Genomic DNA, 114,140 nt, shown 5'->3' with positions numbered 1-114,140 from the left:
AACGAGATGGTGCTGATCTGAAACTTGTCCGCGTACAGTCGGCAGAGTGCTTCCCCCGCGACCTTCGACACCCCGTAGAAGCCGTCGGGGCGCGGCGGCATGTCGGACACCACGTGGTCACCCGCGGTGTACGAGCCCGTCAGACGGTTGCTGCTGGCGTACACGACCCGGCTCACCCCGGCCCGCCGTGCGGCCTCGAGCACGTGGTAGGTCCCGATGATGTTGGCGCCTCGGCCAGGTCGTGGAAGTCAGCCTCGTCGGCGATCCCGCCGAGATGGACCACACCGTCCGCTCCGGCGAAGAGTTCCGTCAGGGCCTCCAGATCGGCAAGGTCAACCTCTGCGACGGACTCCTGCGGGGTGCTCGGGGTGATCGGACGGATGTCGGTGGACACGAGCACCGCATGCCGCTCCAGCAGTGCCGAACGGAGCGCGGCCCCGATGTTCCCAGCAGCACCGGTGATGACCCAACGGCTTCCAGCGATACTCGACATCGTGCGATCGTACTGGCCGGGCTGCCTTCTCCCGACCGTCCGATAGCCGATCCGCTACCGGGGTTCCAGCAGCATCTTCGCGAGTTGATGGTCGGCGTGAGGCGACGTCGAGAACGGTGAAGCGGGCTCGTAGCCGAGCTGGCGATACAGCCGGTGAGCCTCGGCGAGATCATCCCGCACCGTCAACCGGAGGGTATGGACGCCGCGACGGGCGCTCAGGGTTTCGATCTCGCTCACCAACGCCTTCCCGGCGCCGCGTCCACGAGCAGAGGCATCGACGAACACCCGAGTCAACTCAGCGATCCCCGGCTCGACGATCTTCGCACCCCCGCACCCGACGACCCGCTCTCCATTCCGGACGATGACGAGGAAGCCGGAATCTCCTCTGAGATCGTCGCTGGGCTCATCAAGCATCGCCTGCTCGACCTCGACGTCGGTCGCTTCCCGACCCCAGTACCGTCCGACGATGTCCGTGAAGAAGCGTCGAACGATCGCGCGCCCGGCTGAAGACGTCGGATCGACAAGCGTCATGGAGAAGGGCCTGGTCGCGCTCGACGCGCCCACCGGTTCACGTTGCACAGACAGATTCTGCCTTACCCCCGCGACCACCGAACGCGTCTCGACAGGTGATCGGGTGTGGGACGGACCAGGCCCTCTCGACCTACCGTCGCCACGGACGGGTCCCGTCGGCGGCGAGCAGGATGCGGATCCGGTAGTTCGCGAAGTTCCGGAACCCATGAGCCAGTCGGCGGGTCTTTTCGATGATGAGGTTGATGGCCTCAGTGCCGCCGTTGCTGATGCCGTACCGGGCTGGGTCGTCGTCGAAGTAGGCCAGCACCTCGGTCCGCCAGGACCGCAGCGTCCGCCCCAGCCTGGCGATCTCTGGGATCGGACAACGGTGGAAGCTGTCGAGTACCCGCTTCGCGATGGCCCGACCTGCGGCCGGACTTGGGGCGTGGAACATCGAGCGCAGGTCCTGGTAGGCGTGCCAGGCCACGGTGACCTCCAAGCCGGGATCACCGGTCTGCAGCGCAGTTTCCAGCCGGGTCCGGCCGCGGTCGGTGAGATTCTCCCGGGCCGTGGTCAGTAGCCGGCGGATCCGGTAGAGCGGGTCGTTGCGGTGTCCGCGCCGACCTAGCGTGGCCTGTTGGACGCGTCGGCGGACCTCGTCCATGGCCGTGGAGGCGAGCTTCACAACATGGAAGGCGTCCAGCACTGTCACCGTGTCGTCGGGGAGTTCGGTGCGGATGGCGTTGGCGTAGCCGCGGAACGGGTCGAGGGCGGCATGGGTGATGCCGTCGATGAACTCGCGGGTCTGGGCGCGGATCCAGGTAGCGTAGACCGGTCCGGAACGTCCGAGGGTGACGTCGAGCAGGCGAGCGTGGACGTGGCCATGCTCGTCGCGGGTGAGGTCGACGATGGAGGTGACGGCCCGGTCGCGGTGCCGGGCGGAGGGTTTCCAGATGTGCTCGTCGACGCCGAGGGTGTCGACCCCGCCCAGCCGGGCGGAGAGGACTTGCTTTTCGTCGAGGTACTCGTGAGCGCGGGCGCGTATCGCGTTCATCAGGGCGTGCCAGTCGACGCCGAGCTGGCGGGCGAGGGCGGAGACGGTGGAGTCGTCCCAGCGCAGCGTCTGAATCGCCCAGGTCACAGCCCGAGTGGTGAGCTTCGCCCGCGCTGGCAGCGCGGGGTGCTCCTCGGACCAGACGCCGGTGGGGCAGCGTGGTTCGCGACACCGCCAGCGTCTTTTGCGCCAGATCAGCTGCACCGGGGTGGCGAAGCAGGGCGCGTCGGCAAGGCGGTGTTCACGCCGGCCGTGGTCGGCGGCGAGGACACCGCAAACCTGGCAGGCGACCGGATCTGGGCGGTTAGTCTCCACGCTCAGGCGTAGCAGCCCACGCGGGTGTTCAGCGTTGGGCGCGGTGTTAACGCCCAAGCGTTCGACATGGATCAGGTGGAGACCATCGACACCGAGAAGGTCATCGGCGACGTCGCAGAAGCGGACGCCGGCGCAGGATGAGTGGCCAACTTCGAATCTACGCATCGCTCAGGCCGCCGAGCGGTGAGGACGCGACGAACCCGGTGTTTCTGGTTCGGTCTGCGCAAGCCACCACGTTGATGTTTTCCCTAACATCAGGGCGCGGAGCGTGTGCTGGAGCTGCGCAATCGCGACTCGCCGGGAGTGCTACCGCTGCTGACGGCGCTCTTGGCGACGTGCTGGTTGCTCCAGAGAACTCCGGCACCGCCAGCGAGTATCTGCGCCAGACCGGTGACGACCAGGACCGGCTCGGCACCGACCCAGCCGATGATCGCCCCGCCGACCAGAAGTCCTAAGGATGCACCCCCCGAGTGCAGGATCGTCTCCGCGGTGAACGCAGCACGGCGTTGCGCGCCGCTCGTCTGCTCGCTGATCAGCGCGTTCAGGGCGGCGATGCCCCACGGCATCGCCGCGCCACCGACGGCGGACACCGCAGCTATCGCCACCAGGCTCGGCGCCGCGACGGGCAGCGCGATGAAGGTCAGCCCGAGCACAACCCAGGAAGTCACCATCGTGCGCCCGCGAGGCAGGCGGGTGATCACCAACGGAACGAGCAGCGATGTGAGCACCGAAGCCGCGCCGTAACCGCTCATGCCCGCAGCGATCAGCTCCCCCGGCATGGCGAGTTCCACGCCGAGGACCGCCAGGCCCAGGCTGAATCCGAACCAGCACACCCCGCCCACACCGGCCATGACGACTCCCGCGGCGATCTGCGGGTGAGCGCGCAACACCGACCTCATCGAAGGTGTCGCCGACACCAGTGCTCCAGTGCCGGCCTCTCCCTCGGTGTCCACCGTCGAGACGGGACCGGCCAAGACAGACGACTCACCCAGGAGGTCACCGCTGGGATCACTTCCGCGAGCAGCTGCCAGCGCGGGGCGAGCGGGGGTCTCCACCGTGAGCATCGCCACGGCTGCTGCCGTGACGACGGCGGCCTCGCACCACAGCAACGGCTGCGCTCCCCAGACCACGACCAGCCAGGCCCCCGCGGGCGGTGCAAAAATCATCGAAACCCGGTGCGCCAGGTCCTGCCACGCCAACCACCGCGGCGCCGTCGAAACCGCCCCCGAGGCCGTTCCGGGAAGGTCGCCGGCCTCGCTCAGGTCCGAGACCAGCGCACGTTCGGCGGGACCCAGCAGCGCCGCCGCGATCCCGGTGAACAGTCCCGACGCACACAGCACCACCGTGCCGGCCCCTCCCGTGAAACCCGCCAGCCCCGCTACCGGTACGACGGCAAGTCCACCCGCCTGCAGCAGCATGACCGCAGCAAGTTGCCTGCCGTCGGTGAGCCGCTCGCGCAGGCCCCGCCCCCACCAGCCGACGCTCAGCAGCGGCAACCCCGCCATCCCCCCGACCAACCCCATCGTCCACACCTGACCCGTCTGCTCCAACGCCACCAGCGGGAGGGCCACCGCGCTCATGCGCGCACCGATCCAGGTCACGAACGTGATCGCAGTCAAGGTCAGCAGGGATCGGCGCACCCCACGATGCTCCAGCGAAGCCGGCGACGCAGGTAGAGAGCCAGTAGCGCCGAAAGCTCATACGCTGTCGACATGACCTCACGCTTGACGGTGGATGATCTGCAACTGATCGAAGCCACGGCTCGGCACGGATCTCTGGGGGCAGCAGCTAAGGAGCTGCTCATCGCCCAGCCCTCCGCCAGTCGCCGGCTGGCAGCTCTGGAACGCCGACTCGGCACCCAACTGTTCGACCGCGACACCACCGGCGCCCGCGCGACTCCGGCTGGTCGAGAACTGGCCCGCCACGCCGCCCGCCTGCTAGCCGACCTGGACGCCCTGCCCGACCACGTCCTGGCCGCCGTCGATGCCCCCTCCCTCGCGGTGGGCACCATCCAAGCCCTGAGCCCCATGGTCTTCACCGCATTGGACATCGAACTGGCCGAGATCACCGTGCGACCAGAAGTCGACCACGGACCCGTGCTGCTGCAGTTGGTCCACGAAGGATCCCTGGACGCGGCGATCATCACCATTGGCGAGCAGACGGTGACCCCCCGCGGGTTGCAGCACTCCGTCATCGGCGTTGCCCCGCTGGTCGTCGTCCTGCCTGAAAGCGCTGACGCGCTGGGCGTGAAACGGCGCCCCTTTACCGGCCGACCAGTTCTCTACAACACGATCGATCTCGCCGGTCGATCCGTTCACCAGCGCCTGTCCGACCTCGGTGCAATCCCGCGCCCAGGGGCAACGATCGAGGCAACGTTGCGCGTCGCCCGCCACCTGCACTGCCCTGCCCTGGTGCCTGAGCTGGCCGCTCGCTGGTACGCCGCCCCCGGTGACCGGATCGTCTCCTCACCCGTGTCCGGCCAGGTGACGCTGTCGCTGTTCAGCAGACCCCCTCAGCCGTCGGTGCTGGCGCAAGCCTTGCCGCGCATCGCAGAGCGCATCCTCGGCGCTGCTTGACCGCCCCCTCCCAAGCTCACGTGCCAGGTCAGGGCTGTCTTCCCATCCACAGATCCGAAGAGCCCGGAAGGCTCTTCGGATCTGAAGGTGGGTAGCTCACCCTGACCCGCGTCGTCGTCGCCAGGGCCGGGTGCCGTCGGCAGCGAGCAGGATACGGATTCGATAATTGTCGAAGTTGCGGAACCCATGCGCCAGGCGCCGGGTCTTCTCGATGATGAGGTTGATGGCCTCGGTGCCGCCGTTGCTGATGCCGCCGGTGTCAAAGTAGGCCAGCACCTCCGCCCGCCAGGACCGTAGCGTCCGTCCCAGTCGCGCGACCTCCGGGATCGGGCAGCGGTGGAAGGAGTCGAGCACTCGCTCAGCGATGGCCCGACCAGCGCCCGGAGTGGAGGCGTGGAACATCGAGCGCAGGTCCTGGTAGGCGTGCCAAGCGACGGTGACTTCCAGACCGGGGTCGCCCGCCTGCAACGCGGCCTCGAGGCGGGCCCGTCCGCGGTCGGTGAGGTTCTCCCTGGCCGTGATCAGCAACCGCCGGATGCGGTAGAGCGGGTCGTTCTTGTGCCCACGCCGCCCGAGGGTGGCCTGCTGAACGCGGCGGCGGACCTCATCCATCGCGGTGGAGGCAAGCTTCACCACGTGGAAGGCGTCCAGGACGGTCACGGTGTCGTCGGGTAGTTCGCTGCGGATGGCGTTGGCGTAGCCGCGGAACGGGTCTAGCGAGGCGTGGGTGATGCCGTCGATGAACTCGCGGGTCTGCTGACGGATCCAGGTTGCGTAGACGGGACCGGAGCGGCCGAGGGTGACGTCGAGCAGGCGGGCGTGGACGTGGCCGTGTGCGTCGCGGGTGAGGTCGACGATAGAGGTGACGGCCCGGTCGCGGTGGCGGGCCGAGGGGCGCCAAATGTGCTCATCGACGCCAAGGGTGTCGACCCCAGCCAACCGCGCAGTGCCAGCCGGTTCGTCGTCGAGGTGCTCACGGGCCTGGGCGCGGATCGCGTTCATCAAGGTGTGCCAGTCCTCCCCCGCAAGCGGGAGGTGCCCCCAGCCCAGCTGGCGGGCCAGGGCGGAAACGGTGGAGTCGTCCCAGCGCAGCGTCTGGATCGCCCAGGCCACGGCCCGGGTGGTGAGCTTTGCCCGGACCGGTAGAGAGGGGTGTTCCTCGGACCAGACGCCGGTCGGACAGCGTGGTTCACGGCAGCGCCAACGTCGCTTGCGCCAGATGAGCTGGACCGGAGTTCCGAAGCAGGGCGCATCGGCCAGTCGATGCTCACGACGACCGTGGTCGGTGGCGATGACACCACAGCGGGCGCAGGCAACTACCGAAGGCCGAGAAGTTTCGACGGTGAGACGCAGTAGTCCGCGTGACTGGTCCGCCGCTGCGGCGGGATCGCAGCGTTCGACGCTTACTAGGTGGATGCCGTCCAAGCCGAGGAGGTCGTCCCCGCGGCGATCTACGGGTGCCGTCATCGGCGTGGTCCCACCGTGCAGTTCCCCGTCGTGAGATCAGCGCGGTGTCGAGGTGGCGACCATCTTGACCGCGAACACCGCCAGGACGCTGCCCGCCACCACCCGCTGCACCTGCATCGCACGCGGGCGCGCCTGCAACCAACTGGAGATACCGGCTGCGCCCAGCACGATGGCGCCGTTGACGGTGACCGCCACGATGATCTGCACCGCCCCCAACTGCAGGAACTGCTGCCACGTCGGCCCCGTGCCGGCGGTGATGAACTGCGGAAGCAGCGCCGCGTACATCAGTGCGATCTTGGGATTGAGCAGGTTCGTCGTCAGCCCCATGAGGAACAAACGCCGCCCGGAGTGCGGAGCCAGTCGGGCAGGGGCGAACGGCGACCCACCGCCAGGACGCAACATCCCCCAGGCCAGGTAGAGCAGGTAGCAGGCACCCGCGACCTTGACCACGTCGAAGGCCGCCGGCACCGCGGCGAACACCGCCGACAACCCTGATGAAGCCGCGCCGAGGTAGATCACGAACCCTGTCGCGACACCCGTCAGGGAGATCAGACCAGCCCGCCGGCCCTGCGCGATGGACCGTGAAGTCAGGTACACCATGTTCGGACCCGGAGTCAGGACCATGCCCAGAGCGAGGATGACCACCCCTCCCGCAGCTGCCCACGACACCACGACGCACTCCCCACCACTGTCGAACTATCCGGCCGGCACCCGTGACCCGGCTGCCGGCTGCCGGCTGGCCCACACAGGCGGGCTGGGTGCAGCCTCGTACACCACGACCTTGACGGTCCATCGCACAATGACGGGTGGAAGCGTGAAGCAGAACAGCACGGAGGACGGTCATGGACGAGCTGGCGTGCCTGCGCGCACTGCAGGCGGTGCATGTCCACGGCACCGTCACCGCCGCGGCCGGTGTCCTGCACCTGAGCCCTTCCGCCCTCAGCCAGCAGATCAAGCGTCTGGAACGGGCGAGCGGTCGCGTCCTGACCCTTCCCAGTGGCCGCCGCGTCGTGCTGACTCCTGCAGCTCACGCCCTGCTGGAGGCCGCGCTGCCCTTGGCCGACCAGCTGGCTCACGTTCTCACCGGCTCCGGCTCCGGCTCCGGTGAGGGCGACCCGCACCGGCCAGCGCAGGTTGTCGGACACGTGCGCATCGCCGCGTTCGCCACCGCCCTGCGCGCACACGTCGTGGCCGTCCTCGCACGCCTGCGCCACGAGCAGCCGGACTTGACCTGGTCGCTGATCGAGATGGACCCCGACCGAGCCCTGCCCGCCCTGACCGGCGGCGCTGTCGACATCGCCCTCGTGCACCACTGGCAGGGCCAGTCCGCCCCAGTTCATCCCGAGCTCACCCTCACCGGCGCCCACCACGACCCCGCCGACGTCATCTGCCGCCGCGACGACCCGCTCGCAGGAACCACCCCGGGTGCCGACCAGGACCACCCTGCCGGCGACACCCCCGTCGACACCGTCGACGTGAAGCAGTTGACCGCACGCGGCTGGGTTTCCACCGGAACGGGAACGGTCTGCCACGACTGGCTGCTGCACATGTTCGCCCGAGAGGGCCGACGACCCGACATCGTCGCCGAGGTCCCCGACTTCACCCTCCACCTGGAGCTCGCCCGGCACGGTCTCGCGCTGGCTCTCGTCCCCCGGATGGGTCGACCACCCCTGCACGAGGAGCTGACCACCCTCGCCCTGCCCGACGCCCCCACCCGCATCGTCAGCGTCGCCCACCGGAGCAACCAGGACGACGACCCCGCCATCGCCCTGCTCCGAGAAACCCTGCTGTCTGCCCTGCACTGACCACGAGCACGGGGACAAGGTAGAACTTGCCACCCGCAGATCCGAAGAGCCGGATTGAGACCGGCGCTGTCCGGTACCGGTGGCGCGCCTGCCCTCAACGGAACGCGGTCTCGCACCTGATCCAGGCCTCGGTCTCATCACAGACAGGGGCCTGATCGGCGACATGCTGCTCGCCTGCGCCGTAGGCGGTCTGCATCTCCGTGCAGGCTGCCTCGGCCTGCCACCCGCACCAGCACACTGCTCGCCACGAGTTTGCTGTTCTGTGCCCGCGTCCGAGCGCAGGGCGGTCGCGTCCTTTTGGGAGGCGACGCAGTTGAGGCCGCGTGGTCATCTCGGGGGGCCCGGGTTTTTGCCGTGTCGAGACAGGGGTGCCACGGCGGCCCGTCGCAGGACGGAGTTCGCGCGGGCGGCGGCCTGGCGTGAGGACGGGGTGTGGGGCAGGGCGCAGAGAAAGGCTCCAGTGATGGGGTCGCTAACTTTCCAGTGTCCGGATCCGGAGGCGTGCTCGACGGTGAACCCTTGGTCTGCGACGTGTTGCAGTACGGGTCGGATGGTGGCGCTGGCGCCCCGGAAGTTCATGCTGCCCCCTCATTACGAGGATCTCTGTGCCTTACCGCCAGAGCGCCCATCGCCACTGTCAGCGCACTCCACGTAATCGGCTGGGAGAGCCCGCTTCCCTTGAAGATGCAGCTCCACCAAGCCACTACGGCCGCAACCGCCCAGATGCCTGCGGTGAGGGCGTAGAGCTTGACTGCTCGCGTCCAGCGCGTCTTGATCACATTCGGTCCTTCCTGTCTGCTCCTTCCTGTCTGCTTCGTTGACGCTGAAGTCGCAGTCTTGACGGCTCCTCGCCTAATAACGTTCTTATGAACAACCCTGTTGAGCTACAAACGCCGGCGGCCGGTAGCGCCGCTGGCCTGGGCCTGCGCGGAGCGCTCGAGGAGGTGGGCCCGAATCTCGTCTTGGCTCATCTGCTCGCGCAGACGCAGTAGAGCGAGACGCACCAGGGCGCTGCGGCCGATGTCGACCTTCGGCCTGCTCTGCATTCCGAGGATGCGCAGCCCGTCGAGCCAGTCGATGTCGTCCTCATCGAGGCTGATCGTCACCGGCTTGACCCGGGTGGTGGGCATGGCCGCCGTCGAGGGGGCCGCTACCGGAGGCCGCACCTGCTCACGCGCGGGGGTGGGGGCGGGCGTAGTGGGTGCCGCGGTGCGCTGTGCCGCCGCGCTGTTGGGGCGGGAGCTCCCCCGCTCGCCGGTCTCTGCTGGTGCCGTCGTGCTCGAGGACGGGCTGCTCAGAGGAGCGGGGATGGCTGCGACGTCGCCCTGAGGGGTGCGCGCAGCGGATGCGGCTTCCGCGGCCTTGTCGACCGCAGGAGGGATAGCCACCTCGGGCGCGGCGGTATGGACGGGGTTCGCCGATTCGGCGGGTGTTCCCAGGGCTGTGGGGGTCTCTGGTGTGGCCGCTGGGCGTGGGTGACGGGCGGGCGGCATGGTCCGCTTGGCTCGTGTGGGCCGCTTGGCGGCGTCGCGCTGGGCCGCCAGGTCGTCGAGACCGTTCACAGGTTCTCTCCCTTCAGGGAGTCAGCCAAGGCGTGCAAGGCGTCAGCGAAGGCGGTGTAAGCCTTGGGGATGGGCTGCTCGGAGGTCAACGCGATCCGCTTCTTGCGGGTCTCGATGCCCCGCACGTAGGGGATCGGCCGCGCCACGGTGACCGGGGTGTCCTTGATGATGTTGCGGATGCGCTGGATCTCCGCAGCCGGCGGAACGCGCGGGACCATGCTGGGGGCGAGGATCAGCGGGAAGTCAGGCATCTCACGAACCATGCTCTCGGTGGCGTTGAGGTCCTTCGTGCGCAGCGGCACGGGCACGATGACATGACTGGCGGCCGCGATGGCGCCGTCCCCTGACGGTGATCCGCCTCCGTGGGTGTCGACGACGACGAAGTCACGCCCCCACTGCTCCGCCCAGGTCTCCAGGATGGTGGCCATGCTGTCCGCGTCCGGCTGGTTGAGCTGGAAGTCGGGATGGCACGGGACCAGGTCAGGCTTGCGGTGACCTTTGAGGACGCGCGGGACGGTTCCCCGCTCGATGGCGTCGAGCAGGGGTGCACGGGTGCGCGCCTCGTGGCGGTATCCCCAGATGCGGGTAGCGGAGCCGTCGTCGAACTCCAGGTCGACCAGCGGCGCGTCCAGCAGGTAGGCGAGCTCGTAGGCCAGCGTGGTCTTGCCCACGCCCCCCTTACGTGCGGCCACGGTGATGATCTTCGGCATATGAGGATCGTAGCAACTGTGAACGTTCTTCACAACAACGTAGTTACGTAGATCGTTTCCATTTCTTACTACCTAGTTGTTAGTAATAACGTTCCTGGTCCCATCTCACAGTTGTTACGTTCTTATGAGTAACGTTGTTGTGTAGACGTACGTTCGTTCGTTTGCGTTCGTTCGTTCGTACGTTATTTGATGTAGGATGTAGCCATGGCAGACATCGGGGAGCGGCCAGCAACAGGTGGGCGCGTGAAGGTTCACGAGGACGATGCGGCGCGGGCCCGGGCGTGGCGAGAGAAGCGAGCCGCCGACCGGCGCGCCGCGGGTACCTCCCCGGCGGGCCCGATGGCTGCAGCCGTACCCGTCCACCCCGAGCTCGCCGTGGCGGGCCTGGCCGCAGCGGTCGACGCGATCAAGGCCGTCCTTGCCGGTGGTCAGGTGCAGCTTGCGAGCCAGGTGGAGCAGGTTGAGCTGGCGTTGGAGCTGCTGACCGACCCCGAAGCCGTGGACGAGGCGTTGGCGGCCACACGTGCAGAAGCCGCGCGCCAGGTCGCCGAGGCGCAGGCAATGCTGACGGATGCTCAGCAGGACGCGGCGCGGGCCCGACGCGAAGGCGCAGCCGCGCGGGCGGACAGCGAGGAGGCGACGGAAGCGGCAGACGCTGCCGGGCGGGAGCTGGAGCGGGTGCAGGCTCAGCTGGCCGAGAAGGAAGCGGAGCTGGCTGCAGCTGTTGAGCACTCGGAACAGCTGAGTGGGCAGATTGAACGGATGGCCGGGGAGGCTGAGAGCACACGTCAGCAGCACATCGAGGATCTGCAGGCTCTCCAGACGGAAGCCGCCGCGCGTCAAGAGGCTGCGGTGGCGCGGGTCACGGCCCAGTCGGCTGAGGAGCAGCGGGTCTTGCGGGAGGCCAACCAGGGCGAGGTCGCTTCCCTGCGGGGGGAGCTGATCGGGGTGCAGCATGACCTCGCGGCCGAGCGGGCACAACGGGAGGCGGCGGCACGCAGTGCGGCCCAGGCAGCGGAGGCGGCGCAGCGTGAGTACACCGCGGCGCTTGATCGGCTCGAAGCGCAGGCAGCGCAGCGGCAGGAGGCTGCGGTGACCGCCGTGCGTTCGGTCCTGGAGGCACGCGTAGAAGCGCGTGAGCAGGTCCTGGAGGTCGAGCGAGAGCGCTCAGCAGAGCTGCGGGCGCAGCTGGATCATGCACGTCAGGAGCGGGCACGGGAACGGGACCAGGGCTGACTCTCAACCCCAGCCAAGCCGTCAGTGACGACCAGGCGAGCCATCACTGACGACTGGGGAATGTGCGACCCTCACGACTCGACCCGGCGGTCCGGCCCGCCCGACCAGGCCAACCGACAGGGGGAGTAGGGCGTGCAGCTGTACCGGCTCATGACGAACATGCTCGTCGGCCCCGTGTGCCGGCTGCTGTACCGACCGCGGGTCAGTGGGCTGGAGAACATCCCAGGGCAAGGACCGGCGTTCGTGGCCGCCAACCACCTGTCGATGATGGATCCGGTCTTCCTCCCCGTGGTCCTGCCTCGCCAGGTCTCCTTCATCGCCAAGGCGAGCCTCTTCAGCGGCCGCGGTCTACGCGGCCGGTTGGTAGGCGGGTTCGTCCGCGGAGTCGGCATGATCCCGGTGGATCGTTCCGGTGGTCGTGCCTCTCAGGCCGGCATCGACGCCGCCGTTGAAGCGCTGGGCCAGGGGAGACTCTTCGGCATCTTCCCCGAGGGCACGCGCTCACCCGATGGACGGCTGTACCGCGGGCGAACTGGCGTAGCGCGCATCGCGCTGGACTCTGATGTCCCTGTCATCCCAGTGGCGATGGTGGGGACCGACGCGCTGTTCCGACGCACCAAGCTGCCACGCGTCCGCCGGGTAGGAGTGATCGTCGGCAAGCCCCTGGACTTCTCCCACTACCGCGGCCGCCACGACGACCCCGTGGTGCTGCGGGCGATCACGGACGAGATCCAAGCGGCCATCCAGGCGCTGTCGGGTCAGGAGTACGTCGATGTCTACTCCGCTGACTCTTCGAGGAGCCGCCGACGAGAGGTGAGCCGAGACGCTACTGAGCCAGGATCAGCGAGTGTCGTGACCACCGGCCTCTGAACGCTCAGAGCCAGTCGGGTTCAGCCCGCTTCTCCTCGAGCCAGATGAGGAACTCGTCGGTGGCGTGCGCGACGGTGCGCTGCTGGACCGAGGAGTGCCCGCCGATGGTGGGGACCCAGTCCTCGACGGTCTCGTAGACCGCGCCCCGCAGCGACGTCAGGACGATGCCGAGCACGGGTGCCGGTTCATCGCCCCAGCCGAGCTCCAGGAGCCGGCTGCGATCAGCCAGGGTGAGGCGGGACCACCAGTAGTCCCAGTCGTGGCCGTCCCACCAGTCATCGGGGTGACCCCAGAGCAGTGCCGGCACCCCATCATCATGAACGGCGACTCGCACAAGTGTTCGACCAGGGTGATCATCGGCGCGGCGGACGCTACTCCGCTGGGGCTGTAGTAACACCGGCTCCGTCCCCCGACAGGGCCGTCTACCGCCTGGCGGCTACGACTGCCCCGGCGGGGGCCAGCAGGTGTGCAAAGACATCCCCGTCGAGGGGATCCGCCACCGATCCCGCTCCGTGTCGCCCGTCGCGGAGGTCGATGACGTCAGGCGCGCTGCGGTCGTGGTGCTCAGCGGGAACGCGGCGGGGTCGGGGCAGGTCCCAACGGGCGCGGTGCTCGGCCCAGGCCCCGGCCAGCTCGACCTGGGTGTGCTCGGGCAGGCGGTGGTAGGCCCAGGCCCGCTGGATGCTGCGCCACTCCCGTTGGTCGCTGCTCAGGCCGTTCCACCAGGCAGTCCAGCGGTCGCGCTCGACAACACCGGCCCGCGTGCGGCGGACGGCCAGCTGCCGCTTGCGAGCAGCCTGCTGGGCGGGGGAGAGGACGGCGAAGACGGCCGCCGCGGCGACGGTTCGCTCTCGGCGGGCGTCGGAGGTGAGCTCGTTCCACCACGCCTTCTGGCGGCTGAGGTCGACCTTGGCCTGGCGGGCGAGGACCTGCTGGCGCTCCGCCAGCCACCGCTGGCGACGGGCATCGGCGTCGAACCGAGCTCGGTACTCGTGGCGTTCGTGTTCGACCACGGCGCGGACGCTGAGCTGCTGCCGGCGTCCCTGCTGCTCGAGAACCGCTGCGGTGCTGCTGGCGTCGTCCTCATCGAGGGGACTCCAGTGACCGTGGGCGTCGACGGAGGCCAGGTGGTGTTCGGAGAGGTACTGCAGGTGCCCACGGACGGTCCGTTCCTGGTCGTGGGTCGGAAGGGCGGTGCTGATCAGGCCAGCGGCATGGGCGAGATCGGGGACGGAGCGCGAGGTCGGGCCAACGTGAAGGGCCTCGAGCAGGTGGACGCGGGGCAGGCCGAGGGCTCGGCGGAGGGGGAGGGCGGCTCTCCAGGGGGTGGGAGCGGCGTGGGGGGGTGGAACCCGAGTTGGCTCAAAGGTGCCCACACCCCCACTGTTGCTTGCCGGTGGGGGTGGTGACGTGTCCTCGGCGGGGTGGGTGAACCGGACGGGGAGGCTCCAGACGTCACCGGTGCCGGCGCTCTCACCGCGCTGCGGGGTGGTCTCGATCCGCAGCAGGTCTGCTCGGGTGGCGAGGAAGTCGCGTGCGGTGGCAACGGTGTTGCGGGAGGCGATGGGGGTGTCGAGCAGGACGTCGCGCTGAGGCAGTGCGACGGCGGTCGCCTCGCAGCGGGCCATGCGGTCCAGGGCGTAGCGCATGAGCTCGCGCAGGGTGTGCCGCGACTGCGCGGGCCAGGACCGCCACGTCGCTTCCAGCTCGACGTGAGCCCGGGTGATCGCCTCGTGGGCTGCCCTGGCTGAGGCCTCAGCAGCCGGGTCTGCGGAGTCTGCTGAGTCTGCTGCGTCCGTAAGGTTCGTCGGGGCCAAGTGGGCAGTGCTGCCGGCGGTGCTGCGGTGGGTGCGCTCGGAGCGTTGCTGGGCCAGCCAGGCGTCGGCCTCGCTGACACGGCGGTTCCACTCGTTCCACCACCAGCGCTGTCCGTTGCTGCGGGCCTTCACGAAAGCGGTGGGGTGGGCGGTGGTGATGAGGTCCCATGCCTGCTGGGCGTTGTACCCGGCCAGGACCAGCTGGCGGGTGGCGTCGTACTCGATGGTGGAGCGCGTGGTGGGGGAGCGGTCGACCCCGGCCGCGGTCGCCGCCGACCGCCCCTCCCGCAGGTAGGCCGCCCACGCGGGAGGCAGGTCGCGGCGGGGGCGGGGCAGGGGCACCAGCGGTTCCAGCAGCCCGGTCGATCGCGCAGCAGCACGAGGCGACCGGCGGTCGGCGGGGGAGCTGGCCGAGGAGCTGACAGCAGAGGCGGTGCGGGACTCGCGCAGACGCGGGGAGAGCGTCTGCAGGTGGGCCGGGAGCGAGGCCAGCGCCTCGGCGAGGACGTCTTCGTCGAGCGCGGGGGTGGGCTTGCAGCGGTGCGGGGCGCTCAGGGGGCGCAGCTGGGTGCGGACGTCGAGGTGGGCTCGGCTCAGCGGACGGGCGGGACGTCCGGTGCGGGGGTCGGCCTTGCGTCCCAGCTCTCGGCGCAACCGCTCGACGAGGTCCTCGAAGTCGGCGCGGTGGACAGCTGGGACCAGCAGCAGGTGGGCGCGGCCGTCTGCACCGCCGGAGGGGCGCGTCAGGTGCCACAGGCCGCGGGCGGTGCAGAAGCTCTGGAGGGTGGAGAGGATGTCGCCGGCGAAGGTGGGGGAGTCGATGTCGACGCCTACGACGTCCTCGCGCAGGGTGCCGACCACGCTGGCGACCCGGCCCTGGCCGATGAGGGACAGCGCTTGCGGCAGTGTCGCGGGACGGACGCCCTTGACCGCGACGTTGGCGGCGTCGATGGCCAGCCAGGGACCGGTGGTGAACAGCTGCTCGTCCAGGGCCCGCAGCAGGGTGCGCGAACCAGACGATTCGCCCCCGATCGGCGCGACACGTCGCGCATCGGGTGGTCGAATCTCGGACTGCTGTCGTACGCTAGACACAAGCCTCCCGCCAAGGGGCACGAGAAAGGCAGGGCCCGCGATGCGGGACCTGTGGACAGCGGATCGGCGAGGTTGGTCGCCGAGAACCGATCCGCGAGACTTATGGAGAGCCCCCCGCCGCCAAGCGGGGGGCTCTCCGTCGTTATGCGCTCTTCAGAGGCATCTCCTGCTGGACGTTGGTGTCTGCAGGGAGCAGACCGACGAGTTGACCCGCTTCGTCCCAGATGGCCCGGCGTAGGAGCTCATCGGTCAGCAGGGCGAGAGAGGCGTTGCGCTTCTGGCTTGCAGCGCGCAGCTTTGCCTCGGCATCCGGGTGGACCCGGGTCTTGGGCAGCAGAGTGCTTTCACCTGTCCGCGGCCGCCGCTTGGGCCCAGGAGTGCTCGCCATGGGCCCCATCCAACCGGTAGCGGGGTCACTACTGGGGAGGTGGGCTCGGCGTGTCGCAGCGTGATCTGTCTGGGGGACAGGGCGGCGGAGCGGTTCGGCAAGCACAGGGCCACCATACGCGGTTCGCTCTGAGAGAGCGCTATAGGCGCTACAGGAGCTATTGCCCTGGTTGGAAGCTGCCGTACACCCGCCCGCTAGTTCGTAGGAGCAACCGGCGCAGTTCCAGCCGCAATCCGTGACGGTGAGGTGCGTGAGGTAAGCCGCCACGCGGTGCGGACGACGCCCCGCGGAAGAACTTCCAGCAGCGCGGCCAGACCCCGGTACTGCAGGGAAGGGACGCTGACGAGACGGCCGGAGAAGGTGTCGCGCAGGCTGTCAGCGACCACGTCGTCGGCGTTCAGCCAGGCGCGGGATCTACCAGAGCCTCCCTTCATGCCTGCTCGTGCGTGGAACTCGGTATGCACGTAGCCGGGAAGGACGACGGTGGCACTGACACCGGTGCCGCGCAGGTCCTTGGCCAGGGACTCCGTGAAGGCCAGCACGTACCCCTTCAGCGCGGCGTAGTGACCACCACCGGCCAGCAGCCCGGCGATGGAGCTGACGTTGAGAAGGTGACCGTGGCCGCGGGCGACCATTGACTTCGCGGCGGCGTTGGAGAGCACCAGGACGGCGCGGGCCAGGACGTCGAAGTGCTGTTCGAGCAGGTCGATGTCGCCAACGGCCACTGACTGCTTGAGTCCGTATCCAGCGTTGTTGATCAACAGGTCCACGGGACGGTCGGCCTCGCTGAGGCGGGCTGCCACCGCTGCGAGGTCGGAGCGTTGAGCAAGATCAGCGGCCAGTACCTCGACCTGCACGCCGTGGCGCTCATGCAGCCGTTCGGCTGTCTCCTGCAGCCGGGCTTGGTCTCGAGCCACGATCACAAGGTCATGGCCTGCCGCTGCCAAGTGAGCGGCGTAGCTAGCCCCCAGCCCGGCGGTGGCGCCGGTGACCAGGGCGGTGGGGCGGCCAGCAGGTGTGCTCACGCCGGGAACCCTAACTGCCGTAGTGCTGGCAGGTGCTGCGCTCCAGCCCCGGATCCACCTGGCAGGGTGAGCGCCCAACAGACAGCGATGCAACACAGACAGCGATGCAATGGGGGAGTGAGCAGTGACCAAGGTCTTGGTGCTTGGTGCGACGGGGCGCGCGGGGCAGCGCGTGAGCGAGGAACTGCTCGCGGCCGGTGTCGAAGTGGTCTTGGCAGGTCGTGACGGCATGCGGGTGCGTGAGCTCGCGCAACGCTTGGACGTTCCGGGCGAGGCCACGCGTGTAGTCGATGTGCAGGACGAGCAGGCGGTGGCCGCCGCGGTCGCAGGCGTGGACGCGGTTGTGAACGCGGTCGGCCCGTTCATGGTGCTGGCCGCGCCCGTCATCGAGGTATGCCTGCGCGCCCGGGTCCCCTTGGTGGACCTCGCCAATGAGCAGCCGGCGGTACAGGCGCTTCTGGGACGTGACGCTGCAGCGCGTGAGGCTGGCGTAGTGCTGGTGACCGGCGCCGGCCTTGGACTGGTCGCTACTGAGTACCTGGCGATGCAGATGGCCGCCCAGTCCCCTGCGCCTCCCCGCGCCGTCCGCTCGGTGCTGATGACGTGGAACTCTGCGTCCAGCGCCGGCGTGAAGGCGTCTGCGGCGGCGGCAATGCAGGTCGGGTCCACTCGTTACGTCAACGGTGAGCTCGTACACGCACCGATCGGCGCGGACCTGTGGCAGACCCAGCTGACGGGGCGGTTGAGGACTCTGGTGGCAGCACCTCTGGGGGATGTGGAAGCTGTCAGGCGTGCCAGTGGCGCCAACGATGTGGCGGCCTATGTGGAGGCACCGCCTGGAGCTGGGGTCGATGGGCAAGAAGCTCGTTCGACCGCCTACGTCGAGTTCACCGATGAGCAGGGCGGTACCCGCGCGGAGAGTCTCGAGCTGGGCGACTCGCTGGTGATCACTGCGCGCATCGCGGTCCGTACGGTGCTGGGGGTTTTGGAAGCTGGACGTCCTGGCGCCTGGACACCAGGCGCCCTGCTCGGCGCCGACTCGTTCCGTGATGTCCTGACGGCGTGAGCTCCCCCTGCCCATCTAGGGCAGGGGAGCGGAGGTGCTCGAGGGCGTAGGTCAGCTGAGAAGCGGCAGCAGCGTCTTGGTGTGTAGCCGCTCGTAACGCCTCCTGCGCCAAACCACCAACTGCAGAAACCACAGGGAGTCCGGTCCCTTCGGCAATGGCTCGCTCGGAGACATCGCCTGGGACGGGCGACCTTTGAGCCGGCCGCGGCGACCAGCGTGCAGCAGTAGGCCCCAGTGTTCGTGGGGGCGTACCGTTCCGGCGCGAACGGCTTCTGCCACCGCGGCCCGTTCATCGGGGGTGGTGGTCGCCAGAAGCCGATCGGCGGCAAGGGCCAGTTCGGTTCTACGCCGTGAAAGACGTTCCCCGGGGCCGTTCATGAGGGGGTAGAGGACGACGTCCTGCTCGGTCTTCGTGCACCAGTTCCAGGTCGGGTGCAGAAGTAGGTGCTGAAGTCGGATCTCCACGTCGGCCCACGTGGCAGCGCAGATCCCTCCGGCGATGCAGCCGACCAAACCTGCTAGCGCTTGCAGCAGCTGGGTGTTGACCACGACGAAGTGGTCAGCTCGCCCAGTCGCGATGAGAGCAAGGGCAATGGGGAAGTTGAGGATGTAGACCCAGATCGCCGCACAACTCACGACCCACCACGTCAAGCTCGCGCGATCACGCTGGTTGACTGGGACCACGCGCCCCCATCGGGCTTGAACCGCACGGCCCAGCGCAATGGCCATGTTCGTCCCGTGCGCGCCGCAGAAAGCGATCCAGAACGTCAGGGGCCCTGGCTGCAGACTGGATGCGTCCAGGCGCATGAGATCCAGGCCGGACTGATACGCGCTAACGTAGGAGATGAGGAGGGTGGCGACTCCCCCGACGCTGAGAGTCGTCAGACCGGCATCGAGGATTGCTTTGCTTCTGGTTGAGCCGGATGAGGTAGAGGTTTGCTCCCAGATGCCGAGAGCGGCCTGCCTGGACATGTAGATCGCGATGCTGTCGCAGACGAGAACGTGAACGCCCACCAGCCTCAACCAGTCATCGAGGATCCCGCCGATGACCGGGACCGTCAGCGTCATCATCAACGCCGCTGAGACCAGGACCTTGACGAAGCGTGGGTTGCGGCTGCCCCAGCGGGCTCGTAGAGCGGCGAACGGCAGAATGAACAGGACCCCTGGCACCAGGATCCAGGGGAGAACGTTCCGCACGAGCTCAGACATCGCCGGCCCGGAACAACGAGCTCAGGCTTCCCTCCTGCTCGATCGGTTGGCCGCCGAGGCCTTCGATCTGCGCCTTCAGCATGCTGCCGAACCGTTCAGCGCGTGACTCCTTCAGGCCCTTGAAGCCGCCGTTGCGCGCGTAGGAGCGAGCCAACAGCCGTTCGGCCTCGGGGCTGTTCACGGGAGGCAGGACCAGACGGTCGCCAGAAGGCGGTTCTCCGTCCCCCCTGGGGGCATCGAAGAGGACGTGGCCAGCTTCATGACCGAAGTTAAGGACGTCCGGCACGTTGGAGTAGGGGTTGATGTAGACGACCCAACCGTCGTACTGGGACAGGGTGAGGGCGCTGATGTGAGCGCCCTGCTGGGAAGCAAGCATCCGCGCCCAACTGTCGGGGAGGACGCCGTCGTAGATGGGGCCACCGGCCAGGAAACCGACATGCTGCAGGAAGGTCTTCTTGTCGAAGGGCGCCTGAGGGCGGAGCTGGCGCAGAACCTCACGACACTGCTGCTCCGCAGCACGAGCCTGTTCCGGGGTGAGTTCGGCACCTGCCGTGGACCTGTCGTGTCGGCGCCGAGAGAACCGGCTAGGTAGCAGCTTCACGTGGAGATGTCCTCAGCGCCCGGGATCATTGCCGGTGCACAGTAACAACGGTTGCAGGACCCACGGACATGCCAATGGCGGGAAGGTTCACCCACCTGCCCCGTTCGGGCTAGTTCTCTGACAGTTAGTAGTCGCGTGACTACCCTTCACCCAGACCTGGGGGAGGGGTGGGCTCGTTACGAGTGATCTTGACGTCGCTGAGCTCGCGCAGCATTGCTGCCAGGAGACGTCGCCCGGCTGGATCGAGTTCTGAGGATCTGCGGGCGATGTCCCTCACCGCTTCATCCTTCATGGCTTCGCTATAGACCCGGTCGGACTGGTCGGCATCCTGATCGGCGTCGAAGCTCGTTGGCGCCATGAAGAAGAAGGAGACGTGCACATCGAAGGCTTGGGCAATACCTTCGAGTGTCCTAATCGACGGGTTGTCCTTGACTCCATTCAGAAGGTCAGTCAGATAGCACTCTGTTACCTCATATCCCGAGGCCTGGCACCGCTTGGCAACTTCTTCCACACTCAGGGGACGACCCTCAGCGACAGACGAACGCTCGAATAGTTCCGCAAGCTTTGCCGGAAGTAAGGAAGTCGCGAGAGAACTCGACCGCCCGCTGGAGTCCGCTGGTCTCCCGCCAGCACCAGGCCGCGTCTCAGCACCGGGCGTCGGCCAGGGCTGATCATCCGGGGCGGTGTCGTGAGGGAAGAAGTAGCTGACGGGCACCCCGAAAACCGCGGCCAGCACTCGAAGGCTGTCGATCGTGGGATTGGTGCGGCTCCCTCGGCGAAGCTGGGAGATGTAGGAGCTGGTGAGCGGATGTCCCAGCTCGTGCGTCAGGGCGGCGATGTGTTGACTGTCCAGAGCACCCCGCCCCGTACGCTCCACCGAAGCGATCAGGCTCTCCAGCCGGCCGGCGATGGACAACGGGGGCGGCTCCTCGCGACGTCTGCGCGGCATCTACCCCTGGCCCCCTGTTGCAGCTGCATTCGTCAAGCCGCGGGACATACGCCGGGCGCGACCAATGCTGACATACGCACCCCCTCGATCACTTGCGAACCCCTCGACGGCCATCGCAACCAGAGCCCCTTGCTCTATCAGAGTTAAAGCGCGCATGATGAGCACCCAGTAAGCACTGTCAGAGCTTTCGAGTGCTCCCTTCAGCCGAGGACTTCATGACCCCCACGCTTCCAAAGCCCCATCCTCGCCTCACATCTGCCGGGCCCTGGCGTCTCGCTATCGCTGCAGCCATGACCGGACTGCTTGTGCTGACCCACCCCGGGACGGCCCTGGCCGCCGACAAGACCAGCACCGACAGCAGGAAGGTGGCGGTCCTGCACCCCACGATTGCTGGCACCGACGGGGAGGTGCGGTACTCCCTGGCCAGCCTCGCCGGTGGCGGTGTGCAGGTCTCGTTCGTCTACGTCCCCGACGAGGCGGCCGGTGAGACCTCGGGCCGCGAGACTGTGCAGGCGAAGGAGTTCACGCTCAGCGTGGACGCCAAGGCAGTTGCTACGCAGACGGTGACCGATGACGGCGGCACCGTCGTTCCGGCCGCCGACGACAGCAGCAAGAAGGACGATGCTGAAGACAGCTTGACGACGGAGCCCACCGCGACGTCCAGCACGAAGACCAAGACCAGCGGGGGGATCGTCGAGCAGGACGCCGCCAATGACTCCACCGAAGTCACGTTGAAGGCGAGCACCGAAGGGGTGGCGACGGTCTGGGTCCTACCGCAGCAGGCGCCGGCCGCGGCTAACCCTGACGATCAGCCCTGGGTGAGCCGGACCTGGCACTCCCTCATCGACAAGATCACGGGCGACGAGGACTCCATCGCAAACGGGTCCGGTGACGACGAGGACGCCGGCGACGACGACACGGCTACGGCAGCACCTACGGACATGCCGACCACATCCCCGTCCTCAACCCCGACCAGCAGCTCGTCGCCCTCGAGCTCGTCGCCCTCGAGCTCGTCGACGGGGTCCCCGTCGGCGACGGCCACGGGTAGCCCGTCGAGCACCGGCAGCCGCGACGACGAAGGCGACGCCGAGGGAGGCAACGCGGGAGACAAGGACGGTGACGACACCTGCGTGGTGACGCAGGGCCAGCTCACCACCACCCTCGCTGACGACGGCACTGTGAACGCCCCGTTGGAGGACGGGCCCTCGGCTGCGCCGACGTTCAGCGAGGAGGTCCAGAAGAAGGCCGCCGAGCAGGCATTGGACTGCGGTGAGGGTCGGGGCTCGGGGACGGGCAGCAACGTCAGGGAGGACCAGGGCGACGACGAGCAGGGCGAGGACGACGCCACGGACACCCCCACCGACAGCTCTACCGATGCCCCGGCCGCAGCCAGCAGCGGCAAGACCAAGGTCGACGTCGCCTCCGGTGACTGGCTCTCAGGCATCTCCGGTGATGCCGACGAGCGGAGCGCGGTGGAGAAGCTGCGCGGGGTCCCCGCCGAGGTCGCTACGACGTGGGCCGATGCCAGCGGGTCCGTCTCCCAGCTGGGGGAGGGCTCGCAGTTCGGGGCCGACAAGTGGAATAAGTCCCTAATCCTGGCTCTGCCGCCCTTCCCCGAGGGGTCCTCGTGGGAGGACACCGCCGCGGGCAAGAACGACGAATACCTGCGCACCACCTTCCAGACCGCGAAGGAGAAGTGGGGCGACCGCGACGGTCAGCTGTTCATCGAGTACGGCTACGAGATGAACGGCTACTGGATGTGGTGGAACGCCCGGGCCGGGCAGGAGGACGCCGTGTCCAAGGCGTTCGCCCGCGCTCGCTCTATCCAGTCCGAGGAGTTCCCCAAGGCCCTGCTGGGCGTGCGGTTCAACCACGAGTCCAACGGCTACGACGGCAACTCCGAGGACCTGATCGCGGCGGTGAAGTCGTCCATCGACTTCATCGGCGCCAGCTACTACAACGCCTACCCGGCGGTGTCATCGAAGGCTGAGTTCGACGAGCGCGCGGGCATGCGCGACGGCGGTGGCGGCCCGAAGGGCATCGGCACCTGGCTGGCCGCGGCGAAGACGGCCGGGCTGCCCATCGAGTTCGGGGAGTGGGCGGAGAGCGCGAAGGACGGTGACTCCCCGGCCTTCATCGACGGGATGCACGAGACCTTCCAGGACCACGCCGGCCCCGGTGCCGGTCAGGTGTTCGCCGAGTCCTACTTCCAAATCAACAAGGACGACGACAACTGGCGGATCACCTCCGGCCGGGTCCTGCAGTCCGCGCAGGAGTACGGCAAGCAGTTCAGCGACGTCGGCTGACCTGTACGGCGACGACAGACCGTCGATGCCCTGAGGGAAGACCGCCCACCTGCCACCGGCGCAGTGGGCGGTCTTTCTACGTCATTCCCCCACCGCAGCAGGGGATGACGCCTTCGTGTCCGGGCCAAGACGTGGCCGCCGACGGCATTCGTCTTCCGGGCGGGTCAGTCGATGCAGCGGCAGTACTCACGCAGGAACGGGATCGGGTCGATAGCACTTCTGGCGTCGTGGACCTCGAAGTGGAGGTGACAGCCAGTGCTGGTGCCGCCGTTGCCGATCCGGCTGATGAGCTGACCGGCAGTCACGTTTTCTCCCACCTTCACGAGCAGGTCCTCCGGCTCCATGTGGCCGTACACGGTGCGGTAGCCACCTTCATGTTCCAGGACGATCCAGTGCCCGAACCCTCTGGCCGGGCCGCTGTTGATCACGCGGCCAGCCGCGGCGGCGTAGATGGGTTTGCCGCACCCTCCGCCGAAGTCGATGCCCTTGTGGAAGGTGCTCGCACCGGCGGTGGGGGCCGCCCGGGCCCCGAACTTGCTGGTGATCGGTCCCTCGGCGGGGCGGGCCCATCCGTCGGTGACTGCTCCCGTACCGACGCTGCCAGAACCGCCGCCCTTCTGGGCTCCGCAGGGTTGGTCGCCGGTGTTCTGACCGAGTTGCTCGACTAGGCCGGGGTTGCCGCTCAGAGTGGCGACGACCTGAACCGCAGGGGACCAATATTTTGCGTAGTAGTTGAGATCGGCGTTGCGTTGGGTGCGGTGGGCGGCCTGTGTGGGTGAGAGCTCACGCCAGCCGGCGACCTGCTGCAGCGCCTTGAAGAAGTTGCTGGCCGAGGTGTAAGGGTTCATGCGGTCGGCGTAGGTACCCCATGCTCCGTTGGCGCGCTGTTGAAAGAGCCCCCGTGAGTCCGGGCCGACGGCATCTCCGTTGTCCAGGACTCGTAGTCCCGCCTCGCCCATCGACGTCATGACGCCGACGGTCTGACCGTAGGAGTCCAGCCCCTGGTCCGCACCGGCCTTCATGATGGCGGCGGCGTTCTGCAGCTGCACGCCCTTGTATCCAGCCACGGCTTCCGGGAGTCCGTCGACCTGCACGCTTACGCTGGTTCCGTTCGTGCAAGCGGCTTGGGCGTTCTGCCCTCCGGCCGCTCCGACGAGCAGCACCGTGGCGCATCCACCCACGAGGAGGACGGGGGCTAGGACGAGGGCACCGATGACGGTCTTGGCGCTCATTGCGCGTCGGCGGGAGGGTCGCAGCGAGAGACCAGCCACGGGTCAGTGACGCTCGTCCGCGTCAGGGACACGACGTAGTTCCCAAGGCTCGTGGCGACTTGTACCTGCACAAGGGCGGACGAGCCACCGGGGAAATCTTGAACCTGATCCACTTGGACCTGGAAGGTCGGAACTTCAGCGGGGTCCACGTAGCTGTAGTCCTCAGCTGCCGAGGGGCTCAGGAGCGGCTGAATCCCGGCCCACCATGTCGAGGGTTCTCGATCAGTCGAGGCGAAGGCGCGCAGAAAATCGATAGCTCGCTCGTGGGCCGAGGCAAGGTCTGCGTTGGTCAGCTCACCCAGCGGCCCCAGCGTCTGGAGTTCATCGTCATTTTCCTGCTGTGCGGTCGAGGAAGACGACGGTGAGCTGGGCGTGTTCTCAGGCTGGGACGTCATCGTGCCTGAGTTACCACCGATGCTGCATGCGGTGGCAAGAAGAGCAACACACACGCTGGCCACCGACACGCCCAGTGCTGTCAGCCTGTGCGATGTCACGCCACGACCTCGCGTTCCGCAAGCCGTGGTTGTGGTTGGGGTGAGTGGGTCGGAACTAGTGGCCCCCCGACACTGATCCTGTGGCGGATGGTGGGCCAGTGGGCACGCCACCGTCCGGCGACCTTCTGTCCAGGAATCTTCCCCTGGCGCATGAGTGCGCAGACAGTCTGCTCAGGTATGCCCAGGAGAGCACCAAGAGCGGCCGCATCTACGACTTCCGCGACATCGCCACACTCACTGTCCGGCAGAGAAACGCCAGTGACGGCCAGCAGTACAGACGGCCGCCAAAAGCGCCAGGGTCGACCGATGCGGACACCGGGAATTCGGCCGGAGGCCGCATGGCGCCTCGCCACCGCGGCGGGCATTGAGGCTAGGGCTGCGGCTTGCTTGAGGGTCAACACGTTGGGATGCACTACAGCTCCTGTCACTACGCGCACCCCGGCACTGAAGGAACGGGTTCCACACGCTTGCGGTCGGGGTCGTCGATAGTTCTATCAGAGCGTTCAATCTAGTTGTTAGGCTCTGTCAGTGCTACCGTGGGGTTCACAAAGTGACACTGACCTCGGGAGCCACCATGGCGACGACCGACCGAACTCGTTCCACTGCAGCGCTGAGCGGCGCATCTCGAGCGCGTCGATACCAGCCCACCCCTCCCATCTCGACGGACCCAGCGCCGTTCCCTGAACCGGAAGACCAGGAAGTGACGGCCGTTGCCGTTGCAGCGTCCGCACCGGTATCCGCACCTACCCCTCGTCGGGTCCCCGACGAATCTCCGCGACGCTCGGCGACTACGAAGTCCGTCGACGCCTCACCGGCTCGCTGGGGCTGGCGCGGATCGGTAGGGCGTTGGACCGGAGGGCTGATGAAACTCCAACCCACACCGGAGGAACTCACCTACCGGCGCGACCTCAGAACGATCCGCGAGGCCCGCTTTCCCCGAGCCGTCAACGTGCTCGTCAGCAACCGCAAGGGCGGCGTCGGCAAGACGCCCACCTCGCTGGTGATGGGCGGGATACTGGGCCACATCCGGGGTGGCTACGTCACGGTGTGGGAGGCTTCCGAGGCCGCCGGCACCCTGTCGCGTCGCTCCGATGGGCCTGTGGGTAGCGAGTTCTCGCAGCTGCTGCGCGATGTACCGACGATCGACACCGCCGGCAAGCTGAGCGACTTCTTCGCACCGCAGAGCTCGCACGCGGACGTGTTGGCTGCCGATGGTCCGCGGGCGGAACTCACGGCCAAGAACGTCCTGCAGTTGCGCAAGCTGCTCGACCAGTTCGCCCGCATTACCCTCACCGACACCGGGAACAACCCGTACCACGAGGCGTACCAGGCGGCGATGCACACCGCCGACATCGTCGTCATCCCCTGCACCGTGAACGAAGACAGCCTCGACGGGGCAGAGGACATCCTCCACGTCATCGACCATGCCGAGGGGCGGGTCTCAGCTAATGATGGGCTCGCCTCGCGCGTCATGGTCGTCCTCAGCCACGACGGGGGACCGGAGACCAAGGGACTGCAGACCCAGATTGAAGCCCGCCTGCAGGAGCTCTACGTCCCCTTCGTCGAGGTCCCCTTCGATCCCGCGATCCGCAAGGGCGGCGGCATCGTGCTCGGCGATCTCAGCGAGGAATCGACTCGCGCCTGGACTCGAACGACTGCGATGGCGGTGGAGCTCCTCGGAGCGGCGTACCTGGACGTGGACCTCGTGTCGGAGCAGTCCGGCTTCATCCACCTGCCCAACTGATTGCCCCCCTTACCCAGAGGAAGAGTTCATACCCTTGCACACCTCGTTGGTCCAAGCATTCCCCGCGGCCGTGACCAACCCCCTGGGTGACGTCGTGCCGAGCTTCACCATCTTCGGCGCCGAGTTCACCCAGCTGTGGCAGAAGATCGCCGCGGGCTTGTGGGGCGTTGGCATTCTCATCGCAATCTTCTACCTTGCCCGAGGACTGGTGAGCATCGCCCAGGCCCGTCAGAGCTCCCACCCCGGGGCCCTGGAGGGGGCCAAGAAGGACACCGCCCACGCGGGCATCGCCCTAGGCGCACTGATCGCCCTCGGTGCACTGGTCGGCATCATCCTCGCCGTCTTCAACGTCTGACCTAGGGACGAGGCTTGCTGATGAGCAGCAGATCAAGGACGGTACCCAGGCACTCCGACGACTCGTCGACTGACCTGGAAGGCCTCTCCATGCCCAGCTCCCGTGACCAGCACCCTTTCGGCGACACGACCCCCGGTCGGGGTCGCCGAGACCGCGGTGGACGTGGCCGCGGTCTCCTGGTGACGGTCCTCGTCGCGGTCATCGTGGCTCTGGTCGCAGTTACCGCGACCGTCCTGATCATGGCCCCGCGTGGACGCGAAGCCGTCGAGGCCTCCCCGGAGGTGTCGAGCAGCAGCGCTCCCGCCACCACTGACCCGTCCGCCGCCAGTCCGAGTCCGTCTGTCTCGCAGGTGACCGCTGACGGCTGTCTGGGCGGAGCTGTCGAGCTCAACCGGGCCATTGTCTCAGCCCAAGAGCAAGCCCCCCTGACGGCCGAAGGTGCTGCCGCGTTCACGGCCACCCTGCTCCGCTGGACCAGCGCCTCCCCGGCGCCGGCCTACAAGGCCGATACCGCCACCCAGGTCTTGGCTCAGGACGCGACGACTCTCGTGCAGGACTGGGTGGCTTCCCAGGCCCCAGCCAACGTGACTACCGCCGCCGACCTCAGCAGTGGACGGTTCTACATCGAGTCCTACTCGCCGACCCGTGCAGTGGTTTCCTACATCGCCGCTGCAACCGGAACGCAGGACGGTGTGGAGTTGGTCCCTGCCACGATCTCGGGCGCAGTGACACTTGTCGCGCAGAACGGAACCTGGCATCTCCAGAACCTGACGTCCGAACGAGACGTGAGCGACCTGCAGGCCGTGAGCTCGCCCTACACCGGAGGCTGCTAGAACCGTGATTCCCACCGTGACCGTCATCCCCGGCGCCGCTGAAGCTCTCTGCAACATCCCTCCCTTCAAGTTCTCGCCCGCGTGCCTCCTGGGCGCAGACAAGGCTGTGGGGGCGGCCGCGACGGCGATCGAGTTTGGCACCGATCCGCTGGGTTATATCGCCCAGCAGTTGCAGTTCGCTGCGGCGGGATTGGCGAAGTCGGTACTCGGTGGTTTGCAGGACATCACGCACCCTGACCTCGGTCAGGCATGGTTCACCGGTTCCTACGCGGTCTCCTTTGGCATGGCGATCTTCGTCATGGTCATCCTGCTCGCGGTGCAGCTGGTGCAGCTGGCCCGGCGGCAAGTTTCGGGCGACGAGGTCAGCTCGACCCTCAGCTTCTATATCCCGGCGTTCTTCTTCGGATCCTTGTTCGGGCCCATGCTGGGAACTCTGCTCGTCTCCCTCACCGGGGCGCTGAGCCAGTCACTGGTGGAATGGGGAATCAGCTCCAACGCCGCCGCGACCACGAACAACCTCGTGGGGGCCATCGCCGCCGGCAGCGCGATCTCCACCGCGTTCGGTGCCGTGACCGCGATCGTTCTCTACCTGTGCCTGATCTTGGCGCTGCTGCTGACCTTCCTGGTGCTGCTGGTCATCGTCGTCACCCTCTACCTCACCGGGGTGCTCATCCCGCTGTCCCTGGTGTGGCTGACCAGCCCCACCCAGCGCCGCCGCGGGATGCGACTGGTGTCAGTGTGGATGGGGCTGAACTTCTCCCACGTGCTGATCTTCCTCCTGCTCGGTTTCGCCTTCCGCATGGTGAACGGCCTGACGATCAACGCTCAGGGCGCCGGCCTTCAAGGGCTGGCCAATCTGGCGTTGGCGGCGATCACCCTGTTCGCGGTGACCCTGTCACCGTTCACCTTCATGAAGATCGGCAACGCGGTGTTGCCGAGCGACGGCCCCGATTCTGGCGGTCGCCCATCCGCGCCTTCGATGCCTTCGGGGGTGGGGCAGCTGGCGCAGCAGGCCGCTAGGGATTCTCAGACCGCCCAGGCATCGCGCTCGAACCCGTCGCCTCCCGAGAGCGCACCCAGCGCCGGGAACGGCGCGGGCAACTCGGCCGCGAGTGGAGGTAGTCCCGGGTCGGGTCCGTCGTTGACGGACCGGGTCAAGGCACGCCCAGGGGAATCCAGCGTTTCAGGGATCGAGGCCGGCGAGGGACCCTCGGTCGGCTCGGGGGCCAAGCCGGGTGGCGGCCGCCCACTCGGTGCTAAACCGGGTGGGACAGGAACGAGCGGGGCGGGAACGGCCACCGCCGCTCCCAAGGTCGCACCTGCGGGGGTCAGCGCTGGCGGCGGTGCGGGAGCAGCCGGGAGCGCGGGGGCTGCAGCAGAAGCTGGTACGGCGGTGGAAGCGACCGGCGCGGCGGCTTCGGCCACCGGCATCGGCGCCGTGGCAGGTGTTCCGTTGATGGCGGCGGGAGTGGCGTTCAGCGCAGCGAGCAACACGGTCAAGCACATCGGGGAACTGGCAGACACCGCAACCGACGTGGTCACGGACCAGATGAACTACGGCGACGACGACGGCCAGGGCGAACCCCGCCCGCAGCGGAAGGTGTGACCCCGTGCAGACACGCAACATCGGCGGTGAAGCAGGGCGCCGCGGGTTCTTCGGCGGCACCTCCAACAAGACCCGCTCCATCGCTCTGGTCATCGTCGCCGTCCTAGGCGCCTTCCTCACCGTCTACACCCAGGGCCCCGGCCTGCTCGCCACCCTGGCCGCGGCTGGGCTGGTGTGGGTCCTCACCCTGCGCACCCACCGCGGCTCGCTGTTCCTGCGTCTGACCAACGCACGGCGCTGGCGCGAGCGTCAGCGACTCGGCATCGTGTCCTTCTACCCCATCGCCCATCGCGCCTTGACCTGGGACCACAACCAGGACGGACGCAAGCTGTCTCGCCGTGAGCGACGTGAACTCGAACGCGCGGAGCGGCGCTACCGCGAAACCCCCGACGGCGTCGACGGTTTCCACTGGCTGCAGCGCGAGGACGGCCTGCCCGGCATCGCGTGGCACGTCCCGGCCGGAGAGGACGCCTGGCTGTCGGTGTGCTTCTCCGTCGACGGTCAGGTGCAGGGCATCGCCTCCGATGCGTTCCTGGACAACGCCATGCAGGCCTTCGGCGGAGTCCTGAACCGCTTCGGCAACGTCGCCACCCTGCCCAACCGCCTGCAGTCGCTGACCCGGGTGCTGCCGGTGGACTCGGCCCGACACGAGGCCTGGGTCTGGGAGCAGCTGGACCCAACCATCGCCGAGGACGACGCGGCCATGATGGATCTGGTCGCCTCCTACGACGAGGTGGTCCAGCTGGTGCGCTCCTTCGGGTTGATGCAGCGCCACTACGTCGTCATCCGCTGGCCCATCACTCCCGCCTTCGTCAAGGCCGCCTCCCGCCGCGGCCCGGCCCAGCAGGGGTGGCGGGCGTTGATGAACGCTGAGATCGCCACCGTCTCGGCGCAGTTGCGCCGGGTGCGGCCCGGCAACACCCCGCAGGAAGTCAGCACCCTCAGTGCCCGCCACCTCGCGGCAGTGCTGCGGCACATGCAGAACCCCTCCTGGCCCCTCGACGACCTCGACGACCTCGACGTCGACGCCCCCTGGGAACCCAGCGAGGACGTCCTCTCCGCGAACATCGTCACCGCATCCGGTCCCGACGGGACCGAGCAGCAGTGGTGGCATCGCACCGCCGAACTGCCCATCGACGCCTTCGAGACCGGCCCGCGCACCTCCCTGTGGGTGGCACCACTGCTGAGCCAGCTCGGCACCCCCATCGTGCGGACCCTGTCGCTGCAGGTCGAGGTCGTCCCTGCGGCCATCGCCCGCAGCGCGGCCCTGGCTGACCTGACCGCTGACCTCGCCGACCTGGCCGCGCAGCGGCGCAAGGGCAGCATCGACGACTCCGAACTCGCCGCCCGCAGCACCGCCGCCCGCGCCCGTCTGGCCGACCTGGCGGTCGGGACCGGGTACCACGGAGTCGGCTGGGCCGGGCACATCACCGTCTCCGGCCGCAACCGCGAAGACCTCACCGACGCAGTCGACACCGTCTCAGCCGCTGCCGGTGACGCGGGAATCTCCCGCCTGCAGTGGCTGGACGGACAGCAGGCCGCGGCCCAGGCCGCGACCTGGCCCCTGACCCGGGGCATGGCCCCTCTCTCGCGTTCCGGCGCGGCCCGCCTGCAGGACCTCCTCGCCGGTACCGGCAGCAAGGAAGCGATCTCATGAGCCCCCGTGGCGCGAAGTCCGACCTGGCCGAGGCCGGTCGCCCTCAGCCCGTCCGCACCGGCCGCAGCCGTGGCCGGGCCCGCCCTCAGGGCATCGACCTGGACGCCCCGGCCGAGGTCGAGGTTGCCTCCGGTGCCTACCGGCGTCGGATGGCCCGCTACCGCGATCAGATGGATCCGGGGGAGCGCGAGCAGTTCGCCGACACCCTCACCGTGGATCCTGACGCGGACTCCACGGTCGTGGTGGATGGGCGTGCTGCCGACCTGGCCGTGGCGGCTAACGCCCGCCGACGCGAGCTCCCTGCCTACCCCGGCTCAGTCCCCACCCAGCCCCCCGCCCAGCCCCCCGCCCAGCCCGCAGCCAAGTCCGGGGTCCGCCTCATGGCCCGCCGCACTGACCCCGAGAGTAAGCAGGAGGCCGAGCGGAAGGCTCGGCAGCAGGCCAAGCAGGATCGCCCCTCACGCCGCCAGCGGCGCAAGGAGGCAGCGGAGAACCGCCGCGAGCACCGCAACTTCGGACGTGAGCGCCGCCGCAACGGTGATGGCGCATCCGGTGAGGTCAGCGGGCAGCTCGACGGTTTGGCCATCCTGGGGGGCACCGGTCAGGACGAGTTCGTGGCGCCCCGCAGCGCGGGCGCCGGCCAAGACGTCAGCACAGACATCGGCGCTGAGCTGAGCCCGCAGGAGGTCCTGGCCGAGCAGAAGCTGTCGGCCCGTGCCCTGCGCCGCCGCGACAAGGCAGACCGTAAGGCTGCCGCTCAGGCAGGACTCGCCGTCTCCGGCCCCGGCGTCCAGGTCCTCCCAGCTCCGCGCGGCTACCAGGTCCGCACCTCCCAGAGTCGAGCCCGACGCGGCGGCTACGCGCCGCTGGCCGCTCCAGCGTTGAGCTCGACCCGCCAGGCCCAGATCCTGAACACCGCGATCGTCGCCGCCCCCACCGGGGTGGAGGGCATCATCATCGGCCGCGACAAGCTGTCCAACACCCTGGTCAGCCATGACCCGTTCACCGCCTACGAGAACGGGCAGATCGGCAGCCCCAACGTGGTGACCCTCGGGTCGATCTCCGCGGGAAAGTCCTCCCTGCTCAAGACCGTCTACGTTCTGCGACCGCTGATCATGAAGCAGCGACGTGTGGTGGTCATGGACAAGAAGGACCGCGGCGGGGAAGGGGAGTACGCCGAGACCGGCCGCACCTTCGGCACTGAACCCCTGCGATTCGTCGTCGGGGAGGGCGGTGTCCGGCTGAACATCCTCGACCCGATGGTCTTGGCTGGGGCCGGCGTCGACGGCCAAGCGCGTCTGCTGGCCGCGATCGCCGAGCTGGCCAACAACAACCAGCCGCTGGATCCCCGGAAGGAACTTCCGGCGCTGGAGGCGGCGCATCTTGCGGCGCTCCGTCACGCCGAGCTGGAAGGCCGGGCTCCCTACCTGGAGGACCTCCTGCCGCAGCTGGGCCGAGTCGACCACCCGGACTTCGTCGACTACTCCGTGCAGATGAAGGAGAAGATGCACGAGGCCGGGATGGGTGTGCGGGCGCTGCTGCAGCGGCTGCTGTCTTCGCAGCTGGCAGGGCTGTTCAACGGCCCGACCTCCCCGGGGGTGAGCCTGTCGGACCGCCTCACGGTCTTCGACATCTCCCAGCTCCCCGAGGACGGACCAGCGGTCAGCATGGTCACCGCGGTCTCGAACGCCTGGCTGATGGGGACGCTGCGCAACCGCCGCGGCCTGCTCACCAACTACGTCGCCGAGGAAGGCTGGCACCTGGTCGGAGGCCCCGGCGGGCGAGTCTTCCGGCAGAACTCCAAACTCGCCCGCGGTCTGGGCCTGTCCAACATCGCCGCCATCCACCACCTGGCCGACGTGCCCACCGACGACGACGCCATCGCCATGATCAAAGAGGCACAGACGGTGCACCTGTACCGCCAGGACCGCGAAGACGACATCGCGGCCTGCCTGACCACGTTCTCCCTGGACGCCGGCGCGGCCTACACCCTGGCCAACCTCGAGACCGGGCACCACCTGCTGAAGATCGGCAACCGGCCCGAGATCCACGTGCAGCACGTCCGTTCCGCCCTGGAACGTCAGCTCACCAACACCGACGACGCCATGGTCACATCCGGGAAGGGTCGTGGGCTGTGATGACGGGCGGGAGCACTCCACTGCAGGGACGCACCGACGCCAAGCCGGGCGTCTTCACCCGCACCGAGAAGGCGAACCTGGCCATCGGGGCGTTCATCGTCTGGATGCTGGCCACCTGGCACCCCGCCATCGCCCTCACTGCCTCCGGTGTGGGTTTCGGTGACGTTCAGGCGACGCTCAACGCGTTGTTCCACCTGCACCCCATCGCGGCCCTGCCCGGTACTCCACCGAGCCTGGTCCTGGTGCTCGTGGTGTGGTTGGGCGGCAACGCACTCTGCTTCGCGGCCTACCTCCTGGTGCTGAGCCGACTGGCGGGGCGCAGGGCCAAAAAGCTGCAACTGAAGGGTTTCGCCAACTCAGCTGTGGTGCGAGGCAACATGGGCGAGGCACGAGCTCGCGAACGCGCCAAACAGGCCCGGCCCGGTCTAAGCGATCAGGAACGAGCCAGCGTTGACGTTACGCAGATCGGCTTCCGCCTGGGCGACGTTCAGGGCCAGGAGGTCATCCTGGGCCTGGAGGACTTCGTCGCGGTCGTGGCTCCCACCGGCGCCGGCAAGTCACGGGACCTGATGATCCCCGCGGCGTTGGATGCGCCCGGGGCGCTCATCGTCACCTCCACCCGCACCGACATCCTCGACGTCGTCGCCACCAAACGCGCCCGCATGGGTCGGGTGTGGGTCTTCGACCCGCTCGGGCGCACCGGGTGGCCCGAACCCATGGTCTGGAACCCCGTCGCCGGATGCGCTGATGCGCGGGTTGCCACCAGTCGGGCCCTGGCCTTCGCCACCGGCCTGGGCGCCGACGACGGATCCACCACCAATTCTGGGTTCTTCCGCGCCAACTCCGCTGCGGTGCTGCGCTACCTCCTGCACGCGGCCGACCTGGACGGGCGCCCGATGAGTGACGTCATCGAGTGGGCGGTCAACCTCACCAACGGCGCTGAGGTTCCGCAGGAGATCATCCGCGAGTCGACCTCCCCGCAGGCCGAGCCAGCGTGGCCGGGGATGCTCGCCTCGCTCGCCACCGGTGCGGAGGAGACGGTGTCCTCCACCCGGATGACCCTGCAGCAGTCAATCGACGTCCTCGCCACCCGCGACGTCGCCCGCTGGGTGACTCCGGCCGAGGGGGTTGCGGAGTTCGACTCCACCGCGTTCGTGAACTCCACCGACACGCTGTTCCTCATCGCCGACGACAGCGCCTCCTCCAACGTGGCTCCGTTGTGCTCGATGCTGCTGCAGGACATCGTGGACACCGTGAAGCGGGAAGCGGTCCGTCGACCCGGTTCGCGCATCGACCCCCCAATCCGCCTGGTGGGGGACGAGATCGCCAACGTGGCGCCGGTTCCGAAGTTTCCCTCGATGGCCACCGACACCCGCGGGTACGGGATGCAGTTGATGGCTGCGTTGCAGTCATTCACTCAGGCCCGCATCCGCTGGAGCGCGGATGGGGCATCCACCCTGCTGGGCAACATGGCCGCGGAGATCCTGCTCCCCGGACACAAGGACCCCGAAACCCTAGAGCGCTACTCCACTCTCGTCGGGGACGTGCGGGTCGCGGAATGGGCCAGCACCTACGACCCGATCACCGGGCGCGAGACCAGCGGCAGTTCCCAGCTCAGTGACCGCCGGGCCTTGCGCCCGGAAGAGGCACGGATGATGAAGGATCGTCAAGGACTGCTCATCTACGGGGCGGCCGAGCCAGTCATCATCACGATGCGTCCGTGGTTCGAGCGGCCCGACGGTGCGCGCCTGGAGCGCGAACGCCAGGCGACCGAGGCCCGTCGTATCGCCGCGGCGACAGCGGAGGTTCTGCTGTCCATCGACCCCGCGGGTAGCGCGCGGAAGACTCTCCCGTGAGCGGGCAGGACCTGGCTGCTCAGGTCGAGGAACTGCGGGAACAGGTCGAACAGCTGGACGCACTCCTCAAAGCCGCTGCGCGAGGGCTGGGGCAGGACAACGATGCCCTGGGCGAGGGTCTGCTCCAGCTGGCTGAACGAGTCGAGCAGTTGGGCGGATCCCAACCCGCGGGCGCCGCCGGGCAGGAAACCGCCACCGCTGACGGGGAAGGTTCTAAACCCGAACCTGAGGACGACGCGGAGAAGTCGCAGAAGACTCCGCCGCCGCAGGCGTGGGTCGACTGCGCTACCGCCGAGGAGTGGCGGAAACTGGCCACCTGGGTGGACTGGCTCCACACCACCTACGACCTGCGCGCCAACTCCGGGGTGCCTGCCTGCTGGCCGGCTCACCCGGGCGTGGTTGAGGAACTGGCCGCCCTGCACGCCGCGTGGCGCCAGGCTGCGGATGAGGCCAGGCCGGTGGAGAAGGACATCGACGGCGCGAAGACCCGCGGCCCGCAGGCCGACACGTCGGCGTTGATCTACTTCCACGACCGCTGGCTGCACCCGCTGCTCACACGTGTGATGGCGCTGTACCGGATCGGGGACTGCCGCCAGGGTCACCAGGCCTCGGGCAAAGGTTCCGCCGGGGGAAGCAAGGGTGCGGTCACGAATCCCGAACTCCTGCAGGTCGCCATCGACCTCCGTGCGCGTGTCCGCGCGCCGCACACCCCAGCCTCGGCGAAGCGGGCCGCCGCGAGGGGAGTCGCAGCGCAGCGAGGCTCAGCGCAGCCGGTCGACGTCGAGCAGGTTGACGATCTGGACTCCGAGCCACCGTTCGACCCTGAGTTCGACCCACCGTTCGATCCCGACACAGGGGAGATGCTCGACTGAGCATGTGACCGCTGCCGGACCCCCGCAGGCCACGCGCATCGCTTAGCGACGAACCCTTGCGCGGGTGAGCGGACGAGCTCCCTGGCGATGCGGCCAGTGGCGTGTCCACCACGGTGACGGGGTCTGCGGGTCATAGGGCTGGACCTCTAGGCCGCGCACGTCGGTGACGAACTCCCCTTCGTCGTCCAGGTAGGCCAGAAGGCGTTCGGGTGGGGCCAACACGGTCCACACGGAGGCGTGCGTGCCGGGGGCCTGGCGGGAGCTGGCGAAGTAGGTGGCTTGGTCGATCCTCCACGTCCAGGCCAGGCCGTCGCGGTTCGCCTCGGTGGCACCCCGGTAGAGCCGGACCGGCCAACGGGGCCTGCGGGCCAGCGAGAAGTCGTGGGTGTAGTCGACGGCCTGGAACAGCTCACGCCAGGTCTGAACCGGAACGGGGTCACCGTCGATGCGGTACCGCCAGGTGCTCGGCACCGGGTAGTTCAAGGTCGCGGGGGCGAGTCGTCCGGCGGCGTGCAGCTCCGCGAGCCGGCCCGGCTTGTACTTGTAGTCGAGCTTGCCCATCTCGCCGATCAGATCGAGCTGTTCGGTGTCGTGAGGGGGGAGCTGGATGCCCCAGTGCTGTGCCATCTCCAGGATGATCTTGCGACGTTCAGGGCTCAACCGCGGCGGGACGTGCTCGCTCACGAGCGCACACCAGTGGTGATCGGCGTGCTCATCGGCGCGGACCTCGCGCCGGTCCCTGGCCGGGCTGCTGGTGGTGTTCGTGTTCCTCGGCCTGGGCGCGTTCGGCGGCGTGCACGTTGTCGGGGGTGATCGGAGTCGACGACTTCACGTCGGCAGGCGAGGACCCTCCGGTGCGGGCGGGGGTACGTCCCCCGGTGAGGTGTGCCAGGCGGTTGCTGACGCTGTTGGCCTTCAGCGCCTCCCAGCGTGCTTGGAGGTCCTCTGCGTTCTCCTGCGCACCCGTGACGAGGTGCTCGGCTGCCTCCAGGCGCTGCTCGACGCGCTCGACGTTGGGCGCCGGGGGCGCATCGGCGATCAGCTGTTCCATGACGGCCTGCGGCAGCTGCACCCGCGAGGCGAGCAACCGTTCCAGGTCGGCGGGCGTGGGGGCTTCGGCGGGGGTCTGCCCCACGACGTCCTGCAGCTCGTCGTCGTCGATGTCCGTGCCGTCTGCGCCGTCCGGGGTGACGTCGGCAACGTCTGGGCTGTCGATCCCGGCTACGGCGGGGTCGGCGGCCTCCTCCTCCAGGGCTTCGCGGTAGGACCGGGCTTCGAGGTAGTCCGAGGGGTCTTCGCGGTCCTCGCTGAGGTAACGACGGTAGGCGGCCTGTTCACGTTCGCGGGCTTCTTCGAGCGTGGGAACGGGGAACTCGTCCTCGAACTCAGCGTCGAGATCGTCGTCGAGCTCAGGGTCGAGTGCGGCGTCCGTTACGGCGCGGTCGCGGAGCGGTTCCACCTGGGCGTAGTGGGTCTCCAGCGTGGTGTCGTAGCCGACGCTCCACTGCTCGGTGTCGGTGGTGAAGGTGTAGCGGCTCATCGTGACCTCCGGGGTAGGGGTGTCTTCGTCCTCGATGGCGGTGCTGGTGGTGGTGGCTGACGTGGGCGATGGGGCGGGGGAGAGGGTCGGCGAAGAGGCAAACAGGTCACGCCAGTTCGACGTCACCTCGACGGCCACCGGGGCTGCCGAGGTGGTGGCCGACGGCTCAGGTGCGGGAGCCGCGACGGTGACGGGGGTGAGCTGACGGCGCAGGGAGGTGACCTGTGGCCGCAGCTGCTCCGCGACCAGTTCGCGACGCGAGGGCGTGCTGTCAGGGCGTCGAGGGCCGTCTTCCGGCGGTAGTGCCTGCTGGCGGATCCGTGCCTGCTGCTCGACCTGCCCACCCTGCTCGGGCTGCTCACCATCGGGCAGAGGCAGGACGGTCGGGGTGGTGGGGATGCGGTGCTGGCGGCGCCACAGCTCAACCTGGCCGGCGAGGGAGGTCCAGCGTTCACGCTGGGGGTCGTCGACGTCGGGGAGGGGACCGAGGTCGGAGGCCCACTGCGGCTGCTCGGTGGCGACTTCTTCCCCGACCTGGTGCAGGCGGGTGATGAGGAAGGTGCGGCGTTCCAGCAGGTGCTCGCGCCAGGCAGCGGGGGTGTGGGGGTCGGTGACGGCCCGGGAGGGGGCGAGCCATTCCGGCAGGGCGTCGGGTGCCGGGGGCGGGGGCGTGGCGGGGGCCAGGCGGTCGCGCAGACGAAGCTCGCCGGCGATGCGGTCGTGCAGGATCTCGACGCGGGCGACCCGCTCGGCGGTGGTTCCCAGACGCGCCCGGGTCGGCGTCTGAGTCGGCGTCGAGGTGTCCGCGGCGTCGGCGGCCGTGGAGGACTCGGGGGAGGGACTGCCCGCCGCTTCGGCAGTCGCCACGGCGGCGCGCTGGATGCTCTCGGTGGAGTGCTCGGCCGGGGTCATGGCCTTGCGCAGGGCGCGCTCGTCCTGCAACCGGCGCAGTTCTTCGTAGGCCGCACGGGCCTGCTCGCTATCGGCTGCGTGGGTGGCTCGGCGGGCGGTGGTCCGCGCGGTGGCGATGGCCTCGTGCAGCTGGGCGGAGTCCAGGCCGCCGTGGGCTCGCTCGATCCAGGCGGGGTGCTCGACGTCGTCCACGGTGATCGGTGCCGGGGTGGCGGTGGCGGTGGCGGTGCCGACCCGGCGGGCGTCGCGGATCTGTTCGGCACGGGCCTGGCGCAGATCGGCGGTCGCGGTGGCTTCAAGGCGGTGCAGCTGCTGCGCGGTCAGCGTGCCGAGGGGGCGGGCCGCTGCGGCTTCGGCCAAGGCTGCGGTGGGGTCGGCGAGCAGTGCGTCGGGGTCGATGCCGGCGTCCTCGCGGGCGGTGGTGATTTCCTCCAGCACCCGGTCCAGGCGCCAAGACATCACTGCGGCGTCGTCGTCGGCGTCGGTCCACTCGCGCATGGTGTCCGCGGCGCGCAGCAGGGTGGGTAGGTCCACTCCGGCGCGTTCGCCGTCGCGCAGGGAGCGGGCCATGCCGGGCCAGCCGTCGGCGGCGAGGAAGCGTTCGGCGCCTGCGCCGAGGACCTCGCGCACGACGTGCTGCAGGCGCTGGGCGTCGGCGCGTTCGGCGACGTCGGCGTGGACGTCGACGAGGTGCTCGAGGTCGATGGTCCGGTCCTGCTCGGCGCGGATCGCTTCATGCGCGGAGACGGACTGGGTGGTGCGGGCGGCGATAGCGTCGAGCACGTCGTGCATCGACTTGCCGGGTTCGGTGGTGACGAAGAGCTGGTTGCGGTCCCGGCCGCGGGTGAGGGCGACGTAGGCGGCTTCGCGGCTGGTGGTCTCGTTGACCAGGGCGTGGGCGGTGTCGACGGTGGCGCCCTGGGCGCGGTGCACGGTGGCGGCGTAGCCGAGCTCCACCGACCGTGCGACGTAGTCGGCGGAGAGGGTGACCCGGCCGCGGTGGGTGCGGTGCAGGAGGTCCAGGCCGCCGTCGGCGCGGATCGCTTCGACGGTCCAGGTGTCGCCGTTCTTGACGAAGTCCATGCCGTCGTGGACGCGGGTGGTGCGGTCGTTGGCGCGGGTGACCACGACGTCGCCGGGGCAGGCGTGCAGGCCGTCACGCAGGGGAACCCGCACAGCGGGATCGACGGTGCCGGAGGCGACGGCGAAGGCTTGGGCGCGGGTGTTCAGCTCCGCGACGGTGGTGTTGTCGGGGGCGAGCATGAGGGAGGTCTTGCCGGCGAGGGTGTCGCGCTGCCAGGCGGCGAACACCGCATCGGCCATGACGTCGCTGTCTCCGCCGGTGACGCGGCCGGCGTCGGTGTACCAGCCGAACGCGGCGGCGCCCGGGGCGGCGGCGGGGTCGGTGTTCCGGGCGCTGGTGAGCTGGAAGGAGCCGTCGCGCAGCTGCAGGGAGGCGGCGGCCTCGGCGGGGTCAGCGAAGCGCCAGACGGTCTCCAGCTCTACCGCCCCGACCTCGCTGGCCAGCAGGCGCAGGACCCCACCGGATTCGACGGCGGCCAGCTGGGCGGGGTCACCGATGAGGCGGACGTGGGCTCCGGCGGCGTCGGCTTGGGCGACGACGTCGGCCAGGCGCAGGCTGCCGGCCATCCCGGCTTCGTCGACGACGATGACGTCCCCGGCGCGTAGCTGCAGGTCCTCGCTCAGGACGACGGCGGTGCCGGTCTCTGCGGCTCGGGCGATGGCGCGGGCACGCTGGCCCAGCCAGGAGTGCAGGGTGTGCGCGGGGGTGCCGAGCTCGCTGCTCATCACCTGTGCGGCTCGCGCGGAAGGGGCCAGGCCGATGACCCGTCCACCCTGCGCCTGCACCGCTTCGGTGAGCAGGGACAGCGAGGTGGTCTTGCCGGTTCCGGCGGGTCCGATACCGGCGACGACCAGGCGCGAGGAGGTCGCGAACTCGCGGGCCAGAGCAAGCTGCCCAGCGTCCAGTCGGGCGGTGGAGGCCTGCAGGACGGTGTCGAAGGTTTCGGGGGAGACGGCGGGGATGACCTCGGTCCGCGCGGCGGAGAGCACCCGGTCCTCGGCGGCCAGGACGGCGCTGGAGGTGAACAAGTCCGAGGCGCGCTGGGTGTAGATGGAGCGCCCGTCACTGGCCCGGGTGAGGGGGGCGAAGTCGGCGTGCGGTTCGGTGCCGGTGATGGCCACCGACTCCACGCCGGCGGCGCGGTCGGTGATGGCGCGCACGAGCTCCTCGGGCACGTGGCGGCCGCGGGCGTAACGGGTGCTCCAGCGCCGGGCTTCGGCCTCGAGGTGGTGTCGTCCCCACACCGAGCGGTGCTCAGCGACGGTGGTGGTGATCTCTGCTGCGACCTGGTCGATGTCCACACCACCGTCAACCCCAGCACTGACACCTGAGGTCAGGTCGAGGGTGTCGGGACCGCCCGTGGTGAGGGTGCTGTCGCGGCTGCGCTGGGCCGCGCGCTGGGCGCTGGCGAGGACGTCCGCGACGGCGTCGGCGCCCACGATTTCGGCGGCGGCCTCGCGCCAGGTCGCGCGCAGCTGGGGTAGGGATCGTGCAGTGGCTTTGGTGGGGCGGGTCTCCAGGGTGGCCTGCTGAGCGAGGTGGATGAGGGTGCGCTCGTCAGGCTCCTTGCCGTGAGCCTGGCGATGTTCTTCGACGAGCTGGCGGGTGCGGTCCTTGACGTCGAGGGACCGGGAGGACCACAGGGTGGTGAGGCGGTCGTCGACACCGGCGATCTCAGCGACGGGACGCTTGCCGGGGGTGACTTCGCGGTCTTCGACGGTGAGGCCGAGGCGGGTGCTGACTTCTTCCAGCACAGCGGAGTTGTAGTGCTCGGAGGCTGCGACGGAGAGTCGGTAGAGCAGGCGGCCGTCGATGGTGCGCCACTTCTCACCCTCCCCGTCACGGCTGCGGACCTTGTTGGCGATGACGACGTGATCGTGCAGCTGGGGGTCCCCAGCGCGGGAGTCGTGGTGGCGAAAGCGGGTAGCAACCAGACCACCCAGGGTGTCGACCTGGGCAACGCCGTTGTACCCGGTGCGGGTGGCGGTGGCCTCGCGTTCGATCCACCCCAGGGTGCGGTCGATGGCGGCCTCGTGGGCGGCTTCGACGGCCCGGCGGGTGTCCTCATCGCCCAGGGCCCACAGGGTGGAGACGGACTTGGCGGGGGCGAACTGCAGGTCGTAGCCGGCGACGGCCTGGCGCGCGGGCTTGGACTTGCTGCTGATGAAGCGAGCCAGCTCCTCCTTTGTCCCCGCGTCGCGTCCGTAGTCGCGGCGGAAGGCGATCGCGGCCACACGAGTGCGGATGAGGCGGTGCTCTTCGGGGTCGGGGGAGCGGTGGTTCTCGCGCTCGAACCGCTCGACCTCGGCGGTGGTCTGCTCGGCCAGTGAGGGGCCCTCGGGCATCTTGAACTGCATGTAGCGCCGCCCCAGTTGCGCGGCTCGACGAGCAGCCTGGGGGGAGACTCCCTCGGCGATTTTCTCGGCGATGATCCTGTCGGCGTCGGGGTGCAGTCCCTCACCGTAGAGGGCCTTCATCTGCGCTTCGGTGACCTCACCGTCCATGCCCAGCGCGCCGATGCCCGAGCCGGTCCAGACCCCGGGTGGGTTGCCCTGGGCGAGGTAGTAGTCGCCCAGCTCCTGGCCCGCTTCGCGGCGCACATCGGCGCTGACGGTCTCGGAGATGTAGTAGGTGTACCCGTCGCCCGCGGAGAGCTTGGCGACGGTCATCACAGGGGTGACTCTAGCTGACAGATTCATAATGCAAGAGGTGTGACCTGATGAGGGTCCGTCGACGAAGGAGACGCGGCTGTCCAGGGGAGCGTTAGCGACGGTGGTCAGCCGGTGCGGCTGTCTGCGTGCTGTTGCGCAGACAGCCTGTTGTGATGGTGCGACCGGAGGGAGCTCCGCTTGGCGGCCTGGGTGAGGTCCTGGGCGTAGCTCGCGGCCTTGTGGTGAGGAGCGCTGGCGACGAGCTCGAGGTGGTGAGCAAGCTCAGGTGCCGAGGACAGGCAGAGCACGGCGTCGGGTCGAGACGCCGGCGAGAGGTACGCGTTCGTGTCGTTCGCGGGTCTTGGTGGGGGAGGTTCGGACGCGGCTAAGAAGCTGTGCCCGGTCGGCGGCAACGGTCGGTGCGGTGATGCGGTCAGGTGCGCTGCCGGCGGGGTGCAGGTGGGCGGTGTGGGTCCCGTCGTGCCTCGGGTGGGCGGGAGGAGCCTGGGGTTAGCTCCTGCCGTCCACGTGGGTGCGAGGGGCCGCGGTGCTGCAGCGCGATGACGTAGGAAGACGCGGAGTGACGTCGGAGCGGTCTAGTGTGAGGGCCGGTTACGTGGCGATGGAGTGGTCTCGCTGCGGTAGGCGTTAGGTCGCCCGAGGGGTCGTGGGGGAGTGGCGTGGGGGTTCGCCCCGCGGCGTCGCGAGCGGTGCTGAGGAGGCGGCAGCCGGTAGGCTGGCCGCAAGATCCAGCAGCACCGATGACGAGGAGTAGCTGTGGCCGCGCGAACGTCCAGCCGTCAGATCGCCGCCCGTGAGCAGGCCCGTGAACGTGCCGCCGCCTACGCCGCGCGTGAGCGCGAGCTGGTGGAGTTGGCCGAGGAGTTCTTCGTTGCCGACGGTGAGGCCGGCGACATCGTGGAGGCGGCGGAGGCGCGCATCGCCTCGATCCGGCAGCAGGCAGATCGTGACGTCGCAGAGACTCGGACGAAGGCTGCCGAGGTGGCGGAGCGGATGCTCGCCACCGGCACCCCTGCCCCCCAGGTCGCGGACCGGCTGGGGATGACCGTTGCTGAGTTGCGGCGGGTGCGCAGTGCGGCGAGCAAGAGTGTGGACGAGTCCGGCGCGGGTGATGGTGTCGACGACGGCGCGGCGGTCGACGCCAGCGGCTCGGGCGTCGAGGACGTCGTGGTCACGCCGTCGCCTGCGGCTGTGGATGTGACCGACACAGCTGTGAAGACAACTAAGTCGCGGGTGGGTGCGCTCGTCGGGTGACCCGGCAACGTGCGTAGTGCGTAAGGATGAGGCCTCTACCGCTGAGCGGTGGAGGCCTCATCCGTACGTCGTCCTGTGGGCGTTGGAGCTCCTGCTCCGCGAACCCAGTGGTATGTGTACCGGCTACCGAATTGTCGACAACCTCGCGCTCATGGCGATCTGCGCGCGCTCCAGGAACCGCACTCAGTCAAGAGACGTCACACCGCCATGGCAGCCACCGCCGCGCAGGTCGAGGTTCTCTGATGGAACCATCGCCTCAACCAGCACCTCGATGGGTACTGATCCTCGTCGTGCTCGCCGTGGCCGCAGTCGTGGCCGTCCTCAAGATGCCACCCTGGTCCTTCCTCACCCGTGAGGACCTGGCCTCCTGCGGCGAAGTCAACCGCGACATGACGGGAGAAGTCCCCGGGGACGGCACTGCCTGCCTTGCGGCGGCGGAGACCAGCGGCACCGGCGCGGAGCTGAAGGTGACCGACTACACCGTCGAGGGCGACCCGATCTTCACGTACTACCGCGTGGTGCCTGAGCGCAGCGGCATGGAGGTCTTCATCGACAGCCGCGACGGCTACGGGAAGAAGGGGTGGACGCACCTCAGCTGTCCCCAGGCCCATGCTGTGCCCGACGTGGGAACGTGTGAGGAGGCGTGATGAGCGGGGTCTCACGCGGTGGGCAGCTCGGGCACGTCCCCCCACGCAGCGCGCGCGACGTCACGGTCATCTCGCGGACGGTGCGCGGTTCCGGCCGCTGGCGACATCGCGGTCATACCGACGAGCGCGTGACCGCTGACCGCCATCAGACCTTGCACCAGGGCGTCAGGGAGCTCAGTCCACCGCCGCTTCTGTCGACCGACTCAAACGGCTGAGCTTCTTGACCTGGGCCTGAGTGACCAGCAGGAGAGCTACCGGCAGCACCAAGCCGGCCAGCCACCACGGCGAGCTCCTCACCGCGGCGAGGACCATCAGGGCTCCCCAGACTGCGCAGAGGCCGATGAGATAGGGCCGCAAGGAGCACAACAGTCGAAGGTGAACCCTCACCTCACGCCCGTTCTGCTCACGCCGTCTGACAGTGATGACGACGACGACAGCGGCGGCCACGAACGCTCCTGCCCATCCGGTTACCGTCTGCCAGATGCTGCCTTCAGCCAGCCCCCAGATGCCTAGGGCGAGAAGGAGCACCTCAGCAGCCAGAAGCACGCCGGGCCAGGCCGCGCGGTGAACAGTGGCATCAGGTGGCTCCCCCTTGGACATGCAGACAGCCTCTCCCGGATCGTCCTCCTCCGCAGGCAGCCAAAAGGGCGGGTGGAGCATCCGCAGGACCACACGGTCATCCCGCGGTAAGCGCGGTCTCGGACCGCCGGCGACGACCTCACATGCCGATGACCAAGCGACCCTTCGAGCACCCCGTGCGCCGTGCAACCTCATGGGCAGCTACGGCGTATCAGCTGGTGAAGAAGGGAGGGACCGCGCACCAACAGCCCACTGAAGTGGCCTTCGACGATCTCGCCGCATCAGCCCTGCCTCAGGTCACGGACCCCGGGCCTACGCCTGCTGCCAGAACTGAAACCACAGCGACGACGTCGTCCAAGACACCATGGAACGTCTCTACACCGCCCGGCCAACGCATCCAGAAACGCAGCCACTGCCCCGCCGACGTCCCAGCAGAACCAGTCACCGACCGCCGGTTACCGACCACGCTGACGAGGAGCGCCGTCCATGCTCAACCCAGCAGGACCCACGCCCGGGGCACGCTTCACCAGACATGCCCTGAACGCCGCCACGCTCACCGCCGTCGCCCTCCTCAGCACCGCCTGCGCTTCCCAGGACGCCGGCGCACTCCGCAACGACACCACCCCGGCCTCACCATCGAGCGCCACGACGGCTGCGGCGCAGGCCAGCGCCTCAGCCCGTGCGGAGGTGGCGGGCCAGTGCCCAGCGGTCACCGACGTCCCCGCCCCCATCAGCGTCGATGAAGGTCAGCGACTCTCCGAAGGACTCACCTTGGAGCAGGACACGCAACGCGCCCAGGACGAGCAGCAGGCCTCGGTCCTGGACGCGTGGTTGCGCTGCGCCTACCCCGACGCCTACGCGCAACTGCGCATCGCCTACGAACCGCAGTTCCACGTCGTCGCCGCCCTCACCAAAGCCGCCGGTCCCGACCCCCTCGCCAGCGCACCGGCGGGGGTGCTCGCTGGACGGGTCGAGGTGGAGACCACCCCGTTCTCCGAGCTGCAGATGCGGGTGCTCTACGGACGTGTCGACGCCGCGCTGCAGAGCTGCGATCTGGGCGCGACCTCCGCCGTGATCGAGGTGGGCGTCATCCGCCTCGGTGCCGGTGAGGCCAGCCGGGGAGAGCCAGGTGTCGAAGCGGTGCAGGAGTGCCTCGACGCCGTCGAGCTGGGCACCGAACCAGGTCGAGCCCAGGTGGAGGTCACCAACGAGACGGACATCCCCACCTGAACACCACCATCGAAGCAGGCTCCACCAGCTTGGCACTGCCCTCCTGATCGACGCTGAAGCAACGTCACTGACCAGCTATCGAGCTTTGCGGTCATACCGCGCTGCTGAACGACCTCAACGGGAGTCGCCGGCCGCGGGGAGATGAACGACCAACATCGCCCCAGCTGAGACCACGACAGCGACGATCAGCCAGGGCCAAGCGCCCCAGAGCCCGCTACCCCCATCAGTGGCATCGGCCAACTCGATGTTCTTCACCAACCACCACCCCGCAGCCACCACGACGACGGCCCACGGGAACAGCGCCAGCAGGGAGTGGCGCCGCTGCCTCACCATCAGCAGCACCGAGATCGCTACCGCAGCCAGGGCAACGGCGATCGGCACCAGGGCGGTCGCGATCTCCCACAGAACCATCAGGGCAGCATGTCGAACTGACTCGCCCGATGAGCCAGCATCGGGACTTTCAACCCGGCTGATCACCAGCACTTCACGGTCATCCCGGCGATCCGGTGCAACCCGTCACCGCCACCGCGAAGTCAGCCGCCGATCTCGAGTGCCACCTCGACACCAGCAGCACTCAACACCGCCGGACCCGCCGCGACCTCTGCGGGCAGGTCGACCTGCCACCCGATGGCGTAGCTCTCATCGCGACCAGCCGCATCAGCCTCGCCCAACGTCCACGACCTACCGCCCTGCTCCAGGACCAGGTCCACGTCCTGCATCGGGCTCTCGGGGCTTTCCTGCGGCCCAGCGCACCCTGCACCGGCCGCGTGGGTGTCGTTGCAGCCGTCGTGGAACCACTGCCCGGCGACCTGCAGACGCTCACCCTTAGCTACCGCAACCGGTGCGGGGCTCTCCTCACTTGTCGGCAGAGCCGCCTGCGGGTCAGAGCCGATCGCCAGCTGCGGGCCCACGCAGCTGGCCGCGGCCGGTGTCGCCGGCAGCATGCCCAGCGCTGCGCAGACGAAGGCCAGCACCCCGGCGGCCGCGAAGAGCTGACGTGCTCGCATGCGGCGTAGGACGCCGGCAGCGGTCACTCCGTTCCCCAGCCGAGAAGAAACCTGCGTGGACGTGGCCGCACGTCACGGTCATCCCGCGGTGCGCGCTGCCGCGGCCGGCCGGCGACTTCACTCATCTGCCGAACTGCGCGTGATCGCAAAGCTGCTCAGGACGCCGCAGGCGCCTCGCTCGGCGAGGCACCCGTGCTGACGGTGAGATCGACCTGGACCGTCCCAGCCACCGATGTGCCCGCCGAGCCATTCCAGTGCGCCGGGGCCGTCCACCGGTACAAGCCAACCCCAGCCTGGGCGAAGTCGACGTACCACCCGGTGAAGCTGCCGAAATCCCCTCCACCTTGGGTGTCCACCGCATAGACCGCTTGATCGGTGACCAACACCCGACCCTGCCCCTCAGCAGCGTCGATACCCTGACGATCCATCCGAGACTCCAACGCGAAACTCCCGTTCAGGTCCCCGCCGTCACCCTGCAGCAGGCTCATCTCCGAGACGACGCAAGAGGTGACCTCCGTCAGCGGACCACCAGCGGCACCATCGGGTGAGCCTTGGGAGTAGTCCAGCAACACCGTCGGAGCCCATGCAGGCGCCCCATCGTCAGCCGTCACCGTGACGCGGGCACTGACCTGTCCCACCACCGCCTTGGAGCACGCTGACGAAGCCGCTGGCTCAGACTGCGCAGGGCTCCCTGAACAGCCTGTTGCGGTGGGGACCAGCAGGACGCTCATCACAGCAATCGCCCATCGCGAACGCGCTGCTTTCGCGTGCATGACTGGTCCCTCCTCCGATCGTGACCTCACCCCTGAGATGGCTCACCCTCCTCCAGGGTTCCCTCAGACCCCCTATCGGTCCAGAGCGACTGACGGCCTGAGCTAGACGCACGGTCATCCCGCTGGTCAGGAGGCCGTCAGTCGCGCGGTCCCATCGCTCTGCGCAACGTCACCCAGGCACTCGACTCCCTGCACGTGATGATCTTGCAGAGAAGTTGATCAACGGATCGAGTTGAGCGCCGCAGAACCCGATGCTGAAGGCATCCCGCAGCCTGGTCCTTCACACCCCACCCCGTTCAGGAGCCGCACGTGTTCAACGGCTCGACCCTGATCCGTCGTCTCATCGGCGGGTTCATGGTCCTCACCGCCCCCCTGGCGCTGCCCGTGCTGTTCTTCCAGGCCGACCTGTTCGGCATCGAAAGCGACTTCTGCGTCTACCAGGGCATCAGTCCACGCGTCCCCCTGCAGCAGCGCGTGCTCGAACGCGGCGTCGACGTCCGTCAGCACTGGGAGTGGTGGCCCATGGGAGTGCGCTGCGACTGGTTCCTGCGCGACGGCCGCTTCGTCACCACCACCGCCGCCACCTGGCACCGCGATGCTCTCGCCGCCGGCGCCATTGGCTGCGGACTGCTGGGCTTGATGCTGGTGGTGGCACCTCGGATCAAGATCAGTTCTGACGTCTAACGGCGAGGATCGCGCCGGTTCGCTCGGTCATCCCGCGCTCAGGGCGCTTCTGCTGGTCTGTCGATGCGGCGCGGCGTCCGCAGCAGAGCAGGGTCTAGAGCAGTCGTGGCGCCCAGCACCTCAACGCCCAGCAGACGACCAGCAGCGCGGAAGTCGAGAATCACCTCGTACTCTTTCGACCCGGTGTCCACGATGACCTGCTCAAGCGCCAGGTCGGTGCACTCACCTCGTAGGTCGATGTTCGCCGCATCCACCTCTGCGTCCCATGTGCCGTCCATGGGCCCACCTTCGCGCGCTGCGCACGATGTCGCGGTCTTGCCGCCGACGGCGTCAGGTTTCGGCACCTCTTGGTGACCGGATCTTGTTGGCTACCGTGCAGTGATGGCAGAGGAAGCGCAGCAACCGGTGACCTTGACCTTCAAGGCCGACTTCGGCGCTGACCCACTGTGGCGACAAAGCGCAGAAGGCCAGAAGGGCATGGTCAGACTCGACCGGTTGCCCCTGTCCGAAGACCTCAAGGACGACGTACGGGCATGGGCACGTCGTCACGACGAGCTGATGGACCCGCCGAACCCTGTCCGCGGCACCGACACAGAGTTGGACGCTTGGGTCGTTACGGGCAGAGCCTTAGTCACTCGGCTACGCGCCGAGCTAGGGCCCGGCTTCGACGTGATCGACGGTTACCAGAGCTAGACGGGGCTCACGTTGCGCCTCGTCCACCTGCTCGGTCATCCCGCGGATGGTGCGCGGTCCCGGCCGCCGGCGACGTCGCGGTCTTGGACCCCTTCTGTGTCAACAGCGGCGTCAGGCAGGGGTCTTGCGGCGTCGAGCAGCAGTGATGAGGATGGCTTCGGCGGGTCCGGGAAGTGACTTCTCCGAAGAACCGGCACCGGGGTCCGAGCCGGTCGCGCTGGAGCCAGCAGACGCCCCCGCTTGTCCTCCCGGGCCCGTCACCAGCACCTGCTGCTGAACGTCTCCCTCGACCAAGACGGCAGGTGCTGCATCGGCTTCGACCAGGGTCGCGACGGCTGCAGCGTCAGCGACCATCTGGCGATAGATCACGTCGGACAGACGCCGCTTCAAGCACCGGATCGCCTCCAAAGGCGACTTCCCTGCCGCCAACTTCCGCCGGTAGTAGGCCCGCCCCGCAGTGTCATGACGAATCTGCACGATCGCAGCGATGTGCAACACCCGATTGATCCGACGGTTGCCCAACCGCGACAGCCGCTGCCGGCTATTGTCCCCACTGGACGCATCGATGGGGGCAGTCCCGTTCCAGGACGCGAAATGAGCCTTGGTCGGGAACCGGGCGATGTCGCCGACGTCGCCCAACAACCGCGCCGCCCCCGACGGGCCGATCCCATTGAGCTCCAGCAACCGTGACCCGGTCGCGGTGATCAGCTCGCTCAACTGCTTCTTCGCCGCCTTGATCTTGGCATCGATGACCGCCAGGTCAGCGATCTTCTCCGCCGCCAACGCCCGCCTCGTCTTGCCGACGACGTCACGCGGCTTGACCGTAGCCAGCAGCTTCTTGGCCTGCGCCGCAGTCAGGAACGTCTTCGCCCCACCGGGCAGCAGTTCCAGCAGGAGTTTGTGGATGCGGTTGACCGTCTGGGTCCGCAGCATCCCGAGCTCGTCGCGGCGATCCACCAGCAGGCGAAGTGCCATGTTCTCCCCATCAGCCTGGACCCGCCGCAGGGTCGACGTCCTCACCGCGGCCAAGGCGATGGAGTGGGCATCGGTCGCGTCGGTCTTACGACCGTTGCCGGTGGAAAACACCCGCACCCGCGCCGACAACGTCGCTGGCACGTCCAGCACCTGCTCACCATCGGCCAGTAGGCGCTGAGCCAGGTGTTTGCCGATGCCGCCGGCCCCTTCGACCGCCCACGTCCGCTGCGGCCATGCTCGGCCGGCGGTGAGCATGTCTCGGTAGCCGGAGGTGTCGGTGGCGAAGCGCCCACCGGCCAGGACCTGCTCGCCGGGGCCGAGCACCTCGATCGTTGCCGAACGCTTGTGCGGATCCATCCCGATGATGACGTTCATCGTGGCGTCCACCTCGTTCCCCACCTCGAGCCTGCGGCCAGACCAGACGGTCCGGCCGTCACTGCTGGCGAGGATGGGCAGTACTACTTCGAGTGCAACAGTCCCTTCTTGAGCCACACCCCGCCGGGCGGTGCCCGACGCTCCGCATGCCAAGAGGGAGCCACACCGGTGAAGCTGGTGGGCAGTCGAATTGAGAGCGTCACGTCGGGCACCTCGGCACAGCCTGGCCGGGCCGTTGCCGTGGGTCCAGTGAACAAGTAGTCGAAGGGCGGATGATGGCTAACAACTGTTGAGCCTGACCGAGGCCCTCGTAAGGAGGACGACGATGGAGAAGAAGACCAACGTGTCTCGCACGCTCAGCTACTCCAAGCTCGGGGAGCCCGCGCCTTGGCCAGCTCGAGAAGACCTCACCCCAACCTCAGAGGATGAGGCGCCCTCCGACGACGACTGAGTAGGAGACCGAGTCTCACTGCGTCCCTGCGCGAATCGCTCGGTTATGCCGCGGCGCGAGACGCACGGTCATCCTGCGATCAGGCGCGGCGTCTGAGGTGTCGCTAGAGGCTGCGGGAGCTCCTCAAGGACCCGATGGTGCTGACCTTTTCGTCCAGCACAGGGCAACTCCACACCGCCTCAGCGCCGTGTGCGCGCGCAGCCAGCGGATGCCGGTCGGGGTGGTGCGGGCAGGCCGGCCACGACGCCGGACGGTTCAGCTTCCACAACGCCTCCACCGCCCACTGCTGTACCTGGTCGGCCAGCGCGAGCACCTGCGCGGGGAACGGCTGACCCGTCTGCACCCACACCCCCGTCCCGGTGCCGTCGGGGCTGTGCAGCCAGCAACTGGCAGCACCAGGCTCGTCCTGCCACTCGGTGTCGTCCACGATGGGTACGACTCCATCGGGTACCTGCAGGTCAGCCAAGAGCGGCGTCAGCGCTGCGTCCAGCTCAGGGTTCATGCGATCAGCATGCCGACCCCGTCGTTGAGCGCAGGCGCCGACTTCACGATCATCCCGCAGGCCGAGACTTCACCCTGCACTCATCTCGATGAGGTCACCTGCTGCGTCCACGCGCAGGTTCAGACGGTCAGGGCGAAAGTCCAGGGTCATGTCCGACCACGGGCGCAGGACGCGTGCCGGACGGCCCTCAGCTTCAGCCTTCTCGATGGCAGCCGTCAGCGACAGGCCGATGAAGTCGGCCAACCACGTGTTGTCGAAGTGGTCCCACGCGTTCTCAGTGGCTGGCTCGTCCATGCGATCACTGTCTCAGCGTGCTCGTTCAACGCACGGTCATCCCGCGTTGTGCGCAGTCGCCCCGGGGTCGGTGACGTCCGCTCGTGGCGAAGTGCGGGACGTCGTCAATCGTCGCTCTGCTGTGACCAACCGGCCCCGAGGCCGACATCCGGCGCCTAGTGTGGTGCTCCTTCGATCAAGGAGCGACGGTGCCCGATCCAGCGCAGAACGACCGCCGAGACGCGGCAAGCGGATTGCAAGAGCTTGCCGCCCACCACCAGGGCACGTACCTGCGCCCCATTCGAGCAATGGGTACTGCCGTCGTGGCGGTCTCGACCCTGGTCACTGCGGGCGAGCTGGTTGGCGCGCTGACGGGTTTCGCATACTCCAGCAGCGCCTGGAGGGTCTACGACACCATCACGTCACTGGCGTGGCTGGCCCTCTTCATCGTCACCGGCATCTGGTTGACCCGTCTGCGACGCAACGCCGACCAGCTCGCGCCTTGGTTCCATCACCAGCGGGCCTGGGGCTGGGCGTGGGCTGGCTGGCTCGTTCCCATCGTCTCCTTGTGGTTCCCCTTCCAGGTAGTGCGCGACGCCGTGACGGCCTCAGCGAGTGCCGACACGACCTCCGTTGCGGCGGCCTCACGTCCGCCGTTCGGATTGTGGTGGGCCACATGGTTGGTGAGCACGATCCTCGGCAACCTCGCCCTCCAAGTGAGCACCGTGGACACCGCAGCTGACCTGAGGGTGGTCGGCGGGATGTCCCTGCTGGGCAGCATCTGCCTCGTGGTCTCGCTGTGGGCCTGGATCAAGATCGTTCGCACGGGGTCTGCGCTGCAGTCGGCTGCTGGCTGATCGTTCGCCGCACGGCACGAGCACCTGGTGCGAACCCATGGTCTTGAAGCGATGCGCCCTCCACCTGGCACCGCTGTCTCGACGTCACGGTCATCCCGCGGTAAGCGCGGTCTCGGACCGCCGGCGACGACCTCATATGCCGAATTGCGGATGATCGTTCAGGGCGTCAGCGGAGCTGACAACCTGGATGCTGAGTCCCTCTCGCCACCGTATGCAGGAGCTCCATGCCCCACTGGATCTGGACAGCCATCGCCATGGCGATCCTCGGTACCGCCGTCGGTCTGCTTGTCCCCCGACTGCGCCGCCGCGCCCAACGCGGCCTCTACGGCGACGACGTCTTCGACGCCAACATCCGATCCATGGGGCCATCACCTCATGGACTCAGCCAGGCGTGGGGTGGCGCGGCAGGTGCGGTCATCAACGACGAAGGTGATCTGCGCTGGCGCGGCGCGGTGCTCGTCGGGGGCCGACTCGAAAGCCCCGAACCTCGCAAGCCGCAGGGGGGCGAGCTGGTCTGGCTGGACCCCTGGGCGCAGGTGTGGACTGCGGCCTTCGTTGACGGCTCGCGCGTGGAGCTGGCTGTGGCCCCTGGTGATGCCCACTACCTCAGACCCTGGCAGCAGCTCGGAAGCTGACGACGTCGACCTACCGGTCATCCCGCGTTGTGCGTGCTTGCCAGCGGCCGGCGACGTCACGCTCTTGGCGAAAGGCGGACGACCAAAACCTGCCTAGGCAGTCGCCGTCATCCATGATCGAGGAGTGAAGACGTGGCGTGGCTACTTCGTGATCGGCATCATCCTGGGCGGCATCGCCCTAATCGTCGGGATCTACTCGGAGTCTGTACCACTGCGTATCGCAGGAGCCATCCTCCCCCTCGCCGGCCTTGGCCTGGGTCTGGCGATCGATCAGAGTCGCAGTCGACCTCGACGTGATCACTGACCTACCCGCAGCGCACGGTCATCCCGCGGACGGTGCGCGGTCCCGGCCGTCGGCGACATCGCTCTCATGCCGACGAGCGAGCGGGCGAGTTGCTCAGGGCGTACCTCAACCACCCCGGGCAAAGGCAGCCCAGCAGCGGCCCACCTCATCGATACTCCACCCGTGGACCCCCTCCAGCGTGCCCGCGCCCGCACCGTGCTCGGCTACCTCCCGCCCGAGCACATGAGCACCTGGGCCAACACCGCGCTCAGCCGCGGCTACGACTCACCCGCCGTCCGCGAGCTAGCCACAGCATCCCCCGAGCACGACCCCGCCGAACTGCGTCTCCTGCTCGCCACCGCCTTAGAGCAGCTCCACGCTCCCCACCTCACCGACGAGCAAGCCCGGTGGGTGATGGTCCACACCTACGCCCACGCCATCCTCGAGGGCCTTCTCCCACCCCAGGAGGGAGCTGAGCTCATCGCTGAGGAGTCCGCAGAGCTCGCCCTCCCCGACGAGCTAGCGCCCATGTGCGAAGCGGCCGACCCGTGGCAGCGTGGCTGGAGCACCGATGAGGAGCTTGACCAGTGGATCCGCGATAGAGCTACCCAATTGCTCGCCGGCATGGACCGCGCTGCGCCTGTCAAGGGCGCTGAGTCAGGGACGTAAGCGCGAGGCATCTGATGCGCGTTGGGCGGCAGGCCAGGACGTTGACGACCTCGCGGTCATGACGATGACCAGAGGGCGGTCATGGTGCAACCCGATGACGAACCGGAGCGGGGTCAGCGCTGCGCCGCTGACGACTCGACCGATGCGATCCGCCACGGATCGGTATCGGCGTGACGCACCAGGACGAACGAACCCGACCACGGCCCAGCCGCAGCTGACCCGCTGGCCTGCACGTGGGTCCAGCTGACCGGTACCGCCACCGTGTGCTCCCACTGACCCGACAAGTTCTCGCCGGAGTCAGCCGTCGGCATCCCGATGACCAGGTCGGTGATCTGCAGCTTCTCCGTCGTGAAGTCAGCCGTGTCGGCGTAACCGGGGTACCAGAACTGCTCCGCGGCCTGCATGTTCAACCCCTGCTCGTTCAACTCGATCGCACTGCGCACCACCTGCTGAGCAGACGCCGCCGAGGCATCCGCCGGGGCGACGCTGACCACACCCCCGCGACCCACACCCGAGAACGCGCCCGTACCGACCACCGCAGCACCACCCCCCAGCACCACCACCGCCAACACCGCTGCGGGCAGGATCTGGGCACGGCGACGACGGCGCAGCCCCCGCTGCTTGACCCTTCCCACGTCGAATGCCAGCGCAGGTGCCGGACGCGTGTGCAGGTCCTGCCGCAACTGAGCCTCGACGTCGAAGTCGTCTCCCAGACGCTCATCAAGCCGCTTGATCATGACCGTTCCGTTCGTCGTGAGGTGGAAGCTGACTGCCCTGGCAGCCCGTCGTGGCTGCTGGCCTGGGCTCCGGCGCGCAACGCCATCCGGGCGTGGTGGGCCTGACTCTTGACGGTGCCCTCCGAACATCCCAAGAGCTCGGCGACCTCGGCGACGGGAAGCTCCTCGACGAAGCGCAGCACGGCCACGGCCCGCTGACGCAAAGGGAGGCGGGCCAGCAGGTCAGTGGTGTCTAGGCGGGTGTCGACCTGACCGGTCCCGTCACTGATCGCGTGGTGGGCATCAGCTGCCTCGGCGAAGGCGTCAGCGGTCATCGTCGTCTCGTGTCGTCGCCAGGCACGGCGGTTTTCGGAGATGAGCCGGCGTACCAGCGTGGTGCGCGCGTAGGCGTACTCCTCGCCGTTGCGGCGCACACGAGCCCAGGCGGCGTAGACCCGTTCAAGGGTGTCTTGCACGATGTCGTCGCTGTGGTGCCAGTCGTGGCACCAGGCATACGCCACCCGCCGTAGCCGCGGTATCGCCGCCGCGGCGAAGTCGTCGAATGACGTGTCGCTGTAAGAGCTCACTGGCCCTCACCCCCTCTCACAGCCTGATACGCCGCAGCCGACCCAGTGGTTGCATCGCGGCAGTAACCGACTGAGGACATCGCGGTCATCCCGCGATGTTCGCGAGCTGTCGAACCCGAAGCACCGCTTACTTCGAGCTTGCGGCGCCGAACGCTAGCCTCGCTTCGTGATCTTCAGTCGCCGCAAGGACGCCGACCCCGACCCCGGCCCCGACCCCGGCCCCGGCCCTGGCCCTGGCCCTGACCCTGACCGTGAGTCCCCTCCGGGCGCCCTGGAGTGGCTGCAGGCGTGGTTCACCTCAAACTGCGATGACGAGTGGGAGCACGGCGAGGGCATCCGCATCGAGACCCTCGACAACCCCGGCTGGCACATCAAGATCGACCTCGCCGACACCGCGGCCGCTGGCCAGAAGCTCCACCCGCTCAAGCTGGAACGTAGCGAGCACGACTGGTACGTGATCCGCCGCGAGGAGGACACCTTCGTCGCCGCCTGCGGTCCACTGAACCTGGGTGAGGTGCTGTACCTGTTCCGCCGCTGGGTGCAGGGCGACCAAGACCACGACGCAACCGAGACAGCCTCGCTGTAACTGCGCCAGAGACGACCCGCCAGGTTGGTCCGATGCGCACCTAGCGCACGGAACGACTTCGCGGCCATCCCGCGCACCGGGCGGTCGCCCGGTCATCCCGCGGTGAGGGCAGTCGCCCCGGCGTTGGCGACGACCTGATCTGACGAATTGCGCGAGGTGGCTGTGCTACCGCCACGAGCTTGAGACCGTGGCGGATGACCTCGACGCCTCGCCTGGTGAACATCGCCGTCGCCTGCCTGCTGACCGCCTTCGCCGCTGGCTGTGCCGACGGAGAGGGCCGGGGCCCTCAGCGCATCGAGGGCTGGTCCGTCTCCGACGACGACGAGCTGATCCTGTGGGTCGACACCTGCGACGGGGATCCCGAGACCACGCTGGAGGAGTCCGACGCCGAGGTGGTCATCACCGTGGTCTCGACCAAGCGGAGCTCCGACGACGACTGCCAAGAGCCGGTGACGGTGGTGTTGTCACAGCCCTTGGGGGATCGCGAGGTCGCCGATGGGAAGACAGGCGACAAGGCCCCTTCGATGGAGGGCTGAGCGTGGAGAGCGCCCCCTCCCGGGCCTTCGCGACGTGGGGGTTGGGCCTGGCCTGGGCGTGTCAGATGGTCTGTGTAAGGGGCGTTGCCGACACGCTGGCGTGAAGCCGGCGGAAGGAGACCTCGATGAGCACGGACACGACCAAGGCTGAGCGGCTGTGGCAGGCACTCGACAGCGCTGAGCAGCAGCTGCAGGCTGGCCCGGTGCCGAAGCATCGCCCAGACCCCCGCGAGCAGACCCCCGCCGCCGCGTTGCGCCGGGACTTCCTCGGTGACGACGTCATCGACCAGATGATCGCCCAGGCCGGTCAGGGCGGGGTCGCGCTGACCGGGGAAGGCGGGTTCCTGCCCGAACTGATCCGCCGCGTCCTCGAACGCGGGATGGCCGCTGAGCTCGATGACCACCTGGGCTATGAGAAGGGCGACCCGGCGGGTCGAGGAACGGCGAACTCCCGCAACGGCTCGACCCCCAAGACCGTCGCCAGTGAAGTCGGGGACATCCCGCTGGCCACGCCGCGGGATCGAGCCGGGACGTTCGAACCTCGCCTGGTCCCGAAGGGCGCCCGCCGCCTGGGTGGGTTGGAGGAGCAGATCATCTCCCTCTACGCGGGTGGAATGACGGTGCGCGACATCCAAACCCACTTCGCCCGGACCCTGGGCACAGATCTGTCCCACGAGACGATCGCCAACATCACCGACGCGGTCCTGGAGGAAGTGAAAGCCTGGCAGTCGCGCCCTTTGGATGAGGTGTGGCCGGTGCTGTTCCTGGACGCCATCGTGGTGAAGGTCCGTGACGGCGGGCAGGTCCGTAACCGCCACGCGCACATCGTGATCGGCGTCGACACCGATGGCGTGAAGCACGTCCTGGGGATCTGGGTCGATGCCAGTGAGGGGGCGAAGTTCTGGGCCTCGGTCTGCGCGCAACTGGCGAATCGGGGCGTGCGGGACGTCCTCATTGCCTGCTGCGACGGGCTGCCCGGTCTGCCCGAGGCGATCGAGGCGACCTGGCCTCGCACGGTCGTCCAGACATGTGTGGTGCACCTGATCCGGGCCGCCAACCGCTATGTCAGCGACAAGGACCGCAAGGTGTTCTCCCGCGCGCTGAAGGACGTCTACACCGCCGCCGACGTCGACGCCGCTCGCACGGCGTTTGAGGAACTGACCGACTCCGAGATGGGCCGGAAGTACCCCGCGGCGGTCGCGGTCTGGGAGCGGGCGTGGGAACGGTTCACGCCCTTCCTGGCCTTCCCGCCGGCCGTCCGTCGCGTCATCTACACGACGAACTCGATCGAGTCGTTGAATTACCAGCTCCGCAAGATCATCAAGAATCGGGGTCACTTCCCCTCCGACGACGCGGCGGTGAAGCTGTTGTGGCTGGCGATCCGCGATATCGAGGACAAGCGGGCTCGGGCGCGGGAGAAGGACCGCGGCAAGCCCGCCAACCAGCGCTCAGGGCCAGCGAAACTGATCGAGGGTGCCGGCACCCACGGCTGGAAGATCGCGCTGAACCAGCTCGAACTCATGTTCCCCGACCGTCTCGATGGTCACATCAACTGACGAACTCAACAGTCACTTACACAGAAGTCTTGACAGGCTCCCTGGCCTCGGACCGCAGCAGCAGCGAGCTACCTCCCGGTCATCCCGCAACGACTCCGCTGGCGACAAGCGTGACGGTTCTGGCTCACCGGGCCCGCAGCAACCCATCACCCAGCACCAACTCCACCGCAGCCACCGCATCCCGCTGCGTCATCACACTCATCCGACACCACCTCCCCGCGCACCGAACCCTCCACGTCAGGCACACCAAACCCGACTCACCGACCTGCACCCCCACCTGCGTCCCACCCACCTGCACGACCGTGAAGTCCTGCTCCAACTGCGCACCCTCACGCCCGCGATCCGCCTTCCCGAACGCCAACCGCTGCGGCCACCCCACGCCGCTACCAGCCCCAGGCGCGCCAGCTCTAGGCACAGCTCCAGGCGCGCCAGCTCCAGGCGCACCAGCCCTAGGCACAGCTCCAGGCACACGAGCCCTAGGCGGACCAGGTCTAGGCACAGCTCCCGGCACACCAGCCCTGGGCGCACCAGCCCTACGCACACCAGCCCTGGGCGCAGCTCCAGACACGTCGAACTCACTGCTGCAGGTCAACAACGTCGCCCCATGAAGGATCGAGTCCCTACTCGCTCTCACCCACGCCAACCCCACCGGCAGGTACGACGCCCGGAAACGAACATCACCACGAGCTACCGCCGTCCTCGCCGTCCTCGCCGCCCCAGGACCTTCCAGGCTCTCCTGCAAACTCAGATACTCCACAACGCCCTTACCGCGCAGGCTCGACAAGACAGGCGCGGGGAAGCCGAGCAGCCGCTGCGCAGCCGCTTCCTGCACCACCGACTGACGCCAATACAGCAACCCGGGATCTCGACTACGCGGCCTGATCGTCCAGTTGATGGCTGAGGTGGGGATCAACGACCGGATCGCAGCCTGAACCTCCGGCGACACCTCAGCAGACGAAGACACCCACGCACCTTTCCCTCGACACCGCTTGCTCGCCACACCGCTCAGGTGCCGATCAGGCGCCCATCACGATCATCTCGTTGTTGGACGTCGACGACCTCGCAGGTCTCGCCCTGCTCAGTGCGCGGTCGCGGTCGCGGTCGCTCAAGCGATGACGGTCAGCAAGGTCGTGTACGCGGCGCAGCTGCCCTCCCCGTCCTGACAGGGCTGATCGAACAAGCTGCCCACAACGGCGAGGGAAACCTCACCAGCCGGAGTCGACGCCGGAACAGTGACGACTGAGGAGAAGGCACCATCAGCCGGCACCTGAACCTCGGCCACCTGCACCAGTGCGTCGCTGCCCGCCTTCAACATCAGCGTGTACGTCGTCCCCTCCGGATACGTCGCACCGCAGGTGATGGGGCCACTGGAAACGGTGACCTGCTCACCAGCACCCACCGTGGAGGGACTCACCTGCAGCGGTGGCGGTAGGCAAGGGTCACCGCCTACTCCTGCGACGGCTGAGCAGCCCGCCAAAGCCAGCATCACCACACCCACCGCCACGCCCACCGCTGTCAACCATTCCAGAGGCTGCAGCACCGAACCATGACGCATCTCGTCTCCGTTCCCCACCCTCGCGCGCCCTCGCACGATGCCGCCTCAGACGCCACCAGCGCGGGGACGGTTCCGCGACGGAGAGGGCTACCGGCGACCGCGCGGTCATCCCGCCTTGTGCGCGGTCCTGAGCTGCCTGAGACGTCAGGGTCTTGCCGATGGCCGAGCGATCAGCCTGACCGGTAGAACAAGAGCCATGGACGCTCCGGCAGAGACCTCGGCACGCATCCGGGACGACCCCCAGCGGTGGGCCAACGATGTTCACGCTGCTTTGATGCGCCAACTCACTGACCCTGCGCGCCACCTGGCCGTCACCGGCGGCCAGGTACAGGTGGTGCGGTCCTGGACTAGCGTCCACGGCGGGCACCCAGTCCTGCACGTGGTGTACCGCCACCCTTGGTGGGACTTCACCACTGGCCTGCGGCGCCACCTCGATGAGGTCGAGCACTACCCCTTGAACCTGCCCGTACCCGACATCGACCTCGCTGTGGACCTCGCCGACGACATCGTGACCTCCGACATCGAAGAGCCCTTGGGGTCGGTGCTGGAGTCGATGGTCCCCGATGAGGACGGGGTGTGGTGGTGGGGCAACCCGCCTCTACCTGCCGACGAGCTAAGGCGAGGACCTGCCCCAGCGACCCCTGGACGGTCGTGACCTCGACGAGCGCGCTGACGTCCGGTCATCCCGCGTTGTGCGCAGTTCTGAGCTGGCGGCGACGTCGCGGTCACGCCGATGTCCGGGTGCACCCCGCGCGCAAAGATCACCCGCATATCCCCTGCGGTGCGGGATGCACGGTCTTGCCGCTCTCCGAGCGTGGTCATGCGGATGAACCAGCGGCCGTTCGCCAGCCGCGAGCTGAACCTGTGGGTCATGCTGATCTGGTGAACGACCAGACCGTGGACCCCCTACCGCGAACGGAATGGGTCACCCCTTTCCGACCTCGCCACGGCTGGAACATAGCAACGAAAGCGCGACGAGCACTGACAGTGGCCACGATCCCCGTGCTCCTGCTCAGCGTGGTGCTGAGCGCCTCAGGCAACGGTGGCGCGCAGATCCTGGGCGTACTGGTGCAGATGATCGTGGGCTCGTTGTGCTGCTATGCCGCGGCTCGAGTGCTGCGGCCACCCTCGACTGAATCCCTGGAGCGGGGGCTACGTCACGCCTGCGCGGCGGCGGCTACCGCCGCGGCTTGCTACGTCGCTGCCGCAGTGTGGGTCGTACGCGGGACAGAGTGGTTCCAGATCGACAGCGCCGTCTTCGTGCTCTGGTGGTTGCTGCCCCTCGCGCAAGGCTTGGTGCTGCTCAGCGTGGTGTGGGGATTGATCGCGGTGATGGTGCGCTTGGTGAGGCACCCCGGCTGAGCTCCTCGTTCGCGTCCAGCCGATCTACCGGTCATCCCGCTGTCGTGGACGTCGCCGACCTCGCGATCATCCCGCGGTGCGCGCGACGTCGCGGTGAGCAGTCACCAGAGGGTGGGGGTGTTGCTGTCCTGTCCGGAGAGCACGGCGTGGATGCGGTCGCGGTCCCAACCGTGGGTGCGTAGGACCTGGCGCAGTTCCCGGGAGCGGGCGACGCGCTGCGTGCGGGAGATCCCGCGCCAGCGCCAGATGGTCGCGCCGGAGGCGTGGCGGCCGCGGCGGGTCCGCTCGAGCATGTTCGCTCGTTGGTCGCCCAGGCCGACGTGCTCAGGGGCGACCCGCACGCACAGCGGGATGTCGCAGCCGTGGCAGAGCAGCTCGTCGGGGGTGAGGCGGTCGCCGGTGGCCAGGGCGTAGGCGAAGCGGTGGGGTCGGTGCACGTGCTGTCCGCTGGCGCGGGTGGGGTCGGCGGTCCAGAAGCGGCCGTAGCCGTCGTCGGCGATGGCTCCGGTCCAGAACCAGCAGTCCTCGCGTTCGGGTCCGCGCAGGACATAGGACCAGAAGCGGTCGACGTCCTCGGCGGCGAAGCGCAGCACCTGCGCAGGCGTTAGGGCCGGTGAGTCGGCCGGGTCGCTGGACGCGTCGATGAGGGTGCCGGCGGCGTCGGCGTCGAGCGGCGCGAGGTCCTGCGCCGGGTCTCTCGGTTCGCTGCCGCTCACGCTCGTCCCTCGTCGACGGCGGCGGGTTCGCACTGCTCGCGCAGGGTCTCGGCGAGGTGCGCGACCGCCAGGCGCGACAGCGGTTGCGGCAGCGTGGAGAGCCAGGGCACGAGCTGGGTGGTGGTGCGGACCGTGGCGTTGGCGATGACGGGTGGCAGCGGGAAGGACGTGGAGTTGGGAGCGATGAGGACGGGGATGACCGCGCCGTTCCAGGGCCAGTGCGCGAGTTCCTGGGTGAGGATGATCTGCAGGTAGTCAGCCTCCCACCAGCGGGTGTCGAGCCAGTCGGTCAGGACGACGTCGCCGGAGACCAAGACGCCGTTGGGCAGCAGGCGCAGCGGGCCGTGCTCGGGCATCTCGGTGACCAGGACGACGCCGATGGGCCCGACGAGGACGTGGGCCAGGCGGTGCTCGGTTCCGGTGAGCAGCCGGTCGTGCAGGACGACCCAGCCCGCGGCGGTGAGCTCGTCCAGGGCGGTGGCGGTAGCGTGGGTGGCCTCGATCTGGCGGGTCAGGTCCGCCTCCAGCGCCGAGACTTGCCGGTGGGTGAGGACACTGACCGCGGCGGCCACGACCAGGCCCAGCAGGACGATGGCGACCAGGGTCTCCAGGGCCCCGGAACCGTTGATGAGCAGGACCGCCAACCAGCTGATGAGCGCAGCGATGGCGACGGCGAGCATCCGTACTCGCCGGTCCCGGCGCCAGGGACCGTGCGCAGCCTCGCGCAGCGCGCGGGCTCGTGCACGAGCCTGCACGAGGGAGCCGGCCGGACCGGCTTCGATGCGCGCGGTGGTGGGTAGGAACGGCGGCCGCGGGGTGGAGTGAGCGATGCGGGGCCGGTGGGGTTGCTCACTCATCGTCGGGTCCTACTCATCGCTGGAGGCGGAGACGTTCGTCGTGGTCGGCGCCGGTCTGGGGGCTGTGGGGGTCCCCATCGTCTTGGTGGTCGGGATGTGACTGGACGGGGGGTGTGTAGCCCAGCGGGATCTCCTCGGGAGTGCTGACGAGCTTCCACGACGGGGACACTTCGTCGCGACGAGGCACCCACCGGTGGAGAGCGGCTCGTAGGCCAGTTGGCCTGGGATCCGTCATGGGTTCTCCCGGTGTGATGAGGCTGCGGTAGGACGCGGAGGTCGGTACTGCATCCGGCCTGCGGTGGCGGGGTCAGGCGTCGACCTGCGTTGCGCCCAGAAGGTCGTGCACGACCGCGATGGCTGCACGGTCGACGTCGTGTTCCCCGGCGGTGGTGGCGGTGCGGGTCAGGCGGGTGCGCAGCTGCTCGGCACTGTCCTGCGCCAGTGCGTGCTTGCTGCCGGTGAGGTGGGTCAGGACGGTGGCCGCGCGTCCGTTGATGGCGCGGACGCTGCGTCCGTGGGCGGCGGCGACGTCGTCGGCGCTCAGCCCTTGGCGTAGTTCTTCCATGAGCTGGAAGGTCTCGTCTTCGGTCCAGGGCTGTCCGTGTGCGCTCGGACTGTGACCCGCTTCAGCTCGAGGTGAGCTGCTGACCGGGTCCACCTCGGGTGAGCGCGGAGTCGTCGAGGGGGTCAGCGACCATGGGGCCGGCGACTTCAGGATCTGCGACGTCGGGGCCTGCGACGCCGGGGTCTGCGAGGCCGGGCCCGGCGGGGCCTCCTCGGCGGCGGGTCGGCTGTCGACGTCACCCGTGGCACTCGATGCGGCCTCTTCACCGCTCTGGGTGAGCCGCCAGGCGCGGCGGGCGGTGCTCTTCGCGGAGCGCTGCAGCTGCGCGGCGAGCTCGACGTTGGAGACGCCGGCCGCGGTGGCGGCCAGGACCTGGGCGTCCTCGTCTGCGGTCCAGATGGCGCCGGTGCGCGGGGCGAGGGAGCGGACTTCGGCGTAGCGGCGACGCCGGGTCTCGCCCAGGTGGGCGGCCCAGTCGTAGGCCGGGTTGGTGTGCAGCTGTTCGCGTAGCCACTCCGTGCGCTGGGCGCGGGTCAGTGGCCCGGTCTGTGCCTGCGCGTCGTCCGCGGGGAGTTCGTCGGGGGTCATGCGGGAGGCGCGGGCGAGGATGGCCAGAGCGGTGCGCTGGTGGGCGGTGGCGATGTCGTCAACGGTGAGGCCGTCGCGCAGCTCTTGGACCAGTCGCGTCTCTTCGTCTCGCGTCCACAGGGTCGCTGCCACGTCCCTGATTGTGCCCGCCCGGTCCTGGCCGAACCTGCCGCCGCCCCTGCCGCCGCCCCTACCGTCGGCCCTGCTGCTGCTCCTGCGGTTCGTTTCTTGACCTCGGACCACGGCGCCGGCGACCGCGCGGGTCGAGGTGGTGGCTGCACGGTGGGTCCGCTGGCTGGGGGTCGCCCCGGTGCGTGCACGAGGCGCGGGCGGAAGGAGACGACGTGGTCCGCCGTCGCCGCGCCCGCGGCGGCGTAGGCGGGCCTGCACGACTGCGCGGCGTAGGGCCGCGAGGTCGTCGCTGATCGGGGCCGCCGCGTTGGTGGTCGTGGTGGTCATGGTGGTTCGTCCTTCCTGATCGGTCTGGTCGCGCTGGTCGGTCGAGGTCAGTGCAGGTTCAGGTGGGTGTGCCGTTGGCGCGGTAGTCCAAGACTTCGTCGATCACGCAGGTCATGTCGGCGCCGGTGGCGGCCGCCACCGCTGTCAGGCACCGTCCGAGGTCGAGGTCGTCGTAGGTGGGGTCGATCAGTCGGACCGCTGCCCGTACCGCGTGCAGCTGGCTGGTGTCTTCGTGCAGACGATCAGCCCAGGGGCGGACGGCGTCGCGGATGAGGCTGAGGTTCAGGGGCATCTCGATCGTCTCGAGCAGCTCACTGAGGTGGGTGCGCGCCAGGCTGGCGGGGTCTGCCCCCTCAGGCAGGAGGACCTCCAAGGGACGCAGGCCCCGGACGGTGGTGAGCTCCCAGGCCCGGTGGGCGGCAGCTCGTCCCGCGGTGTCAGAGTCGAAGGCCACGGCCAGGCCCTGCGCGTGAAGCAGGGGCAGGTCTTCGCCTTCAGCCTGGCCGTCCTGGCAGTCCTGGCGGTCATGGGTGCTCAGGGTGCGCAGGACGTCCTCGAGGAAGGTGAGGTGCTCGCTGGTCAGTGCGGTGCCGCAGCTGGCGATCCCGACGCGGCGCCCAGCCCCGGCCAGGGTGATGGCCAGGGCGTCGGTGGGGCCTTCGACCAGGACCGGTAACGCCCCGGCGCGCAGCAGCTCGCGGGCCTGGGGGGTGAACCCGTAGAGCAGTTCCCGCTTGCGGTACAGCGACGTCGCGTGGGTGTTGAGGTACTTGGGCAGGTCGTGGTCCGTCGCGGCGGCCGCGGCGCGGTCTTCGTCGAAGGCGCGGGCGGTGAAGCCGACGACATCGCCGGCGACGTCGTGGATCGCGAAGGTGATGCGGGCGCGGAAGCGGTCGAGGAGCTGGCTGTTTCGGCTGCGGGTGCTGACGCCGGCGGCCAGGAGGTGTTCGTCGCTGTAGCCCATGCCCTGCAGGTGGGTGGTGAGGCCGTTCCATCCTTCGGGTGCGTAGCCGATCCCGTCGGCGGGGGTGAGGATCGGGAGCCCTCGCGCGGCGAGTGTGCGACGCGCACGCCGTCCGGTGGTGGGGTCCTGAAGGCAGGCGCGGAAGTAGGTGGCGGCATCGGCTGCGACCGCGCGCAGCACGGTGAGCTCGTCGACCTGGGAGGCCTCGTCCTGCAACGCGCTCTGCGCGACGACACCCAGCATGACGTCTGGCATCGCGTCCGACATGACCTCCGGCAACCCTTTGGTCGTCCCCCCACGCATCGCCTCAGACATCTCATCCTCCTGCGTGATCTGGTGGGTGGGCCTGGCGCCGGTGGCGGCAGCGTGGGCGGTGGCCCGCTGCAGGGATCGGCGGATGAGGCGGTTGTCGTGGCGGCCCGGGGCGTGGGAAGCGGTCACCGGCTCACCGGACCTGAAGGCACGGCGGGTGGGAGTGGTGCTCATCGGGGGTCCTCCTCGGTTGCTGTCCTGGTTGCTGTCGTGATTGCTGTCGTGGTGGCTCACTCAGAACCAGCCGAGAATCACGTGAGCGAACCAGAGGATGAGAGCGAGGTCCGCTGCTGCAAGTGCTGCGATAACGAGGAGGACCACCCGGTCAAGCTGCCAGTAGTGGGGGGCTGCCTCGTGTTCTATTCTACTAGAGTTAAACTGTGCTGCAATAGTTTCCGGGTGGTTTCTCGGGATGGGTTCTCCTTGGGACAAGAGCCACAGCAGGGTTTCCCTGTCGTTGCCCATCCAGGCCGTTTGAGAGATTTGCCCCTGGCTGAGCTGGCGGTAGAGGTCCTCGACTTCTTGGATCTCCTGGCCTGCGTTCTGGCCGTCGTGCTCTGGTCCAGTCATGAGGCACCTGCCGTGGATCGCTCGACGTTCTGGGCCGTGGATCCCTCACTGAGGGCGAGCAGTTGCTCGGGGCGGAATCCGCTCCAGTGCCAGAGGCGGGCGTCTGGGGTGATGCTGGAGTGGTCCGGGTCCGCCAGGCCCGCCAGGTGGGGAAGGCCAGGGGCCGGGGAGTCGGTGACGACAACCACTGGCGCTTCGACGTATCCGAGTTCTTCGGTGACGTAGCGCTGCGCCGCGGGGTCGGTTCTGATGTCGACGGTCTCGAACGCAACCCCGGAGTTCTTCAACAGGTTGGCACTGAGTCGGCAGCGGATGCAGCTCGGGCCGGTGGTGTAGAGGGTGACGTTCATGGGCTGGATTCCTTCCTGGGACTGGTCAACGAGTTCAGGTCAGACGGAGCGAGAACTATGGTCGGCGGAAACTGAGCCCGCCGACCATCCCCCGCCCCCTCCCGGCGCTGTTCGATCAGGACCGCCAGGAGCGCGCTGTGACACCCGCAGGGCGCGGCGCAGCCGCGAGTCGAGGAAACCCCGGAGGGAGAACGATCTTGGGCCCCTCGCGCAGTCAGCGACGACGAGCGAGGAACGAGGGAGGAGGAGCAGCGAGGGGACGAAGATGGTTCTCACGCAGCGGGTCGAGCGCAGCGAGCTCGACTTGACTCAGCGTGCGGGGCGGTCAGGATCGGACGCCGGGAGGGTAAGGGGAAAGAAGGAGAGCGCCGGCCCGCAGGGTCGGGCCGCCCGACGCGAGGAACGAGCGGCGGCCAGCACCGCAGGTGCGCGGTGACGACGCAGGAGGAACCGGCTGGGGGAGCGCGAGGGGCGCGCAGCGACCCCCCTCGCCCGTCCGTCAGGACCAGGACGTCGGGCCCGACCGGGTGGCACCGGCCCTTGGCCGCGGCGGGTGGGGGAGACACCCGCAGGGCGAGGGCGTAGCCCGAGAACCGGGGAGGCGCAGCCCGAGCGGTAGCGAGCCGGTTTGTCGCCCCCGCCCGCCGCGGCCACGATGGCGACCCGGGGAGCGGCCCCACGGCCGCAACCAGCACTGCCGCCGCGCAGCGGCGACCGCTGCCGGCGACGAAGGAGGCGGCACCGGCTGGGGGAGCGCGAGGGGCGCGCAGCGACACCCCTCGCCGGCGGGACGGCCCGCAGTGGGTTCGAGGAACGAGAACCCGCGAGGACCGCCGACCCGCCACCACACAGCCGCCGCGCCAGCGGTGCCCGCCTCCCGCGCAGCGCGCGAAACGACGCGCCGGGGAGGTCCCCGCCGCTGAGCGCGGCGGGGACCTCGTGAGTGCTCAGGCGGTGGTTATGCGGCGAGGACCCGGTCAAGGGTGGCCAGGGTGGTGCGGTCGAGCTCGTCGACACCGCCGGTGACGGCGCGCAGCATGTTCCGTTCGGCGCGTCCCGCGCCGCGCACGGTCTGCTCGTGGTGGGTGTAGGTGTTGACGGCCTGCAGGACGCCGAAGCTGGTTCCGGCCCAGGGGGAGACGCGCGGGTCGTCGTTCCAGAGGCGGCGCAGGGTGTCCTGCTTGGTGACGGCCAGGGTCTGCGCGCGGCCGGGGGTGCTGGGGATGGGAGTGGTGGCGGTGAGGAACGCGCTCCACTGGGCATTCGTAACGGTCTGCTGGCACAGGGCCTGGACTTCGGCGGCGAAGTTGTCGGTGGTGATCTCGAGTAGACCGAGCGCGTCGCGGGCGTCCTGCAGGCGCATCGTGCTGTGGCGGGAGTGCTTAACCTTGTACTGCGGGCCCCGTTCGCGTAGGGCCGCGCTCATGGTGTTGTCGCACACGACGTTGGTCGCGACCATCTTGTAAGTGGTGGCCATGCTGCCGTCATGGCTGGTGGCGGCAAGGAGGTTGGCCCGGAACTCCACGCCCTCTCGGGTGACCTGGTTCTCAGGGGCTTCGACGCTGACCCAGGCGACCGCGCCCTGACGCAAGACTCCGGCCGATCCGATGGTGATGGTGTCACTCAGCAGCGGGGAGACGGTGTCGATGAGCCATTTTCCGAACTGGTGGATGGTGTAGCCGGAGGTGAACAGGTTGAAGACGTCGCCGGTGGCGCTGTGGGTGATGGCCTGCCGGTCGTTGATGCGGACGTAGCGGATGGGGTTTCCGGCGTCGTCGAGTGCGTCAGCGGTAAGGAGGTCGGCGGGCATCGCGACGTAGACCGGGCGGGCTTCGGCGGTGAAGTTGAACAGTCGATGGGTGACGTCGGCGACGGGGATCGCGCCGTCGTAGTGGTTGGACTGGCTGCCTTGCAGTTCCTCGCGGTAGTGCCAGGCGTTGCCGCGCTTGCTGGTGAAGCCGATGAGGGTCGAGAGGTTCAGGGTTTCGAGGGTCTCGCGGGACATGGTGGTTGCCTTCCTAAACGTGGGAACTGGTGCGCCGGTGGGAGAACGTGAGCCCTCGACGGCTGCGCCGCCGACCGCTCACCGCCCCCTCCCGGCACGTCAAATCGAGACCGAACTAAGGGGCTGTGCCACCCGTAGGGCGCCGCTCGCGGCGAGTCGAGGTCTGCCCCAGAGCCGGGAACGATCTTGGGCACCACGCGCAGTCAGCGACGACCGAGGAACGAGGAAGGAGCAGCGAGGTGACGAAGATGGTTCCCGGTGGCGGGGACGAACGCAGTTCGCCTCGACTTGGCTCAGACCCGTGGTCGGTCACGATGGGACGCCGGGAGGGGCATGAGCAAACAACCGCCGGCCCGCAGGGTCGGACCGACCGGGCGAGGAACGAGTCCGGCCAGCACCGCAGGTGCGCCACTCCGCAGGAGTGGGCTGGGGGAGCGCGAGGGGCGCGCAGCGACCCCCCTCGCCCCGGCGGGGACGGCGGCCCGCAGCCGAGCGAGGAACGAGCTCGAGCGAGGACCACCGACCCCGCCCAGGACGACGGGCCCGACCGGGTGGCGTCAGCCCTTGGCCGCGGTGGGTGGGGTGCTCACCCGCAGGGCGAGGGCGCAGCCCGAGAGCCGGGGCAGCCGCAGGCCGAGCAGAGTTCGACGACGAGGAACGAGGAAGGAGAGAACGCCGCGAGCCCGGCTTGAACACCCCACCCACCACGGCCACGATGACGACCCGAGGAGCGGCCCGACGTCCGCAACCAACACAGCCGGCGACGAGGCACGAGGAGCCGACCGCGGCGCCGCAGGCGCCACCCGTGAGCACCGCCGCCGCGCAGCGGCGACCGGTGGCCGGCGACGAAGGAGCAGGCCCAGCTGGGGGAGCGCGAGGGACGCGCAGCGACCCCCCTCGCCCGGGTCGCCGGCCCGCACGAGGGAGGAACGACCGAGGAGGACCGCCGACCCACCAGCACCGCCGCCGCGCAGCGGTGCCCGACTCCCGCGCAGCAAGGGAGGGACTCGCAGCGGAACTCGCGATGGGACTTGGGGCGGGACTCGGGGTGGTGCGTCGTGCGGCCGTCCCCGATCGCACGACGCACCGGAGCTCAGGTCTGGGGGACCTCGGGACGGACGGTGGGCTCGGCGGGCTGTTCCTGCTGCCCGGGGGCGTGCGGGTTGCTCGTCACCACCCCGTTGCGTCGACGGCCCAGGACCTCGATGTAGGGGAGGGGGTTGGTCCAGCTGTATCCCGAGGAGACGGAGAGCGTGACACGGTTGACGCGGACGACGCGGACCCAGCTCCCACGGGTGCGGGCGTCGTCGCCGGGTTGGAAGTGCTCTCTCGACCACTGCACCGTCCGGCCCTGCTCGACGGCTTCGGCCAGGCGGGCGCGGTGGTGGCGGATCGACTCGTCCAGCTCGTCGGCGCGGGCCGTGAGGTCGGCGTGGTGCTCGATCTCGCCGCCGCTCATGTCCACGGACTCGTTGGCGCGGGCGGTGTAGTGCTCCAGTACGCGGGCGACCTCGCGGCGTTCGGTCTCCAGTCGCTCGATGCGCCGCTTGGTGGTGACCGGGTTCTCCGTGTCGCTGGCGGCGAGGTCGGCGCTGCGGGCGGCGGCCTGGTGGTGGCGGGCGCGTTCGGTCTGTTCCCGGTCCTTGCGGTCAGCGATACGGATGCGCTCGAGATCGCGTTCGTGGCGGGCTTGGGAGTGGTGGCCCAGGAGGATCGGCTGGCCCAGGGGGATGCTGTCGCTGATCCGGCGACGTTCTGCGTCGTGCTCGGCGGCGCGTTGCTCCGCGGTTTCGGCGCGGTCGCGGTGGTACTCCGCTCGGTCGGCGGCGCGGTCGCGGCGGCCGGCGTGGATGGCGGCGGCGTCCAGGGCCGCGCCGGTGTCGATGACCTCGACGCTGCGGCCGTGACGCTGCATGGTGGCGGCGAACTCCCGCACCCGGCGGCGTTTCGTGTCGGCCCGCCAGGGACGGGGCAGGAACCAGGCGCCGAGGGTGCGGCTCCAGCGGAACCCGTGTGCTTTCAGCGCGGCGCTACCCTGCTCGTCGCCGCGTTCGCTGCCTTCGACGGTGACGCTTTCCCCGTCGATGGTGATGCTCAGCTCTGGGCCACTGGAGGCGACGGGGGTGTCGCTGGGGTGGTTGGTCGTGGTCACGGTGGTCTCCGTAGTTGTGGGTGGGACCGGCGGGGTAGGGCCGTAAGGCCGCAGGGCTCGTGACTCTTGCGGTCGCAACGTGTTCAGCAGGTGCCGGTCCGCGAGGTGTTCAGGACGTACAGGCGGTCCATGTATCGGCGTAGAGGGTTCTGGTCTGGGTGCAGGTTGAGTTCCCGGTTCTGCCACCGCGGGGTGCCGGTCATCCGGTGCAGCAGGTAGGCGGGTAACTCTCTGATCGTTCGGGGGCTGAGGTCACGGCCGGCGCTGAACGCTTCGACTACGTGGGCGTCGTAGTGGCAGCGGTGCCGCTCTGCTGCCTGGCGGGCTTCAGTGACAGTGCAGCCGTGTTCTTGCCGCAGTTCGGCGGTCTCGTGGTCGCGCCACTGCGGCCAGCTCTCGATGGGCTCGGTCGTGGCAGGGGCCGACCCACCATCATCGGCGTGGGTGGTGGTCGGGGTCATGTCGTTCTCCGTCGCGGTGGATGGGGCGGTGCAGGTGCGGGTGCCGGCGGTCACCACGTGAAGTGGGGAAGGTCGGGGAGCTTGGGGCTGTCACGGTCGAAGTTGACCCAGTTCATGTCCCAGCCCTGCTCGCGGGCGTACCGGATCACGGCGAGGAGGTTGGGAAAGTTCTCGACCAGGCTCTGGTCCTCGTCCTCGATGTCGTCGTGCTGGACGTTGACCCATAGGCCGTACTCGTGCTCGATGACGCGCGGGCCGGTCGTGGTGAGCTCCTGGGCTGCGCTCTGTGCTTCGCGTTGGGTGAGGTGGGCGGTGGAGAGGTCGAGGTATCGGGCGATCACGATGGGTTCCTCTCGGGAGGGGTCGGGTGGAACGGTCGGGTCGGGGCGCTCAGGTTGCCGGTAGGGGCGTGAAGGTTTGCGGTCCCGCTACCACGGGGACACGTCCGGTGGTTTCGTCGTGGGCGGTCTGGTCGAAGACGCGCCCACAGCTGGCGCAGGCAACGTGCCGCTCGTCCCAGGCTCCGTTGCGGTCGGGGCTGACCTCCTGGGCCGTCATCGTCGAGGGGTAGAAGCCGCTGGCGTGCGGCTGGTTTCCGCAGGGGCACGTCAGGGAGTCCAGGTAGCGGGACGTCTCGCAGACGCCGTAGCCGCGCGCGGAAGGTTCATGCGCGGGCGTTCGGGCGGCGCCCGGGTGACAGAACAGGGTGGCTTTGCCGCAGGCGGTGCAGTGGGTGCGGGTGACCGGGTGGCGGTAGCCGCAGGTGGCGCAGTCCTCGATGGGGATGCCGGTCGGGGTGGTCTGGGTGCTCACGGGGTGCTCCGGGGGTCGGGTGCAGGCTGGCTCAGGCGCGGCTCAGGACCTCGGCGGGCAGGACGGTGGTGTCGCCGTTCTCGCGGATCACCAGGACCTGGGGGCGGGAGTCGATGGGTTCGCGGATCTCGCGGCGGGTGCAGGACTGGCGGTAGTTCATGGGGCCGGGTCGGTAGGGGAAGCAGCTCGTCGCCCAGCAGTTCACGTGCTCGACGCGGACGACGCGGGTCGGGGTGTCGAACTCCTGGGAGGGGTGGGCCACGACGGTCTCGCCGGCGGTGGTCCACGTGAGCCGGTCCGCGGTGGGCGTCGCGGCGTGGAAGGCCGCGCGGGTCGCGTCGTCGCGGAGAACGCTGCGGTGGCTGTCGTCGATGGTCTTCACGGGTCCTCGTTCCTTCGGTGGGCGGTGTTGACTAGGCAGGGTGTGGGGATCTTCAGCGATCGCCGCGGGCTCGGGCGCGGGCGAACTCGTGCACCTTGAAGGCGAAGGTCTGCCCGGTGAGTAGGTCCATCGCGTCCATGCGGTCCTTGTGGCGCTGGCTGACCTGGTCGTAGACGCCGACGATGGCGGAGGCGGTGAGCAGGTCCACCGGCAGGCCGCCCGGTACGTCGACGTCGCTCTTGGTCTCGACGATCTGTCGGAGTGCGGGCAGGGCCTCGGCCACGGTCGGAACGCGGTAGGTGTGGGTGGTGTTGTCGCCGGTCAGGCTGTCGATGTTCTCGGTCACTTGATCCTCCGCAGGATGGGTTTGAGGTGGGCCGGGGCGTGGACGTGAGCCTTCGACGGCTGCGCCGCCGACCGCTCACCGCCCCCTCCCGGCACGTCAAATCGAGACCGGCCAAAGGGGCTGTGACACCCGTAGGGCGCCGCTCGCGGCGAGTCGAGGTCTACCCCAGAGCCGGGAACGATCTTGGGCACCTCGCGCAGTCAGCGACCGAGGAACGAGGGAGCAGCGAGGTGACGAAGATGGTTCCCGGTGGCGGGGACGAACGCAGTTCGCCTCGACTTGGCTCAGACCCGTGGTCGGTCACGATGGGACGCCGGGAGGGGCATGAGCAGAAAGAACTCCGACCCGACGCAGGAGGGTCGGGCCGCCCGACGCGAGGAACGAGCGGCGGCCAGCACCGCAGGTGCGCGGTGACGACGCAGGAGGAACCGGCTGGGGGAGCGCGAGGGGCGCGCAGCGACCCCCCTCGCCCGGCGGGACGGCCCGCAGTGGGTTCGAGGAACGAGAACCCGCGAGGACCGCCGACCCGCCACCACACAGCCGCCGCGCCAGCGGTGCCCGCCTCCCGCGCAGCGCGCGAAACGACGTCCTGGGCTGCGTCGTGCTTCACAGCCCAGGACGTGACGGTGCTACAGGTTTGCTGGCGTCGTGAGGCGCTGTTCCATCGCCACGCGCATGAGACCGATGGGGATTGCGTTGGCACCCAGGCGGCGGTCCGGGTCGTGGGCCTCCAGCTCCGTGAGGAGACGCGCGGCGGTGGAGTAGTCGGTGGTGGAGAGAGCTAGGCCCGCCTTCTCCTCCAACTCAGCGGCGTGGGCGGCGTGTTCGCGTAGAACTCGTTCGCGCTCGTCGTCGTCGCGGTCCATGAGGTCGGGGTGTTCGCGCAGGTAGTTCTCCACGATCTGCCACAGGTGGGCGCGTTCGACGTGGGGCATCTGCTCCCCGAGCTTGCCGTCGGCGATGTAGCGGGTGATCGTCTCGGCGTCGCGTCCGATGAAGGGGGCGGCGGCGAGGAAACCGGCGCGGTTGGTGACCGCCAGTTCCACGCGGCGGGCGTCCAGGGGGGTGAGGTCGGTCAGCGTCTTGGTGGTCACGAGGTCCTCCGTGGTGATGGGTGGGTTCTTGGCGCATGGGTCGCGTTGCGGCACAGAGGTGAGGCTCTGTGCGCCGGTCGGGGCGGGAGGTGGCGTCTCGCCCCGACCGGTGGTGCTCAGCGCCGCCAGAGGGGTAGACGCGAGTTGTGCAGCGCGTCGTCCAGGATGGTGGCGAGACGGTTGCCGGGGTTGTGCTGCAGTGCTTCGGCCGTCCACATCAGCGCGGCGGCGTTGTTCTCGGCATCCCAGGCGAGGAAGCCTTGGGCGGCGAGGGCGGTTGCGTGCTCGTCGTCGTTGCGGGTCACGTCGTCCAGCACGTTGCCCAGGCCGTCGAGGATGCGGTTGCTGAGGTCCTCGTTGGGGGCACCGTTCGCGCCGAGGGTGAGCAGTTCGCGGGCGTTGAGGTTCCAGGTGCGGCCCGTGGTGGGGTCGCTGTGGTGCCAGTCGCCCCGGTGGGGGTAGAGCAGCAGTGCGTCCCGACTGCCTTCGTCCAGCATGGCGGGGAGGAGGAGCTCAGCGGGGACGGTGTCGTCGCCTCTCATCCAGGCCACCCAGGCGGTGCGACTGGCAGCCACCGGGGCGCTGACGAGCGCTTGGGCGGTGATGGTGTTGGTGTGGGTGTTCTGCTGGCTCATGGTGGGTGCCTTCCTGCTGGTGCGGATTGGTAGGCCGGTGGGAGAACGTGAGCCCTCGACGGCTGCGCCGCCGACCGCTCACCGCCCCCTCCCGGCACGTCAAATCGAGACCGAACTAAGGGGCTGTGACACCCGTAGGGCGCCGCTCGCGGCGAGTCGAGGTCTGCCCCAGAGGGCGAAACGATCTTGGGCACCTCGCGCAGTCAGCGACGACCGAGGAACGAGGAAGGAGCAGCGAGGTGACGAAGATGGTTTCGACCGGCGGGGACGAACGCAGTTCGCCTCGACTTGGCTCAGACCCGTGGTCGGTCACGATCGGACGCCGGGAGGGGCATGAGCAAACAAACGCCGGCCCGCAGGGTCGGGCCGACCGGGCGAGGCACGAGCCCGGCCAGCACCGCAGGTGCGCCACTCCGAAGGAGTGGGCTGGGGGAGCGCGAGGGGCGCGCAGCGACCCCCCTCGCCCCGGCCGAGACGGCGGCCCGCAGCCGGTCCGAGGAACGAGGACCGAGCGAGGACCACCGCCACGGCCCAGGACGAGCGGCCCGACCGGGTGGCATCAGCCCTTGGCGGTGGCGGGTGGGGTGCTCACCCGCAGGGCGAGGGCGCAGCCCGAGAGCCGGGACAGCCGCAGGCCGAGCAGAGTTCGACGACGAGGAACGAGGAGGAGAGAACGCCGCGAGCCCGGCTTGAACACCCCACCCACCACCGCCACGATGACCCCCCGGGGAGCGGCCCGACGTCCGCAGCAACGCTGCCGGCGACGAGGCACGAGGAGCCGACCGCGTCCGCGACGAAGGAGCGGACACCAGCACCGCCGTCGCGCAGCGGCGACCGCTGGCCGGCGACGAAGGAGCGGGCACCAGCACCGCCGTCGCGCAGCGGCGACCGCTGGCCGGCGACGAAGGAGCGGGCACCAGCCGCAGGCGACAGCTGGGGGAGCGCGAGGGACGCGCAGCGACCCCCCTCGCCCGGCCGTAGGGCGGTAGTAGCCGCCCCGCCGGTGCGGGGCGGCTATTCACGTCTCAACCCCAGGAGATCTCGACGCGGTGGGGGATCGTGACGTGGCCGCCGCAGTCGGTGCACTCGTAGTGGTCGCTGCGGTAGTTGTGATCGTCTTCGGCGACGAAGGCAAAGAGGTCCTCGCTGCGGCCGTCGAGACCGTAGTCCAGCTCTCCGATCTGGTTGCAGCGTTCGGAGAGGTCGATCTCAGCGAGGGTGTCGAGGCTCTCGCAGTGAGGGCATTGCAGGTGCGGGGCATCGCCCAGCTCCTGGTGGTCGAGGACGATGGCCTCACGGACTTCGGGGAGCTTGGTGAGGGCGAAGCCGTAGTAGGCAGCAACCCTTGCGAGGGTGGTGCTGAAGGTGGTGGCCAGGGCGTGGCGGGCGGCGTGTAGGCCGTTGCGGTTCACGGGTGATGCCTCTCGTTCTGGGTCAGTGGTTGGTGGGTGCGGGGTGGTTTGCGAGGTAGGCGTCCGCGGCTTCGCGTGAGGCGCGTCCGGCTTCGGCGACGCTGGCACCGGCCGCGTAGGCGGCGTGTAGGGCGGCGTTGGCCGCCTCGGCGCATCCACGGGAACGGGCCTGCTCGGCGAGGACCTCGGGTAGACCGGAGCGAAGCGAGGAGTCCAGACCGAGGGCGTCGAGGGTGGATGCGTCGGTGAGCTCGCCCCAGCTAGTACGGGCCTGAGCGGCGGTCAGAGCGGCCACGTCGCGTAGCGTCCGGCAGCCTGCGGCATTGGCGTCGGTGCAGCCCATCTCGCCGTCGCCGCTCTCGGGTCCGACGTAAAACTCGGCCAGGGTCGCGGTGCTCGGTTTGGCTCCCCATCCGTAGGTGCCGGGGCCGGCTACGCAGGTCCACCGCTTGATGGCCTCGTAGTCACGGACGACGTCGCCGACGTGGACGGTGGCGCAACCTCCGCCGCTCTGCCAGACGTACGCGCTGGGCAGGTCGTGGTCCTGGTGCAGGAGCTGCACGAGCACGTCGAGGGAGAACAGGTCTGCGCCCAGGTAGCGGTCGGGGTCAGTGACGACCAGCTCGTGGGGGTCTGGTTCGGCGTCGGTGGGGCCGAGGTCGTCGTTGCCGGTGGAGTCGGGATCGTCGTCGCCGGTGGAGCCGGGGTCGTCGGGGACTGGGACGTCGGTCTCCTGGGCTGGTGGGAGGGCGGCTCCGCAGCAGTCACAGTGGCCGCGGTTGTCCACGTCCCAGTCGTGCTCGCCCAGCGCACATGCGGCGCAGGGGCCGTTCTCGGCGTGACAGGAGGCGCAGCGACCTTCCGGGGAGGGGGTGGTGCTGATCTGCTCGTGGCAGTCGATGCACTGCACCTCGGGGGTGGTGTCCCAGGTCCAGTGCAGTGCGTCCCAGTTGCTGGTGCCGGATGCGTCTCCGCTGTGGGCGGCGGTGGTGATGGCCGCGAGGACGTGGTCGAGGTCGTGGGCGTCGCCGACGCCGGTCACGGTGATGGTGACGGTGGAGGTCATGGTGGTTCTCCGGGTCCGGGTACTGGGTGGGTGGTGGTTTGGCCTGGTTCTTGGGTCGCGACGCTTAGACGACGTCGAACAGGCTGGTCTGGTTGGGATCCATGTCGAGGTCGGTGACGACGTACTTGCGCCCCTCACGCCGCAGTCGCGCAGCGACCTTGGCGGCCGCCTTTTTGTCGAGGTCTCCGTAGAACTCACCCGCTTTGCCGCTGCGGTAGTCGTTCGGGTCGCTGCTGCGCACCTCCAGCGCGTAGATGTTGAAGCGGGGGACGCCTTTGGCCATCGCAGTTCTCCCTGGTTTGTGCCCGGTGGGGTGTCTGCGCCCGGATGGGCGAGGTGTACCGCCAGGGGTCGTGAAGTCGGATCGACCCCTGGCGGCTGGGCGATGTCAGGCAGCGAGGGCGTCGCGCAGGAAGTCGGTGGCGACGGGCAGGAAGACGAGTTGGTCACAGGAGCTGGTGGCCGCGAACTTGGCGGCGGTCTCGATGGTGGTCTGGTCGTGGTGGTTGCCGATGCAGACGGTGTAGGTGAGGGGTTGGGTCCGGTCGAGGCGGCTGACGCTGAGGTGGAGGCAGTCACGGGGGAGGATGTCCATGCCGGGCGCGATGTTCGCGGTGAACGCGAACTGGGCTGAACCGCCGAGGGTGAGCAGTTGCAGGATGGTGTCGGTGTGGACGTCGAGGGTTCCGGGGAAGGCGGGGACGGTGACCAGGACGTGGACGTCGGGTTCGCCGTCGGTGTACTTGACCTCGGGTAGACGGTCGCGCTCCGTGCCGTGGGGTCCCCATTCGTCGCGCTGAGGCAGCGCGTAGCGGCCTCGCTCGATGAGGTTGAGGGCGGAGATCGGGTCCAGCATCCTCCGGGCAGTACCGACCTCGGCGCGGAAACCGAACGGTTCTTCGTCGTCGTCGGTGAGACGGTCCACGACGGTGGACCACTGCGCGGGAGTCGCGGTGTCGTCGAAGCTGATGACGTGGGCAAGGCCGCTGGCGTCGGTGTTGTTGATGGCGAGGTACTGAGGGTTTGGGCTGGTCTCGGTCACGGTCGTTCCTTCCGTCGGAGTGGGGTAGTTCGAGGCGGGGTGTGCAGTCGGGGCGGGAACCGTGGTTCCCGCCGCTGTGGCGGGGACCACGGGTGTGACGGCCGCGTCAGGTGGTGGGCACCGGTTCGCCCAGGGTCGGTAGACCGGTCTGCGGCAGTAGGTCGGCGACGATGCTGTCCGGCACGTCGGCGTCGGCGCCGGTGGTGGCGTCGAAGCCGACCACGACGGCGGTCCCTGCGATGTAGTCGCCGGGGATTCGCCCAGACGGCAACAGGTTGCGCCAGAGGTCGTCGGCGCGGGAGTTGCGGGGGAGGTTCATCACCTTGCCTTCTTCGTTGATGAACAGGCTGAGGTCGTCGCGGTCGACCGGGGCCGACTCGATCCAGCCACCGACCAGACTCTGGTACGCCTCCCAGTTGGTCAGCGTCTCGATGCGGATAGGTTCGGTGACGTCGACGGGAATCACGAGGACCTTGGGCATGATCGTCTCCTGCGGGTGCGATGCGGACTGGTGAGCCGGGGCGTGAACGTGAGCTCTCGACGGCTGCGCCGCCGACCGCTCACCGCCCCCTCCCGGCACGTCAAATCGAGACCGGCCAAAGGGGCTGTGACACCCGTAGGGCGCCGCTCGCGGCGAGTCGAGGTCTACCCCAGAGCCGGGAACGATCTTGGGCACCTCGCGCAGTCAGCGACCGAGGAACGAGGGAGCAGCGAGGTGACGAAGATGGTTCCCGGTGGCGGGGACGAACGCAGTTCGCCTCGACTTGGCTCAGACCCGTGGTCGGTCACGATGGGACGCCGGGAGGGGCATGAGCAGAAAGAACTCCGACCCGACGCAGGAGGGTCGGGCCGCCCGACGCGAGGAACGAGCGGCGGCCAGCACCGCAGGTGCGCGGTGACGACGCAGGAGGAACCGGCTGGGGGAGCGCGAGGGGCGCGCAGCGACCCCCCTCGCCCGTCCGTCAGGACCAGGACGTCGGGCCCGACCGGGTGGCACCGGCCCTTGGCCGCGGCGGGTGGGGGAGACACCCGCAGGGCGAAGGCGTAGCCCGAGAACCGGGGAGGCGCAGCCCGAGCGGTAGCGAGCCGGTTTGTCGCCCCCGCCCGCCGCGGCCACGATGGCGACCCGGGGAGCGGCCCCACGGCCGCAACCAGCACTGCCGCCGCGCAGCGGCGACCGCTGCCGGCGACGAAGGAGGCGGCACCGGCTGGGGGAGCGCGAGGGGCGCGCAGCGACACCCCTCGCCGGCGGGACGGCCCGCAGTGGGTTCGAGGAACGAGAACCCGCGAGGACCGCCGACCCGCCACCACACAGCCGCCGCGCCAGCGGTGCCCGCCTCCCGCGCACCGCGCGAAACGACGTACCGGTCCCCGCCGCAGTCAGCGGCGGGGAACCGGGTTGTCAGACGGAGGTCTGGTCTTGCTCGGCGTCGTCCTGCTGGTCGTCCTGCTGGTCGTCCTGCTGCTCGTCCTGCTACTCGTCCTGCTGCTCGTCATCCGTGGCTGTGGGGTGACCGCAGGCTCGGTGTTCGACGGTGGACAGTTCGTAGCCGTTGGCGCTGAGGAATTCCAGGTAGCGGCGGGTGCTGTCATCCACCCTGCGCCAGGAGCCTCGGTGGGTGACTGCTTCGTAGGCGCTCAGGACGACGCCCAGGGCGATGACGGTGCCGCGCTGGTCGGTCATGGTCTTGGCCGCTGCGGTGCGCAGCAGAGTCATGCTGCCGTGCTCGGCGGGGGTCTTGCTGAGGCTGAGGCTGGCGGTGACCTGGTGGCGGGTCTTGCTCGCGTCCGCGAGTAGACCCAGGTCGAGCAGGAGCGCGACGGCGAGGAAGTGACCGCTGCCCTTGGGCGGGGTCTTGCGGCCCAGGAAGGTCTGCAGCCACGCGCGGCGGACGGTCTGGGCGGAGTCCCAGGCCTTGTTCGACTGGATCACGTCGCGGCGTTCGGCGCTGGCGGCGGCGCGCTCGGCGGGTTCCATGTCCTGCGCCTTCTTGCGGAGACTGCTGCCGTACCCGTTGCTGTAGAGGGGGTTCTGGTCGGTGTAACCGTGGGCGGCGGGGTTGGTGCACCAACGTTCGGTGCCCAGGTACTCACCCCACTCTGCGCGGGTGCCGTCGTCGTGGACCAGCCGCTCGGCCTCGTCCTCGTCGTCCTCCTCCTGGTCCTCGTCCTCGTCCTCGTCCTCGTCCTGGTCTTCGTCGTCCTCCACGTTCTCGTCGTCCTCGGCGGCTGCCTGCTCACCCGCCTGCTCGGCACCGTCGTCTGAACCGTCCGGGCCGTTGGTGCGGTCGATGCGGTTCCAGTGCTCGTCGGCGTCGTGCCAGCCGATTTCTTCCAGCGACCCCACGTCGTCGCCGTTGAGTTCAGCGATGGGGTTACCGTCAGCGGCGTTGACCCAGCCGATGACCTTCACCGGCAGGAGCGCCAGGTCGGGGTTGGCGAGCTGGTCGGCTTCGCTGACCCGTTCGCCCGTCTTGGCCCACAGGTGATTGAACGGCTTGGGCGTCTCGCTCCATCGGGGCCGTTCAGCCAGGACCGTCGCACCGTCACGGCGTAGACCTGCGGCGAACTTCTCGACCCGCTGACGCTCGGCGCGGGCGTCGCGCAGTTGCTGGGCGGTGTGGTCGAACTGACCGGTTCCCAGGACTCGCATGAGGCGCGCGGTGGCCTCGGCGTCGTCGTCGAACTCGCCCAGGACGACGGCCTCGGTGAAGCTGACGGCGTGGTTGGTGACGGCTGCGGTGGCGGTGGCGTTCTTGGCGACCTTCAACGCGGCCCTGACCTCGCCCCGGTCGGTGGCGGTCTGCTTGGCGATCTGGGCGGCGGTCATGCCCAGGGCTGCCAACTGCTCGAAACCGGCGAGGCGTTCCCCTGCGGTGAGGCCCTTTCGGTGGTCGTTCTCGGCCATCTGATCGATGAGGCGACCGGCCTCGTCGGTGTCGTTGACGACGAACACGGGGACGGTGGCGCGCTTGGCCTGCACTGCACCGAGAGTGCGCCGCTGGCCGTAGCGCACGACGTGCGCGCCGTCGGCGTGGCGGACGGCCACGATGGGCACCAGCACCCCGCGTGCCTTGATGGAGGCGACGAACTCGGCGTCGAGGCGGGCGTCGAGGCGGACGTTGGTGCCGATGGTGAGGGTGGCGGGGTCGAGGTGGACAAGGGTGGACTCGTCCGCGCCCACGGGGGCCGCGACAGCGGTGCTGCTGGCGGCGCTGGTCTCGACGGTGCTGGCCTCGATGGTGGTGGTGTCGATGGTGGTGGTGTCGTCGGTCACGAGGGGTTCCTCTCGGATGGTGTGGGCGGGTAAGCCGGGGCGAGATGGTGAGGACCTGGCGGCTGTCGCCGCCGACCGCTCACCGCCCCCTCCCGGCAAGTTCAATCGAGACCGACCCCATGAGGGGCTGTGTCACCCGTAGGGCACGAGCTCGCTCGTGAGTCGAGGTCTGCCCCAGAGGACGAAACGATCTTGAGCACCTCGCGCAGTCAGCGACCGAGGAACGAGGAAGCAGCGAGGTGACGAAGATGGTTTCGCCCGGCGGGGACGAACGCAGTCCGCCTCGACTTGGCTCAGCACCGGGGTCGGTCACGATGAGACGCCGGGAGGGGCATGAGCAGAGAAACTCCGGCGCGCAGCGTCGGGCCGACCGGCGCGAGGAACGAGCGGCGGCCAGCACCGTAGGTGCGCGGTGACGACGCAGGAGGAACCGGCTGGGGGAGCGCGAGGGGCGCGCAGCGACACCCCTCGCCCGTCCGTCAGGACCAGGGCGGGGACCCGACCGGGTGGCATCACGCCTTGGCCGGGGTGGGTGGGGGAGACACCCGCAGGGCGAGGGCGCAGCCCGAGAACCGGGTAGCCGCAGGCCGAGTGAGGACGAGGAACGAGGACGAGGGAGCCGGTTTGCCGCCCCCACCCGCCCCGACCACGATGACCGCCCGAGGAGTGGTTCCCAACCGCAGCCAGCAGGACCGGCGACGAGGAACGAGGAGCCGACCCCGGGCGCCGCAGGCGCCACTCCTCAAACCCGCCGCCGCGCAGCGGCGACGGAGCGGGCATCAGCTGGGCAGGGGGTCGGCGTTCTAGCGGTCACATTCCCTGAAGCAACAGAATTGGGCGGTCCGGTCGGCGACCCAACCGAGCCCGGGCCGCGGCGATGTTGACCTCCCCGCCCAGGCGCAGCACCCCCAGCACGAGGTTGCGGATGCTGGCCAGAACCCGCGGCCCAGCACCGGTGCGGACCCGGCAGGCGTCCTCGGCGAACGTCACGTCGCGGACGTGATGCAGGCGGTTCTCCACCTGCCAGTGAGATCTGGCGACCTCGGTCAGGTCGTGAACCCCGGCCTGCTCCGACGTGAGAGACGTGATCGCGTACACCACCTCCACGCTCGTCCTGGCGGTAGCGTGGTCGGTACGGCGGCGCACGATCCGCACGGCCTGGGCGGCGCCGGCGAAGCCGAGGTCCCCGAGGTGTTCGGGTAGTTCCAGGGCCTTGACATGGCGTTCCTCGGTGCGGCCGTGGTCGCGGTCGGAACTGGAAGCCTGCACGGGGCTGGCGGTGAACGGCAACCCCGACAGTGCGGTGTGCAGGCTCGGCTGGTTTCCCTTCACCGTCAGGAAGTAGTCCCCGCCGCGCTGGGTGTGCAGGTAGGTCGCGTGAGCGCGTTGAGCGTGCAGGGCGTCCGCGGTCACCACCGCTCCATCAAAGTCGATGCCGTCCAGAACGGTTGCGAACCGGGTGATCTCGTTGGTCGTGGCGCCGACGTCGACTTGGGCGGCCACGGTCCCGGTGCTGGCGTTCAGAACGGCCAGCAGGTGCCGTCCGGGTTGCTCGCACGTCCGGGTGCGCGTGGAGGTCCGTGTCGCCGACCCGCGTAGGGTCTTGCCGTCCAAGGCCAGCACCCGCAGACGGCGATTCCTGCGCAGTTCTCGCCGCGTCCCGCCCACGAGTTTCGATCCAGGCGCAGGTCGCGATGTCGAGGGCGTCGGCGTCGAGGCGTTGCAGCGTCTTGCGCAGGGCACTTTCGGAGACCATCACCAGCCCGGCACCGACCGCGGTGCGGGTGTCGTCGTCGCAGTCGTGGATCCAGGCGGCGATCTGGGAGTAGTTGTCCGCTCCGGCCAGGACCGCGCAGATCACCAGGGCCAGGATCGTGGGGAGTCGGTGGCGTCGTCCCTGCCGGCGGCGGGGGTCGGGGATGGTGGCCAGCATCGCCAGGAAGGATGTGGCGACCTGAGCGGGCTCAAGGTCGGCGAGGACTGCACGCAGCGGGGACAGGGTGGTGACGATCGGGGATACTGCAGTGGCAGGCATGGTTCCTCGGAGGCGTGGTTCGTGTGAGAACTTCCACGATCCCTTGGGGCCATGCCTGTTCTGGTCGTTGACGTCACCCGGTCAGTCCTTGACAACGACTCCCGCCGTCAGGACGCCGACCCCCTGATCAGCTGGGGGAGCGCAAGGGGCGCGCAGCGACTCGTAGCTCTTCGAAAAGTCGCGCCGGCCCTCGCGTCGGAAGGCCCGCCAGGCCACGATCGCCGCGGCCAAGGTGAGCCATGAAGACACGGTGGCCAACTTCACATTGTCGTGCAGCCACTCGATGGTTTCTCCGACCCCCCTGTCTGCTAGTTGATCAATTGATTCGTTTACCGTTTGTCTCACCGATGATCGCCAGGCAGGTCGCAAATCTCAGCAGGTGTTCCGTATAGGAGCTGTTGACCGTTTCAAGGTTCAAGGATGCCTCGGCGCCGGTCATCTCGTCGTAAATGCCAAGAACTCAGTGCGGGAAGTCGTCGGACACGACAGGGAACGTTAGGTTGTAGACGGAGCCGTTGCCCGTCCAGCGCAACGTGAAGTAGGGCGGGTCCGCGTCCTGCACGAGGTGCTTCGCACCCATGCCTACCGACGCGGACAGCAACTTCTCGAGTTTCCCGGCTAGGTCCACGCTATCGATGCCCTGTGGGTCGGGCTACCACTTCAAAGCCAATTGATCTACATCGCATTCATCCAACGTACCCGCAACTGGCGAGCCACCTGGATGAGCCGGCACCCTCTACAGGTTGGAGTAATCCGCTCTGCGGCGTCCTGATGATCCACTAAGCCTTGATGATTTGCTGAGATTGCGCGGCCAGCTGAGCTCGATTGCTAGCCCCTGTATCCTTCAACAGCCGGCTAATCCTGTTAGCAATAGTAGATGGCGCCAAATGTAGGTGTTGCCCAATCTTGCGATTTGAGTACCCCTCAGAAATCAGAGAAATTAGTTTTTTATCACGCTCATCGAGTGATGCACTGATCACTTTGCAAAACCTTTCCATCGCGACTCAATGAGCTGAATCTTGAGTTGTTCGTACCTTTCGCGCGCAATTTCTTCTATCCATTCGGGCGGGGTAGTCCCGGGCGGGTCATAAAAAGAGTTCTCTCGATCTACCCACAGAACAATTGCATGCTTGGGTCCGCCGCTCACGCGAATCCCAGGGTGATCATCCTGCATATCCAGTGAGCTCTCGTGCCGAGAGCCCGTCCATCGAACGTAGGCGCCTCCTTGAGAGATCAGCTGCGTTTCGGTCAAATCAGAAGTGCGTTCCATAGCTTTCAGGCCCCCCAGCGCATTGATGTAGACATCGCACCCATAACCCCTCCTTATAGCAGGGCGCCTACCCTCTGTCAAGCGAATCCGGACTAATCGGTAATTTCTTCTGTCATGTGCCGCTCCTCTAGGCAAGGACTGCTGTCTGTGACTTCACTGAGCCCAGCCGCACTCGTTCAAAGGAGCACGACATGATGAAAAAGACGTCAACTCACGGGAATCTGAAGCGAGCTGGTATCGCCTCTCTCCTAGCGGTCGGTGTTGGAGTTGGATTCAGCGCCGGTCCCGCAACGGCTGTAGCCAGCGATGCGGTAAGAGGTTGCAACGCAGACCATGTAGTGATCGGAAATAGCGCGCACGTCCCGGATGAGAATGCGTTTCGTACCTTTGAGACCCTTCGCACGTCCAAAGGGAGCTTTGCCGTGAAGTGCGGTATTGGATCGGTCGACGGCTTCGGCGCTGTGCATATTGAAGTTAAACACCGTGTCCCAAACTGGCCCGATGCGCTCAACTGTATGAAGAAAGTTGTCCAGCTTGAGGTTGGGCGAGATATCCCGGGAACCAAAAAGCATGAATATTCGCGATTGATTCCCGGAACAACCACTCGAGTCTTTGTCGTGCGTGGTCCGGATGGGATTGTCACCGCCTACCCTGAGGGCAACAATGAAGAATCCAAGTGGATTGCCTGCTCCAAGTACATGGTGTAACTGATTATCGAATCTCTGAATGGAGTTAGACGTTGAATCGAAATCTGTCAAAAGCAGCCTTGGCTGGAGTCTCGCTAGTTATTTTTGCGGCCTCTTTGGCTGTCATGGAGGGTGTCGCCGCTGCCACCCCAAAGGGAGGGGCGGGGGTTACATCGATCGAGCCCCTACAAAACGCAGAGGCGCTTATGCGCGCGGGGTACAATCCCGCTCCGACCTGCGTAAAGGTCAAGGTTGATCCAGCTGGGGCCCTTTTCCAGTCGGTTTGGATCACCAACAATTGTCCCGCAACTCAGCGAGTCAAGTCGGTGTGGGCGTATGCAGGCGACTCCGACTGCTATGTAATGAAGCCCAGCACAAAAGTTGAAGATCATCACATTCTCGAGACCGGTAGAGATCGCTGGGACGGTCTTGTTTCTTGTTAGACATGTATCGAACTTCGAAAGGATTATCGTGAATTTAGAAGGGCACTACCAGTTATCTTGCTGGCGCCCATTGTGGCGGCCTTGCCAGCCAGCGCGGCTGTCGCAACCACTAACGGGGTTTTTGCGAAAGTGTCCCCACGAACAGTTGAAGTCGGTCCGTCCGGCTATCGTGAGATAGCTGAGAACAAAACAGTAGTTGCCGCAGCGGTCGCCGCTCCAATGTGTGTTGCCTCTCGCGTCAATCCTCGTACGGCTGACTTGGTGCCCCCTACGCAATCGCAGAAGCTGTGGATCACCAACAACTGCCCTATTCAGGTGAGAGTCAAAGCAATCATTGCATTAGGTGGCGACACGTCCTGCTACGCAATGAATCCAAAGACGACCGTCACCTACACGATTGTTCGTTTTTGGACTCAGGCGCATTTCCAGGAGCTTCTATCTTGCTGAAGTGGGCTTCTTATAATCGACTGTGAAGCCAGCAGCAAGGATGGGGGCGTGTCGAGGGCGAGATAGCTGATCAAGGCTCTCACCGGTGGGATCTCTCAAACCACCCGCCGAACCTTGGTATGCCCGACGCTAGCTTCGCCACCCCCGACCTGACGGCAGTTACCGGTCTAAATGACCTTGGCCTGACCGTCCTCGGGTCACGCTTTCCACTGAATTGGTGCCGTCGAGAGCTGACGCCCCCTAGTCCCCACCACATCAATCACTCCGAGGAGTTCAAACCAATGATCGGTACCAAGGTTTGGTTGTACGCTTCAACTGCGGTCTCATTGACAGCTTTGTTGATCGCTGGGATGAGTTCAGCTAGCGCTGCTCCGCCATCTCCGAAGGGGCAGGTCGATGTCGGGCAGGCTGGTTTCCGAACGGTAAGTGAAGATAGGATCGCGGTCGCCGCAGCGACTAATGCCCCTACGTGCGTTACCACCCGCCTTGGACCTATCCCCGTACCTGATACCTACCAAGATCTGTGGATCACCAATAATTGTCCCATTCAAGTTCGAGTCAAGGCAATTTGGAGCTGGGGATCGGATTCTCCATGCTATGCCATCAACTCAAAGGTTGTTGTAAAAAGCAGGCACAGCAACTTGGTCACAGGCGGTAAGTTTGACAGGCTCGTCGCCTGTTAAGCTCTAGTCGCCTCACGAAGTGGTGGATGCAGCGGCATCGAGGGCGGTGGCTGCCCCGTCGAGCCACCGCAGGTCAGCTTCGAGGTGCAAGGCGGCGTAGCGGCGGGCGAGCCAGGCCCCGAGGTCGTCGCCGTCCGGGGGTGCGGTAGACAACGTCTGCATTGCTCGCAGGTGGGCGACTCGCTGCCCGGCGACGACCGAGCTCACGCAGTCGCCGGTGCGTAGTGCGAGGATTACTTTCCGCACTAGGTCTTCCGCACCCGTCGCTGTGGGAGGCGCAGGTTCGGCGAACCAGTTCCGCAGTTGCTCTCGGCCCGCGTCGGTGATCGCATAGACGATGCGTTCTGGGCCTCCCTCCGACCGGGTTTCGATCACCTCGGCCAGTCCGTCACGCACCAGGCGGCCCAACGTCGAGTACACCTGACTAAAGGGCAGTGGTCTGGCGTTAGGGAACGATGCGTCGTACTCGCGTTTCAGGTCATACCCATGGGCCGGCCGCAAGGACAGCAGCGCAAGGTGCAGCTCGGCTAAGGGCATGAAGAAACTGTACACGCGAAGTAGGTACTAGGTGAATAGTTACTGTTCGACGTCGCGCAGCCAAACGTCTTGACTGGGCCAAGCCTCCCTCCGTCTGACATTCCACCTCATGGCAGCAACTACAGTCCCAGGTGGCCAGCTGCGTTATCGTCGTCGAAGACCTCCCCGCGGCGGATGTAGCCGCGGGCGACCGCGACGGACTTCCACCGGCCGTGGGCCATGATATTGCGTTCGGAGACACCGTTTTCAGCAGCCTGGGTGGCGAACCCGGCGCGGGTGGAGTGGGCGGTGAAGTAGGCCCCGCCTCGCTCAGGGGGCTGGAGCCCAGCGGCGCGGGCCCGGGCGGTAATGGCCTCGCTGATGGCCTCGCTGCTCATACGGGTCTTGTGGGGGTCGGGAACGGTGGTGCTGCCAACGCGGCCATTTCGCAGGATGGCCCGCAGGACCGCCCCGTCGAGGCTGGCGACGAGGTGGCGTCGGGCCGTGAGGTCACCCGCGTCCGTCGCGACCGGGCTGGAACTCGTCGACGGGGCCACCGACAGACCGGGGTCGGTGGCCGGGACATAGTTGAGGTCCTGCACTGCGAGCTGCTGCTGTAGGCGTTCCAGCCAGGTGTCCATGGCCCGGATTGGGCACAGGAGCGGGCGCCGGGAGCGAGGGACGGCGATGAAGGTGCCCGCACCTTCCTGGTCGGTCTTGGACGAGCGCACACGGACGATGAGTCCACCGGCGTCGGGCTCGAGATCGTCGACGTTGAGGGCGGCGAGTTCGGAGGCCCGCATCGCGGTGGTGAACGCCAACAGGATCAAGGCGCGGTCGCGAACTTCGGCCAGGGACTGGCCCCGAGTCGGGGAGACGTCCATGGCGGTGAGGATGCGCTCGATGTCTGCGGTCATGAGGGCCGGCGCTTGGCGGGGCGTGAGCGCGTTCTCCTTCATGGTGCGTCGCAGTCCTCGCAGGGCCTGGGCCAGCTCAGCGTCGGCCAGGGGGTTGGGGTGTCCGGCGCGCAGGTGGATGTAGGTGACGGCGGCCATCCTCTTGGTGAGGGTGGAGGCGCTGATCGGGCCGCTGGGGCGTGGCCGGCCGCGGCGTCGGGGGGTCTGCTTCGTGGCCGCGGGGGTCGCGGTGACTTCTGCGGCAGCGTCTGCGGCGGAGAAGTCGGGGAAGACCGACGCCTGAGCCCAGGCCCCCAGGTCGTGGGGGTTGGCGGGCAGCACAGGGCGCCCGTGGGCGATGGCCCAGGTCGACCACCGGTGCCAGGCCAGCAGGTAGGCGGTCCAGGTGGCCTCGGAGATGCTCTTGTCGCGCAGCTGGGAGAGCTGCTCGGCCTCGACGGCTCTGGCCGCCGCGACCTGGGAAGCCGCCTGCGCAGCGATCGACTTCTCGTGCCAGTCGAAGGGGTCCTCGGCTGCGGCGTTGGAGGGGTCGACCGCTGCCGCCGCATCGGTGGCGGGAGAGCCGGTGGTCGGCTCGCTCACGAGGTTCTCCGTTCGGGGCCGAGCTGGTGAGGCCGTGCTGGGTCGTACTGGTGGGTGGCGTTCAGGATGCTTAGAACAGCATGTCCGACGTGGGCGGGGGAAGTCGTCCATCGCAAGCTGATGGTGGGGGCGGAGGCGTCGCCGGCGGAGGGGTCGGGGGTAACGTCGCTGCGGGCGGGGTTGTCGTGGGCTGCGGCTAGCGCGTCGCTCAGGGCGGTCCAGGCGTGCAGGACGGTCCCTCCGGCGGAGGCGGACCAGCGGATCCCGTCGGGGCCCGGTGCGCTGGTGAGCTCGCGCAGGACTGCCAGGCACCTGCGGCAGCTGGGCCTGGCGGTCGCTGGGCGGGAGGAATGCTCCCGGGGCGGGTCGTAGATGTCGGCCCCGCACAGTGCGAGCCGGACCCCGGGCCGATGGCGTCGGTCGGTGGGATCGGGGCGGGGTACCAGGTGCACGACCCGCCCGCCGTAGGTGCGGCGCACCAGCAGCCGCTCAGCCAGCGCGGTGGCGGCCAGTACGTCAGCCAGGGGCACCTCAACCGGCGACGTCGCGGCGGCCGCCGCGGCCGCCACGGGTGCTGCTCCCGGCGCGGGCGGCAGAAGACCTGCAGGGTCAGCTGAGCGGCGGGTGGCCATCGGTGCTCACCACGGGCCGGGCGAGGTGCCCGTCACGGCATCGAGCTCGGTGTCGAACTCGTGGTGGCTGTTCATGGTGCTGATCTTGCCGTGGGTCAGTGCGTGCGGGGCGAAGAATCGCCCGCGGATGCGTCGCCTGCGGGTGCGTCCTCCGTGGGGATCTCGTACACGCCGGTGGGGAAGTCCCCGCGCAGGACTAGGGAGGGGTCGAGGACTTCCTCCTCGTCGGCCAGGAGGAGGACCGTGGCGGCGGTGGAGGTCAGGACGTAGCGGTGCAGGACCAGGCCGCCGGGGTCGAGGGGGACGTCGATGGCTACGGGCTGGTCGTCGGGGAGGCCGATGAGCGCGGCGCGCAGGTCGCCGGCGGTGAGGGCGCGGGCCTGGTGCAGGACGGTGACGTGACCCGGGGCGGCCTCGGCTTGGCTCACGGTGGCGTCAACGAGGGTGGTTGCTTCCTTGCCTCGGCCGGGAATGTTCCACATCCGCAGCAGGAGGGCGTGCTCGGCATCGACGTCGGCCATGTGGTGTTCGAGGATGTCCTCGAGAGACCCCACGGGGAGCTGCTCTGCCTCGTGCGGTGCGTCAGCGTCGAAGTCGTCGTTCTGGTGGGAGCTGTTATCGGGGTTCATGTTGGTTGGTCCTTTCGGGGTTCCTGCGGGCGCGTGGAAGGGGTACAGGCTCAGCGTCTACAGCAGCAGCGCGGTGATGAGCGTGGTGGCGAAGGCGGCGGCTGAGGCGGTGGAAAGGGTTAGTCCTGCCCGGGTGTCGCCCAGGCTCAGTCCAGGCGGGGTGATCTTGCTGGCTAGCACCGTCACCGCGGCTAGGGCCAGGAGCGAGGCCACGAAGAAGGCGGAAACCGACCAGGCATCGACGTTGCCGAGGTGGGCTTCTCCGATGGCCTGGGAGACAACGGGGTAGATGGTGAGCAGGACGAGAACTCCGGTAGCTGCGGGGATGAGGAAAGCGGCGAGGGCGGTTCCGGCCAGAAGGGTTCCTCGGCGCGGCCTCAGCCAGTTCTGGAGTTGAGCGCGGGCAGGCGTGGCGTCGAATCGGGGACGGGAGAAGACGCCGGCCCGGACGGCGACCACGAGGCAGATCACGGCTGCGCCGTACATGCAGAACTGGGGGATCGGCGTGCCGCTGAGCGTTCCGGTGTCTGCCGCCAGGTCCCACAGGGAGTGCCCGACGATGGCGCCCAGAACGCGCCCGTGCCGTGCGTAGAGGAGCACCATTCCCACGGCCCAGACGGCGAGGAAGATCGAACCGACGCCGTAGTAGATGTGGAACGAGACCCGCAGAACGGCTGCGGTGATGATGACGGCGCGCCAGCTGAACTGCGCCCGTCGTAGGACGGCGACGGTGAAGGCGAGTAGGACGATCTCCTCGTTCACCCCGGCCAGCGCGGAGCTGAGCAGGGAGCCTGTGGCGTACCAGGCACCGGGATTCGCGGGGCGTGGATAGATGCCGTCCGGCAGGCCGAGAACGTTGGTGAGCACGGCCCCCAGGCCAAAGGAGATCGCCGGCAGCAGGACGGCGGCTGCGAACAGGCCTGCCTCGCACTGCCAGTCCCAGCGGCTACGGGGTCGAGTCAGGCCGAGGGTGGCGGGGGTGAGGTTGTAGCGGGCGGCGCCGGTGATGGCCGCGGTGATGAGCAAGGCGGAGACGACGAGCAGTTCGGTGATGTCCTGCAGGCTGCGCGTCCACGGCGAGACGGTGGGCTGCACCGCTCCGACGAGGTAGAGCACCGCTCGGAGTAGTCCTTCGCCCCAGCCGGCGGCGAAGAGGATGAACACGAGCAGCAGCGCGGGCCAGCGACGTGCCCCGCCGACCGGGCCAGACGGCAGCAGCGGCAGGGTCCCGTCGCCGACTGGACGCACGCGGAGACCCTGCATACCCGCGGGTAGCGGTAATCCCTTGCTGCGCAGTTGAGCGCGCTCGAGGCGGGCTCGTCCCATGGCGGGCGGCACCGGAAAGGTGACTGTGCTCAGGGTCGCGTCGAGGTCCGAAAGGGATGCGGTCGGGGTGGACGACAACAGGGCCTCGCAGGGTCGGTGGTGCAGCGGTCGGTGGGATGTTCGAGGTGTCGATTGAGACGGTAGCGAGGTGCTCGGACACGTCCACCGTACTCTAGAGAATGGTGGTTCCCTAGAGTAATATGGGATGTCGGGCCGTCCTGCGAGACTGCGCCGGTACCTGCGTTCCCATCCGAGCTTCAACACGCTGCAACGAACGGAGCACCCGCCCGCCATGCTTGTCGTCATCTTCGGTGCCGGAGCCTCCTTCGACAGCGACCCCCGTCGCACCCCTCACGACAGCGGACTGACGCCGCCACCGAACCACGCCCACAGGCCACCACTGGCTAACGAACTGTTCGAGATGACTGGCGACGTGCACAAGGAGGTGGCTGCGGAGTTCCCGCGCGCGTGGGGGGCGCTGATGCGATGCTCCCAGGACGTCCGCGCCGGACTGGGCATCGAGGCAGCCCTGCAGGCCATGCAGGACCAGTCCAGCGACGACCCTGACCTGCGAGCACAGCTGACCGCGGTGCGCTTCTACCTGCAGCGGGTGCTGACCCGAACCCCGCACCTCTGGCACGAGGAGGCCGTTGGGCAAACCGCCTACGTGTCCTTGCTGGACCAGCTGCGTGCATGGTCACGCGTGGTCAACCAGCCGCTATGCCTGATCACCTTCAACTACGACGTGTTGCTCGAGCGGGCCGTGGAGGCTGTCTTCGGCCACGAGATCACCACCTTCGAGGGCTACACCGCCCACCGCAACGTGCACGTCTTCAAGCCGCACGGGTCAGTGAACTGGAGCTACCGGTTCCCGTTTGATACCTACGACAGCGGTGAACGGTTGAAACGGGGTGACGACGCCCGCCGCCTGATCATCAACTCCGACCCCGAGGACGCCACCGTGAACTCCGATGCTTCAGAGCTGGTGTGGCGGGCCCCGAACGACCAGCCTCTCGAGGCCGGGGGGCAAGGCCAGACGATGGCGTACCTGCCGGCGATGGCGATTCCCGTCGAGCGCAAGCCAGGTCTGGTCATGCCCGAGGAGTTGCGGCAGGCGATGATACAGGACTTGCAGCAGGCCACTTCCGTCATCACGATCGGTTGGCGCGCAGCCGAGCAGCACTTCCTAGACGTCTTGCAGAAGAATCTTCCCAAGGGGCTCGGACTGCACGTGGTGACCAAGGGAAGCGATGCGGCGAAGGCTACGGCAACAGCCCTATGGGAGACCGGACGTTTCACGAAGTACACCCTGCACGACCGGGGTTTCGCCCCGTTCGCCCGGTGGGAGATCAGCCGGTATCCCGACGACGTCGCCAAGCGCACCAGCGCTCTGCAGGACTCTGTGGGGACGGTCGGGCGACTCCTTCGGGGCCAGGTCAAGCCCGTAGAGAGCAACCCTGCTTTCGACCAGATTGTCCATCGGCAGGAGCAGTTGGACACCGAGCGGGCGCCGTACCAACTCTTCTGACTCTGCTCCGCGGACCCATCTCAGAGCTACCTCCACCTACACCTTGCTGCGGATCGGACCGGTCATGTCGCTCTCCCCCCACATCGCCCGCACTGTTGCTGAGTCGACCTGGCCCGGCGTACTGAACCTCGATGAGATCGCCCCGGGTCTGTTCTGGGTCGTCAGCAAGAACCACGGCGGCATGCTGGCCGCCGTGGACGACCTCACTACCAGCTACGACGTCGGCGAGGACGCAGTCCAGGCCGCCGAGGCGTTCGGGCTCATCCATTCCCACGCTGATGGCAACCAGAGCGTTCGCATCTGGCGCGGCGAGGAGGACGTCGACTGGCGGACGCTGGTGTGCGCCTCCCCCGCCGTCCACGCCGCGTGGGTGAACTCCTACTGCCGCCCCGGAGCGCTGTCCCCGGGCTACTCCTTCGACACGTGGGTGCGCGAGCAGGCCACCCTGGAGCAGCTCCAAGACGAGCTGCGATTCTGGAGGCCCACCTACCCTCAGGCGATTCCCTCCTCCCCCACCGCGAAGCCCGGACCGACACCTGCACCAGAGCTCGCGACGGCGGTACAACCAGCGTCGGCTTCGTCGTCTATGGCGGCCGCAGCGTCACAGCCCGCAGCGGATGCCGCAACCAGCCGAGCTGGTTGGTGAGATTGCCCCCGTGATGTAGGAGCTAACGCACCGACGCCGAGACGAGACCGAGGCGGCGATTCGCGTCGTCATCGAGCACAACAGCAACGCTCAGGCCATCGAGCAGCTGCGAGCCCAACCACCGCCCGACCTCGGGCTGATCATTGAAGGACCTCGTCCTGCCAGTCCATCAAGAATCCGTCTGGCACCTGCAGACCGAACTGCTTTAGCAGGGTCTGAGCCAGACGTACACCCACCCGTCGAGTCTGGGTGACCAGCTCGGGACGTGATGCCATCGTTTTTCCATGCAGCGTATTGGCTGACATCATGCGCTGGACGTCGACCCGGTGGTCATCTCCTGACACCAACTGGCGGCCCTGGACGTTGTGCATCCCGACCTCGATGTCTACTCCATCACATCCCGTCACAGCTGCCAGGCGCGAGGCAAACTCTGCCACCTCGACGAGATACAGCAAGACGTCCCATCCGACGACCGTGCCCGTGGCGCCCGGCAGGCTCGCTTGGGCTTCGGGGATGTCGGGACGCTCGTCGGAGATCAAGACCCTCCGGTGCAAGAACTGTCCGCTACACCATAGGCGCCACGCTTCCCGGTCCCGGTCTGAGTTCCACGTGCTCCCGGGAGAGTAGTTGCGAATGATGGTCTCTTGCCCGACCCACTGTCCGTACCGTTTCGGCGGGTTGCTGTTGACGTCGTCGACGAACGGTAAGGGCCAACCTCGCAGCCGGACCGTAAGGTCATTCACCAACTTTTCCAGCTGCCCGCTCTCGAATCGATCCCCGAGATATGGGCGTGGACGGATGGCGACATCGAAGTACGCCGCCGACACCTGCATCCGCTTCAGCGCGTCACTGGGCGAAGCCCACGCCTGCTCGTACTCGCTCTGGTAGGCAGTATCCGCGATAGAAGTCAGCTCGTGCGTCGGGGACTGACCACCAGGCAGACCCAGGCCAGCTCCTTGGGCACGACGCAGGAACTCACCTAACCCCTTTTCGACGGCCAAGTCGATGAGCTCACGCATGTCCGTGGCAGTCGGCACAGTCGTCGACTCCGCCTTCCCGCGCGGACGCACGTACAGGTGGGCTCGCTGCACCTCGCCAGGAAAGTCTTGCCGGCACAAGTGCGGCACATCGAAGAACTCATGCACCTCCAGCACCACGACGTGCACTCCCGCCTGTAGCTCCATGAGATGGACCCGAACGTCGGCTGGTGGTTCGATGTAGCGGCTCAAGGCAACATTGACCTCATCCACGTCACTCCACTGCTTCAACTGCTCAGCGTTCAGGCCAGGGCTCATCTGCGCTAGTTGCTTGTCATCGATGCCCAAGCAGACCAACCCGCCGCCACGCAAATTGCCCATTGCCATGACCGCCCGGGCAACCTTCGCCGCGTATGCCTTCTGCGTCCTCAGGCCGGGACCCTTGACCTCAAAGGAACGGCTCTCAGTGCCCAGACTCAACCATTGCCGGACTTCCTGCTCATCAACCATACATCGACGGTAGCCGCCGGTCACTGAGCTACCAAGGCACCCCCGAACGTCAGTAGCGCACCTACCAACCGGAGCCGGTCGGCACGCGACAAGCGTCGTAGGAGCTCGGGGCGCGGCCCTTGTCGTCGCAGGCGGGCGTGCGTGTCAAGGCCCGGGTTTCGTAGACACCACCACCCGCGAAAGCGTGGAGCACTTCCCCGGCGAACAACCATCGTTGCTCACCGGCGCCTTCAGGTAGCCGGCCAGCAGGGCCTGACCACGTCCGCGCTGGCCAAGGAGCTGCGGATCCCACTCGCACGGGTGCGGTTTCTGCTGGGACAGGCAGAGCAGCGGCCGGTCCTACGGATCGTGTGACGGTGGCTGCAGTGGCTGGCTGACGCGTTACATCAGCCGAAGGTCATGGCGATCTCCGACGAGCACAAGATGACTAAGATGGATCGGCCAAGAACATTTCAGGCGTCTTGTCCCACCGCAGGTCACGGGCTTGCGGCTAGGACAACGTGACAGAGAACGGACAGAGCCGTCCCAGCGCACAAACGCTCTTGTCCTGCTGCGACTGCCCCACTGTGCGCTCGTCGAGGCCATCGACCGGCCTGCTCTAGGCTCATGCGACTCGATAGAGCGCCCGCAACCGCTGTCGCTGCTCCGTCGTCAGCGTTGATGATTGATTAAGCGTCACGTCATATGCGAGACCGAGTGGCAGGTGGCCAGTCAAGAGAGCTTCGATCTGGCGGGGGGGCATGCCAGACAGAAGCGCCTCGTGAGCCGTCGATCGCAGGCTGCCGCTTCCATACTGTGCCAGCTCTACTAAGACCGCGGTGACCCTTGGGTTTTCACGCCTGCCCAACCCCGAAACAGCCGCCCGCCGCACCCAACCGTCGAGGTTAGGGTCGCGGGCCAACTCCACCAAGACCTCCGTGACCCCGGCGTCCTCGCGCTCAACCAACCCCGAAACAGCCTCGTGCCGCGTTGCAACGTCAAGGTCAGCGTCACGAGCCCAGTCCACCAGGACCGCCATGGCATCCGCGCCGTTCCGGCCGACCAACCCCGAGACAGCCGCCCGCCGCACCCGACCGTCGAGGTTAGGGTCGCGGGCCAACTCCACCAAGACCTCCGTGACCCCGGCGTCTTCACGCTCGCCCAACCCCCAAACAGCCTCACGCCGCACCCAACCGGCGAGGTTAGGGTCGCGGGCCAACTTCACCAAGACCTCCGTGACCCCGGCGTCTTCACGCCTGCCCAACCCCGAAACAGCCTCACGCCGCACCCAACCGTCGAGGTAAGGGTCGCGGGCCAACTCCACCAAGACCTCCGTGGCCCCGGCGCCCTCGCGCCTGCCCAACCGCGAAACAGCCTTGTGCTGCGCCCGAGCGGTGACGTCAGGGTCGCGGGCCAACTCCACCAAGACCTCCGTGGCCCCGGCACCCTCGCGCCTGCCCAACCCCGAAACAGCCACCTCCCGCACCTCGGCGTCAAGGTCAGCGTCGCGGGCCAACTCCACCAAGACCTCCGTGACCTCGACACCCTCGCGCCCGCCCAACCCCGAAACAGCCACCCGCCGCACCTCGACGTCGAGGTCACCCTCGCGGGCCAACTCCACCAAGACCTCCGTGACCTCGACACCCTCGCGCCCGCCCAACCCCGAAACAGCAACCCTCCGCACCCAACCGTCGACGTCAGCGTCACGGGCCAACTCCACCAAGACCTCCGTGGCATCTGCGCCGTTCTGGCCGACCAACCCAGTAACGGCCGTCCGCCGCACCTCGGCGTCAAGGTCAGCGTCACGGGCCAACTCCAGCAGGACCGCATTAACCCCGGCGTCTTCGCGCCCAACCAACCCCGAAACAGCCACCCGCCGCATTACAGCGTCGGGGTCACCGTCGCGGGCCAACTTGACCAGGACCGAGGTGACCTCGGCGTCTTCGCGCGCAGCCAACCCCGAAACAGCCGCCCGTCGCACCCAACCGCCGAGGTCAGCATCGCGGGCCAACTCCACCAAGACCTCCGTGACCCCGGCGTCCTCGCGCCCAACCAACCCTAAAACAGCCTCACGCCGCACCCAACCGTCGAGGTCAACGTCGCGGGCCACATCCACCAAGACCTCCGTGACCCCGGCGTCCTCGCGCCCAACCAACCCCGAAACAGCCGCCCGCCGCATTGCAGCGCTAAGGTCAGTGTCGCGGGCCAACTCCGCCAGGACCGCAGTGGCATCTGCGTCGTTCCGATCGGCCAACCTCTGAACGGCCGTCAAGCGTACGTGGACTTGTAATTGAGCCTCGCGGATCACTTGTAGTAAAAGTGCATTCACATCAGCGCCCTCCTGCTTAGCTATTGCTATGACGGCCGCCGACTGCACGTCGGCATCGAGGTTACCGTCGCTCGCTACCTCTAACCAGAAGGCGGGCGTGCCCTGCCGTTCGGCCAACGCCTTGATTGCTTCCGCCCGTACATCGGGGTCAAGGCTGCGATCGCGGTGTCCAACCAACTCCATCAGAAAAGCAGTGACCTCCGCGCCTGCCCGCCCGGCCAAAGCCTTGACTGCATCCGAACGTGCATCAGGGTCGCGATGGTGGTCGCGCGCCAACTCCAACAGTGCGTTGGTGATCGCGCAAGGTGCATTGAGCTCGTTCAAAACGGTTGTGAACACCTTCCGCAACGGCATGCTACTGGTAGCCCATGCGATGAGTCTGTTCGCATAACGGTCCGCATCTTGCGCGGATAAAAGGGTATCGGAATCCTGGGTGCGAGTGGCCCAGATGCGCATGGCGTACCGGAAAGAGTTCGCGAAGGGGTCGCGAGGTTCATCGGCCAGGTGACGAATGAGGTCAGCAGCCAGGGTAGGTGGCAGTAGTTCGCCGAGCATGGGGATGACCTCGCCCCAATCCGCCTCGAACCAGAGATGCTCCTCGAGCATGCTCCGCCAGCCATCAGGGCCGTCGGCGGGAAGCTTAGCGAGGTGGCGGGCAAGGAGGAACTCCGCGGCGGTGCGATGCAGGAAAAGGTAGTGCTGGTTGCGCCCCAGCGTGGAGTCACCTTGCGGGACAAAAATACCCGCACCTTGAGACAGGAACTCTAGACGCTCCTCGGCTCGTTCAGGTGATTCTCCTGGTTGAGATAGAAGGGTGAGTAGTTCAGAAGTGGGCATAAGGTCTACCCACCCGGGTCGACCGGTGGCGAAAGCGTGGACGACGCGACCTAGCTGGTTAAGTTGGCTCTGGATTCGGATGACCGAGATGTGCTGCGGGACGTCGGCGCTGCGGTGTGGTCGTTGCATGAACCACAACAGCATCCGTTCGTACAACTTCGCCCGGGTGGTCGGCAGCTGCTCGCCGAGTGCCAGGTCTTTCGCGACACCACACAGGAGTGCCAGCAACAGAGGTACTCGGGCCATGGCCGCCATCCCCGGCCGGTCGAGGTGAGCACGGAGCTGTTTCTTGCGTTGAGCATCGAGGGGATAGTGGTCCAAGAAGGTGTAGACGTCTTCAACGGTGAACGGCCGCAGCTCTACCTCCACCGGCGCGCCGGGCAGGTTGGCGGCGCCGGTCCAGCCGGCGATGCGACTGGTCAGCACGTACCGCATTCTCAGCCCCGTGCGCTCCAAGAGCCGGGCATGGTCGAGCAGCAGTGTGAGAAGGACCGCGCGGGCGTCGGTGGTCAGTTCGTCGTAGGCATCGAGCAGCCACACCACCCGGCCTGATCCGGCGAGTTCGCCTGCCGCCTTCACAGCGGTGATCGTAGGTTGGTACCGGGTTTCGAGGTGGCTGGTCAGCTTCTCGCTCAGCGTCCGGCCTTCGGTGGCCACCAACTGGTCGCAACGCACACGCACCGGGAGCAGCAGACCGATGGGAACCTTGGACAAGTCACCGCTGCGCGGTAGGGCCCGCTGCATCACCTTCAGTGCTGCCGCAGCGAGCCGGTGGGCCTCCCACCGCAGCAACCAGGATTTACCCAACCCCGGGTCGGCGGCCACGACCACCTGGTCACGGCCCCCGTCACCCTCCACTTGACCTTCGCCGATCGGCGGCCCCTGCCCGGCCATGAACGCCCGCCATGGAAGGGGGTCCTTCTCGGGTCCACGCTCCCCGGGGTTCGTGTAGCGGTCGGCCTCCATATCTGCGCTTGTGGTGCGGATACCGATGTGGACACGCACCTGACGGTTCAAGTCGGTGAGGTCGACGCCGCGCAGGTAGGGCGGCACGTCCTCGAACAACGCGGCGCGTTGCATGTCCTGCAGGAGACGAGCCAGCCCGGTTCCGTCACGCTCCGCCCACGGACGCGACTCAGCAGCCCCGGCGGTCGAGGGGGTCCCCCCGCGCTGTCCCCTCAGCCTGTCGAACTGATCCCACCAGGCTTGACGTCGAACCGGGTCGTCGATCCCACACACTTCTAGGGCAGCCAGAAAGACGTCCTCAGACCCCGTGTTCGGAATGGTCCCGTGCCGCCAGCTTGTCCAGTTGGCCCAGGGTGGGTATTTGCCGTCTTCGACCAAGAAGATCGGAGCCTTCTTCGGGTCGTTCCTTCTGAGTATTGCGTTGATCCCCTGCTGCAGATCCTTGATGCCGTAGGGACTGCTGCTGGTACTGCGCTCCGCGCGGGTGGCCCTCCACAGCTCATCGAGAGCGTGGCCGAAGTCTGCCCGGGTGGCGAAGGACACAGAGTTGGGCTGCACGGCCCGCGCTTTCGCAGCGTCGCTCTGCGGGTCGCTCTTCGGGTCGCTCTTCGGGTCGCTCTTCGGGTCCCTCTTCGCCGCCATGTGCCATCCCTCTCGCCTCATCGCTTCGGCTCGAGCAGCTCAGCCGATTTCGGACCTGAGCATGTCGCATTTCGGACTTCCTAGACGGTGATCGACGAAGGACTCGCCGGGCCCCATAACGGAGATGTCGCAGCAGATGCGGCACCACAGGGCTTCATCCACAGGTCTCACCCGGACAGCTGGCCAGCACCCGAGACGACCACAGTCACGCAAAGGAAGACGACCATGTTCGTCCGTCGCGTCACCACTGTGCTCCTCACCCTCCTACCCCACCTCGCCACGGCGGCGCGCTGGACCCTTCGGCAGGTCCAGCACGCCGGCCGGGGACTGCAGAACCTCTACAGCCACCCCCACACCCGCCGCGGTGTGCGCCTGGCCCTGCTCCTCGCGCTGATGCTGGCCAACGCGGCGGCCACCTTCACCGTCAACCAGCAGACGTGGGCCGCCGTGGTTCTCGCTGCCACCAACGCCGCCAACACCCTGCTGCTGATCGTCGGGATCCTCGACTGGCACCGCAGCAAGAAGTAGACGAGTCGAGCTGGTCTGGGGGTTGCAGATCGCAACCCCCAGGCTTCAGCGTCTTGGGTTCAGTCTTATCGCCGATCACACGCCTTGCATCCGGCCTGCTCGTTCGAGACGTGGGTGCACGAGCTCGCTGCCCTGGAGCATCTGCGGTTCTGGCACCCCACCTCCGTCCAGACCGCTCCGCCCGCTCCCGCGCAGACGGTGACACTGACCAGGACCGATGCGGCGTCGAGCTGGGACGGTAAGTGAGACTGTGGCCGTGATGTGGCAACTGGCGCACCGCCGCCACGAAGATCCAGAGGCGACCTACGTCGTCATCGAGGCCGACACCAGCGCGGCCGCCATCGAGCAACTACGCCCACAGTTGCCCTTTGAGCATGTGATCTTGTACGTGATGCTCGTCGATCGTTCCGAGCCCTCGGCTGTCCCGGAAACCCCGCCAGCATCCTGATCAGGAAGCTCCGCCTTCCCCAGGATCCCGCCCGGGGCTGAGTCACCAGGCCGCAACCAGGGCACCAGCGAACGTCAGCAGCGCGCCCACCGCTCGGAGCTGATCGGCGCGCAGCAGACGTCGCAGAAGCTCTGGGCGCGGTCCTTCCCGTCGCAAATGGGTGTGGGTTGGCGCGGCCCGCAAGGCGGTCGCCGTACCGGTGATGACGCTGCCCGCGGCCGCCACCCACAACGAAGGCCCAACGCCACCATCGCTGGTGAACGCCCAGACCCATGCGGCAACCACCGCCCCGTACACGACGGCGACCAGCGGGTTGATGCGCCGCCAGTGGGCGGCGTGTACCTGCGTCCACGTCGCCGCTGGCGTCGCGACCAGCATCGGGTAGGTGACCAGGGTGATGGTCGCCTGGAACCCTGCATGCACACCTGCAGCGATCACTAAGGCCTGCGGTGCGTCCATGGGAGTCAGTCTGGACCAGAGGCCTGACACGGCTTGGGCTCCGTCCTCCGCTGTCCACGTGTGGGCGGGACGAGCAGCGAAGCGACAGGGAGCTCGTGCCGTCCCCAGGTCGGTCAGGGGACAGTCCGGACATCTCTCGAGGACAGGCAGGTCACGACGACCTGAGCCAGACTCACTGTGTGTGTGGTCGCTACGCTCGATCCCGGCCCGAGCCCGAACTCGTCGACGTCTTCAAGGTCCGCAATGTCATCGGTGAGGCACTGCCGGCCTCCTACAACATCGCCCCCACCCAGAACGCCCGAGTCATCCTCGAGCGCACCCCCCGAGACGATCCCGAGGGTGAGGCGACACGCCAACTGAGGACCGTGCGCTGGGGCCTGATCCCCTCGTGGGCCAAGGACCCCAAGATCGGATCCCGGATGATCAATGCCCGGGTAGAAACCGTGACGGAGAAACCCGCCTTCAAGCGGGCGGCCTCCAAGCGGAGGCTACTGGCGCCCGCCGACGGCTACTTCGAGTGGCAAAAGCGTTCTGGCGCAACCAAAGTACCGCACTTCATGTACGACACCGACGACAAGGTCCTGGCCTTCGCCGGACTCTACGAACTGTGGCCGGACCCGGCCAAGAACGAGAACGACCCCGACCGCTGGCTGTGGACATTCACCATCCTGACCACCCAGGCCACCGACGCCCTCGGCCACATCCACGACCGCACCCCGATCATCGTCCCGCCCGACATGCGAGACGACTGGCTGGACCCACAACTGACCGACCTGGACCTGGTCCGCCAGGTCCTGGATGCCTTGCCTGAGCCCACGTTGAGCACCCGCGAGGTCTCCCCCGCGGTCAACTCCCCTCGCAACGACTCCCCAGACCTCATCGCCGCCGTCTGATGAGCCAGCCAGCAGGAAGTGGAGGCCGGTCCGGCCGGGCACGTCAGGTCGGCGATTCGGGCTCACCGTCTCGCACCGGCTACGTCCCACCAAGCTGGCCGGCTGAGGTTCTCCCGCCTGCGGTGGAGGGTTGGGAAGAGAGCGCTGTCACGTGGATGCTCGACTACGGGCCCCTCGAGTGGCGTCTGGAGGGATACGAGACGCTGCGCCACCACCCACCCTTCATGGCCTGGTTGTTCCGACAGCTGAGCGCAGCGGACCTGACTGCCGCGCGGGAGAGCTGGCGGGCGCTGCGGGCCGCCCAGGATGTCCCTGACCCCGAGCAGCACACCGCCCAACTGCAGGGGTTGACCGGGATCGGGCGCAGCCTTCGCTACAGAGCTCAGGCCGCGGACCTGCTCGAGCGGGCGATGCGCGGGGAACTGTTCGTACCCCGCCTGTGAAGCCGGCGCGCTCGACGCTGCCGGCACTCCACTGGTGACCTCCGGTGGATGGTAGGCACGGTGCAGCGCACCGTCGCGGTGCTTGGGCGTCTCGGCTCGACCGCCCGGGTGGTTCCGGTCAAGACCTGACCACCATGAACCGAGAGAACGATCGTGCAGTTCGCGGATAGGGGCAAGGCCACGTTGCCCGGAGAAGGGCACCACTCCCCTACCGGGATCGTCCTGGTCGCGTGGGAGGGTACCCGGCTGCGTTGCGTCGTCGGGGACACCGCCTCGGCTCAGCTGCGATGAGCAGCGACTTCCCGCTAGACGGCGCAGCGGATGGCAGCGTTCTCCTCAGGGCAATAGAGGAGGAGCCGTCGGAGCGCGTGCGTCTGCTGCCGACCGACCCCCGCGACATGGTCCCCTCTGCGGTGCGCTGGGCCCGCGCTCTCCACGCCACGATCCGCACGATCCCCCGAGCACAGCTGCCTCGCCCGTCGCGGACGTCGCTGCAGGCGGTGGTGTGGGTGCTCGCCGCGGCCGCCGACTACGACAACCACATTCCACCCGATCACACCGCGGCTCTGCTCGCCCGTGAGGCCGGTGTCGGGGACCGGGTCTGGCAGAAGCGCACCGCGTGGCTCCGTGAGCGGAGCTGGCTTACCCACGGTTCTGGCGGCCCCAGCGACGGCTGGCAGCTGAGTACACCGTGACCTCGCCCCAGACCGGGCTGCGGTCGCAGTCGCAGCTCCAGATGCCGGGGCAGGGCCACCGTCGCCATCGTTCGCAGGCGCAGCGTCACGCCGACACCGCCGGGGTCGCGACCCGGCGCACCGCGCCATGGAGCCCGGTTGAGGACGAGGAACTCGCCGCGTGCGTCAGCGCGGACGAGCTCGAAGCGTTCGCACTTCGGTGGTCTCGGACCTTCCGCGCGGTGGAGCAACGCCGACGACGTCCCCGCCCATCCCCCATTGGCGGGATTCCAACCGGTACCGGCTGGATCTAGGTCCTGCGGAACACGACGGATGCTTGCAACGTCCGCTCATGTCGATGGCCGTGACGTCGTAGCCGGTCCGCTGACCCGGGGTCCGAGGCGACACTCGGACCGCCGCGGACGTCAACCCCACAGCAGTTCTGCAGCCATGACGCGACACGCCGCCAACCTGGCCTCCCACGTCGACGTGTTGCGTCATGGCTGCAGAACTACTGAGGGGTCGGCTGGGGTTGTCGCGGTCATCCCACGTTGTGCGTGGTCTTGAGCTGCCGATGGACGGGTTCTGGTAGCCCTGGCACGTCGAGGCGTCGTCTGGGACCGTGGCCACTCATGACGGAGCCGTCGATCACGTCTGCTGCCCCAGCCAACACCCCCACGTCGCTGCCCGCGGACGACCACACCCACTCGCAATTCTCCTGGGACTCCTTCCACGGCAACATGCGCGCCAGCTGCGAGCACGCCCTCGCCATCGGCCTACCGGCGCTCTCGTTCACCGAGCACGTCGACTTCACCGTCTGGAACGCCCCACCCGGCGGCTGGGCCTGGGACGAAGGCATCCGCGGCAGCTACGACGACCCGATCGGCCCCGGCGGGCACGGGCACTTCATGGGCGCACCTCTGGAGGTCGACGCCTACCAAGCCGCGATCGACGACTGCCGGCACCGCTTCCCGGATCTGACCATCCGCTCGGGAGTGGAGATGTCGGAGGTGCATTGGCACACCGACGCCGTCCGTGACGTCCTGTCCCGCGGCTTCGACCGCATCGTGGGCTCCATCCACACCCTGGAAGACACCCGCGCGCCCGGGGAACACCTGCTGGTCGATCACGCCAAGGACCAGCACAGCCCCGTCGGCCTGCTCTCGGCCTACCTCAGACAGGTCGAGTCCATGGTCGCCAGTGACGGCCCGTTCGAGGTGCTGGGTCACATCGACTTCTCCCTTCGGCACTGGACCCCAGATGACGGCCCTTCGCCCTGGGGCCAGGTGGAGGAGCAGACCCGCCACGTCTTAGAAGGTGTTGCGTTACTGATCATCACCGGTGAGTGAGGGTGGGGTGGTGGCCGTCAGGCCACCACCCCACCCCCATGATCAGCCCGTGTGTGCCTGCTCGTGCAAACCGGCCTACGACTCCTCACTGCTGGACACCCAGTGGGAACTGCTGCAACCGCTTCTGCCCCAACCCGACCGACGTCGTGGTGGACGGCCACGACTCCACTCCACCCGCCTCGTCATCGACACGATCCTCTACGTCCTCACCACCGGCTGCCCCTGGCGAGCCGTCCCCCACGACCTGGTCCCGTGGTGGGTGGCCTACCGCTGGTTCGCCACCTGGACCGCCGATGGGACCTGGACCCGCGTCCACGACGTCCTGCGCGACCGGGTCCGCGTCAGCGACGGCCGCGACCCCCAGCCTTCCGCCGGGGTCCTGGACTCCCAGTCGATCAAGACCAGCCACGGCGGGGAAGCCATCGGCTACGACGCCGGCAAACGCACCCGTGGACGCAAACGCCACCTGCTGGTCGACACCAACGGGCTCGTCCTCAAAGTCGTCGTGCACTCTGCCTCCCTGCAGGACCGCCACGGCGCGAAGCGGGTCCTGAGCGGCATCAGCCAGCGCTATCCCCGCCTGGGGCTGGTCTGGGTCGATGGCGGCTACGTCAACAGCGTCGACACCTCGCTGGTGGGTTGGGCCGCAACCGAAAACATCGAGATGGTGGCGGTGCCCCGCAACGCCGACGTGCGAGGCTTCCAGGTGCTGCCCCGACGGTGGGTGGTGGAACGAACCTTCGCTTGGCTGACGAGGTGCAGACGCTTGGCACGCGACTACGAACGCAAGACCGCCCACTCCGAGGCCATGATCCAAGTGGCTTCGATCCGGTTGATGCTGGCCCGACTGGCGGGTCAGGACGTGAAGCCACGCGGCCCGATCGAGATCGAAGCAGCCCGACGCCTTACCGAAGACGGCACCTTCACCGACCAGCCATGCACCGACCCTCAGTGATCACCAGGTAACGCAACACCTTCTTAGGCGTTCTGGCGGCTTCCGGACGAGTGCTGGAGGTCAACACGTCCATCCCGCTGGACCTGCGGGTGGTCCGCTGGTGGCACGAGGCAGGCGGGACGGCGGTGTCCTTCGGCAGCGATGCCCATGACCCCAGCTACGTCGGTCGCCGCTTTCAGGAAGTGTCAGAGGCGGTAGAGGCCCTCGGGTTCCGCCCGGCGGAGGACCCGACCGCGTTCTGGGGGCGTGGCTGAACAGCTTGGTAGGAACTCACGGTCATCCCGCGGTACGAGTGGTCGCTCCGGGGTCGCTCGGCGACGACCGGATCTGCTGATTCGCGGAAGGTCGAGCAGCCTCATCAGGCCCAGCGAACGACCCCAAGAACTGCACGGTCAGTCGCGCCGCAAGTCTGTGCAGTGCAGTACGTTCACCCGGCGTCGCCGCATCGAGCAGGTCGTAGTGCACCACCCGCTCTCCCAGGCACACGTGCTGCGCTGCCGGGATGTGCTTGGCGTAGACATCGGCGTTCGCCTCGGCCGGGGTGGTGTCATCAGCGCCGCCGGACAGGATCAAGACGGGGCACTGCACCTGCTCCAGGCTGTCGAGGTCGAGCAGGTCACCGATTCCCGGTGACAGCAAGACCGCAGCGCGTACCCGCGCATCGCTGACGTCGCCCTCGCACCCGGCGAGGAAACCGTCGGGATCCTGCTCCCAGAGCTGGCGCAGCTCGCGCGCCAAACCCGGGAACTCCGGCACCGCAGGCAGTGGGATCTGCCCACTGACCAGCGCCTCGAACAACAGCCGCTGCACCCGCACACCGCACAGGGCTGCTGCGGTGTACCCGCCGATGGAGAAACCGCAGGCCACTACGCGGGACGGGTCCAGCCCCAGGTCCAGGCTCAAGGCTTGGTCGAGGGCACGACTCAAGTCCAGTGGTCGTTCCCAGGCACGGACGAAGGCGGCGGGCTGGTAGTCCTGGGTGGCGGTGTTGCCGTGGTGGTCCACCGCCAACACCGCCCAGCCGGCATCCACCAGAGCTTCGGCCAGCCACGCCAGGGAACGGGCCGAGCCACCGGTGCCGTGAGACAGCAGTACGACCGGCCAAAGCTCAGCTCCTGCCGGACGCCACAGACTCGTGCGCAAGGGGCGATGACCACCGGGTGCCCAGGCTGTTCGCGCCGGGTCGGTGAAGTCGAGCACCAAGGGCGTCATCACGTCCGCATCTTGATCCACTGGAGCAGGAGGCAACAACACCCCGACGTCACGGTCATCCCGCGTTTGGGTGCGACGCAGGGCCGAGGCGACGTTCCAGAACGGACACCCGCCAATCGCCCCGTCGGCGACACTGCACTCATGGACCCGCTCTACCGCGCCCGGGCCCGCGCGCGGTTCGGCGACCTGCCGCCGGAACAGATGCCCCAGTGGGCAGCGCTCGCCCTGACCCGCGGCTGCGACTCACCGACCCTGCGCGAACTCGCCGGGCCTCCGGTGACCCCCGCACCCTGCGCGACCTGTTCACCACCGCCCTCGACGAGCTCGGCGCCCCCGACCTCAACGACCATCAGGCGTCGTGGGTGATGGCGCACACCCACGCCCGCTCCATCGTCGAAGGCCTCATCACCCCCGAGGAAGGCGCAGAGCTGATCTGGGGGATCTCCTCCAGCTTGGGCTTCCCCGATGAGCTGGGCGTGTTCGTCAACGAAGCCACCGACTGGGAGTACGCCTGGGAGCTCGATGAGGACGACAGCCGGCGATGCATCATCCAGGGGGCCGTGGAGCTCCTGGAGGCCGTGACCCAGGAGACGATCAGCCAGGAACCTGACCCTGACTTCCTTCCCGTGTCCTGGCACCAGATCGAGGACGAGTGACCCCAAGGCAGGCTGCCGTGCCATCACGACCCAGGACGCACGCCCGGTCATCCCGCGTTGTGCGCGCTGTCGCCGGCGCCCCACGACGTCACGGTCTCGACGGTGACCGGGCTGTCGCGTTCACACGTCCGGGGCTGCACTGTCGCGACTACTCCGGTGCCGCAGTTCCCTGCACGATCTCCGCGTCTGTGAGGGCCGAAGCCATGACCCCCAGGGCATCGCGGGCGTAGTCGGCCAGCTCACCGGTTTCGCTCACAGCCCACGTCTCGATCGCCACCGTCAATGTGGCGGTCAGGGCTGCCGTCAACGCCCGAGCCTGCACCGTCGACAGGGTCGGACACCGCTGGGAGACCACCTGGACGAGGTCGTCCTGGGCATCGCGGCCCGCGATCAGCCACGCGGAACGCAAAGCGGGGGTGTTGATGATCAGTCGCAGAGTCCGCTTCAACTCGGTCCGGTTCCTGCTGCCGGCCGTGGCCGCGTCCACGAAGCCGGTCACCACCGCGTCCACGATCGGCAGTTCGGCGCGTGCTCGCACACTGACGGCCAGCAGTTGCGGTCCCGGCGTCAACTCTGAGGTGATCGCCTCATCCTTGTTCACGCAGTAGCGGTAGAAGGTCCGCATCGACACCCCGGCGCGGTGAGCGATCTGCTCGACGGTGGTGCGCTCGTAGCCCTGCTGTTCGTACAGCTCCGTCGCGGCGATCGCGATGTCGAAGCGCGTCATCGAGCGGCGCCGACCTCGCAGCGTCGAGGGTGCAGCATCCGAGGGTGCAGCGCTGGAGGGTGAGGCGTCTTGTGAAGACATCCCCGTCATCTTTCCTCACCATCCTCCACAGACACAACACCGCAACATGGCATAGTGTGCCAGGTGCTCGGATCTTCCGAGCTCTCGAGGGAGAGACCATGTCTGACGTTTCGTTCACCCACCGCGTCGCCATCGTCACCGGAGCCGGTGGCGGTCTGGGCCGAGCCCACGCCCTGGAACTGGCCCGACGAGGCGCCAAAGTCGTCATCAACGACCTCGGCGGTGACATCAGCGGCACCAACGGCGGCACCGCGATGGCCGACCAGGTCGTGGCCGAGATCCGCGCCGCAGGCGGCGAAGCAGTCTCCAACTACGACTCCGTCGCCACTCCCGAGGGAGGTCGAGCCATCGTCCAGACGGCCATCGACGCCTTCGGCAAGGTCGACATCCTGATCAACAACGCCGGCAACATCAAGAACGCCCCCTTCACCGACCTCACCCCCGACGCGGTCGAGTCCCTGCTCGCCGTCCACGTCAAGGGCGCCTTCAACGTCACCCAGCCCGCCTTCGCGAACATGCGCGAGAACGGCTACGGGCGCATCGTCTTCACCTCCTCCGCCGCGGGCCTCTTCGGCTCCATCGCCCAGGCGAACTACGCCGCAGCCAAGGGCGGTGTCTTCGGCCTGGCCAACGTCGTGGCGCTGGAAGGCAAAGCGCACAACATTCTGGTCAACACCATCCTCCCCGCGGCCAACAGCCGGATGGCCGCCGACATGAGCCCGGAGCAGTTCATCGGGATGCCGACCACCCCGGCCCACGGCGAACCGGAGATGATCACTGCGATGGTCGCCTACCTCGCCAGCGAGACCAACACACAGACCCGTGAGCTCTACTCCATCGCCCGGGGCCGCTACGGCCGGGTGTTCATGGGGGTCGCACCGGGCTGGACCGTGGCCGCCGACGAACCGATTGCCAGCCCGGACGACGTAGCCGCCCACATCGACGAGATCCGCGATCTCGATGGCTACGCCGTGCCGGAGTCGATGATCGCGGAGTTCTCCCTGATCCCCTGACGACAGCACCTGCGGTGGGCGAAGCGTCGAATCGGCAACTCGACCCGCCAGCGAAGCACCAGCGGTCAGGACAAGCACATCGTGTCTGAAACCCTCTTGCTGAACTCGTCGGCGACGACGCCGGTGCGGGTGGCGACATTGCCCCGGAGCAGACGCGGCGAGGACGCCACGTCGTCCCCGCGGTTGCCTGTTTGGCCCCGGAGGTACGCGCCCAGTACGCGGCGGGGCAGCCCAGCGGGTCCCTGGGACGTCCGGTCGACGTCGCCCACACCGTCGCCTGGCTGCTCTCGGAGGAGGCGGCCTTCGTCTCCGGCACCACTCACCTCACCGACGGCGCCTGGTTTCAGAGCCGACTCGGTGCCGCACCCGACGAAGGAATCGACCATGACGAAGAACTCGACGATGACCAGGACCTACGTCGTCACGGGAGCCGCCTCGGGCATCGGGCTCGCGACGACAGAACTCCTGCGCAGCCGGGGCCATCGTGTCATCGGGGTCGACCTGCGCGGAGCCGACCTCGACACCGACCTGGCTGTGCCACAACAGCGGGCGGCACTCGCCCGCAACGTCGAGGCCGCGATCCGGGCCGCCGGGGGTGACGGCACCCTCGACGCGGTCCTCGCCGTCGCCGGGGTCGCCCTACCGTCATCGTCGACCGTCAGGGTGAACCACTTCGGAGCGGTGGCGACGGTAGAGGCTCTGCGCCCGCTGTTGTTGCGGTCGACGGCGCCGCGAGCCGCCGTGGTGACCTCCTTCTCCGCCCTGCAGGACAACGACACCGAGCTGGTTCGTCTCCTGGCCGCAGGGGACGAGGACGCAGCGGTCGCTCGTGCCGAGGCCCTCGTCGAGAAGGACCTGGGGCACCTCATCTACGCCTCGACGAAGCGGTCGATCGCCCAGTGGGTCCGGGCGACGTCCATCACCACCGCGTGGGCCGGAGCCGGTATTCCGCTGAACGCTGTCGGTCCCGGCATCGTCCTGACCCCGATGACCGCCCCGTTGGTGCAGACCGACGAAGGTCGGGCCCAGTTGCAGGCCATCGTGCCCATGCCCCTGCACGGTCCCTTCGAACCGCTGGTCATCGCCCGGGCCCTGGCCTGGCTGACCGGTGAGGAGAACTCACACACCACCGGTCAGGTCTTGTTCGTCGATGGCGGCGCCGACGTCAGCCTTCGCGGTCCGCACATCTTCGGCCCGCAGGACTGACGCAGTACAGCCCGAGGACCTCGATGGTGAGCCGGGGCCGCGCTGCACTCGCACAGCCGATCTGGGCGTACCGGGTACCGACGTCGTCCCGCACGGAAGAAAACCAGCTGAGGACCCCACGGTCGCGCCGGCAGCTCAGGCGAGGGTTCGGTGTCGTCGGAATCGGCGGCGTTCTCCGGTTTCGTCGACGACGGGTAGCCAACGGCAGCTCCTTCCGTGCCTCAGCGTCAGCCACGTCCCGGACTCCCGCCACCACGCCTCCACGAGGAGGCGCACGATCACGAGGGGCCAGCCGAGGACTGGTGTTTCCGGTGCCCGACGGGTGGGCACGTCATCCAGGTTCATCTCACGCTCGGGCAGCTGCTCACATCAGCTCAACAACTACCCGTTGGCTTGGATCCCGGACAGGATGAGGTCGATGCCAGTGAGGAATTGCGCACGGTCCTCGTGCCCGTCGAGTTTGCCGGCCATCCGGTGCACGAACGGGAAGTCCTCATCGCCGAGCCGTTTCCACTCTGCAGCAATCGCTTGGAGGAACTCTGTCCGATCCGTGGCACGCGGATGTAGCCGCGCGGCCGCAGCGTATTGACCGGCAAGGCCGAGGATGTAGTTCACGATCGCGGAAGCGGAGTCGAATTGTGCTTCGTCTGCCACACCAAGAGCCTGCAGGCGTGTCCCGACGGCTTCGAAGATCTGCACGATCGCAAACTGCCATGGTTCGCGGGACAGTTGCGTACCTACCCACGGGTGGGCATCGATGGCGTCGAAGACCTCAAGGGCGAGTACCCGGATGTCCTCCAGAGGATCGGCGGCCGACGAAACCTCCTTCAAGCCGTCAGCGATGACGTCTGCCGTCGCAGCCTTGAGGAGCTCATCCTTGTTCGCGACGTAGTGGTAGATGGCGCCCGAGCCGGTCGCCAAGCGGCTGGCGAGCACCCGGAACGTGAGGGCATCCTCGCCGTCGGCGTCGAGGATCGCGATGGCAGCGTGGATGAGTCGTTCTCTGGACAACGAAACCGTTCGCCGCTGCGACCGAGGCTTGCTTGTGGGCACGACCCATCTTGACACACTTGGAACGCGGATCCACACTGGAGCTGGAACGCCGTTCCATGATGCGGGTACTCGCCGCGGAGATCCAAGAGGGGAACTGTTCATGTTCGAAACCACCAAGCCCGGTGTGCTTCTCAAGATGCGAGCGCTGCCCGGACAGGGAGATGAGCTCGCCGAGTTCATCACCGACCTCCACTACGTCGAGGACGCCGACGGCCCGGTGGACTGGCTCGTCTGCACGGACGACGAGGACCCGGAAGCGATCTGGGTCACGGAGTTCTACCGTGACCAGGATTCATTCGATCGCCACTACGCCAAGACCAACGAGGAGATCGAGAGACGCCACGAACGGGTCATCGAACTCCTGGCCGAGCCACCGCTGCGAGTGATGGTGCACCCGGTTGCCTCCAGCGTCGATCCGCTGCCAGGCCGGGGCTGATGCCGAGTTGGTGTCGCGGACAATGACCTGATTCCCGAACGACGGGTGGCCCGGTCCTGCCGCAACAGTCGCCGCGCAGGCAGGACTCACTCACGCCGAGGTCAGCGGCAATCTTGCCCATCGGCTGCTCGCGCAGCGGACCAACTCCAGGGCACGTTGACGGAACTCCGGTGGGTGGGGGCGGGGCGTCGTGAAACGCCTCTGCGGGCGACATCATCGTCTCAGGTTGGTGTCTGGAGGAGCGGGTCACGTTCCCATGGCCTCCGGAACCTGACCTGACCTCACGCTGCCGTCGAAGAGCGGGTCGTCGCAGGGACCCGACGCCCCTCACCAGGGCAGCTCGAGTCACTCCTCGGCGCCTGGCAAGGGTCGCCCTACCGACTCTCCAACGCCGGCTTCCGACGGGCCTGACGCCTGCGTCGTTGCCCCTCCGCTGACACCACGATCAGCGAAGGGCAGAAGATCCACAGAGACAGGCGGATGGCTTGCTCGACGGAGAAGTGCAGCACGAAGAGGGTGACGGCTGCGGAGAGCAAGGCCAGCACGACCGGCAGCACGAGCAGCCACCGTTGACCGGACCCACGCGGCAAGAACAGATTCACGCCCTCAGCATCACCCACCACTCTGGTGGGCTCCACTACGTCGTGCCTCGAGCTCGGTCACCACGGGAGTGACGCCCCGAGCAGCGCTGGATCCTCGACATCGCACCGTCACGATGAGCTGCTGCTTCGACACGTCGCGACTTCACGGTCATCCCGCGCTGCGCGTGACGTCGGGTCTGGCCGCGGATGGTGTGGGCCATCGCCGTCGGCGCCGTCGAGCAGTACGAGTCCCACCCAGGGAGCTCGCGCCGGCGTGTCCGCACGCTCCGGCAGGCTGGCACCGTGCCGTCCCCCGCCCGTCCACTACGACGCATCGAGCCCCGAGCAGACACCGTCATCGACGAGACGTCGTGGCCCGATTCCATCCCCGCCGTGCGCCAGCTGCTCACCCAAGGCTTCGACGTCCCCGCCGGGGTCACCTTCCTCGTCGGGCAAAACGGGGCCGGCAAGTCCACCCTCATCGAAGCCATCGCCCAGGTCCTCGGCGCCCACACCGAAGGTGGAACCAGCGCCCACCTCGCCGGCCCCGACCGCGGACGCCGCAGCGACACCTCCACCCTCGCCGACCGCCTGCGCGTCGTGCGTGGTGCGGGCGGTCGCAGGGAGGTCTTCTTCCTGCGCGCAGAGACGATGCACCGCTTCTACGACTACCTCGAGGAGTCCGACCAGGAGTCCCTGCACCCGGTCGACTACCAGTTCCACTACCGCAGCCACGGCGAAGGCTTCGTCGATCTGTTGAACAGCCGCTACACCGCCGCCGCCGGGATCGTGCTCCTCGACGAACCGGAGTCGGCCCTGTCCTTCGACAACTGCCTCGTCCTGGGCGCTGGGCTGCAGCAGATGGCCGAGCAGGGCAAGCAGGTTCTGTGCGCCACCCACTCCCCACTGCTCACCGCCTTGCCGGGCGCCACGGTGCTCGAGGTCGGTGGCGAAGGCCTGCACCGCGTGGAGTGGGAGGACCTCGCCGTGGTCAAGAACTGGCGCTTCTTCCTCGACGCCCCCAAACGCTACTGGCGGCAAGTTCTGTGACGAGCTCACTTGGTCATGGGGCCTGCGGAGCGTCGTAGCTGCCTGATGATCTTGCTCTCATGGCGAGGAGCGGACGACTAATCAGTCTTTTGGCCAAGCAGGCATCATCGGTCGTTGCGGGGCCTTCCAGCAGAACGGACGTTGTGCAGCAAGATCACCAGCAGGAAGGGGACGTAGGCGGCCAGCACTCCGAAGACCCACGACGTTGCATGCGTCTGGGATAGTCCCTTCTCGCGGGTGTAGGCCGTCACCATCGCCATGACCAGCAACAACGCCTGGGTCCACGCGTACCCCGGGGGCCGCCTGAAAGCGCCGCTGAAGATCGGCATCTTGCCGGGTGCATTGACGCGGGCCAGGCGTGTGCCCACCCAGATCGACAGGCCAACCGTCAGCACAAGGGGCAATAGCCAGATCACAGACCCAATCTTGCAGACGGCTCGGCCCTGGTCGCGACCACTTGCGAACTTCGCGGTCATCCCGCGGTCCGGGCCAGTCGTGCTTCTCCCCGACTGCACGCAGGGAGAGGGATCCCGCTGGCGGTCTCTCGACACCACCACCCTGCAACGGGCACGCTGACCGCATGACGTCGCCCGCAGACTCCGGCAGCGCCCCCCAGCAGACCTCACTGCACCGCGTCGTCGCGGCCGCCGCCGGCGGCGCCATCGTCACCTGGCTGCTGTGGCACTTCGCCTTCAGCGACAGCATCAGCAGGTCCACCGTGCAAGCGGCTCTCATCTTCGCCGTCATGATCTTTTTCATCAGCTTCGACCGGTGGACTACGCGGCGTCGACGGCACTGACGCACCCCTCTACAGGGGCGCCCACCTTCAAACACTGACCGCCGCGCCACGCACGGTCGGC

The 114,140-nt window shown here is 68.0% G+C and carries 109 protein-coding genes and 2 pseudogenes (1 of these 111 running past the window's edge); 44 read left to right on the top strand and 67 right to left on the bottom strand.

All coding sequences use genetic code 11. From position 1 onward, the window contains the following. From SJY07_RS25785 to SJY07_RS25765, 5 genes are all read right to left on the bottom strand, one after another. Positions 1 to 203 carry the start of an NAD-dependent epimerase/dehydratase family protein gene (locus SJY07_RS25785; RefSeq protein ID WP_380162814.1) on the bottom strand. 301 nt of this gene lie to the left of the window's left edge, so only the first 203 of its 504 coding nucleotides appear in the window; the start codon lies at positions 201 to 203; its stop codon lies off the left edge, out of view. Further along, the gene (locus SJY07_RS25780) at positions 173 to 493 is read right to left on the bottom strand and encodes an NAD-dependent epimerase/dehydratase family protein (protein ID WP_380162812.1); all 321 of its coding nucleotides are present in this window, start codon (positions 491 to 493) and stop codon (positions 173 to 175) included. The genes SJY07_RS25785 and SJY07_RS25780 overlap by 31 nt, the downstream gene beginning before the upstream one ends. Positions 494 to 547: 54 nt before the next feature. Continuing rightward, the gene (locus tag SJY07_RS25775; RefSeq protein WP_380162809.1) at positions 548 to 1,072 is read right to left on the bottom strand and encodes a GNAT family N-acetyltransferase; all 525 of its coding nucleotides are present in this window, start codon (positions 1,070 to 1,072) and stop codon (positions 548 to 550) included. Positions 1,073 to 1,154: 82 nt separating this feature from the next. Next, positions 1,155 to 2,537, bottom strand: coding sequence for an ISL3 family transposase (locus tag SJY07_RS25770; protein ID WP_380162807.1), 1,383 nt, complete (start codon positions 2,535 to 2,537; stop codon positions 1,155 to 1,157). Between the two features lie 89 nt (positions 2,538 to 2,626). Then, positions 2,627 to 4,012 (bottom strand): MFS transporter, encoded by a 1,386-nt coding sequence (locus tag SJY07_RS25765; protein ID WP_380162805.1) that lies wholly within the window; start codon positions 4,010 to 4,012, stop codon positions 2,627 to 2,629. A 72-nt stretch (positions 4,013 to 4,084) separates the two neighbouring features. Between SJY07_RS25765 and SJY07_RS25760 the strand changes: the two genes are divergently transcribed. Continuing rightward, positions 4,085 to 4,948 (top strand): LysR family transcriptional regulator, encoded by an 864-nt coding sequence (locus SJY07_RS25760; RefSeq protein WP_380162803.1) that lies wholly within the window; start codon positions 4,085 to 4,087, stop codon positions 4,946 to 4,948. A gap of 96 nt (positions 4,949 to 5,044) precedes the next feature. On the opposite strand, the gene SJY07_RS25755 is transcribed toward SJY07_RS25760, so the two are convergent. Next, a complete protein-coding gene (locus SJY07_RS25755) occupies positions 5,045 to 6,415 on the bottom strand; it encodes an ISL3 family transposase (protein ID WP_380162801.1) in 1,371 nt (456 codons plus the stop codon). A gap of 36 nt (positions 6,416 to 6,451) precedes the next feature. Further along, complete coding sequence (locus SJY07_RS25750; protein ID WP_380162799.1) at positions 6,452 to 7,087, bottom strand: LysE family translocator; 636 nt, start codon at positions 7,085 to 7,087, stop codon at positions 6,452 to 6,454. Positions 7,088 to 7,257: 170 nt separating this feature from the next. Here SJY07_RS25750 and SJY07_RS25745 point away from each other — a divergent pair, with 170 nt between their 5' ends. After that, positions 7,258 to 8,220 (top strand): LysR family transcriptional regulator, encoded by a 963-nt coding sequence (locus SJY07_RS25745; RefSeq protein ID WP_380162797.1) that lies wholly within the window; start codon positions 7,258 to 7,260, stop codon positions 8,218 to 8,220. 884 nt (positions 8,221 to 9,104) lie between these two features. Here SJY07_RS25745 and SJY07_RS25740 read toward each other — a convergent pair. Both SJY07_RS25740 and SJY07_RS25735 read right to left on the bottom strand, forming a co-directional pair. Next, on the bottom strand, positions 9,105 to 9,350 hold the full coding sequence (locus SJY07_RS25740; RefSeq protein ID WP_380162795.1) for a hypothetical protein: 246 nt from the start codon (positions 9,348 to 9,350) through the stop codon (positions 9,105 to 9,107). Between the two features lie 428 nt (positions 9,351 to 9,778). Next, complete coding sequence (locus SJY07_RS25735; RefSeq protein WP_380162793.1) at positions 9,779 to 10,492, bottom strand: ParA family protein; 714 nt, start codon at positions 10,490 to 10,492, stop codon at positions 9,779 to 9,781. 204 nt (positions 10,493 to 10,696) lie between these two features. Between SJY07_RS25735 and SJY07_RS25730 the strand changes: the two genes are divergently transcribed. Together SJY07_RS25730 and SJY07_RS25725 are read left to right on the top strand one after the other, a co-directional pair. Next, complete coding sequence (locus SJY07_RS25730; RefSeq protein WP_380162791.1) at positions 10,697 to 11,728, top strand: hypothetical protein; 1,032 nt, start codon at positions 10,697 to 10,699, stop codon at positions 11,726 to 11,728. Positions 11,729 to 11,860: 132 nt separating this feature from the next. Then, the gene (locus SJY07_RS25725) at positions 11,861 to 12,598 is read left to right on the top strand and encodes a lysophospholipid acyltransferase family protein (RefSeq protein WP_380162789.1); all 738 of its coding nucleotides are present in this window, start codon (positions 11,861 to 11,863) and stop codon (positions 12,596 to 12,598) included. Between the two features lie 4 nt (positions 12,599 to 12,602). On the opposite strand, the gene SJY07_RS25720 is transcribed toward SJY07_RS25725, so the two are convergent. The 3 genes from SJY07_RS25720 to SJY07_RS25710 form a co-directional block, all read right to left on the bottom strand. Then, positions 12,603 to 12,905, bottom strand: a complete 303-nt coding sequence (locus SJY07_RS25720; RefSeq protein WP_380162787.1) for a hypothetical protein — start codon at positions 12,903 to 12,905, stop codon at positions 12,603 to 12,605. A gap of 115 nt (positions 12,906 to 13,020) precedes the next feature. Next, positions 13,021 to 15,507, bottom strand: coding sequence for a hypothetical protein (locus SJY07_RS25715; protein ID WP_380162785.1), 2,487 nt, complete (start codon positions 15,505 to 15,507; stop codon positions 13,021 to 13,023). Positions 15,508 to 16,089: 582 nt separating this feature from the next. Next, complete coding sequence (locus tag SJY07_RS25710; protein ID WP_380162783.1) at positions 16,090 to 16,920, bottom strand: SDR family NAD(P)-dependent oxidoreductase; 831 nt, start codon at positions 16,918 to 16,920, stop codon at positions 16,090 to 16,092. Between the two features lie 124 nt (positions 16,921 to 17,044). Between SJY07_RS25710 and SJY07_RS25705 the strand changes: the two genes are divergently transcribed. Further along, positions 17,045 to 17,986: a saccharopine dehydrogenase NADP-binding domain-containing protein gene (locus tag SJY07_RS25705; RefSeq protein WP_380162781.1), complete on the top strand. Its 942-nt coding sequence runs from the start codon at positions 17,045 to 17,047 to the stop codon at positions 17,984 to 17,986. A 51-nt stretch (positions 17,987 to 18,037) separates the two neighbouring features. Here SJY07_RS25705 and SJY07_RS25700 read toward each other — a convergent pair whose 3' ends face one another. The 3 genes from SJY07_RS25700 to SJY07_RS25690 all read right to left on the bottom strand — a co-directional run bounded on the left by SJY07_RS25700 (position 18,038) and on the right by SJY07_RS25690 (position 20,712). Continuing rightward, positions 18,038 to 19,195, bottom strand: coding sequence for a hypothetical protein (locus SJY07_RS25700; protein WP_380162779.1), 1,158 nt, complete (start codon positions 19,193 to 19,195; stop codon positions 18,038 to 18,040). Continuing rightward, positions 19,188 to 19,796, bottom strand: coding sequence for a hypothetical protein (locus tag SJY07_RS25695; RefSeq protein WP_380162777.1), 609 nt, complete (start codon positions 19,794 to 19,796; stop codon positions 19,188 to 19,190). The genes SJY07_RS25700 and SJY07_RS25695 overlap by 8 nt, the downstream gene beginning before the upstream one ends. Positions 19,797 to 19,935: 139 nt before the next feature. Next, on the bottom strand, positions 19,936 to 20,712 hold the full coding sequence (locus SJY07_RS25690) for a helix-turn-helix domain-containing protein (RefSeq protein ID WP_380162775.1): 777 nt from the start codon (positions 20,710 to 20,712) through the stop codon (positions 19,936 to 19,938). Between the two features lie 323 nt (positions 20,713 to 21,035). Here SJY07_RS25690 and SJY07_RS25685 point away from each other — a divergent pair, with 323 nt between their 5' ends. After that, positions 21,036 to 23,051: a hypothetical protein gene (locus tag SJY07_RS25685; RefSeq protein WP_380162773.1), complete on the top strand. Its 2,016-nt coding sequence runs from the start codon at positions 21,036 to 21,038 to the stop codon at positions 23,049 to 23,051. A 164-nt stretch (positions 23,052 to 23,215) separates the two neighbouring features. On the opposite strand, the gene SJY07_RS25680 is transcribed toward SJY07_RS25685, so the two are convergent. Both SJY07_RS25680 and SJY07_RS25675 read right to left on the bottom strand, forming a co-directional pair. Further along, the gene (locus tag SJY07_RS25680; protein WP_380162771.1) at positions 23,216 to 24,283 is read right to left on the bottom strand and encodes a M23 family metallopeptidase; all 1,068 of its coding nucleotides are present in this window, start codon (positions 24,281 to 24,283) and stop codon (positions 23,216 to 23,218) included. Continuing rightward, complete coding sequence (locus SJY07_RS25675) at positions 24,280 to 24,816, bottom strand: hypothetical protein (RefSeq protein ID WP_380162769.1); 537 nt, start codon at positions 24,814 to 24,816, stop codon at positions 24,280 to 24,282. The genes SJY07_RS25680 and SJY07_RS25675 overlap by 4 nt, the downstream gene beginning before the upstream one ends. An 862-nt stretch (positions 24,817 to 25,678) precedes the next feature. On the opposite strand from SJY07_RS25675, the gene SJY07_RS25670 reads away from it, so the two are divergent. The 8 genes from SJY07_RS25670 to SJY07_RS25635 all read left to right on the top strand — a co-directional run bounded on the left by SJY07_RS25670 (position 25,679) and on the right by SJY07_RS25635 (position 35,877). Next, complete coding sequence (locus SJY07_RS25670; RefSeq protein WP_380162767.1) at positions 25,679 to 26,560, top strand: MinD/ParA family protein; 882 nt, start codon at positions 25,679 to 25,681, stop codon at positions 26,558 to 26,560. A gap of 70 nt (positions 26,561 to 26,630) precedes the next feature. Further along, the gene (locus SJY07_RS25665; RefSeq protein ID WP_380162765.1) at positions 26,631 to 26,915 is read left to right on the top strand and encodes a hypothetical protein; all 285 of its coding nucleotides are present in this window, start codon (positions 26,631 to 26,633) and stop codon (positions 26,913 to 26,915) included. Positions 26,916 to 27,094: 179 nt separating this feature from the next. Next, positions 27,095 to 27,748, top strand: coding sequence for a hypothetical protein (locus SJY07_RS25660; RefSeq protein WP_380162763.1), 654 nt, complete (start codon positions 27,095 to 27,097; stop codon positions 27,746 to 27,748). Positions 27,749 to 27,764: 16 nt separating this feature from the next. Next, the gene (locus tag SJY07_RS25655) at positions 27,765 to 29,354 is read left to right on the top strand and encodes a hypothetical protein (RefSeq protein WP_380162761.1); all 1,590 of its coding nucleotides are present in this window, start codon (positions 27,765 to 27,767) and stop codon (positions 29,352 to 29,354) included. Positions 29,355 to 29,358: 4 nt separating this feature from the next. Further along, positions 29,359 to 31,011, top strand: a complete 1,653-nt coding sequence (locus SJY07_RS25650; RefSeq protein ID WP_380162759.1) for a hypothetical protein — start codon at positions 29,359 to 29,361, stop codon at positions 31,009 to 31,011. Then, positions 31,008 to 33,149 (top strand): hypothetical protein, encoded by a 2,142-nt coding sequence (locus SJY07_RS25645; protein ID WP_380162757.1) that lies wholly within the window; start codon positions 31,008 to 31,010, stop codon positions 33,147 to 33,149. Before SJY07_RS25650 ends, SJY07_RS25645 begins: the two co-directional genes overlap by 4 nt. After that, positions 33,149 to 35,005 carry a type IV secretory system conjugative DNA transfer family protein gene (locus SJY07_RS25640; RefSeq protein WP_380162755.1) on the top strand — a complete coding sequence of 619 codons (1,857 nt, stop codon included), beginning with the start codon at positions 33,149 to 33,151 and terminating at the stop codon, positions 35,003 to 35,005. Before SJY07_RS25645 ends, SJY07_RS25640 begins: the two co-directional genes overlap by 1 nt. Then, positions 35,002 to 35,877: a hypothetical protein gene (locus SJY07_RS25635; RefSeq protein ID WP_380162753.1), complete on the top strand. Its 876-nt coding sequence runs from the start codon at positions 35,002 to 35,004 to the stop codon at positions 35,875 to 35,877. Before SJY07_RS25640 ends, SJY07_RS25635 begins: the two co-directional genes overlap by 4 nt. A 42-nt stretch (positions 35,878 to 35,919) precedes the next feature. Here SJY07_RS25635 and SJY07_RS25630 read toward each other — a convergent pair whose 3' ends face one another. Next, positions 35,920 to 36,561 (bottom strand): hypothetical protein, encoded by a 642-nt coding sequence (locus SJY07_RS25630; protein ID WP_380162751.1) that lies wholly within the window; start codon positions 36,559 to 36,561, stop codon positions 35,920 to 35,922. A gap of 28 nt (positions 36,562 to 36,589) precedes the next feature. Then, positions 36,590 to 42,082, bottom strand: coding sequence for a MobF family relaxase (mobF, locus tag SJY07_RS25625; protein WP_380162833.1), 5,493 nt, complete (start codon positions 42,080 to 42,082; stop codon positions 36,590 to 36,592). A gap of 759 nt (positions 42,083 to 42,841) precedes the next feature. Between mobF and SJY07_RS25620 the strand changes: the two genes are divergently transcribed. Together SJY07_RS25620 and SJY07_RS25615 are read left to right on the top strand one after the other, a co-directional pair. Next, positions 42,842 to 43,339: a hypothetical protein gene (locus SJY07_RS25620; protein WP_380162749.1), complete on the top strand. Its 498-nt coding sequence runs from the start codon at positions 42,842 to 42,844 to the stop codon at positions 43,337 to 43,339. A 299-nt stretch (positions 43,340 to 43,638) separates the two neighbouring features. After that, positions 43,639 to 43,986 (top strand): hypothetical protein, encoded by a 348-nt coding sequence (locus tag SJY07_RS25615; RefSeq protein ID WP_380162747.1) that lies wholly within the window; start codon positions 43,639 to 43,641, stop codon positions 43,984 to 43,986. Positions 43,987 to 44,160: 174 nt separating this feature from the next. Here SJY07_RS25615 and SJY07_RS25610 read toward each other — a convergent pair whose 3' ends face one another. Continuing rightward, a complete protein-coding gene (locus tag SJY07_RS25610) occupies positions 44,161 to 44,586 on the bottom strand; it encodes a hypothetical protein (RefSeq protein ID WP_380162745.1) in 426 nt (141 codons plus the stop codon). 465 nt (positions 44,587 to 45,051) lie between these two features. Here SJY07_RS25610 and SJY07_RS25605 point away from each other — a divergent pair, with 465 nt between their 5' ends. Then, positions 45,052 to 45,795, top strand: a complete 744-nt coding sequence (locus SJY07_RS25605; RefSeq protein WP_380162743.1) for a hypothetical protein — start codon at positions 45,052 to 45,054, stop codon at positions 45,793 to 45,795. A gap of 114 nt (positions 45,796 to 45,909) precedes the next feature. Here the strand turns inward: SJY07_RS25605 and SJY07_RS25600 are convergent, their stop codons facing one another. From SJY07_RS25600 to SJY07_RS25590, 3 genes are all read right to left on the bottom strand, one after another. Then, positions 45,910 to 46,206, bottom strand: a complete 297-nt coding sequence (locus SJY07_RS25600) for a hypothetical protein (RefSeq protein WP_380162741.1) — start codon at positions 46,204 to 46,206, stop codon at positions 45,910 to 45,912. A 122-nt stretch (positions 46,207 to 46,328) separates the two neighbouring features. Further along, on the bottom strand, positions 46,329 to 46,802 hold the full coding sequence (locus tag SJY07_RS25595) for a hypothetical protein (protein ID WP_380162739.1): 474 nt from the start codon (positions 46,800 to 46,802) through the stop codon (positions 46,329 to 46,331). A 155-nt stretch (positions 46,803 to 46,957) separates the two neighbouring features. Continuing rightward, entirely contained in the window at positions 46,958 to 47,374 is a 417-nt protein-coding gene (locus SJY07_RS25590; RefSeq protein ID WP_380162737.1) for a hypothetical protein, read from the bottom strand. A 510-nt stretch (positions 47,375 to 47,884) separates the two neighbouring features. Here SJY07_RS25590 and SJY07_RS25585 point away from each other — a divergent pair. Further along, the gene (locus tag SJY07_RS25585) at positions 47,885 to 48,259 is read left to right on the top strand and encodes a hypothetical protein (RefSeq protein ID WP_380162735.1); all 375 of its coding nucleotides are present in this window, start codon (positions 47,885 to 47,887) and stop codon (positions 48,257 to 48,259) included. Positions 48,260 to 48,297: 38 nt separating this feature from the next. On the opposite strand, the gene SJY07_RS25580 is transcribed toward SJY07_RS25585, so the two are convergent. Next, positions 48,298 to 48,537, bottom strand: coding sequence for a hypothetical protein (locus SJY07_RS25580; protein WP_380162733.1), 240 nt, complete (start codon positions 48,535 to 48,537; stop codon positions 48,298 to 48,300). Positions 48,538 to 48,640: 103 nt separating this feature from the next. Here SJY07_RS25580 and SJY07_RS25575 point away from each other — a divergent pair, with 103 nt between their 5' ends. Beyond that, on the top strand, positions 48,641 to 48,952 hold the full coding sequence (locus SJY07_RS25575; RefSeq protein ID WP_380162731.1) for a hypothetical protein: 312 nt from the start codon (positions 48,641 to 48,643) through the stop codon (positions 48,950 to 48,952). 111 nt (positions 48,953 to 49,063) lie between these two features. On the opposite strand, the gene SJY07_RS25570 is transcribed toward SJY07_RS25575, so the two are convergent. The 3 genes from SJY07_RS25570 to SJY07_RS25560 form a co-directional block, all read right to left on the bottom strand. Next, positions 49,064 to 50,302: an IS110 family transposase gene (locus SJY07_RS25570; RefSeq protein ID WP_380162729.1), complete on the bottom strand. Its 1,239-nt coding sequence runs from the start codon at positions 50,300 to 50,302 to the stop codon at positions 49,064 to 49,066. A gap of 554 nt (positions 50,303 to 50,856) precedes the next feature. Further along, a complete protein-coding gene (locus SJY07_RS25565; protein WP_380162727.1) occupies positions 50,857 to 51,255 on the bottom strand; it encodes a hypothetical protein in 399 nt (132 codons plus the stop codon). 69 nt (positions 51,256 to 51,324) lie between these two features. Then, positions 51,325 to 51,549 carry an I78 family peptidase inhibitor gene (locus SJY07_RS25560; protein ID WP_380162725.1) on the bottom strand — a complete coding sequence of 75 codons (225 nt, stop codon included), beginning with the start codon at positions 51,547 to 51,549 and terminating at the stop codon, positions 51,325 to 51,327. 188 nt (positions 51,550 to 51,737) lie between these two features. Between SJY07_RS25560 and SJY07_RS25555 the strand changes: the two genes are divergently transcribed. The 3 genes from SJY07_RS25555 (at position 51,738) to SJY07_RS25545 (ending at position 53,972) form a co-directional block, all read left to right on the top strand. Next, complete coding sequence (locus SJY07_RS25555; RefSeq protein WP_380162723.1) at positions 51,738 to 52,385, top strand: DUF4328 domain-containing protein; 648 nt, start codon at positions 51,738 to 51,740, stop codon at positions 52,383 to 52,385. Between the two features lie 224 nt (positions 52,386 to 52,609). Continuing rightward, entirely contained in the window at positions 52,610 to 53,020 is a 411-nt protein-coding gene (locus tag SJY07_RS25550; RefSeq protein ID WP_380162721.1) for a hypothetical protein, read from the top strand. Between the two features lie 466 nt (positions 53,021 to 53,486). Continuing rightward, positions 53,487 to 53,972, top strand: coding sequence for a hypothetical protein (locus tag SJY07_RS25545; protein ID WP_380162719.1), 486 nt, complete (start codon positions 53,487 to 53,489; stop codon positions 53,970 to 53,972). 113 nt (positions 53,973 to 54,085) lie between these two features. Here the strand turns inward: SJY07_RS25545 and SJY07_RS25540 are convergent, their stop codons facing one another. Further along, on the bottom strand, positions 54,086 to 54,709 hold the full coding sequence (locus SJY07_RS25540) for a hypothetical protein (RefSeq protein ID WP_380162717.1): 624 nt from the start codon (positions 54,707 to 54,709) through the stop codon (positions 54,086 to 54,088). Beyond that, positions 54,706 to 55,275 carry an RNA polymerase sigma factor gene (locus SJY07_RS25535; RefSeq protein ID WP_380162715.1) on the bottom strand — a complete coding sequence of 190 codons (570 nt, stop codon included), beginning with the start codon at positions 55,273 to 55,275 and terminating at the stop codon, positions 54,706 to 54,708. Before SJY07_RS25535 ends, SJY07_RS25540 begins: the two co-directional genes overlap by 4 nt. Positions 55,276 to 55,441: 166 nt before the next feature. Here SJY07_RS25535 and SJY07_RS25530 point away from each other — a divergent pair, with 166 nt between their 5' ends. From SJY07_RS25530 to SJY07_RS25520, 3 genes are all read left to right on the top strand, one after another. Continuing rightward, a complete protein-coding gene (locus SJY07_RS25530) occupies positions 55,442 to 55,861 on the top strand; it encodes an immunity 53 family protein (RefSeq protein WP_380162713.1) in 420 nt (139 codons plus the stop codon). A 215-nt stretch (positions 55,862 to 56,076) separates the two neighbouring features. Further along, positions 56,077 to 56,397: a hypothetical protein gene (locus tag SJY07_RS25525; protein ID WP_380162711.1), complete on the top strand. Its 321-nt coding sequence runs from the start codon at positions 56,077 to 56,079 to the stop codon at positions 56,395 to 56,397. 290 nt (positions 56,398 to 56,687) lie between these two features. Next, positions 56,688 to 57,953 (top strand): IS256 family transposase, encoded by a 1,266-nt coding sequence (locus SJY07_RS25520; protein WP_380162831.1) that lies wholly within the window; start codon positions 56,688 to 56,690, stop codon positions 57,951 to 57,953. Between the two features lie 1,105 nt (positions 57,954 to 59,058). Here the strand turns inward: SJY07_RS25520 and SJY07_RS25515 are convergent. Next, positions 59,059 to 59,526 (bottom strand): hypothetical protein, encoded by a 468-nt coding sequence (locus SJY07_RS25515; RefSeq protein WP_380162709.1) that lies wholly within the window; start codon positions 59,524 to 59,526, stop codon positions 59,059 to 59,061. Between the two features lie 178 nt (positions 59,527 to 59,704). Between SJY07_RS25515 and SJY07_RS25510 the strand changes: the two genes are divergently transcribed. After that, positions 59,705 to 60,163: a hypothetical protein gene (locus SJY07_RS25510; protein WP_380162707.1), complete on the top strand. Its 459-nt coding sequence runs from the start codon at positions 59,705 to 59,707 to the stop codon at positions 60,161 to 60,163. A 332-nt stretch (positions 60,164 to 60,495) separates the two neighbouring features. Beyond that, positions 60,496 to 60,870 carry a hypothetical protein gene (locus SJY07_RS25505; RefSeq protein WP_380162705.1) on the top strand — a complete coding sequence of 125 codons (375 nt, stop codon included), beginning with the start codon at positions 60,496 to 60,498 and terminating at the stop codon, positions 60,868 to 60,870. 101 nt (positions 60,871 to 60,971) lie between these two features. On the opposite strand, the gene SJY07_RS25500 is transcribed toward SJY07_RS25505, so the two are convergent. From SJY07_RS25500 to SJY07_RS25380, 25 genes and pseudogenes are all read right to left on the bottom strand, one after another. Further along, a complete protein-coding gene (locus SJY07_RS25500; protein ID WP_380162703.1) occupies positions 60,972 to 61,586 on the bottom strand; it encodes a hypothetical protein in 615 nt (204 codons plus the stop codon). After that, positions 61,583 to 62,443, bottom strand: coding sequence for a hypothetical protein (locus tag SJY07_RS25495; protein ID WP_380162701.1), 861 nt, complete (start codon positions 62,441 to 62,443; stop codon positions 61,583 to 61,585). Before SJY07_RS25495 ends, SJY07_RS25500 begins: the two co-directional genes overlap by 4 nt. 307 nt (positions 62,444 to 62,750) lie before the next feature. After that, entirely contained in the window at positions 62,751 to 63,728 is a 978-nt protein-coding gene (locus SJY07_RS25490; RefSeq protein ID WP_380162699.1) for a hypothetical protein, read from the bottom strand. 385 nt (positions 63,729 to 64,113) lie between these two features. Beyond that, entirely contained in the window at positions 64,114 to 65,505 is a 1,392-nt protein-coding gene (locus SJY07_RS25485) for a toprim domain-containing protein (protein WP_380162697.1), read from the bottom strand. 60 nt (positions 65,506 to 65,565) lie between these two features. Continuing rightward, the gene (locus SJY07_RS25480) at positions 65,566 to 65,901 is read right to left on the bottom strand and encodes a hypothetical protein (protein ID WP_380162695.1); all 336 of its coding nucleotides are present in this window, start codon (positions 65,899 to 65,901) and stop codon (positions 65,566 to 65,568) included. Then, positions 65,898 to 66,251 carry a glutaredoxin family protein gene (locus tag SJY07_RS25475; protein ID WP_380162693.1) on the bottom strand — a complete coding sequence of 118 codons (354 nt, stop codon included), beginning with the start codon at positions 66,249 to 66,251 and terminating at the stop codon, positions 65,898 to 65,900. The genes SJY07_RS25480 and SJY07_RS25475 overlap by 4 nt, the downstream gene beginning before the upstream one ends. Before the next feature lie 958 nt (positions 66,252 to 67,209). Continuing rightward, a complete protein-coding gene (locus SJY07_RS25470) occupies positions 67,210 to 68,256 on the bottom strand; it encodes a DUF932 domain-containing protein (RefSeq protein ID WP_380162691.1) in 1,047 nt (348 codons plus the stop codon). Positions 68,257 to 69,349: 1,093 nt separating this feature from the next. After that, on the bottom strand, positions 69,350 to 70,408 hold the full coding sequence (locus SJY07_RS25465) for a DUF3560 domain-containing protein (protein ID WP_380162689.1): 1,059 nt from the start codon (positions 70,406 to 70,408) through the stop codon (positions 69,350 to 69,352). Positions 70,409 to 70,491: 83 nt separating this feature from the next. Beyond that, entirely contained in the window at positions 70,492 to 70,923 is a 432-nt protein-coding gene (locus tag SJY07_RS25460) for a hypothetical protein (protein WP_380162687.1), read from the bottom strand. Then, positions 70,920 to 71,210: a hypothetical protein gene (locus SJY07_RS25455; RefSeq protein WP_380162685.1), complete on the bottom strand. Its 291-nt coding sequence runs from the start codon at positions 71,208 to 71,210 to the stop codon at positions 70,920 to 70,922. Before SJY07_RS25455 ends, SJY07_RS25460 begins: the two co-directional genes overlap by 4 nt. 49 nt (positions 71,211 to 71,259) lie before the next feature. Further along, entirely contained in the window at positions 71,260 to 71,682 is a 423-nt protein-coding gene (locus SJY07_RS25450; protein WP_380162683.1) for a hypothetical protein, read from the bottom strand. Between the two features lie 31 nt (positions 71,683 to 71,713). Beyond that, complete coding sequence (locus SJY07_RS25445) at positions 71,714 to 72,064, bottom strand: hypothetical protein (protein WP_380162681.1); 351 nt, start codon at positions 72,062 to 72,064, stop codon at positions 71,714 to 71,716. A gap of 52 nt (positions 72,065 to 72,116) precedes the next feature. Continuing rightward, entirely contained in the window at positions 72,117 to 72,410 is a 294-nt protein-coding gene (locus tag SJY07_RS25440; RefSeq protein ID WP_380162679.1) for a hypothetical protein, read from the bottom strand. A gap of 629 nt (positions 72,411 to 73,039) precedes the next feature. Then, on the bottom strand, positions 73,040 to 73,504 hold the full coding sequence (locus SJY07_RS25435) for a hypothetical protein (protein ID WP_380162677.1): 465 nt from the start codon (positions 73,502 to 73,504) through the stop codon (positions 73,040 to 73,042). Between the two features lie 116 nt (positions 73,505 to 73,620). Continuing rightward, complete coding sequence (locus tag SJY07_RS25430) at positions 73,621 to 74,139, bottom strand: hypothetical protein (protein WP_380162675.1); 519 nt, start codon at positions 74,137 to 74,139, stop codon at positions 73,621 to 73,623. A 559-nt stretch (positions 74,140 to 74,698) separates the two neighbouring features. Then, a complete protein-coding gene (locus SJY07_RS25425) occupies positions 74,699 to 74,836 on the bottom strand; it encodes a hypothetical protein (protein ID WP_380162673.1) in 138 nt (45 codons plus the stop codon). Between the two features lie 328 nt (positions 74,837 to 75,164). After that, the gene (locus tag SJY07_RS25420; RefSeq protein ID WP_380162671.1) at positions 75,165 to 75,551 is read right to left on the bottom strand and encodes a hypothetical protein; all 387 of its coding nucleotides are present in this window, start codon (positions 75,549 to 75,551) and stop codon (positions 75,165 to 75,167) included. Between the two features lie 22 nt (positions 75,552 to 75,573). Further along, on the bottom strand, positions 75,574 to 76,617 hold the full coding sequence (locus SJY07_RS25415) for a hypothetical protein (protein ID WP_380162669.1): 1,044 nt from the start codon (positions 76,615 to 76,617) through the stop codon (positions 75,574 to 75,576). Positions 76,618 to 76,681: 64 nt separating this feature from the next. Beyond that, positions 76,682 to 76,900, bottom strand: a complete 219-nt coding sequence (locus SJY07_RS25410) for a hypothetical protein (RefSeq protein ID WP_380162667.1) — start codon at positions 76,898 to 76,900, stop codon at positions 76,682 to 76,684. Positions 76,901 to 77,005: 105 nt separating this feature from the next. Beyond that, positions 77,006 to 77,659: a hypothetical protein gene (locus tag SJY07_RS25405; protein WP_380162665.1), complete on the bottom strand. Its 654-nt coding sequence runs from the start codon at positions 77,657 to 77,659 to the stop codon at positions 77,006 to 77,008. Between the two features lie 106 nt (positions 77,660 to 77,765). Continuing rightward, a complete protein-coding gene (locus SJY07_RS25400; RefSeq protein WP_380162663.1) occupies positions 77,766 to 78,140 on the bottom strand; it encodes a DUF3846 domain-containing protein in 375 nt (124 codons plus the stop codon). A 993-nt stretch (positions 78,141 to 79,133) separates the two neighbouring features. Further along, positions 79,134 to 80,936 (bottom strand): ParB/RepB/Spo0J family partition protein, encoded by a 1,803-nt coding sequence (locus SJY07_RS25395; RefSeq protein WP_380162661.1) that lies wholly within the window; start codon positions 80,934 to 80,936, stop codon positions 79,134 to 79,136. Positions 80,937 to 81,746: 810 nt separating this feature from the next. Then, complete coding sequence (locus SJY07_RS25390) at positions 81,747 to 82,559, bottom strand: ISAs1 family transposase (RefSeq protein ID WP_380162659.1); 813 nt, start codon at positions 82,557 to 82,559, stop codon at positions 81,747 to 81,749. A gap of 112 nt (positions 82,560 to 82,671) precedes the next feature. After that, positions 82,672 to 82,869: pseudogene (locus SJY07_RS25385) on the bottom strand (transposase family protein); the annotation flags it as partial. Positions 82,870 to 83,750: 881 nt separating this feature from the next. Further along, positions 83,751 to 83,969: a response regulator transcription factor gene (locus SJY07_RS25380; RefSeq protein ID WP_380162658.1), complete on the bottom strand. Its 219-nt coding sequence runs from the start codon at positions 83,967 to 83,969 to the stop codon at positions 83,751 to 83,753. Between the two features lie 463 nt (positions 83,970 to 84,432). On the opposite strand from SJY07_RS25380, the gene SJY07_RS25375 reads away from it, so the two are divergent. Continuing rightward, entirely contained in the window at positions 84,433 to 84,948 is a 516-nt protein-coding gene (locus SJY07_RS25375) for a hypothetical protein (RefSeq protein ID WP_380162657.1), read from the top strand. A gap of 1,564 nt (positions 84,949 to 86,512) precedes the next feature. On the opposite strand, the gene SJY07_RS25370 is transcribed toward SJY07_RS25375, so the two are convergent. The 4 genes from SJY07_RS25370 to SJY07_RS25355 form a co-directional block, all read right to left on the bottom strand. Continuing rightward, positions 86,513 to 87,052, bottom strand: a complete 540-nt coding sequence (locus SJY07_RS25370; RefSeq protein WP_380162656.1) for a PadR family transcriptional regulator — start codon at positions 87,050 to 87,052, stop codon at positions 86,513 to 86,515. Between the two features lie 104 nt (positions 87,053 to 87,156). Continuing rightward, positions 87,157 to 88,515 (bottom strand): tyrosine-type recombinase/integrase, encoded by a 1,359-nt coding sequence (locus SJY07_RS25365; protein ID WP_380162655.1) that lies wholly within the window; start codon positions 88,513 to 88,515, stop codon positions 87,157 to 87,159. 727 nt (positions 88,516 to 89,242) lie between these two features. Further along, positions 89,243 to 89,776 (bottom strand): DUF6225 family protein, encoded by a 534-nt coding sequence (locus tag SJY07_RS25360; protein ID WP_380162654.1) that lies wholly within the window; start codon positions 89,774 to 89,776, stop codon positions 89,243 to 89,245. A gap of 57 nt (positions 89,777 to 89,833) precedes the next feature. Beyond that, complete coding sequence (locus SJY07_RS25355) at positions 89,834 to 91,024, bottom strand: type II CAAX prenyl endopeptidase Rce1 family protein (protein ID WP_380162652.1); 1,191 nt, start codon at positions 91,022 to 91,024, stop codon at positions 89,834 to 89,836. A gap of 370 nt (positions 91,025 to 91,394) precedes the next feature. On the opposite strand from SJY07_RS25355, the gene SJY07_RS25350 reads away from it, so the two are divergent. Then, positions 91,395 to 92,630, top strand: a complete 1,236-nt coding sequence (locus SJY07_RS25350) for a hypothetical protein (RefSeq protein WP_380162649.1) — start codon at positions 91,395 to 91,397, stop codon at positions 92,628 to 92,630. A 64-nt stretch (positions 92,631 to 92,694) separates the two neighbouring features. Continuing rightward, positions 92,695 to 93,276 (top strand): hypothetical protein, encoded by a 582-nt coding sequence (locus SJY07_RS25345; RefSeq protein WP_380162647.1) that lies wholly within the window; start codon positions 92,695 to 92,697, stop codon positions 93,274 to 93,276. A 140-nt stretch (positions 93,277 to 93,416) separates the two neighbouring features. Here SJY07_RS25345 and SJY07_RS25340 read toward each other — a convergent pair whose 3' ends face one another. Continuing rightward, positions 93,417 to 94,763 (bottom strand): RNA-binding domain-containing protein, encoded by a 1,347-nt coding sequence (locus tag SJY07_RS25340; protein ID WP_380162645.1) that lies wholly within the window; start codon positions 94,761 to 94,763, stop codon positions 93,417 to 93,419. A gap of 604 nt (positions 94,764 to 95,367) precedes the next feature. Next, the gene (locus tag SJY07_RS25335; protein ID WP_380162643.1) at positions 95,368 to 99,516 is read right to left on the bottom strand and encodes a HEAT repeat domain-containing protein; all 4,149 of its coding nucleotides are present in this window, start codon (positions 99,514 to 99,516) and stop codon (positions 95,368 to 95,370) included. 225 nt (positions 99,517 to 99,741) lie between these two features. Between SJY07_RS25335 and SJY07_RS25330 the strand changes: the two genes are divergently transcribed. Next, positions 99,742 to 100,044, top strand: a complete 303-nt coding sequence (locus SJY07_RS25330) for a hypothetical protein (RefSeq protein ID WP_380162641.1) — start codon at positions 99,742 to 99,744, stop codon at positions 100,042 to 100,044. 256 nt (positions 100,045 to 100,300) lie between these two features. Beyond that, on the top strand, positions 100,301 to 100,492 hold the full coding sequence (locus SJY07_RS25325) for a hypothetical protein (RefSeq protein WP_380162639.1): 192 nt from the start codon (positions 100,301 to 100,303) through the stop codon (positions 100,490 to 100,492). Positions 100,493 to 100,534: 42 nt separating this feature from the next. Here the strand turns inward: SJY07_RS25325 and SJY07_RS25320 are convergent, their stop codons facing one another. Then, positions 100,535 to 100,951, bottom strand: coding sequence for a hypothetical protein (locus tag SJY07_RS25320; RefSeq protein WP_380162637.1), 417 nt, complete (start codon positions 100,949 to 100,951; stop codon positions 100,535 to 100,537). 179 nt (positions 100,952 to 101,130) lie between these two features. Here SJY07_RS25320 and SJY07_RS25315 point away from each other — a divergent pair, with 179 nt between their 5' ends. From SJY07_RS25315 to SJY07_RS25295, 5 genes are all read left to right on the top strand, one after another. Next, positions 101,131 to 101,844: an SOS response-associated peptidase gene (locus SJY07_RS25315; protein WP_380162635.1), complete on the top strand. Its 714-nt coding sequence runs from the start codon at positions 101,131 to 101,133 to the stop codon at positions 101,842 to 101,844. 122 nt (positions 101,845 to 101,966) lie between these two features. After that, a complete protein-coding gene (locus SJY07_RS25310) occupies positions 101,967 to 102,287 on the top strand; it encodes a hypothetical protein (RefSeq protein ID WP_380162633.1) in 321 nt (106 codons plus the stop codon). A 368-nt stretch (positions 102,288 to 102,655) separates the two neighbouring features. Next, the gene (locus tag SJY07_RS25305; protein ID WP_380162631.1) at positions 102,656 to 102,982 is read left to right on the top strand and encodes a hypothetical protein; all 327 of its coding nucleotides are present in this window, start codon (positions 102,656 to 102,658) and stop codon (positions 102,980 to 102,982) included. 611 nt (positions 102,983 to 103,593) lie between these two features. Beyond that, positions 103,594 to 104,310, top strand: coding sequence for a PHP domain-containing protein (locus SJY07_RS25300; RefSeq protein ID WP_380162629.1), 717 nt, complete (start codon positions 103,594 to 103,596; stop codon positions 104,308 to 104,310). Positions 104,311 to 104,359: 49 nt separating this feature from the next. Next, the gene (locus SJY07_RS25295) at positions 104,360 to 105,265 is read left to right on the top strand and encodes an IS5 family transposase (protein ID WP_380162627.1); all 906 of its coding nucleotides are present in this window, start codon (positions 104,360 to 104,362) and stop codon (positions 105,263 to 105,265) included. Between the two features lie 276 nt (positions 105,266 to 105,541). Here the strand turns inward: SJY07_RS25295 and SJY07_RS25290 are convergent, their stop codons facing one another. Then, positions 105,542 to 106,477, bottom strand: coding sequence for an alpha/beta hydrolase family protein (locus SJY07_RS25290; RefSeq protein ID WP_380162829.1), 936 nt, complete (start codon positions 106,475 to 106,477; stop codon positions 105,542 to 105,544). A 209-nt stretch (positions 106,478 to 106,686) separates the two neighbouring features. On the opposite strand from SJY07_RS25290, the gene SJY07_RS25285 reads away from it, so the two are divergent. Further along, entirely contained in the window at positions 106,687 to 107,133 is a 447-nt protein-coding gene (locus tag SJY07_RS25285) for a hypothetical protein (protein WP_380162625.1), read from the top strand. A gap of 148 nt (positions 107,134 to 107,281) precedes the next feature. On the opposite strand, the gene SJY07_RS25280 is transcribed toward SJY07_RS25285, so the two are convergent. Further along, on the bottom strand, positions 107,282 to 107,860 hold the full coding sequence (locus tag SJY07_RS25280) for a TetR family transcriptional regulator (protein ID WP_380162623.1): 579 nt from the start codon (positions 107,858 to 107,860) through the stop codon (positions 107,282 to 107,284). A 179-nt stretch (positions 107,861 to 108,039) separates the two neighbouring features. Here SJY07_RS25280 and SJY07_RS25275 point away from each other — a divergent pair, with 179 nt between their 5' ends. The 3 genes and pseudogenes from SJY07_RS25275 to SJY07_RS25265 all read left to right on the top strand — a co-directional run bounded on the left by SJY07_RS25275 (position 108,040) and on the right by SJY07_RS25265 (position 110,160). Next, positions 108,040 to 108,954 (top strand): SDR family NAD(P)-dependent oxidoreductase, encoded by a 915-nt coding sequence (locus SJY07_RS25275; protein ID WP_380162621.1) that lies wholly within the window; start codon positions 108,040 to 108,042, stop codon positions 108,952 to 108,954. A gap of 191 nt (positions 108,955 to 109,145) precedes the next feature. After that, positions 109,146 to 109,277: pseudogene (locus tag SJY07_RS25270) on the top strand (SDR family oxidoreductase); the annotation flags it as partial. Between the two features lie 61 nt (positions 109,278 to 109,338). Continuing rightward, positions 109,339 to 110,160: an SDR family oxidoreductase gene (locus tag SJY07_RS25265; protein WP_380162619.1), complete on the top strand. Its 822-nt coding sequence runs from the start codon at positions 109,339 to 109,341 to the stop codon at positions 110,158 to 110,160. 381 nt (positions 110,161 to 110,541) lie between these two features. On the opposite strand, the gene SJY07_RS25260 is transcribed toward SJY07_RS25265, so the two are convergent. After that, positions 110,542 to 111,213 (bottom strand): TetR/AcrR family transcriptional regulator, encoded by a 672-nt coding sequence (locus SJY07_RS25260; RefSeq protein ID WP_380162617.1) that lies wholly within the window; start codon positions 111,211 to 111,213, stop codon positions 110,542 to 110,544. Positions 111,214 to 111,313: 100 nt separating this feature from the next. On the opposite strand from SJY07_RS25260, the gene SJY07_RS25255 reads away from it, so the two are divergent. Continuing rightward, positions 111,314 to 111,649, top strand: coding sequence for a putative quinol monooxygenase (locus SJY07_RS25255; RefSeq protein ID WP_380162615.1), 336 nt, complete (start codon positions 111,314 to 111,316; stop codon positions 111,647 to 111,649). Between the two features lie 374 nt (positions 111,650 to 112,023). On the opposite strand, the gene SJY07_RS25250 is transcribed toward SJY07_RS25255, so the two are convergent. After that, positions 112,024 to 112,251, bottom strand: a complete 228-nt coding sequence (locus SJY07_RS25250; RefSeq protein ID WP_380162613.1) for a hypothetical protein — start codon at positions 112,249 to 112,251, stop codon at positions 112,024 to 112,026. A 282-nt stretch (positions 112,252 to 112,533) separates the two neighbouring features. Here SJY07_RS25250 and SJY07_RS25245 point away from each other — a divergent pair, with 282 nt between their 5' ends. Further along, positions 112,534 to 113,280 carry an AAA family ATPase gene (locus tag SJY07_RS25245; protein ID WP_380162611.1) on the top strand — a complete coding sequence of 249 codons (747 nt, stop codon included), beginning with the start codon at positions 112,534 to 112,536 and terminating at the stop codon, positions 113,278 to 113,280. Positions 113,281 to 113,384: 104 nt separating this feature from the next. Here the strand turns inward: SJY07_RS25245 and SJY07_RS25240 are convergent, their stop codons facing one another. Next, entirely contained in the window at positions 113,385 to 113,756 is a 372-nt protein-coding gene (locus SJY07_RS25240) for a hypothetical protein (protein ID WP_380162609.1), read from the bottom strand. A gap of 104 nt (positions 113,757 to 113,860) precedes the next feature. On the opposite strand from SJY07_RS25240, the gene SJY07_RS25235 reads away from it, so the two are divergent. Continuing rightward, the gene (locus SJY07_RS25235; RefSeq protein WP_380162607.1) at positions 113,861 to 114,079 is read left to right on the top strand and encodes a hypothetical protein; all 219 of its coding nucleotides are present in this window, start codon (positions 113,861 to 113,863) and stop codon (positions 114,077 to 114,079) included. The last annotated feature ends 61 nt before the right edge of the window (positions 114,080 to 114,140 follow it).

It is taken from the genome of Kineococcus sp. R86509 (assembly GCF_042466365.1).
Lineage (GTDB): Bacteria > Actinomycetota > Actinomycetes > Actinomycetales > Kineococcaceae > Kineococcus.
Note: the sequence above shows the minus strand (reverse complement) of the source record. Positions and strands in the feature narration are given on the sequence as shown.

Bases quoted from the DNA above. Each gene is read 5' to 3' on its own strand.
- SJY07_RS25540 (WP_380162717.1), bottom strand. From the start codon at position 54,709: ATGATCAAGCGGCTTGATGAGCGTCTGGGAGACGACTTCGACGTCGAG.
- SJY07_RS25735 (WP_380162793.1), bottom strand. From the start codon at position 10,492: ATGCCGAAGATCATCACCGTGGCCGCACGTAAGGGGGGCGTGGGCAAG.
- SJY07_RS25755 (WP_380162801.1), bottom strand. From the start codon at position 6,415: ATGACGGCACCCGTAGATCGCCGCGGGGACGACCTCCTCGGCTTGGAC.
- SJY07_RS25495 (WP_380162701.1), bottom strand. From the start codon at position 62,443: ATGAGTGAGCAACCCCACCGGCCCCGCATCGCTCACTCCACCCCGCGG.
- SJY07_RS25335 (WP_380162643.1), bottom strand. From the start codon at position 99,516: ATGGCGGCGAAGAGGGACCCGAAGAGCGACCCGAAGAGCGACCCGAAG.
- SJY07_RS25605 (WP_380162743.1), top strand. From the start codon at position 45,052: ATGCTCAACCCAGCAGGACCCACGCCCGGGGCACGCTTCACCAGACAT.
- SJY07_RS25400 (WP_380162663.1), bottom strand. From the start codon at position 78,140: ATGCCCAAGGTCCTCGTGATTCCCGTCGACGTCACCGAACCTATCCGC.
- SJY07_RS25320 (WP_380162637.1), bottom strand. From the start codon at position 100,951: ATGGACGCACCGCAGGCCTTAGTGATCGCTGCAGGTGTGCATGCAGGG.
- SJY07_RS25380 (WP_380162658.1), bottom strand. From the start codon at position 83,969: ATGGAAAGGTTTTGCAAAGTGATCAGTGCATCACTCGATGAGCGTGAT.
- SJY07_RS25350 (WP_380162649.1), top strand. From the start codon at position 91,395: ATGCTTGTCGTCATCTTCGGTGCCGGAGCCTCCTTCGACAGCGACCCC.
- SJY07_RS25560 (WP_380162725.1), bottom strand. From the start codon at position 51,549: ATGGACGAGCCAGCCACTGAGAACGCGTGGGACCACTTCGACAACACG.
- SJY07_RS25375 (WP_380162657.1), top strand. From the start codon at position 84,433: ATGATGAAAAAGACGTCAACTCACGGGAATCTGAAGCGAGCTGGTATC.
- SJY07_RS25700 (WP_380162779.1), bottom strand. From the start codon at position 19,195: ATGTCTGAGCTCGTGCGGAACGTTCTCCCCTGGATCCTGGTGCCAGGG.
- SJY07_RS25280 (WP_380162623.1), bottom strand. From the start codon at position 107,860: ATGACGCGCTTCGACATCGCGATCGCCGCGACGGAGCTGTACGAACAG.
- SJY07_RS25360 (WP_380162654.1), bottom strand. From the start codon at position 89,776: ATGAACCCCGATAACAGCTCCCACCAGAACGACGACTTCGACGCTGAC.
- SJY07_RS25340 (WP_380162645.1), bottom strand. From the start codon at position 94,763: ATGGTTGATGAGCAGGAAGTCCGGCAATGGTTGAGTCTGGGCACTGAG.
- SJY07_RS25595 (WP_380162739.1), bottom strand. From the start codon at position 46,802: ATGCGAGCACGTCAGCTCTTCGCGGCCGCCGGGGTGCTGGCCTTCGTC.
- SJY07_RS25520 (WP_380162831.1), top strand. From the start codon at position 56,688: ATGATCGCCCAGGCCGGTCAGGGCGGGGTCGCGCTGACCGGGGAAGGC.
- SJY07_RS25570 (WP_380162729.1), bottom strand. From the start codon at position 50,302: ATGAACGTCATCATCGGGATGGATCCGCACAAGCGTTCGGCAACGATC.
- SJY07_RS25580 (WP_380162733.1), bottom strand. From the start codon at position 48,537: ATGGACGGCACATGGGACGCAGAGGTGGATGCGGCGAACATCGACCTA.
- SJY07_RS25740 (WP_380162795.1), bottom strand. From the start codon at position 9,350: ATGCCCACCACCCGGGTCAAGCCGGTGACGATCAGCCTCGATGAGGAC.
- SJY07_RS25685 (WP_380162773.1), top strand. From the start codon at position 21,036: ATGACCGGACTGCTTGTGCTGACCCACCCCGGGACGGCCCTGGCCGCC.
- SJY07_RS25410 (WP_380162667.1), bottom strand. From the start codon at position 76,900: ATGGCCAAAGGCGTCCCCCGCTTCAACATCTACGCGCTGGAGGTGCGC.
- SJY07_RS25475 (WP_380162693.1), bottom strand. From the start codon at position 66,251: ATGAACGTCACCCTCTACACCACCGGCCCGAGCTGCATCCGCTGCCGA.
- SJY07_RS25780 (WP_380162812.1), bottom strand. From the start codon at position 493: ATGTCGAGTATCGCTGGAAGCCGTTGGGTCATCACCGGTGCTGCTGGG.
- SJY07_RS25415 (WP_380162669.1), bottom strand. From the start codon at position 76,617: ATGACCTCCACCGTCACCATCACCGTGACCGGCGTCGGCGACGCCCAC.
- SJY07_RS25470 (WP_380162691.1), bottom strand. From the start codon at position 68,256: ATGTCCCGCGAGACCCTCGAAACCCTGAACCTCTCGACCCTCATCGGC.
- SJY07_RS25610 (WP_380162745.1), bottom strand. From the start codon at position 44,586: ATGTCCAAGGGGGAGCCACCTGATGCCACTGTTCACCGCGCGGCCTGG.
- SJY07_RS25255 (WP_380162615.1), top strand. From the start codon at position 111,314: ATGTTCGAAACCACCAAGCCCGGTGTGCTTCTCAAGATGCGAGCGCTG.
- SJY07_RS25480 (WP_380162695.1), bottom strand. From the start codon at position 65,901: ATGACTGGACCAGAGCACGACGGCCAGAACGCAGGCCAGGAGATCCAA.
- SJY07_RS25730 (WP_380162791.1), top strand. From the start codon at position 10,697: ATGGCAGACATCGGGGAGCGGCCAGCAACAGGTGGGCGCGTGAAGGTT.
- SJY07_RS25265 (WP_380162619.1), top strand. From the start codon at position 109,339: ATGACGAAGAACTCGACGATGACCAGGACCTACGTCGTCACGGGAGCC.
- SJY07_RS25770 (WP_380162807.1), bottom strand. From the start codon at position 2,537: ATGCGTAGATTCGAAGTTGGCCACTCATCCTGCGCCGGCGTCCGCTTC.
- SJY07_RS25485 (WP_380162697.1), bottom strand. From the start codon at position 65,505: ATGAGCACCACTCCCACCCGCCGTGCCTTCAGGTCCGGTGAGCCGGTG.
- SJY07_RS25745 (WP_380162797.1), top strand. From the start codon at position 7,258: ATGGACGAGCTGGCGTGCCTGCGCGCACTGCAGGCGGTGCATGTCCAC.
- SJY07_RS25275 (WP_380162621.1), top strand. From the start codon at position 108,040: ATGTCTGACGTTTCGTTCACCCACCGCGTCGCCATCGTCACCGGAGCC.
- SJY07_RS25670 (WP_380162767.1), top strand. From the start codon at position 25,679: ATGAAACTCCAACCCACACCGGAGGAACTCACCTACCGGCGCGACCTC.
- SJY07_RS25575 (WP_380162731.1), top strand. From the start codon at position 48,641: ATGGCAGAGGAAGCGCAGCAACCGGTGACCTTGACCTTCAAGGCCGAC.
- SJY07_RS25680 (WP_380162771.1), bottom strand. From the start codon at position 24,283: ATGAGCGCCAAGACCGTCATCGGTGCCCTCGTCCTAGCCCCCGTCCTC.
- SJY07_RS25640 (WP_380162755.1), top strand. From the start codon at position 33,149: ATGACGGGCGGGAGCACTCCACTGCAGGGACGCACCGACGCCAAGCCG.
- SJY07_RS25600 (WP_380162741.1), bottom strand. From the start codon at position 46,206: ATGGTTCTGTGGGAGATCGCGACCGCCCTGGTGCCGATCGCCGTTGCC.
- SJY07_RS25330 (WP_380162641.1), top strand. From the start codon at position 99,742: ATGTTCGTCCGTCGCGTCACCACTGTGCTCCTCACCCTCCTACCCCAC.
- SJY07_RS25550 (WP_380162721.1), top strand. From the start codon at position 52,610: ATGCCCCACTGGATCTGGACAGCCATCGCCATGGCGATCCTCGGTACC.
- SJY07_RS25240 (WP_380162609.1), bottom strand. From the start codon at position 113,756: ATGACCGCGAAGTTCGCAAGTGGTCGCGACCAGGGCCGAGCCGTCTGC.
- SJY07_RS25290 (WP_380162829.1), bottom strand. From the start codon at position 106,477: ATGACGCCCTTGGTGCTCGACTTCACCGACCCGGCGCGAACAGCCTGG.
- SJY07_RS25645 (WP_380162757.1), top strand. From the start codon at position 31,008: ATGAGCCCCCGTGGCGCGAAGTCCGACCTGGCCGAGGCCGGTCGCCCT.
- SJY07_RS25300 (WP_380162629.1), top strand. From the start codon at position 103,594: ATGACGGAGCCGTCGATCACGTCTGCTGCCCCAGCCAACACCCCCACG.
- SJY07_RS25345 (WP_380162647.1), top strand. From the start codon at position 92,695: ATGTCGCTCTCCCCCCACATCGCCCGCACTGTTGCTGAGTCGACCTGG.
- SJY07_RS25430 (WP_380162675.1), bottom strand. From the start codon at position 74,139: ATGAGCCAGCAGAACACCCACACCAACACCATCACCGCCCAAGCGCTC.
- mobF (WP_380162833.1), bottom strand. From the start codon at position 42,082: ATGACCGTCGCCAAGCTCTCCGCGGGCGACGGGTACACCTACTACATC.
- SJY07_RS25510 (WP_380162707.1), top strand. From the start codon at position 59,705: ATGGACGCTCCGGCAGAGACCTCGGCACGCATCCGGGACGACCCCCAG.
- SJY07_RS25565 (WP_380162727.1), bottom strand. From the start codon at position 51,255: ATGAACCCTGAGCTGGACGCAGCGCTGACGCCGCTCTTGGCTGACCTG.
- SJY07_RS25760 (WP_380162803.1), top strand. From the start codon at position 4,085: ATGACCTCACGCTTGACGGTGGATGATCTGCAACTGATCGAAGCCACG.
- SJY07_RS25235 (WP_380162607.1), top strand. From the start codon at position 113,861: ATGACGTCGCCCGCAGACTCCGGCAGCGCCCCCCAGCAGACCTCACTG.